General features: G+C 51.5%; 100 protein-coding genes, 3 tRNA genes and 1 riboswitch (1 of these 104 running past the window's edge). Of the genes, 58 read left to right on the top strand and 45 right to left on the bottom strand.

Annotated features, from left to right (window positions below):
- Positions 1–109: 109 nt before the first annotated feature.
- Positions 110–550 carry a hypothetical protein gene (locus GO013_RS05895; protein WP_163809165.1) on the bottom strand — a complete coding sequence of 147 codons (441 nt, stop codon included), beginning with the start codon at positions 548–550 and terminating at the stop codon, positions 110–112.
- Between the two features lie 131 nt (positions 551–681).
- Positions 682–787, top strand: a riboswitch (TPP riboswitch).
- 74 nt (positions 788–861) lie between these two features.
- Here GO013_RS05895 and thiS point away from each other — a divergent pair.
- From thiS to thiC, 6 genes are read left to right on the top strand one after another with little or no spacing between them, the layout of a single operon-like run.
- Positions 862–1,062, top strand: a complete 201-nt coding sequence (thiS, locus tag GO013_RS05900; RefSeq protein ID WP_163809166.1) for a sulfur carrier protein ThiS — start codon at positions 862–864, stop codon at positions 1,060–1,062.
- Positions 1,063–1,071: 9 nt separating this feature from the next.
- Entirely contained in the window at positions 1,072–1,848 is a 777-nt protein-coding gene (locus GO013_RS05905; protein WP_163809168.1) for a thiazole synthase, read from the top strand.
- 1 nt (position 1,849) lies between these two features.
- Entirely contained in the window at positions 1,850–2,977 is a 1,128-nt protein-coding gene (gene thiH, locus GO013_RS05910; RefSeq protein ID WP_163809169.1) for a 2-iminoacetate synthase ThiH, read from the top strand.
- Entirely contained in the window at positions 2,974–3,603 is a 630-nt protein-coding gene (thiF, locus tag GO013_RS05915; RefSeq protein WP_163809170.1) for a sulfur carrier protein ThiS adenylyltransferase ThiF, read from the top strand. The genes thiH and thiF overlap by 4 nt, the downstream gene beginning before the upstream one ends.
- On the top strand, positions 3,603–4,259 hold the full coding sequence (gene thiE, locus GO013_RS05920; RefSeq protein WP_203529417.1) for a thiamine phosphate synthase: 657 nt from the start codon (positions 3,603–3,605) through the stop codon (positions 4,257–4,259). Before thiF ends, thiE begins: the two co-directional genes overlap by 1 nt.
- 2 nt (positions 4,260–4,261) lie before the next feature.
- Complete coding sequence (gene thiC / locus GO013_RS05925) at positions 4,262–5,569, top strand: phosphomethylpyrimidine synthase ThiC (protein ID WP_163809171.1); 1,308 nt, start codon at positions 4,262–4,264, stop codon at positions 5,567–5,569.
- Positions 5,570–6,036: 467 nt separating this feature from the next.
- On the opposite strand, the gene GO013_RS05930 is transcribed toward thiC, so the two are convergent.
- Positions 6,037–7,074, bottom strand: a complete 1,038-nt coding sequence (locus GO013_RS05930; protein WP_163809172.1) for a hypothetical protein — start codon at positions 7,072–7,074, stop codon at positions 6,037–6,039.
- Positions 7,075–7,491: 417 nt separating this feature from the next.
- On the opposite strand from GO013_RS05930, the gene GO013_RS05935 reads away from it, so the two are divergent.
- Positions 7,492–8,115, top strand: a complete 624-nt coding sequence (locus tag GO013_RS05935; RefSeq protein ID WP_163809173.1) for a hypothetical protein — start codon at positions 7,492–7,494, stop codon at positions 8,113–8,115.
- 271 nt (positions 8,116–8,386) lie between these two features.
- Positions 8,387–9,409 carry an HD domain-containing phosphohydrolase gene (locus GO013_RS05940; RefSeq protein WP_163809174.1) on the top strand — a complete coding sequence of 341 codons (1,023 nt, stop codon included), beginning with the start codon at positions 8,387–8,389 and terminating at the stop codon, positions 9,407–9,409.
- Positions 9,410–9,508: 99 nt separating this feature from the next.
- On the opposite strand, the gene GO013_RS05945 is transcribed toward GO013_RS05940, so the two are convergent.
- The 3 genes from GO013_RS05945 to GO013_RS05955 all read right to left on the bottom strand — a co-directional run bounded on the left by GO013_RS05945 (position 9,509) and on the right by GO013_RS05955 (position 9,935).
- Positions 9,509–9,585, bottom strand: a tRNA-Met gene (locus tag GO013_RS05945).
- A gap of 97 nt (positions 9,586–9,682) precedes the next feature.
- Positions 9,683–9,759: transfer RNA gene (locus GO013_RS05950), tRNA-Met, on the bottom strand.
- Positions 9,760–9,858: 99 nt separating this feature from the next.
- A tRNA-Met gene (locus GO013_RS05955) sits at positions 9,859–9,935 on the bottom strand.
- Positions 9,936–10,095: 160 nt separating this feature from the next.
- Between GO013_RS05955 and GO013_RS05960 the strand changes: the two genes are divergently transcribed.
- Both GO013_RS05960 and GO013_RS05965 read left to right on the top strand, forming a co-directional pair.
- Complete coding sequence (locus GO013_RS05960) at positions 10,096–10,818, top strand: glycosyltransferase family 2 protein (protein ID WP_163809176.1); 723 nt, start codon at positions 10,096–10,098, stop codon at positions 10,816–10,818.
- A 250-nt stretch (positions 10,819–11,068) separates the two neighbouring features.
- Complete coding sequence (locus GO013_RS05965; protein ID WP_163809177.1) at positions 11,069–11,785, top strand: VTT domain-containing protein; 717 nt, start codon at positions 11,069–11,071, stop codon at positions 11,783–11,785.
- On the opposite strand, the gene GO013_RS05970 is transcribed toward GO013_RS05965, so the two are convergent.
- Positions 11,782–12,378 (bottom strand): phosphatase PAP2 family protein, encoded by a 597-nt coding sequence (locus GO013_RS05970; protein WP_163809178.1) that lies wholly within the window; start codon positions 12,376–12,378, stop codon positions 11,782–11,784. The two genes, GO013_RS05965 and GO013_RS05970, sit on opposite strands and share 4 nt — an antisense overlap.
- A 96-nt stretch (positions 12,379–12,474) precedes the next feature.
- On the opposite strand from GO013_RS05970, the gene GO013_RS05975 reads away from it, so the two are divergent.
- A complete protein-coding gene (locus tag GO013_RS05975) occupies positions 12,475–13,605 on the top strand; it encodes a glycosyltransferase family 4 protein (RefSeq protein WP_163809179.1) in 1,131 nt (376 codons plus the stop codon).
- A 596-nt stretch (positions 13,606–14,201) separates the two neighbouring features.
- On the opposite strand, the gene GO013_RS05980 is transcribed toward GO013_RS05975, so the two are convergent.
- Positions 14,202–15,155, bottom strand: a complete 954-nt coding sequence (locus tag GO013_RS05980) for a UDP-glucuronic acid decarboxylase family protein (protein WP_163809181.1) — start codon at positions 15,153–15,155, stop codon at positions 14,202–14,204.
- A gap of 173 nt (positions 15,156–15,328) precedes the next feature.
- Here GO013_RS05980 and GO013_RS05985 point away from each other — a divergent pair, with 173 nt between their 5' ends.
- The 20 genes from GO013_RS05985 (at position 15,329) to GO013_RS06080 (ending at position 33,188) form a co-directional block, all read left to right on the top strand.
- The gene (locus GO013_RS05985; protein ID WP_163809183.1) at positions 15,329–16,039 is read left to right on the top strand and encodes a 2-phosphosulfolactate phosphatase; all 711 of its coding nucleotides are present in this window, start codon (positions 15,329–15,331) and stop codon (positions 16,037–16,039) included.
- A gap of 8 nt (positions 16,040–16,047) precedes the next feature.
- Positions 16,048–17,382, top strand: a complete 1,335-nt coding sequence (locus tag GO013_RS05990) for a diguanylate cyclase (RefSeq protein WP_163809189.1) — start codon at positions 16,048–16,050, stop codon at positions 17,380–17,382.
- Between the two features lie 448 nt (positions 17,383–17,830).
- Positions 17,831–18,208, top strand: a complete 378-nt coding sequence (locus GO013_RS05995; protein ID WP_163809191.1) for an NADH-quinone oxidoreductase subunit A — start codon at positions 17,831–17,833, stop codon at positions 18,206–18,208.
- Positions 18,187–18,732 carry an NADH-quinone oxidoreductase subunit B gene (locus tag GO013_RS06000; RefSeq protein WP_163809193.1) on the top strand — a complete coding sequence of 182 codons (546 nt, stop codon included), beginning with the start codon at positions 18,187–18,189 and terminating at the stop codon, positions 18,730–18,732. The genes GO013_RS05995 and GO013_RS06000 overlap by 22 nt, the downstream gene beginning before the upstream one ends.
- A 2-nt stretch (positions 18,733–18,734) precedes the next feature.
- Positions 18,735–19,262, top strand: coding sequence for an NADH-quinone oxidoreductase subunit C (locus tag GO013_RS06005; RefSeq protein ID WP_163809195.1), 528 nt, complete (start codon positions 18,735–18,737; stop codon positions 19,260–19,262).
- A 42-nt stretch (positions 19,263–19,304) separates the two neighbouring features.
- Positions 19,305–20,477 (top strand): NADH-quinone oxidoreductase subunit D, encoded by a 1,173-nt coding sequence (locus GO013_RS06010; protein ID WP_163809196.1) that lies wholly within the window; start codon positions 19,305–19,307, stop codon positions 20,475–20,477.
- A gap of 10 nt (positions 20,478–20,487) precedes the next feature.
- Positions 20,488–21,462 carry an NADH-quinone oxidoreductase subunit NuoH gene (nuoH, locus tag GO013_RS06015; protein WP_163809197.1) on the top strand — a complete coding sequence of 325 codons (975 nt, stop codon included), beginning with the start codon at positions 20,488–20,490 and terminating at the stop codon, positions 21,460–21,462.
- Positions 21,463–21,471: 9 nt separating this feature from the next.
- Complete coding sequence (locus tag GO013_RS06020; protein WP_163809199.1) at positions 21,472–22,059, top strand: 4Fe-4S binding protein; 588 nt, start codon at positions 21,472–21,474, stop codon at positions 22,057–22,059.
- 1 nt (position 22,060) lies between these two features.
- A complete protein-coding gene (locus GO013_RS06025) occupies positions 22,061–22,570 on the top strand; it encodes an NADH-quinone oxidoreductase subunit J (protein WP_163809201.1) in 510 nt (169 codons plus the stop codon).
- Positions 22,571–22,879, top strand: coding sequence for an NADH-quinone oxidoreductase subunit NuoK (nuoK, locus tag GO013_RS06030; RefSeq protein ID WP_163809204.1), 309 nt, complete (start codon positions 22,571–22,573; stop codon positions 22,877–22,879). It begins immediately after the preceding gene.
- Between the two features lie 2 nt (positions 22,880–22,881).
- Positions 22,882–24,426, top strand: coding sequence for a monovalent cation/H+ antiporter subunit D family protein (locus GO013_RS06035; protein WP_163809206.1), 1,545 nt, complete (start codon positions 22,882–22,884; stop codon positions 24,424–24,426).
- Between the two features lie 10 nt (positions 24,427–24,436).
- Entirely contained in the window at positions 24,437–24,697 is a 261-nt protein-coding gene (locus GO013_RS06040) for a hypothetical protein (RefSeq protein ID WP_163809208.1), read from the top strand.
- A complete protein-coding gene (locus GO013_RS06045) occupies positions 24,687–26,483 on the top strand; it encodes a Na(+)/H(+) antiporter subunit D (protein WP_163809209.1) in 1,797 nt (598 codons plus the stop codon). The genes GO013_RS06040 and GO013_RS06045 overlap by 11 nt, the downstream gene beginning before the upstream one ends.
- Positions 26,484–26,509: 26 nt before the next feature.
- Entirely contained in the window at positions 26,510–28,042 is a 1,533-nt protein-coding gene (locus tag GO013_RS06050) for an NADH-quinone oxidoreductase subunit M (protein WP_163809211.1), read from the top strand.
- Positions 28,043–28,055: 13 nt separating this feature from the next.
- Entirely contained in the window at positions 28,056–29,504 is a 1,449-nt protein-coding gene (locus GO013_RS06055; protein ID WP_163809212.1) for an NADH-quinone oxidoreductase subunit N, read from the top strand.
- 465 nt (positions 29,505–29,969) lie between these two features.
- Complete coding sequence (locus GO013_RS06060; RefSeq protein WP_239057764.1) at positions 29,970–30,737, top strand: DUF1538 domain-containing protein; 768 nt, start codon at positions 29,970–29,972, stop codon at positions 30,735–30,737.
- A gap of 8 nt (positions 30,738–30,745) precedes the next feature.
- Entirely contained in the window at positions 30,746–31,516 is a 771-nt protein-coding gene (locus tag GO013_RS06065; RefSeq protein ID WP_163809213.1) for a DUF1538 domain-containing protein, read from the top strand.
- A 15-nt stretch (positions 31,517–31,531) separates the two neighbouring features.
- Complete coding sequence (locus GO013_RS06070; protein WP_163809214.1) at positions 31,532–31,879, top strand: P-II family nitrogen regulator; 348 nt, start codon at positions 31,532–31,534, stop codon at positions 31,877–31,879.
- Between the two features lie 36 nt (positions 31,880–31,915).
- Positions 31,916–32,311, top strand: coding sequence for a CBS domain-containing protein (locus GO013_RS06075; RefSeq protein ID WP_163809215.1), 396 nt, complete (start codon positions 31,916–31,918; stop codon positions 32,309–32,311).
- A gap of 304 nt (positions 32,312–32,615) precedes the next feature.
- Positions 32,616–33,188 (top strand): type I restriction enzyme HsdR N-terminal domain-containing protein, encoded by a 573-nt coding sequence (locus GO013_RS06080; protein WP_163809217.1) that lies wholly within the window; start codon positions 32,616–32,618, stop codon positions 33,186–33,188.
- A 106-nt stretch (positions 33,189–33,294) separates the two neighbouring features.
- On the opposite strand, the gene GO013_RS06085 is transcribed toward GO013_RS06080, so the two are convergent.
- Together GO013_RS06085 and GO013_RS06090 are read right to left on the bottom strand one after the other, a co-directional pair.
- Complete coding sequence (locus GO013_RS06085) at positions 33,295–33,513, bottom strand: ferredoxin (RefSeq protein ID WP_163809219.1); 219 nt, start codon at positions 33,511–33,513, stop codon at positions 33,295–33,297.
- Positions 33,514–33,584: 71 nt separating this feature from the next.
- Positions 33,585–34,598 carry a DUF933 domain-containing protein gene (locus tag GO013_RS06090; RefSeq protein ID WP_163809221.1) on the bottom strand — a complete coding sequence of 338 codons (1,014 nt, stop codon included), beginning with the start codon at positions 34,596–34,598 and terminating at the stop codon, positions 33,585–33,587.
- 122 nt (positions 34,599–34,720) lie between these two features.
- On the opposite strand from GO013_RS06090, the gene aroL reads away from it, so the two are divergent.
- The 4 genes from aroL to aroC are packed head-to-tail and all read left to right on the top strand — an operon-like array spanning position 34,721 to position 38,403.
- Positions 34,721–35,263: a shikimate kinase AroL gene (gene aroL / locus GO013_RS06095; RefSeq protein WP_163809222.1), complete on the top strand. Its 543-nt coding sequence runs from the start codon at positions 34,721–34,723 to the stop codon at positions 35,261–35,263.
- Between the two features lie 23 nt (positions 35,264–35,286).
- Positions 35,287–36,651: a potassium transporter TrkG gene (locus GO013_RS06100; RefSeq protein WP_163809223.1), complete on the top strand. Its 1,365-nt coding sequence runs from the start codon at positions 35,287–35,289 to the stop codon at positions 36,649–36,651.
- Between the two features lie 18 nt (positions 36,652–36,669).
- The gene (locus GO013_RS06105; protein WP_163809224.1) at positions 36,670–37,329 is read left to right on the top strand and encodes a TrkA family potassium uptake protein; all 660 of its coding nucleotides are present in this window, start codon (positions 36,670–36,672) and stop codon (positions 37,327–37,329) included.
- 9 nt (positions 37,330–37,338) lie between these two features.
- Complete coding sequence (aroC, locus tag GO013_RS06110) at positions 37,339–38,403, top strand: chorismate synthase (RefSeq protein ID WP_163809225.1); 1,065 nt, start codon at positions 37,339–37,341, stop codon at positions 38,401–38,403.
- Here aroC and GO013_RS06115 read toward each other — a convergent pair.
- The 3 genes from GO013_RS06115 to GO013_RS06125 form a co-directional block, all read right to left on the bottom strand.
- Positions 38,400–39,008, bottom strand: coding sequence for a DUF2238 domain-containing protein (locus GO013_RS06115; RefSeq protein WP_163809228.1), 609 nt, complete (start codon positions 39,006–39,008; stop codon positions 38,400–38,402). The two genes, aroC and GO013_RS06115, sit on opposite strands and share 4 nt — an antisense overlap.
- A gap of 2 nt (positions 39,009–39,010) precedes the next feature.
- Positions 39,011–39,349 carry a hypothetical protein gene (locus GO013_RS06120; protein WP_163809230.1) on the bottom strand — a complete coding sequence of 113 codons (339 nt, stop codon included), beginning with the start codon at positions 39,347–39,349 and terminating at the stop codon, positions 39,011–39,013.
- A gap of 208 nt (positions 39,350–39,557) precedes the next feature.
- Positions 39,558–42,245, bottom strand: coding sequence for a pitrilysin family protein (locus GO013_RS06125; RefSeq protein WP_163809231.1), 2,688 nt, complete (start codon positions 42,243–42,245; stop codon positions 39,558–39,560).
- Between the two features lie 427 nt (positions 42,246–42,672).
- On the opposite strand from GO013_RS06125, the gene GO013_RS06130 reads away from it, so the two are divergent.
- From GO013_RS06130 to GO013_RS16980, 4 genes are all read left to right on the top strand, one after another.
- Positions 42,673–43,323: a succinate dehydrogenase/fumarate reductase cytochrome b subunit gene (locus GO013_RS06130; protein WP_163809232.1), complete on the top strand. Its 651-nt coding sequence runs from the start codon at positions 42,673–42,675 to the stop codon at positions 43,321–43,323.
- An 11-nt stretch (positions 43,324–43,334) separates the two neighbouring features.
- Positions 43,335–45,170: a fumarate reductase flavoprotein subunit gene (locus tag GO013_RS06135; RefSeq protein ID WP_163809233.1), complete on the top strand. Its 1,836-nt coding sequence runs from the start codon at positions 43,335–43,337 to the stop codon at positions 45,168–45,170.
- A 3-nt stretch (positions 45,171–45,173) separates the two neighbouring features.
- Positions 45,174–45,911 carry a fumarate reductase iron-sulfur subunit gene (locus tag GO013_RS06140; protein WP_163809234.1) on the top strand — a complete coding sequence of 246 codons (738 nt, stop codon included), beginning with the start codon at positions 45,174–45,176 and terminating at the stop codon, positions 45,909–45,911.
- A gap of 525 nt (positions 45,912–46,436) precedes the next feature.
- Entirely contained in the window at positions 46,437–46,607 is a 171-nt protein-coding gene (locus GO013_RS16980) for a hypothetical protein (RefSeq protein ID WP_203529419.1), read from the top strand.
- A 92-nt stretch (positions 46,608–46,699) separates the two neighbouring features.
- Here the strand turns inward: GO013_RS16980 and GO013_RS06145 are convergent, their stop codons facing one another.
- The gene (locus GO013_RS06145) at positions 46,700–47,464 is read right to left on the bottom strand and encodes a transporter substrate-binding domain-containing protein (RefSeq protein ID WP_163809235.1); all 765 of its coding nucleotides are present in this window, start codon (positions 47,462–47,464) and stop codon (positions 46,700–46,702) included.
- Positions 47,465–47,841: 377 nt separating this feature from the next.
- Here GO013_RS06145 and GO013_RS06150 point away from each other — a divergent pair, with 377 nt between their 5' ends.
- Both GO013_RS06150 and GO013_RS06155 read left to right on the top strand, forming a co-directional pair.
- A complete protein-coding gene (locus GO013_RS06150; RefSeq protein ID WP_163809237.1) occupies positions 47,842–49,017 on the top strand; it encodes a PLP-dependent aminotransferase family protein in 1,176 nt (391 codons plus the stop codon).
- Between the two features lie 51 nt (positions 49,018–49,068).
- On the top strand, positions 49,069–50,778 hold the full coding sequence (locus GO013_RS06155) for an FAD-dependent oxidoreductase (protein ID WP_163809238.1): 1,710 nt from the start codon (positions 49,069–49,071) through the stop codon (positions 50,776–50,778).
- Between the two features lie 669 nt (positions 50,779–51,447).
- Here the strand turns inward: GO013_RS06155 and GO013_RS06160 are convergent.
- From GO013_RS06160 to GO013_RS06180, 5 genes are all read right to left on the bottom strand, one after another.
- Positions 51,448–52,455, bottom strand: a complete 1,008-nt coding sequence (locus tag GO013_RS06160) for an oligopeptide/dipeptide ABC transporter ATP-binding protein (RefSeq protein ID WP_163809240.1) — start codon at positions 52,453–52,455, stop codon at positions 51,448–51,450.
- 2 nt (positions 52,456–52,457) lie between these two features.
- Entirely contained in the window at positions 52,458–53,429 is a 972-nt protein-coding gene (locus GO013_RS06165) for an ABC transporter ATP-binding protein (protein ID WP_163809242.1), read from the bottom strand.
- 3 nt (positions 53,430–53,432) lie between these two features.
- Entirely contained in the window at positions 53,433–54,350 is a 918-nt protein-coding gene (locus tag GO013_RS06170) for an ABC transporter permease (RefSeq protein WP_163809244.1), read from the bottom strand.
- Position 54,351: 1 nt separating this feature from the next.
- Positions 54,352–55,329 (bottom strand): ABC transporter permease, encoded by a 978-nt coding sequence (locus GO013_RS06175; RefSeq protein WP_163809246.1) that lies wholly within the window; start codon positions 55,327–55,329, stop codon positions 54,352–54,354.
- Positions 55,330–55,500: 171 nt separating this feature from the next.
- Complete coding sequence (locus GO013_RS06180) at positions 55,501–57,126, bottom strand: ABC transporter substrate-binding protein (protein WP_163809247.1); 1,626 nt, start codon at positions 57,124–57,126, stop codon at positions 55,501–55,503.
- A gap of 229 nt (positions 57,127–57,355) precedes the next feature.
- Between GO013_RS06180 and GO013_RS06185 the strand changes: the two genes are divergently transcribed.
- Complete coding sequence (locus tag GO013_RS06185) at positions 57,356–57,772, top strand: hypothetical protein (RefSeq protein ID WP_163809249.1); 417 nt, start codon at positions 57,356–57,358, stop codon at positions 57,770–57,772.
- 19 nt (positions 57,773–57,791) lie between these two features.
- Here the strand turns inward: GO013_RS06185 and GO013_RS06190 are convergent, their stop codons facing one another.
- The 5 genes from GO013_RS06190 to GO013_RS06210 all read right to left on the bottom strand — a co-directional run bounded on the left by GO013_RS06190 (position 57,792) and on the right by GO013_RS06210 (position 64,057).
- Complete coding sequence (locus GO013_RS06190; protein WP_163809251.1) at positions 57,792–60,320, bottom strand: TIGR03960 family B12-binding radical SAM protein; 2,529 nt, start codon at positions 60,318–60,320, stop codon at positions 57,792–57,794.
- A gap of 86 nt (positions 60,321–60,406) precedes the next feature.
- Complete coding sequence (locus GO013_RS06195) at positions 60,407–60,739, bottom strand: hypothetical protein (protein ID WP_163809252.1); 333 nt, start codon at positions 60,737–60,739, stop codon at positions 60,407–60,409.
- An 80-nt stretch (positions 60,740–60,819) separates the two neighbouring features.
- Positions 60,820–62,088 carry an OFA family MFS transporter gene (locus GO013_RS06200; protein WP_163809254.1) on the bottom strand — a complete coding sequence of 423 codons (1,269 nt, stop codon included), beginning with the start codon at positions 62,086–62,088 and terminating at the stop codon, positions 60,820–60,822.
- Positions 62,089–62,211: 123 nt separating this feature from the next.
- Complete coding sequence (locus GO013_RS06205) at positions 62,212–63,786, bottom strand: cation acetate symporter (protein WP_163809255.1); 1,575 nt, start codon at positions 63,784–63,786, stop codon at positions 62,212–62,214.
- A gap of 1 nt (position 63,787) precedes the next feature.
- On the bottom strand, positions 63,788–64,057 hold the full coding sequence (locus tag GO013_RS06210) for a sodium/substrate symporter small subunit (protein ID WP_163809257.1): 270 nt from the start codon (positions 64,055–64,057) through the stop codon (positions 63,788–63,790).
- Between the two features lie 189 nt (positions 64,058–64,246).
- Between GO013_RS06210 and GO013_RS06215 the strand changes: the two genes are divergently transcribed.
- The 4 genes from GO013_RS06215 to GO013_RS06230 all read left to right on the top strand — a co-directional run bounded on the left by GO013_RS06215 (position 64,247) and on the right by GO013_RS06230 (position 67,991).
- Positions 64,247–65,323 (top strand): putative nucleotidyltransferase substrate binding domain-containing protein, encoded by a 1,077-nt coding sequence (locus GO013_RS06215; protein ID WP_343219537.1) that lies wholly within the window; start codon positions 64,247–64,249, stop codon positions 65,321–65,323.
- A gap of 75 nt (positions 65,324–65,398) precedes the next feature.
- Entirely contained in the window at positions 65,399–66,952 is a 1,554-nt protein-coding gene (locus GO013_RS06220) for a glycosyltransferase family 9 protein (protein WP_163809259.1), read from the top strand.
- Positions 66,953–67,029: 77 nt separating this feature from the next.
- On the top strand, positions 67,030–67,638 hold the full coding sequence (locus tag GO013_RS06225; RefSeq protein WP_163809260.1) for a hypothetical protein: 609 nt from the start codon (positions 67,030–67,032) through the stop codon (positions 67,636–67,638).
- Positions 67,635–67,991 (top strand): hypothetical protein, encoded by a 357-nt coding sequence (locus GO013_RS06230; RefSeq protein ID WP_163809261.1) that lies wholly within the window; start codon positions 67,635–67,637, stop codon positions 67,989–67,991. The genes GO013_RS06225 and GO013_RS06230 overlap by 4 nt, the downstream gene beginning before the upstream one ends.
- Positions 67,992–68,049: 58 nt before the next feature.
- Here GO013_RS06230 and GO013_RS06235 read toward each other — a convergent pair whose 3' ends face one another.
- Together GO013_RS06235 and GO013_RS06240 are read right to left on the bottom strand one after the other, a co-directional pair.
- Positions 68,050–68,985, bottom strand: a complete 936-nt coding sequence (locus GO013_RS06235; RefSeq protein WP_163809262.1) for a hypothetical protein — start codon at positions 68,983–68,985, stop codon at positions 68,050–68,052.
- A 12-nt stretch (positions 68,986–68,997) separates the two neighbouring features.
- Complete coding sequence (locus GO013_RS06240) at positions 68,998–70,212, bottom strand: murein transglycosylase domain-containing protein (protein ID WP_239057765.1); 1,215 nt, start codon at positions 70,210–70,212, stop codon at positions 68,998–69,000.
- 66 nt (positions 70,213–70,278) lie between these two features.
- On the opposite strand from GO013_RS06240, the gene GO013_RS06245 reads away from it, so the two are divergent.
- On the top strand, positions 70,279–70,587 hold the full coding sequence (locus GO013_RS06245; protein ID WP_163809263.1) for an Hpt domain-containing protein: 309 nt from the start codon (positions 70,279–70,281) through the stop codon (positions 70,585–70,587).
- 48 nt (positions 70,588–70,635) lie between these two features.
- Here GO013_RS06245 and GO013_RS06250 read toward each other — a convergent pair whose 3' ends face one another.
- From GO013_RS06250 to GO013_RS17375, 6 genes are all read right to left on the bottom strand, one after another.
- Positions 70,636–71,427 carry a 2-amino-3,7-dideoxy-D-threo-hept-6-ulosonate synthase gene (locus GO013_RS06250; protein ID WP_163809265.1) on the bottom strand — a complete coding sequence of 264 codons (792 nt, stop codon included), beginning with the start codon at positions 71,425–71,427 and terminating at the stop codon, positions 70,636–70,638.
- Positions 71,428–71,672: 245 nt separating this feature from the next.
- A complete protein-coding gene (locus tag GO013_RS06255) occupies positions 71,673–72,056 on the bottom strand; it encodes a Rid family detoxifying hydrolase (RefSeq protein ID WP_163809267.1) in 384 nt (127 codons plus the stop codon).
- A 21-nt stretch (positions 72,057–72,077) separates the two neighbouring features.
- Positions 72,078–73,046 (bottom strand): hypothetical protein, encoded by a 969-nt coding sequence (locus GO013_RS06260; RefSeq protein ID WP_163809269.1) that lies wholly within the window; start codon positions 73,044–73,046, stop codon positions 72,078–72,080.
- A gap of 152 nt (positions 73,047–73,198) precedes the next feature.
- Positions 73,199–75,334, bottom strand: coding sequence for a ferrous iron transport protein B (gene feoB, locus GO013_RS06265; protein ID WP_163809271.1), 2,136 nt, complete (start codon positions 75,332–75,334; stop codon positions 73,199–73,201).
- Positions 75,335–75,337: 3 nt separating this feature from the next.
- A complete protein-coding gene (locus tag GO013_RS06270) occupies positions 75,338–75,580 on the bottom strand; it encodes a FeoA family protein (protein ID WP_163809273.1) in 243 nt (80 codons plus the stop codon).
- A 58-nt stretch (positions 75,581–75,638) separates the two neighbouring features.
- Complete coding sequence (locus GO013_RS17375) at positions 75,639–75,821, bottom strand: FeoB-associated Cys-rich membrane protein (RefSeq protein WP_163809275.1); 183 nt, start codon at positions 75,819–75,821, stop codon at positions 75,639–75,641.
- A gap of 224 nt (positions 75,822–76,045) precedes the next feature.
- On the opposite strand from GO013_RS17375, the gene GO013_RS06280 reads away from it, so the two are divergent.
- A complete protein-coding gene (locus tag GO013_RS06280) occupies positions 76,046–76,249 on the top strand; it encodes a hypothetical protein (RefSeq protein WP_163809277.1) in 204 nt (67 codons plus the stop codon).
- A gap of 142 nt (positions 76,250–76,391) precedes the next feature.
- On the opposite strand, the gene GO013_RS06285 is transcribed toward GO013_RS06280, so the two are convergent.
- Positions 76,392–77,444 carry a glycosyltransferase family 9 protein gene (locus tag GO013_RS06285; RefSeq protein ID WP_163809279.1) on the bottom strand — a complete coding sequence of 351 codons (1,053 nt, stop codon included), beginning with the start codon at positions 77,442–77,444 and terminating at the stop codon, positions 76,392–76,394.
- Positions 77,445–77,727: 283 nt separating this feature from the next.
- On the opposite strand from GO013_RS06285, the gene GO013_RS06290 reads away from it, so the two are divergent.
- The 4 genes from GO013_RS06290 to GO013_RS06305 all read left to right on the top strand — a co-directional run bounded on the left by GO013_RS06290 (position 77,728) and on the right by GO013_RS06305 (position 82,106).
- Entirely contained in the window at positions 77,728–79,299 is a 1,572-nt protein-coding gene (locus tag GO013_RS06290; RefSeq protein WP_163809281.1) for a hybrid sensor histidine kinase/response regulator, read from the top strand.
- Between the two features lie 39 nt (positions 79,300–79,338).
- Positions 79,339–80,445, top strand: a complete 1,107-nt coding sequence (locus GO013_RS06295; protein WP_163809283.1) for an AI-2E family transporter — start codon at positions 79,339–79,341, stop codon at positions 80,443–80,445.
- Positions 80,446–80,516: 71 nt separating this feature from the next.
- Positions 80,517–81,665 (top strand): MltA domain-containing protein, encoded by a 1,149-nt coding sequence (locus GO013_RS06300; RefSeq protein WP_239057766.1) that lies wholly within the window; start codon positions 80,517–80,519, stop codon positions 81,663–81,665.
- A 39-nt stretch (positions 81,666–81,704) separates the two neighbouring features.
- Positions 81,705–82,106 carry a type II toxin-antitoxin system HicB family antitoxin gene (locus GO013_RS06305; RefSeq protein ID WP_163809286.1) on the top strand — a complete coding sequence of 134 codons (402 nt, stop codon included), beginning with the start codon at positions 81,705–81,707 and terminating at the stop codon, positions 82,104–82,106.
- A 103-nt stretch (positions 82,107–82,209) separates the two neighbouring features.
- Here the strand turns inward: GO013_RS06305 and GO013_RS06310 are convergent, their stop codons facing one another.
- The 3 genes from GO013_RS06310 to GO013_RS06320 form a co-directional block, all read right to left on the bottom strand.
- Positions 82,210–82,782 (bottom strand): DUF922 domain-containing Zn-dependent protease, encoded by a 573-nt coding sequence (locus GO013_RS06310; RefSeq protein ID WP_163809288.1) that lies wholly within the window; start codon positions 82,780–82,782, stop codon positions 82,210–82,212.
- A 9-nt stretch (positions 82,783–82,791) separates the two neighbouring features.
- Complete coding sequence (locus GO013_RS06315; RefSeq protein WP_239057767.1) at positions 82,792–84,570, bottom strand: ABC transporter ATP-binding protein; 1,779 nt, start codon at positions 84,568–84,570, stop codon at positions 82,792–82,794.
- A gap of 148 nt (positions 84,571–84,718) precedes the next feature.
- The gene (locus GO013_RS06320; RefSeq protein WP_163809292.1) at positions 84,719–85,351 is read right to left on the bottom strand and encodes an HD domain-containing protein; all 633 of its coding nucleotides are present in this window, start codon (positions 85,349–85,351) and stop codon (positions 84,719–84,721) included.
- A gap of 597 nt (positions 85,352–85,948) precedes the next feature.
- On the opposite strand from GO013_RS06320, the gene GO013_RS06325 reads away from it, so the two are divergent.
- Positions 85,949–95,746, top strand: a complete 9,798-nt coding sequence (locus GO013_RS06325; RefSeq protein ID WP_163809294.1) for an Ig-like domain-containing protein — start codon at positions 85,949–85,951, stop codon at positions 95,744–95,746.
- 167 nt (positions 95,747–95,913) lie between these two features.
- On the opposite strand, the gene GO013_RS06330 is transcribed toward GO013_RS06325, so the two are convergent.
- The 9 genes from GO013_RS06330 to GO013_RS06370 form a co-directional block, all read right to left on the bottom strand.
- Complete coding sequence (locus tag GO013_RS06330) at positions 95,914–97,062, bottom strand: pyridoxal phosphate-dependent aminotransferase (RefSeq protein WP_163809296.1); 1,149 nt, start codon at positions 97,060–97,062, stop codon at positions 95,914–95,916.
- Positions 97,063–97,086: 24 nt separating this feature from the next.
- On the bottom strand, positions 97,087–98,112 hold the full coding sequence (locus tag GO013_RS06335) for a sugar kinase (RefSeq protein ID WP_163809298.1): 1,026 nt from the start codon (positions 98,110–98,112) through the stop codon (positions 97,087–97,089).
- Between the two features lie 8 nt (positions 98,113–98,120).
- Entirely contained in the window at positions 98,121–99,041 is a 921-nt protein-coding gene (eda, locus tag GO013_RS06340; RefSeq protein ID WP_163809300.1) for a bifunctional 4-hydroxy-2-oxoglutarate aldolase/2-dehydro-3-deoxy-phosphogluconate aldolase, read from the bottom strand.
- A gap of 23 nt (positions 99,042–99,064) precedes the next feature.
- On the bottom strand, positions 99,065–99,799 hold the full coding sequence (locus tag GO013_RS06345) for an amino acid ABC transporter ATP-binding protein (RefSeq protein ID WP_203529421.1): 735 nt from the start codon (positions 99,797–99,799) through the stop codon (positions 99,065–99,067).
- A gap of 16 nt (positions 99,800–99,815) precedes the next feature.
- Positions 99,816–100,475: an amino acid ABC transporter permease gene (locus GO013_RS06350; RefSeq protein ID WP_163809302.1), complete on the bottom strand. Its 660-nt coding sequence runs from the start codon at positions 100,473–100,475 to the stop codon at positions 99,816–99,818.
- A gap of 4 nt (positions 100,476–100,479) precedes the next feature.
- Positions 100,480–101,139: an amino acid ABC transporter permease gene (locus GO013_RS06355; protein ID WP_163809304.1), complete on the bottom strand. Its 660-nt coding sequence runs from the start codon at positions 101,137–101,139 to the stop codon at positions 100,480–100,482.
- A gap of 73 nt (positions 101,140–101,212) precedes the next feature.
- Positions 101,213–102,019 (bottom strand): ABC transporter substrate-binding protein, encoded by an 807-nt coding sequence (locus GO013_RS06360; RefSeq protein ID WP_163809306.1) that lies wholly within the window; start codon positions 102,017–102,019, stop codon positions 101,213–101,215.
- An 81-nt stretch (positions 102,020–102,100) separates the two neighbouring features.
- Complete coding sequence (locus tag GO013_RS06365; RefSeq protein ID WP_163809308.1) at positions 102,101–102,940, bottom strand: MurR/RpiR family transcriptional regulator; 840 nt, start codon at positions 102,938–102,940, stop codon at positions 102,101–102,103.
- Positions 102,941–103,428: 488 nt separating this feature from the next.
- On the bottom strand, positions 103,429–104,424 hold the full coding sequence (locus GO013_RS06370; RefSeq protein ID WP_203529423.1) for a LysR family transcriptional regulator: 996 nt from the start codon (positions 104,422–104,424) through the stop codon (positions 103,429–103,431).
- A 240-nt stretch (positions 104,425–104,664) separates the two neighbouring features.
- On the opposite strand from GO013_RS06370, the gene GO013_RS06375 reads away from it, so the two are divergent.
- The 5 genes from GO013_RS06375 to GO013_RS06395 all read left to right on the top strand — a co-directional run bounded on the left by GO013_RS06375 (position 104,665) and on the right by GO013_RS06395 (position 115,165).
- On the top strand, positions 104,665–105,936 hold the full coding sequence (locus GO013_RS06375; RefSeq protein WP_163809312.1) for an Nramp family divalent metal transporter: 1,272 nt from the start codon (positions 104,665–104,667) through the stop codon (positions 105,934–105,936).
- 103 nt (positions 105,937–106,039) lie between these two features.
- Entirely contained in the window at positions 106,040–108,538 is a 2,499-nt protein-coding gene (locus GO013_RS06380; RefSeq protein ID WP_163809314.1) for a 2-oxoacid:acceptor oxidoreductase family protein, read from the top strand.
- 116 nt (positions 108,539–108,654) lie between these two features.
- Positions 108,655–111,042 (top strand): acetate--CoA ligase family protein, encoded by a 2,388-nt coding sequence (locus tag GO013_RS06385; RefSeq protein WP_163809316.1) that lies wholly within the window; start codon positions 108,655–108,657, stop codon positions 111,040–111,042.
- A 291-nt stretch (positions 111,043–111,333) separates the two neighbouring features.
- Positions 111,334–112,350, top strand: coding sequence for a hypothetical protein (locus GO013_RS06390; protein ID WP_163809318.1), 1,017 nt, complete (start codon positions 111,334–111,336; stop codon positions 112,348–112,350).
- Between the two features lie 16 nt (positions 112,351–112,366).
- Positions 112,367–115,165, top strand: coding sequence for an FAD-binding and (Fe-S)-binding domain-containing protein (locus tag GO013_RS06395; RefSeq protein ID WP_163809320.1), 2,799 nt, complete (start codon positions 112,367–112,369; stop codon positions 115,163–115,165).
- A 117-nt stretch (positions 115,166–115,282) separates the two neighbouring features.
- Here GO013_RS06395 and GO013_RS06400 read toward each other — a convergent pair whose 3' ends face one another.
- Positions 115,283–115,343, bottom strand: partial view of a transcriptional repressor gene (locus tag GO013_RS06400; protein WP_163809322.1) — the final stretch only. Its footprint extends 404 nt past the window's final position; 61 of the gene's 465 nt are visible here — the last part of the coding sequence; its start codon lies off the right edge, out of view — the gene reads right to left on this strand; the stop codon is at positions 115,283–115,285.

Consider the following 115,343-nt stretch of genomic DNA (forward strand, 5'->3'; position numbering starts at 1 on the left):
ACTGATGATATTTTAATCCTAGCCATGTCGGCCTCCTTTGAGCTTCACTTTTACTGGTACTGTTACCAGATTAAGCCTTGGAGTGCCGACATGGTATTTTTTGTGACAGCTAGACCCGCTTTTGCTCAAAGAAAAGGGGGAGCGTTTTTTTGAGTGTCGTTCGCAAGGGCGGCTTTGAGGACACGACCTGTTGCGATTCTCGTGAAATCATGAAGAGCCCGTGACAGCTTTGGCACTCCCAATGATTTTTATATTTGTGGAGGTGAATCAGCAGACCGTCTCGATCATAACAGACCTGACAAAATGGGCCTTTTGTTTCACCATCGTCCGTGAGCCAGTATTTTTGCCCATCGAAATGAACTTTTTCGGCAAGGTCCAGAATGTCTGCGACTTCGGAAAGCTGTTTTTTGAGAGCGGCATTTTCTTCACAGATAGTCAGAAATTCCGCTTGAAGTTTTTTCAGAAGCACCGCCGCTTCATCGATGTTCCCCTGAGTGCACAGGTCCAGTACGCGCTTGAATCCTGTGGCTTGTACCATGGTTGAAAACATGAAGTATTTCCCCCGTATTGAATGGACTCATAGAAGATTTATCGGTGAATATGCCAGATAACTTTAGGTGTGTATCGTGCGGTGTTTTTTTATGGCAAAGGGTTTACAGAAGGGGACAATTGACATACGGTCTTTGCAGCTAGGGGAGCCTCTGTACGGGGCTGAGATGGATATGTGATCCTACCCTTCGAACCTGATGCGGATAATTCCGCCGTAGGGAAGCTGGTTGCAACTGATATTCCGTCAGACCGCGCTTGCCCTTACAGGGGTAAGCGTTTTTTTTTGTGACCGGGAATCCAAAGGAGATGCTCATGATTGTCGTTCTGAATGGCAAAGAAGAGAATGTGACGGAGGGGATGACGATCCTCGCTCTGCTCGAAAGCAAAGATATTTCGCCGCAAGTTGTCGTGGTAGAGCGGAATGGTGACATCGTGCCCGGTGAAAACTTCGGGACCACTTCACTCAATGACGGAGACCATTTGGAGGTCCTCCGGTTTGTGGGTGGAGGCTAGGAGAAAATTATGTGTGAAGATATATTTGAAATTGGCGGCGTGACGTTGAACAGCCGGCTGTTCACTGGCACGGGAAAATATGGGAATGACGCGATTATTCCTGATGTGTGCAAGGCGTCCGGGGCAGAGGTTATCACCGTTGCCCTGCGGCGGGTTGACATGGAATCCTCGACAGGAAATGTTATGGATTGCATCCCGAAAACCATGCATCTTCTGCCCAATACTTCAGGTGCCCGTACCGCTGAAGAAGCGGTTCGTATTGCCCGGTTGGCTCGGGCCACGGGCTGTGGAGACTGGATCAAGATCGAGGTCATTTCCGACAACAAGTATCTGTTGCCCGACGGATATGAAACTGCCAAGGCCACGGAAATCCTGACCAAGGAAGGCTTTGTGGTTTTTCCATACATCAATGCTGATCTGTATGTGGCGCAGAGCGTGGTCAACGCCGGTGCTGCTGCAGTGATGCCATTGGGCGCACCCATCGGCACGAACCGAGGTCTCAAGACCCGGGAAATGCTCCGTATTCTGATCGAGGAAATTGATATTCCCATTGTTGTTGATGCTGGTATTGGTCGTCCTTCCGAAGCGTGTGAAGCCATGGAAATGGGCGCGGATGCGTGTCTTGTCAATACGGCGATAGCCACGGCCTCTGACCCTGTCATGATGGCTCGTGCCTTTGGTCAAGCGGTCAAGGCTGGTCGTGAAGCCTATTTGTCCGGTCCCGGTGCCACCAGGAAGCTTGCGGCTGCATCGTCTCCCCTGACGGGCTTTTTGGATGGTGAATAAAATGAGTTTCTATCCTGTGATGACAGAGTATGCCTCTGTTCCCCTGACTGAGAAATTCGCGGCTGTGACCGAGGATGATGTCCGTCGGTCGTTGAACAAGATGACGGCGGATGTGGACGATTTCATTAATTTTATGAGTCCCGCTGCCGTCCCTCTTCTCGAAGAGATGGCGCAAAAGGCGAATCGATTGACCGAACAGAATTTCGGCAAGGCGATTCAGTTGTTCACTCCGTTGTATCTGTCCAATTTCTGCACCAACCACTGTGTGTATTGTGGATTCAACTGCAAGAACAAGATTCCTCGTGAGCAGTTGACCATGGAAGAACTGGATGTCGAAGGCAAGGCCATTGCCGCAACGGGACTGAAACATCTGCTGATCTTAACGGGAGAGGCTCCTGCCAAGGCCGGGGTTGATTTCCTTGAAGATAGTTTGAATGTTTTGAGGAAATATTTTCCGTCCGTTTCCATCGAAGTTTTTGCCATGGATGAGGATGAATACGTCCGTATGGTGGCTGCCGGTGCCGATGGACTGACCATGTTTCAGGAGACGTATAATGAAGAATTGTACGCCACCCTGCATCCCAAGGGACCGAAAAAAGACTATCGCTATCGGTTGGATGCTCCTGAAAGAGGGTGCTTGGCCGGAATGCGTGTCGTGACTATCGGTGCGTTGCTTGGCCTGGGAGATTGGCATCGTGACGCCTTTTTCACCGGACTGCACGCAGCCTATCTCATGCACAAGTATCCCGAGGTAGACATCTCTGTTTCACCGCCGCGTATGCGTCCTCATGCCGGAGAGTACGAGCCTGTCAGCATCGCTGAAGACAAGGACCTCGTGCAGTACATGCTTGCATTGCGTTTGTTCCTTCCCCGGCTCGGAATCACTGTTTCAACGCGTGAATCTCCGGAATTTCGGGAGAAAATTCTGCCTTTGGGTGTCACCAAGATTTCTGCGGGCGTGAGCACGGCTGTCGGCGGTCACACTCAGGAAAATGAACATGTGGGACAGTTTGAAATTGCTGATTCCCGCAGTGTGCCCGAGGTGTGTGAAATGTTGAATCGGTGCGGATACCAACCAGTCTACAAGGATTGGGAACCGATTAAGCTCGATACCAAGGTTCATGCATGAATCTGACTGAGCAGGGCATAGCTTCCTACTTGGGCGAAGACCGTTTGCGATATCTGCAAACGGTCTCCGTAGGGATTGCCGGTGCTGGAGGACTTGGTTCGAATTGCGCCATGCATTTGGTGCGATCCGGGTTCAGGCGGTTCGTTTTGGTTGATTTTGATCGCATCGAACCATCCAACCTGAATCGGCAGGCGTTCACTCTTGAACAGGTTGGCGCGAATAAGGTGGATGCCTTGGCTGCCAACATGCACGCGGTGAATCCTGATCTCGAATTGGATTTGTACATTGGCAAAGTGAATGGCGCTGATATGGCTGAACTTTTTGCTCCATGTCATGTGATTGTCGAGGCTTTTGACGATCCAACCGCTAAAAAAGCCCTTGTGGAAACCATGTTGCCCAGTAAAAAACTTGTGGTGGCTGTTTCGGGCATGGGGGGATTCGGCAAAAGCGACGCCATCATAACGCGCAAGGTCAGCGACTCGTTGTATCTTATCGGGGACGGTGAAACCGAATGTTCGGATGAGACGCCACCGATGTCGCCGCGGGTTGGTATTGCCGCCGCCAAGCAGGCTGATGTCGTGCTCAGATATTTCCTGGATCGTTTTGCAACAGAAGGAGAAAAATGATGGGTTGGACCATTTCGCGAAAGACTATACTCGAAACGGATATTTACTGTTTGACTGGCGAGAAATTCTCGTTGGGACGGTCGAATATCGAGGTTGTGCGGGACATGTTGGACAGTGGTATCAAACTGGTCCAATACCGTGAAAAAGAAAAGAAGATGGGTGCCAAATACGAAGAATGTCAGGCCATTCGGGCAATGACTCGTGAGGCTGGTGCCGCATTTATCGTGAATGACGATATTGAGCTGGCCATATTGGTCGGTGCTGATGGTGTACACATTGGCCAAGAAGATCTTCCTTTGGAAGTGGTTCGACAACTTGTTGGTGACGACATGGCCATTGGCCTGTCCACCCACACCCCGGAGCAGGCTCGTGATGCTGTGCGTCGTGGCGCGGACTATCTCGGTGTCGGCCCGATCTTCAAGACCTATACCAAGGACGACGTGGTTGATCCCGTCGGGTTTGAGTATCTGGACTATGTCGTCAACCATGTGGACATCCCTTTCGTCGCCATCGGCGGCATCAAAGAACATAACATCGGTGAAGTGATACGGCGCGGCGCATCGTGCGTTGCTCTCGTGACCGAAATAGTCGGTCAAGAAAACATCAACGAAAAAGTCAACGCGCTTCGTCATGAAATCGAAGCCGCCAAGGAGTAAGTATGGCATCTTATACCACGCAGATGGACGCTGCCCGAAAAGGCATCGTCACTCCCCAGATGGAAACCGTCGCTCGCAAAGAGAATATCCGTATCGAAGATCTCATGGAGCGCATGGCCCGAGGAACTGTCATTATTCCTGCCAACAAGAATCACACCAGCCTCGATGCCGAAGCCGTTGGCGAAGGAATGCGTATCAAGGTCAACGTCAACCTCGGAATTTCAAAGGATTGCAAAGAAGTAGATCCTGAGCTGGAAAAAGTTCAGGCCGCTTTGGATCTGAAGGCCGAGGCCATCATGGATTTGTCCTGTTACGGCAAGACGCAGGAATTCCGTCAGAAATTGGTCAAGATGTCTCCTGCCATGGTCGGAACCGTCCCCATCTATGATGCGGTTGGTTTTTACGACAAAAATTTGCAGGACATCACGGTGGATGAATTTTTTGATGTGGTGAAACGCCATGTCGAAGATGGTGTTGATTTCTTGACCATCCATTGTGGACTCAACAAGCACACTGCTGAAAAGGTCAAGAATGCGAAGCGGTTGACAAATATCGTTTCACGTGGCGGCTCCCTGTTGTTCTCCTGGATGGAAATCAACAATGCCGAGAATCCTTTTTACGAGCATTTCGATCGGTTGCTCGACATCTGCGAAGAGTATGACGTGACGCTGAGTCTTGGTGACGGCTGCCGTCCCGGGTGTCTGCGTGACTCCACGGATGCCTGTCAGGTCGAGGAGCTTATCACGTTGGGTGAGCTGACCAAACGCGCCTGGGAGCGTAATGTTCAGGTCATGATCGAAGGTCCTGGGCACATGGCCATGGGCGAGATCGCCGGAAACATGATGATGGAAAAACGGTTGTGTCACGGCGCGCCTTTCTATGTGCTCGGTCCCATCGTGACCGATGTCGCGCCCGGTTACGACCACATCACCTCCGCCATTGGTGGTGCTATTGCCGGTATGTCTGGAGCCGATTTCCTGTGTTATGTCACCCCGGGTGAACATTTGCGGTTGCCGACCCTCGAAGACATGAAGGAAGGCATCATCGCAACCCGTCTTGCCGCCCATGCTGCCGACATCGCCAAAGGATATCCCAATGCCCGTGATTGGGATGACAAGATGTCCAAGGCCCGTGCCGATCTCGATTGGGAAGCCATGTTCAATTTGGCCATGGACCCGGTTCGTCCTCGCGAATTCCGCGAAGCCTCCAAGCCCGAACACGAAGATTCCTGTTCCATGTGTGGCAAAATGTGCGCTGTGAGAAATATGAATCGCGTCCTCGAAGGCAAAGATATCCAACTAGATGACTAAGCTCTTCATTCAATAACCATCAGTAACGCTCCACAGGCATCCCGCCCGTGGAGCGTTTTTTATATCAGTCCTACCAGCCCTGCCGGGGGCCGCCTTCAGCGAGACCAGGACGCTGTCCTGGACCTGCCAGAGGCCCCTTTGAAAAGGGGCCTCTGGACTCCCCGAAACTTTTTATCGCTCGCTTCGCTCGAAGCTGTCGGCAGCATTTGTTTTTGCGATTTTTGGAGGAACGTTGTAAAAAAATACATTTTTTACAGACTTTTTTGAAAAGTCTTAAAAGAAATATTTTTTGCAAGGATTTCTTGATTTTTTAATTACCCCTTCTTTCTTCACACTTCTTCTTCAATCCAACTTAATCAATGTCGTGGGACCTCGCCGAAGGCGCGCTAAAAAGTTCTGGAAGGGAGTCCAGAGGGGAACCTCTTCCAAGAGGTTCCCCTCTGGTCGCCGAAGGCATTCCCGAATATTTATAATGCCTTGTGTCCGTAGACGAGGTAGATTGGGTCGTTTTGACCTTTCTCGTTGTTTCGTATGGAAAGGGTTCCGGCATTGGCGTCGAGCTTGGTGTATCGTAGATATTCCAAAACCAATCCCATGCGTTCGAATTCGTGCAATTCGGTCCAGCCTTGAATCGTGTTGTTGGCGTCGAATCGGTTGGAAAAAGCGATGAGAACGGGTGCTCCGGGGGTGAGAAAATGGCTGATATAGCGAATGATATCGACTGGCCGGTCCATGTACTCGATGGAACAGACACAGCGTGCTGCATCGTATTTCCCGTGAGGCCGTTCAGTTCCCATGGAGAAGTCGAGGACACGCATTTCTGTTGAGATAAAGGGGACGTAGGCGGCTTCGAGGTTCTTTTGAGCGACACTGTCAAGCACGGGCGGAACGAATGGGGTGTGGTCAGTATTGAGCCGGTTAAAGAAAGCCGGATGGAAAAAATCGGTCGGTTCATCGGCGAGTGGTGTCTGCATTCCCGGTCCGCAATCGCAGAGGACTTTCACCCAATCGGTGGGGGATTCGTCTGTCTGAGATGTGCGTGTTTCCAAGTGGTGAACTGTGGCGGTGATGGTTACTGGGAAGTTCGCGAGCGGATGATTATGGTCAGCGGTAAACGTTGTTTCGTCGAGGGCTGTCATGCGAAATGGGGTGAGGGTGTCGGGAGATCTTTCGGGAAGCCCGTCGATGTATCCCTGCGGATAAAATCGTCCGACTCGGGGGATGATGACCTCGCCGAGGACGGTCCGGGAGCGCAGCCGATCCAGATCGTATGTTTGGACCAGGTCGTCCGAGTGTCGGGGGGAAAGCATTTGAGGCGGATAGGTCTGTGTTACCGAGTCCCCAACCTTTTTCCCTTCTAGTGCTTCACGAAAGCCACGCGGAAAAATGTCATGAACGGGATTGATTTCTTGACCGAGGAATCGTTCTTCGTGAAGCGTGTCGTTGTGCTCCCACCGGACAGAAAAATCAATCGAGCCTGTCATCGAGTCATTGAATGTCGTCATGCGTCTGTATGTCCCACAATGGTTGAAGAAAAAATCCATAGTATGTTTCAACAGGGGCAAAGGCAAATCCGAAAGACGTATTGAGCAATCTTTTTTGGTTTTATTTTTGCATTGAAATCAAGAGATTGTCAGTTTTATGACGAAAAAAGTTCCTTTGTGAAATGAAAAGTGAAAAAATGTTATAAACAAGTCAATGTGGATAAATTTGATAGTATGCTGTTTGTTGACGTTTAATAGCGACTTTTTGCCTTCAATGATGCTGGGAATATTCGTTTTAAAAGAACATTTTTTTCACAACGTAACCTTTGATATCAATGCGTTTTTTGCTATTGACGAAAAATATTGAAATCGGATATGTTCAAACAGACTTGTATATGTCTGTTTTATGTGTCCCGACATTCGTTTGAGGAGGATGGTATGGCGGATGTAAGTGGTTCTCAATCAGCTCTCGAAATTTCATTGCCTCGTGCAGGGGAAGTTGTCGAGTATCAAATGACTTCTGACATTCCCGTCAAATTGAATTTCTATGTCACCGAAGTGGTTTTTTCTTGCGATGGGACTGACCTGATTTTCACTGGAGATCAAGGAGGGACGGTCGTCATCAAGGACTATTTATCTCTGGCCCAGGCAGACGCGCTTCCCGCGTTTGAGCTGAAGGGCGGAGAGGAAGTCCCGGGCGATATCTATCTTTTTGCTTTTAATGGAGAAGAGCAAGCTGTGGAAACCGCTGCTGGGGGAAATTTGGATGATGCGAGCGGGGCCAGTGGTGCGGATATCCTGTCTCCGGACGAGTGGCTTGAGCCGCTTTTGGCCCCCGATGCGGGAGAGGACATTTCGTCGTCGTTGGAAATACTGACGCCTGAGCAACTTTTTTCAGGTGAGGAGATGGTAATAGGTTGCGATGATGTCGGTTCGGCCAGTTTGGTGGGCGCAGTGACTGTGCCGATTAATCATGAGATGCCGCTGGGTTCACTCGCGGACGGGTATGATGCCGTGAATGAGTGCGTGCAACATATTATTGATTCGCCTGAGTACTCCTAGTTTCATGATGGATTGTGTCGTATGAGGTTCAGCCTGCTGGTTGGACCTTTTTTTGCATCGCTGAATGGAATATATGTCATTTGGCATTTAGGGTGATTGATTTTCTTGGCAACATGATACGTTATGGTGTATTCTTTGTTCGGTTTTTTTTTTGCTGGGTATGTGTCTGGACAAAGTTGGTAGGGCCTTCGTTTTTGTACAGAGTGAACATTGGGGCTTGTCTGCCATGGAACATTGTTACGGGTGGTGATCCTGGAGTTGGTCAAGGGATATGGCACTGAAGGAAAATGTACTGGGCGTCATGGAAGTTGATTGCTCGGAAGGCATAAGCACCGAAGAATACAACCAGATTGACCCGGAGATTCTGGATTGTTTTCCGTATCAGGAATACCCTGTGAATCTTTTTCATTGGAAAGAAGATATCCGGGTGTTGTCTCCCGTCTATGTTGTCGGGCGCAGTGTTGATCGGCATTTACGGGCAAAAATACGAGATTTGAGTAAAAATGGATTACTTTTTTTTTCTCGTCATCAGATTTCCCAATATTCGGAATGTCTGGCCTGCAATCTTGAAACCGCACTCAATGATCCGAATTTGACCTGGGATGAAAAAGCCGGACTGTTCATTTGCGAGTTGGACCGCCGACAGGCCGCTTTGTACGCCCATCATTTGGGAACCTATCTTGAGGATCTTAAACAGGCCATTGAATCCTTGTGCGACTATTTGCTTCAAAGTCCACGCCGTATAGCCCGTTTGGTCAAGGATGTTCATGCGGACCTGTGCGCAGAGCGGCGCAGGATCAATGCCTCGATCATTGCTTTGGCAATTTATGTTGAATTGAATAAAGGGCGTTTGTCGCGAGGCACTTTGGAAAGAGTTGCGTTGGGTTTTTTGGTTTATGACATTGGAATGTCACATTTATCACCCCTGATGTTAGGGAAATCTCAGCAGTTTTCGACATCGGAAAAACGGACCATGCGGGAACATCCGAACGCAGGTGTCGAGCTTTTGAAAAAATTGCATGTGACACAGGGCGAAGTTTTTGAACCGGTGATTCAGCATCACGAACGACTCAATGGAACAGGGTATCCCGGGAAATTGAAGGGCGAACGGATCGGCCAGTTGGGACGGATTGCGGCCGTTGCGGATTCGTATTGCGCCATGATCACGGAGTGCGCCTATAGGCCAAGTATTCCACCGATCAATGCCGCCGCTGATCTTGTCACCAACGAACGTAAATACGATCAGGTGATTTGTCGGACGCTTGTTCGTTTTTTACAAACCGTTCAAAAGTGAGTGGGGGACCATTTCGATTGCCTGATGGCGCGTGGTCGTTTTTTGATGTGCCCAAAAGAAAAGCGGTTTCACCTTTTCGATGAAACCGCTGAGTATCCTTGGTAGCGGGGGCAGGATTTGAACCTACGACCTTCGGGTTATGAGCCCGACGAGCTACCGTACTGCTCCACCCCGCGACACGTGAGAAAGACGTTCTAGGTTGATCAAGATCTTTTGTCAACACATTAAAAAGAAAAACGGTCACATCTGTTCGATGTAACCGTTTGATTTCTTTGGTAGCGGGGAAAGGATTTGAACCAATGACCTTCGGGTTATGAGCCCGACGAGCTACCATACTGCTCCACCCCGCGACACGTGAGAAAGACGTTCTAGGTTGATCGAGATTGTTTGTCAACATATAAAAATAAAAAATGGTTACACCGTTTGCCGATGTAACCATTTGATATCTTTGGTAGCGGGGAAAGGATTTGAACCAATGACCTTCGGGTTATGAGCCCGACGAGCTACCATACTGCTCCACCCCGCGACATGTGAGAAAGACGTTCTAGGAGTGTGCAGTGGTTTTGTCAACATCTATTCCTGCAAAATATGAAAAAAAGGGGAGGACAAGGCGAATCGGCCTTTTAATCATGAAAAACACAGCAAAAAGTTTACAACCGGCGGCGAATTCCGTACATCATCACCCTATGAACAATACAGAAAAATTTTCGGTTGTCCTGCCGGTTTTCAATGAGCAGGATAACTTGCAATCCCTTTTTGCGGAAATCCGGTCGGCAGCTGATGCGACTGGACGGCCCTGGGAAGCGGTTTTTGTTGATGATTGCAGTACAGACAACAGCCTTTCCATCATTCGTGGGTTGGCTGATGAATATTCCGAAGTCCGGTATGTGGCCTTTGCTGAGAATCGAGGGCAGTCCGCTGCGTTTTGCGCGGGATTTGATGCCGCTGAGTCTGATATCGTTGTGACCATGGACGCAGATCTCCAGAATGATCCCGCTGATATTCCCGACATGCTGGCTGTTTTTGGGAGCGAGTGTGAAATGGTCATCGGCTGGCGGGCCAAGCGGAAAGATACGTTTATCAAACGTATTTCCTCCAAGATCGCCAATGCGATTCGGGATGGACTCATGGATGACGGTGTGCACGACACCGGCTGTTCTCTCAAGGTTATGCGTACCGATTTGCTTCGCTCCTTGCCTCGGTTCAAGAATATGCATCGGTATTTCCCTATCCTTATGAAAATGCAGGGTGCGCGGATCAAGGAAGTGAAGGTCAACCATCGGGAACGGGCGACCGGAGTTTCTAAATATGGTACTCTGGACCGCGCAATGGCCGGAATTTACGATCTCATCGGCGTCAAGTGGCTTATCAATCGACATATTGAGTACACCGTCAAAGAGAAGAAGTAATCGATGCAACTGCCCGCCTATTGGTGGCTTTTGGCCCTCGTTGTTTTGGTACAGGGGGCTTTTTTCGTTTTTCTTTTATGGCGACGGATTCAGCGACGCGTTGTTTCCCCGTTTGGTCGTCCGAGCCTGATGGTATTGCTGGTGTCAGGCGTGGCTGGCTTGGTGTATGGTGTTGTACAGCGTGATCCCGTGTTCTGTCTTGGACAAGGGTGTGTGTTGATCCTTTTTTATCTGCTTCAACGGCAAGGTTATGACCAAAGAAATTCATAAAACAACGATGAAAAGCATGAAATCCTTGGCAAAAGGCCTCGTCATGCTGGCTGGACTCGGCGTGGCCGTGTATCTTTCCCGGGCCATCGGGTTGGGAGATATGCTGTCCAATACCCAGTGGTTCAACGAACATATCCTCGGGACAGGACCGCTTTCTATTGTGATTTTTCTCGGAGTCGGAGCCGCTTTTACTGCGGTGGGTCTCCCCCGACAGCTTGTTGGCTTTCTTGGGGGATTTGCTTTTGGCGTGATGACCGGGACACTGCTCGCGACGATTGGATCTGGCTTGGGATGTGCGATTGCCGCAGTGTACGCCCGGATGGGCGGACGAGAACTCGTGCAACGAAAGTTGGGGCATCGGACTGAAAAGGTGAACCGTTTCCTGCAACACGAGCCGTTCAATACCGCTTTGGCGATTCGACTTTTCCCTTTGGGCAGCAATCTGGTGACCAATCTGGCCGCCGGTATCAGTTCCATTCCGCTTATTCCCTTTATTCTGGGGTCCACTTTGGGCTATATCCCCCAAAATTTCATCTTTGCGTTGTTCGGAGCGGGAATGAATCGGGAATCCACCATGGGCGTGGCTGTGTCTGTGGGAATGAGTATTGTACTTTTCGTGGTGTCCGGATGGTTGGGAATTCGTGTGTACAATCGGTACCGGAAAGAAGCCAAGTCGTTGGTTGAATCCGATTCCTAACCAATGTGAGACTGAAAATATCGTCGGTGGATCGATTCCCAGACGAGCCAGACCAGACCGGCAACGACCACTCCTGTGAGCCAGCCAGCCATGACGTCGGTGGGGTAATGTTTTCCTAGATAGACCCGGGAATAGCCGACCACGAGCGGAAGCAAGAGTGGCCATTTTTTCAATGCTGGCCAGAGCAGCATGGCCAACAGCGCCAGGCTCATGGTATTGGCGCAATGGGCGGACGGGTACGATGTCCCTCGTTCCTTGGTCTGAATGAAATTGGCCGGGCGGGTCTGCCATGCGCCGTCTTCGACAAAGTTGGTACCGGCAATGGCATTGAGTGGCCGGACTCGTGAAACATCAGCTTTAATGATTTTTGTTGAAAAATCAGCCATCCCCATGGCCACGAAAAGAATGATGAAATAGATGCCGTGTTTTTTGCCGCCCTTGAATAAGGCAAAGACAATGGCTATCCCCAGAAGGATCAAAAGAACGGCCATGGACGAGAAAATAGGCATGAGGACGTCAAGAATTTCGAGTCGCCATTGCTGATTAATGAGAAGAAAAAGATGCAGATCAAAAGGTAGAGTTGAAAAAAACATGATGCTCCCGTTGCGTTTTTGATTGTATAGCCTGCTTTATCCCACGGGGCAATCGTGCGGGAGAGCAAACCCCCTAAAAATCGGACACATATTTTTATGACACCATCTTTCACTCCAGCCCGATTGGCTGTGACAATGCCGAAATTGAGTCGCTATGGCGGCGCGGAAGCCTTTGCCTGGCGATTAAGTGAAGCCTTGGCGGCACGCGGGCATCACGTTGATTTCATTTGCGCACGCTGTGATGGCGAACCTCCCGAAGGCGTCAATCCCGTTGTTCTTGGCCGTTTTGGTGGGTTTCGGTTTATCAAGGTCCTGTGGTTTGCCTATGCCTCCGAAAAAGCGCGGCGCAAAGGCGCATATGATCTGGTCTTTGGTATGGGCAAAACCGTGCATCAGGATATTCTGCGGATTGGTGGTGGGCCGCAATCCAAGTTCTGGGAGCTTTCTCAACACGCTTGGCCCAAAGGATTTGCCCGGTCATTCAAGATGTTGCGTCGCCGATGTGCTCCGGCCAACTGGGCCATCCACTGTCTCGACAAGGCGCGTATGCGTAAAACACCGCGTATTGTGGCTGTGTCCCATCTGGTTCGGGAGTGGATCGTTGAAGCGCATCCTCATTTGAACTCAAACGATATCGATATTATTTACAATCGCCCCGACTTATCCCGTTTTTCTCCCATCGGCGAGCAGGGGCGGATTCGTTTGCGTGCTGCATCGGGAATCAAGGACGGGCAAATCGTCATTGCCACAGCAGCCACCAATTTTGCTTTGAAAGGAATTAGACATCTCATTGCCATGTTGGCTTTATTGCCTGAAAAATACGTTTTGCATGTCGCTGGTGGACGCAAGCCAGACAAGTACATTCGGCAAGCCAAGGCGCTTGGTGTGGACCATCGGGTTCGTTTTCTGGGACGGGTGGATGACATGCCTGCCTTTTACCGTGCCGCAGATATTTTCATTCTCGCCACGTTTTATGATGCCTGTTCAAATGCCGTGCTCGAAGCCATGGCCTGCGGATGTCGGGCGTTGTCCAGTCGTCTGAATGGCAGTGCCTATTTCCTTCCCGAAAAATGGATTTTTCCTGATCCGGCAGATGTGCCCGCCATGGCCAAGCTCGTTCAACGTGTCGCCAAAGAAGAACGGCCTGGCCCGCTCGAATGGCCACAGGATGTCGTGTCCGGTTTGGAACCCTACATCGAAATGATAGAGGACTCGATCTCTCGTTGAATGTGGTGTGAATGCCTTCGGCGACTGGGGGAAAGGGAGAGACAAACCCTTAGAAAAGGGCTTTTTCTCTCCCTTTCCCCCAGACCCCCTATCTCTCTCTTTTCCTAAACTTTTTATGTGCCTTCGGCAGATGTGTACGTCCGCGTGATGGCACGGCTGTCGTCTGGGGTATGGGATGTGGGATGCCTCCGGCGGCCAGAGGGGAACCTCTTGAAAGAGGTTCCCCTCTGGACTCCCTTCCAGAACTTTTTGTCGCGCCTTCGGCGAGGCTTCACGACATTCATTGAGTGGGATTGAAGAAGGAGGAGGGATATGAAAGAGGGGATGGGTAAAGAAATAAGAAAGAAGAGGGGGAGAGTTACAGACTCAAGAGCCCCTTGCAGAAGATGTATTTTTCAAAATTCTTCAAAAAAGTCTGTAAAAAATGCAATTTTTTACAACGTCCTCCCAAGAGCCGCACGAACTCACGCTGCCGACAGCTTCGAGCGAAGCGAGCGACAAAAAGTTTCGGGGAGTCCAAAGGCCCCTTTTCAAAGGGGCCTTTGGCAGGTCCAGGACAGCGTCCTGGTCTCACCGAAGGTGACCCCGGTAGGGGGTTATTTTAATGCTTTGAGGCGGGGCTTGAAATAATGAATGGTTTTTTCGAGTCCGTTTTCGAGGGTCGTCTGTGGTGCCCAGTCGATGGCTTTTTGTGCGAGTTGAATGTCTGGGCATCGCTGCATCGGGTCATCCATGGGCAGGGGATCGAATTCGATACGGGATGACGAGTGTGTCATTGTGATAATTGTTTCAGCGAGTTGAAGGATGGTGAACTCAACGGGGTTTCCCAGATTCATGGGACCGGTGAAGGTGTCGGGCGTTTCGTTCATGAATCGGATCATGCCTTCGATGAGATCGTCAACATAGCAGAAACTGCGGGTTTGTGCGCCGTCGCCGTAGACCGTGATGTTCTCGTTGCGCAGGGCCTGGATGATAAAATTGGAGACAACGCGCCCATCGTTCATGGCCATTCGAGGGCCGTATGTATTGAAGATGCGGCCGACCTTGATTCGAAGCCCATGTTGCCGGTTGTAGTCGAAGAAAAGGGTTTCGGCACAACGCTTGCCTTCGTCATAGCAGGACCGGACTCCGTTGGGGTTGACGTTACCCCAGTAGCTTTCGGGTTGCGGATGTATTTTGGGATCGCCGTAGACTTCGCTGGTCGAGGCTTGGAAAATTTTGGCTTTGATTCGTTTCGCCAGCCCGAGCATGTTGATGGCACCGTGAACGCTGGTCTTGGTGGTCTGTACCGGATCGAATTGATAGTGAATGGGGGAGGCCGGACACGCGAGATTGTAGATTTCGTCAACTTCGACATAGAGCGGAAAGGTGACGTCGTGCCGAATGATTTCGAAATACGGGTTGTCGATCAGATGAAGAATGTTGCCCTTGTTGCCGGTGAAAAAATTGTCCAAACAGAGCACTTCATGCCCCATTTCGAGCAGTCGTTCGCAGAGATGCGAGCCGAGAAATCCAGAGCCTCCGGTAACAAGCACACGTTTTTTCTTCATGGCCCGAGGAATACAATGGCGCGTACCATTCGTCAATGGGCACCCGTGTTTTTCCTGTGAAGGATGGTGTTTGTTGTTGAAAAAAAAGTTGAATGGTGCAAACAGTTGGGGGAAGTTCGGAGAACGTGCGTGAATACAGAATTTTGAATAAAGCCGTATGGCAGGTAGCGATAATGAAAGTACAGGTTGTTGAGTGTCTCAGTGGAATGAAACGGGCCAAGGGATTGATTGTTGTTATTGACGTCTTCCGATCGAGCACGGTCGGCTGTTTCATCGTGAATAATGGTGCCCGGGAATATCTGGCAACTGAGCGTCTTGAATTGGCGCGCGAAATTGCTGCTGCGCGGAATGGCAAGGTGGTCGGAGAACGGGTTGATGTGCCTGTCAGGGAATTTGATTATGGCAATTCGCCGACCCTGTTTGAGAATCTGAACCTTGAGGCGGAAACGCTTGTTCACTCGACCAACGCGGGAACGCGGGGGATTGTTTTGGCCTGTGCTCAGGGGGACGAGGTGCTGACTGGTTCTTTTGTCAATGCGGCGGCAGTCGTGAAGCATATTCGCCGCAGAGAACCGGAAATCGTGACCTTGGTGGCCATGGGAACAGGTGGAACCATGCGGGCGCAGGAAGACATGATGTGCGCCATGTATATCAAGAATGAACTGGAAGCGTATCCTAACAGTTTTAAAACTCTGAAAAAGTTTTTGGCGGATGTGGATAGTTCTCGTAAGTTTTTTGATGAAGAACGACTTGATGCGCCTGAATCGGACTTTGACCTGTGTATGGATTTGGACAGGTTTGATTTTGTTTTGAAAGCCGAAGTCGTTCAGGAAGGATGTGTCCGGTTGCAGAGAATAGACAGTGATTCAGGAGAAAAGGCATAGGTATTCCCATGAGTTCTATCGTGCAGAAAGTGCTGATTGTCGATGATTCTCAGACGAATTTGGCGTTGCTTGCGCATATGTTGCGGGATGTGGGGTGCGAAGTCCTCAAGGCAGAGAGTGGAATGGAAGCCGTTTCACTGGTCAAGGAGCACGAGGTCGCCCTGATTTTGTTGGATATCCAGATGCCGGGTATGAACGGGTATGAAACCGCAGCCAAGATAAAAGACGTCAAACATGGACGGCATGTGCCGATCATCTTCATCACGGCCATATTCCAGGATGAAGATAATGTGCGGCAAGGGTATGAAACAGGAGCCGTGGATTATTTGTTTCGTCCTGTTGATATGCAGATTCTGACAAGCAAGGTGCAGGCTTTTCTCAAAATGCACGAACAAAAAGTCTTGTTGGAAGAAGCCGTGGAACTGCACCGGAAAACAGTGACGGCCTTGCAACAGGCCGAAGAGAAATATCGCTCCATTTTTGAGCGGGTGGTCGAGGGGCTTTTCCAATGCACGATGGATGGGGAATATCTGGAAGTCAATCCGGCGTTTGCGCGCATATTGGGATATATCAACGCTGAAGAACTTGTCGGGAAAACCGGACTGCATGGGGCTTTGATGGTGAATCCCGATGAGCGAAGGCTGTATGAAGCGGCACTTGAAAAACATGGGGCCGTGTCTGGATTCGAATTCCAGGCCCGTCAGAAAGACGGGAATATTATTTGGTGTTCTGAAAGTTCCCGGGTGGTGTACCAGGAGAATATGGCTCCCTTTGTCGAAGGAATTATAGAGGATATCACGGATAAGAAAACCAACGAATTGGAACTAAAACGGTTGGCTACTGTGGACAGTTTGACCGGCATCGCCAATCGTCACAAGTTTTTTGACCGGCTGGAACATGCATTGGCTCTGGCTAAACGATACGATCAGAAAGTGGCCGTGCTGTTTGTGGATTTGAATGAATTCAAAAAAGTGAATGATACGTTTGGGCATCAGATGGGGGACGATCTGTTGCGCCTGGTCGCACAACGGTTGGAAAGCCGGATTCGTGAGTCTGATACCTTGGCTCGTTTGGGTGGTGATGAATTCGGCATCCTTATCACAGGTGCTGTTGATGAGGTAGGAGCCGTTGCCATGACCCGCAGCTTGCTCGATGAAATGAACCGGCCTTTTTCCCTGTCGGGGGAGGATATCCTGATCGGAGCTACCATTGGCATGAGTTTTTACCCGGATGATGGCAAGGATTGCGTGTCACTCATCAGTCGAGCGGATGCCGCAATGTATGGTGCCAAAAAAGAGAACGAAAAATACGGGACGTTTGTGGCGTCGTTTGAAATGCCATAGCACCATAGACTTGTTTTCTTTCTTTTTGCGACGAGTCCAGTGTCAAACGGTTTACTTTCGAGTATTCTTTCGGGAGGAAATCCTCATTTGAGGCACAATGAGACGAGTCTTCATTGTACCGAAATATACCCGTGAAATTTTCCCGTTGTGCACGGTGAAAAATGCGTTTTTTCTGATGGTCTTGTGTGAACAGGACCTTTTTTTTGTTTTTTTTTGCGTGTCTTTTTTTGGGTTTTATCGTCTTTTTTTGGCCCCTGCGAAAACCCGTATTCCCCCTTTTTTTATGCCAGAATTGCCCCGTTATTAATTTTCCACTATGTCGGTTGGTCTTTCGAGAAAAAAAGAGCAATGTGCTTGACTTAGCTCTTTTTTAGAGGCATGGAACCCGGTAACCATTGAAAATTGTTTGTTTCAAGGTTTTCGCAAATTTAAAGCCAAAGGATGGGGTATGGTTTTCGACTGGCTGCATTTTGCAATCGTTCTATTTTTGCTCGGTGGGCTTGTTTTTGCCCTCGGGCCTTTACTTCTTGCAGTACTGTTTGCTCCCAAGGCGCGGGGCGGGGACATCGGGATGCCATATGAATGTGGCATGGTCCCTTACGGTAGCTCGTGGGCGAGGTGGGGGGTCTCGTATTATGTGTATGCATTGATCTTCCTCGCTTTCGACGTAGATGTTCTTTACTTGTTTCCGGTTTCCACGGCGTATGCAGATGCCGAGGGCTGGGTTCCTTTTGTAAAGGTCTTCATCTTCCTGTTCTTCCTCATACTTTCCGTCATTTATTTTTGGGCGAAAGGGGTGTTTACATGGCCGCGCAGGATTCGGTAGTTCCCAAGGAATTCTTAACGACGGGCAACCATTATGTGGAGCCGCCGCTCGTCAACCTTCAACTGACCCAAGACCTCTTCGACGTCTGTCGATCGATGTCGTTGTGGCCCATGACATTTGGACTTGCGTGTTGCGCCATCGAAATGATGGCTGCTGGCATGGCCCGGTTCGATATGGCCCGCTTTGGGGCTGAGGTTTTCAGGCCTTCGCCTCGTCAATCGGATGTCATGATTGTCGCAGGAACCGTCACCAAAAAATTGGCACCGGCTGTCGTTCGGCTTTATGAACAGATGCCCGGACCCAAGTGGGTCATCGCCATGGGCAACTGTGCCATTTCTGGAGGACCGTTCAAAATGAAGGACAACTACAACGTCATTGAAGGCGTGGATACATTGATCCCCGTTGATGTGTACGTTCCAGGATGTCCTCCTCGGCCGGAAGGGTTGCTTGAAGGGTTCTTCGAGTTGCAACGACTCATCACTGGTAAACGTTGGTGGCCTGTCGCTGCCGAGGTGGAGGGGTAATTATGTTGCAAATCCTGGAAGGCTTGGCGACGCAGTGTGTCGCCAAGCAGGACAAGGGCACGACCGGACATGTCTGGTCGATTTTCCTCGATCCAAACCAAATCGTCACAGCGGCCAAGAAGTTGTATGACGCCGAGTATTCTCTCGAAGACATCTTTGCATTGGATGTTCAAGAGGGATTTTTGGTGTTGTACCATTTCAATCGATGGTCCGTGGATGAACGTGTTGTTCTCCGTGTGTTGGTCCCCAGGGACAACGCAGTCGTGCCATCTATCGCTTCGGTTTTTCAAGGGGCCGAATGGCATGAACGGGAGACCCGTGATTTTCACGGAATCACCTTTGACGGAAATCCCAACTTTGTTCCGCTTCTGATGACGGTTGAGGATGTGGATTTTCACCCACTGGTCAAGACCGACAAGAAGCGGAAGTCCATCAAGGATCTTTTGACGCTTGGGGACATCGTGTCATGTTCCAAGGTCGTGGAAGAGTTGTTTGCTGAAGCGGAGGTCGTGGAGGCCTCCGATGCGTAGGCCGGGGCAACCGGTCGGTATATAAAACCGGACTGAGAGTGTATGTCGGCTTACCAAAATTTAGAGCAAATGAAGGGTGATTTCTATACCCAGAAGTTTGAGGCCGGGAAGCAGGACGGAACTTTGATCATCAATTTAGGCCCGCAGCATCCATCAACGCATGGTGTGTTACGAGTCGTGGTCGAAGTGGACGGTGAATACATCGTTCGTGCCGAACCCGTATTGGGTTACCTGCACCGCATGCATGAGAAAATGGGCGAAACCCAAACCTGGGGTGGTTACATCCCCAACATGGGACGCGTTGACTACGGACACGCCATGGCCTGGAATTGGGCCTACGTGGGCGCAGTCGAAAAACTGATGGGCATTGAGGTGCCGGAAAGAGCGGAATATCTGCGGGTCATCATGACCGAGTTCAACCGCTTGACCTCCCACTTGTTGTGGTGGGGTGCCTACATCCTCGACCTTGGAGCGTTTACTCCCATTCTGTACGCATTCGAAGATCGCGAAATGATATTGGACATCCTGCAGAGGCCTACGGCTTCCAGGTTGACCTATTCCAATTTCCGCGTCGGCGGCGTGCAAATGGACATGGACGACAAGTGTATCGAGTTGATCAAGGCGTTTATTCCGCATTTCAGGGAAAGACTGCCCATGTACCGTGATCTCGTCACTGATAACCTTATTTTGCGCAGGCGCATTGAGGGAGTCGGTATCATGGACCAGGATATGTGCCGCCGGTATGGCTGTACAGGGCCTGTGGTTCGTGGTGCTGGTATTCCGTATGATCTGCGTAAGGACGAACCGTATTCCGTATACGATCGTTTTGATTTCGATATCCCCACGCAGGATTCAGCCTGTTCGGCCGGACGGTATCATGTCCGTTTGGATGAGATGGAGCAATCCATGCGTATTATCGAACAGGCCCTTGAGCAGTTGGATTCCGCCGAAGGCGGCCACATCATCAAGAAAGCACCGAAACCGGCCATGAAACCGCCTGTGGGTGAAGCGTATTTCGCCGTTGAAGGTGGTCGTGGTAAAATCGGTGTGTATGTTGTTTCCGATGGAACCAAGGTCCCGTATCGCGTCAAATTGCGCGCACCGGGCTTTTCCAATTTGAGTGCGTTTGCCGAGGCTGCAACAGGAACTATCCTGGCCGATGCAATTGCCATCTTGGGAAGTCTGGACCTGATTATTCCAGAAATAGACAGGTAGGGGGGATTCAATGAACGTATTCTTACAGAACCTGATACCGCTGATTATTGCCTTGATCGGAGCCATGATCTGGCTGGCGTTCAACGCACTGATATTGGTGTACTGCGAACGAAAATTCGCGGGCCATATTCAGCGCAGACCCGGACCGTTTGAAGTGGGTCCGCATGGTATTCTTCAGCCGCTTATAGATGGCGTAAAATTGATGGGCAAACAGCTCGTGAGGCCAGACAACGCGGATCCAGTCTTGTATTGGCTGGCTCCGATTCTGTCCATGCTTCCGGTCCTTTTGCTGTATATGCCCATTCCCTATGGTCCCGTGCTGACTGGAATGGAAGTCAACCTCGGTTTGTTGTTGATCCTGGCTTTTTCCAGTTTTAACGGCCTCGCCGTTATTCTGGCTGGTTGGGCATCCAACAACAAATGGGGCGTTCTCGGTGCAGCTCGTGCCGTGTCGCAGACCGTTGCGTATGAGATTCCGCTGTTGCTGACAGTGTTGACCATTTCTTTCATGACCGGAACGTTGAACCTGACAGAGATTACCGCTTTGCAGGCCGGACATATCGGACATTGGTTTATCTGGAAGCAACCGTTGGCGTTTCTCGTCTTCCTGATCGCGATGTTTGGTGAGACCAACCGTGCTCCGTTCGATTTGGCTGAAGCCGAGTCCGAACTCACTGCCGGGTTCCACACCGAATACTCCTCCATGGGATTTGGCCTCTTCTTCATGGCTGAATATGGGTACATGGTCGTCATGTGCTCCCTGTGTACCGTCCTGTTTCTGGGCGGATTCCACGGGCCTATCCCCGGAGTTGAAGGATGGTGGTGGATGCTCGCCAAGACATACGGCTTGCTGTTCGTCATGATCTGGGCTCGGTGGACCTTCCCCCGTGTTCGGTTCGATCAATTGCTGAACATCAACTGGAAATGGTTGCTGCCGTTGGCCACATTCAATCTGTTGGCCACTGCGCTGATCATCAAGCTGTAGGGTGTAACTATGGGTAAATTCAGAGAAAATGTTATACAGCCAATTCTCGATTGCTGGAGTTTGATTGTTGGACTCAAAATCACGGGCAAGTTTTTTTGCAAGCCCTTGGTGACAGTCCACTATCCTCGCCAGGTCATTGATAGCGAGAATTTGAGGACATATGGGGGGCATGTCGAGTTGATCGGCAAGCCCAAGGACCCGGCCACGCCCAAATGCATTTCATGCATGATGTGCGTGACCAACTGCCCGAGCAATTGTTTGAAAGTCGTCAAGCAAAAGGCTCCCAAGCCGACGCCCGAGCAGGAGGCGGCCATGGCGGCTGCCAAGGAAGCCGGTGAAAAGGTTGTCAAACCGAAGGCTCCCAAAAATCCGTTAAAGTTTACGTATGATTATTCGAAGTGTTCCTTGTGTGGCACATGTATTGATAATTGTCCGGCCAAGGCGTTGCAGTATTCCAACAACATGTATTGGGTCGTGACCTCTCGTAAAGAGTTGGAAATCGATCTTCTCGCCAGGCTCAAAGAGCAGGCCACGGAATTATCCGCTCCGGCTCCCAAAACCGAGGCGAAATCCGCCGCGGCAGAGAAGGAGGCGTAATATGGAAATTATGGCAAAAGTGGCGTTTTGCGTCTATACGCTCATCATCTTGGGCGGGGCCATTGTCGCCGTCACGAGCAGCAGTCTGGTTCGCGCCTTGGTGGGACTGATTACCACCCTGGTTGGCGTGGCTGGAATGTATCTGTTGCTGGCGTCGCCCTTCATGGCCTTCATGCAACTCCTTATCTATGTCGGTGCAGTCAGTGTCCTGATCTTCTTCGCGGTCATGTTGACCCGGGCGGAGTTAGGCGGTGATGAAGCCGGGAAAGTGCCAATGAAGACATATGTCTATGGCTTGGCGGCAACCATGACTCCAGCGGCCATTCTTGGCTGGCTGGTCATGACTCGGCCTGTACAGTCCATCGCCATTCCCACAGAAGTCGCCATCAAGGACCTCGGTCACGGATTGCTCGAATCCTACTTCCTGCCTTTTGAGTTGATTTCGGTCATTCTCATGGTGGCAATGTCTGGAGCAGTCCTTTTGACATGGGAAAAAAGGGGGAAAAAATAAATGAGTGCTTTGACCCTCTATCAACTTGTTGCATTGATACTCCTGTGTGCCGGGCTGTTTGGTCTGACGCAGCGCAGGAGTCTCGTTGGTATGCTGATTTCGGTGGAACTCATGCTCAATGGCGCAGGGCTGTCCATGGTGGCAGCGGCGCAACTGACTGAATTCAGCGCTGTTCTGGGGCAGCTCGGCACCCTGTTTATCATGGGGCTTGCCGCAGCCGAGGCCACGTTGGTCCTTGCGATCATTGTGGTTGTTGCACGGCGATTCAAATCCGCCAGAACCAGTGACATCACTACATTGAAGGAATAGCTATGGAAGGCGTAACTATATATAGTCAAATTCTTCTGCCAGTGGTGATCACTCTGCTTGTGCCGCTTTTCATCTATCTCGGTCGAGGTGATGAAAACAGGCGCGAGGCCATGAGTTTCATTGGCGCGTTTTTGACATTCGGATCGGTGCTGTGGATGGCACCGAAAGTTCTGGGCGGACAGGTGTTGTACTACAAAGTCACCACCATTATGCCCGGTATAACAATAGCGTTTGCGGCCGATGGGTTGAGCATGGTTTTTGCTCTGATCGCGCCGTTTCTCTGGTTTTTAGTCACCAGTTATAACATTGGATACATGCGGGGACTGAATGAACATGCGCAAACCAGATATTATATCTGTTTTGCTGTGGCCATTTTTGGTGCTGTTGGTGTGGCTTTGTCCGCCAACGTCTTTACTTTGTATCTTTTTTACGAAGTCATCACTGTGTTCACCTACCCGCTTGTGTATCATCACGAGGACCAAGCAGCCAAGATCGGTGCCCGAAAGTACATCGTGTACTTGATGGGAACGTCCAAGCTCTTCCTGCTTCCGGCCATGATTTTGACCTATGTGTTGGTTGGAAATCTCGACTTCAATCTTGGGGATATCCAACACGGCATGTTCTCGGCGGAAGTGATCGCCGAACATCCCAGGTTGGTCGCCCTGACCTACTGGCTGTTTATTTTCGGTATTGGCAAGGCGGCGCTCATGCCGTTCCACAACTGGCTTCCTTCAGCCATGGTCGCACCGACTCCGGTATCGGCCTTGTTGCACGCGGTGGCCGTTGTTAAGGCCGGTGTCTTTTGTGTGTGCCGTATCGTGCTTTCGGCTTTCGGTACCAAGACCGCTGCCATGCTGACCATGAGTCAGATTTATGTTGGTGCTCCCGGTACCTGGCTCGGTGATTTGAGCATCGGATTGGGAACAGCCTATATTGCAGGCTTCACCCTGACGGTGGCTTCATTTATCGCCCTGACAAAAGACGATATCAAGGCTCGGTTGGCCTATTCGACAGTCGCTCAATTGTCCTATGTCGTTATCGGTGTCACCATGTTGGTGGATTCGGCGGTTCAAGGTGGTGTCATGCACATCGCTCACCACGCCTTTTCCAAGATCACACTCTTTATGGCTGCCGGTGCCATTTTTGTTGCCGCTGGCCTGAAGAAGATCAGCCTCATGGATGGGTTGGGACGCAGAATGCCGCTGACATTTGGCGCATTCGGTATCGCTTCTATCTCAATGATAGGTATGCCGCCCGTGTGTGGATTTGTCTCCAAATGGTATTTGATCAACGGTACGCTTGATGCGCATCAATGGCCGTTACTCGTCGCACTGCTGCTCAGTACGGCGCTCAACGCCGGGTATTTTGTGCCTATCATCTATCGTGCCTTTTTCAAGGCTCCCAAACCGGAGGCTAATATCGGGCAGTACAGTGAGCCAGCAATGACGATGGTCGTCCCGTTGTGTGTCACGGCATTCATCTCGGTGTTCTTGGGTCTGTACCCGCAGACATTCCTGAACTTCGTCAACGTTCTCGGCAAGTTCTAGGGGGAATGATATGAGTCAAAAAGGTTTGGGCGGATTACTCGCCAAATGGAGAGACAACTGGAAAGCGTGGAGAATCATTTTCTTCGTGACGCTGGGAGTACTGCTCGTACTCAATATTCCATTTGTCACACATCACCCGCACTTTGGTCTTGATAAGTACCCCGGATTCTTTGCCGGATTCGGACTTATCGTCGGGCTGGCCATGGTCATCCTCATGAAGAAGGTGGTCCAGCCGTTTATTGCCAGGAAGGAGGATTACTATGGAGACTAGTTTCTTTATCCATCCCTCCATGGCCTTCCTCGCACTGGCTATCATCGTTCCCTTTGTGCCTTCGGCATTGTGGATGAACAAGGCGTTTCGCGGCACGCTGGCATTGCTGGCTCCGCTTATTGCCTTGTATTCCATATTCACGGTGGCACCCGGGACATATTGTGCTTTGGAATATCTGGATCAGGCTCTGGTGTTCGGGCGTGTGGACAAATTGTCCATCGTCTTTGGCCAGGTCTTTTCCGTCATTGCATTCATTGGTGCCATCTACGGAATGCACGTTGAAGACAGAGGCCACTATGTGTGTGCGTCATTGTACGTCGCCGGTGGTTTCGGTTGCGTGTTTGCCGGGGATTTGCTGACGGTCTTCCTGTTCTGGGAACTGATGTCCATCGGCTCCACATTCCTGATCTGGCAGGCTCGGACCAAAGAGTCCGTGGGTGCCGGATTCAGGTACTTCATGTACCACACCGTTGGCGGGTTGTTCCTGCTCGGCGGGTTGTTGCTGAAGTACAAGGTGACCGGAAACTTCGATTTCATCGCGGTGGATCCTGCTGGTGCCCAGTTGCACGATTGGTTGATCCTGACTGGTTTCTGCGTCAACGCGGCGGTCGTGCCGTTACACGCTTGGTTGCCTGACGCTTACCCTCGCGCATCGGTCGCGGGTGCGGTGTACATGTGCGCCTTTACGACCAAAACAGCGGTGTATGTGTTGGCCCGTGGCTTCGCCGGATGGGAAGTCCTCGCGATCGCCGGTACCTGCATGGCTGTGTATGGTGTTTTGTACGCGTGCATGGAAAACAACGCTCGACGGATTCTGTCCTACCACATTGTTTCCCAGGTGGGATACATGGTGGCGGGTATCGGCATCGGTACGGCCATGACGCTCAACGGCGCAGTGGCTCACGCATATGCCCACATCCTGTATAAGGGGTTGTTGTTCATGGGCACCGGCGCGATTCTGTATTCCGTCGGAACTGCCAAGTTGGATAAGCTGGGCGGGCTGGCATACAAGCTGCCTTGGGTCATGGTTCTGTACATGATCGCAGCCTTGTCCATCTCTGGTATGCCGCTGTTCAACGGATTCATTTCGAAAACCATGACCATTGCTGGTGCGGCTGAGGCCCATCGCACATTCTTGGCGCTCGGAATGGAAATCGCCGCCGTCGGTACGTTTATCTCAGTTGGCATCAAGCTCCCGTACTTCGCGTTCTGGGGCGGTAAAAAAGAATATGTGGGCGAAGTGAAACCTTTGCCTGTAAATATGTATGTTGGCATGGCCATTTGTGGGTTGTTGTGTATTGCTCAGGGCGTCTATCCCAATATGTTGTATCAATATCTGCCGTACACGGTGGAACACGCATTTGTGCCATGGACACTGGACAAGGTCATCAACTCCGGTCTGTTGCTCGGTTTCTCCGGCCTGGCCTTCTATCTGACTCGTGAGATCATCACTCCTCATGCAAAGCTCAATTTGGATTTCGATATTTTCTATCGCCTTATTGGGACATCATTGATGCGCGCTGTTTGTTGGCCTGTTTCAAAGGTCGATGACGTGTGGACCGAGGTATATAATACCGTTGGTCTTCGTTCGCTTATCGGTATGGGGAATGGCACTTCCTGGTTTGACAAGAAGGGTATTGATACGGTGGTGGACGGCAGTGCATATACTGTCAGGAATATCGGCAGGGCAGGGGCGAAAGTCCAGAATGCCCATTTGCAGGATTACCTGGCTTTGGCAGCCGTTCTCGGCTTGGGCATTTTCGCCCTGGTTTGGTACTTCGGCTAAGCCGGACAATCTAAGGAGAGCGAGTTTTGGACTTCGGATATCCGGTTCTTACAACATTGATAGCATTCCCGCTGGTCGCGGCATGTGGACTCTTCTTCCTGCGGTCGCCGCAGGTCGTGCGCTACTACACAATGGCAGCGTCGATCATAGAGTGTCTGCTGGCCATCCCTTTGACCGGCTTTACAATGAACGCTGAATTTCAGTTCGTCGAGAAAATCGACTGGGTCCACAAATGGGGACTCCAGTATTACCTCGGCATCGACGGAATCAGCATACTTATGGTCCTGCTGACCATCGTGGTTTTGCCACTGTGCGTCATGTGTTCATGGACCTACATCGGCAAACGAGAGAAGGAATTCCATTTCTGTTTGCTGATCATGACTTCGGCTGTCCTTGGCGTCTTTTGCGCTTTGGATTTGGTCCTGTTTTACGTTTTCTGGGAAGCCATGCTTATCCCCATGTACCTGCTGATTGCAGTTTGGGGTGGCGATGATCGTCGATACGCATCGCTCAAGTTCTTCCTGTATACGTTGGCAGGGTCCACGCTGTTGTTGGCGGCCATCGTGGCCTTCAGGATCACCGGTGGAACCTTCTCCATACCGGAACTCATGCAAATGAACTTCAGCTTCCGCTTCCAGTTCTGGACCTTCCTCGCAATGGCTTTGGCCTTTGCCATCAAGGTTCCCATGTTCCCGTTCCATACATGGTTGCCCGCAGCGCACGTTCAGGCGCCTGCGGCTGGTTCTGTTATTCTGGCTGCGGTTTTGTTGAAGATGGGAACCTATGGTTTCCTCCGCTTCTGCCTGCCGCTGGCTCCGGCTGCAAGTGAGTACTTCGCCCCGATGATGATCGCGATTTCCATCGTATCCATTCTCTATGGCGGTGCCATTGCACTGGGACAATCGGACATCAAGAAATTGGTTGCCTATTCGTCTGTGGCCCATATGGGCTTCGTGACGTTGGGCATTTTCCTGTTCAACATGCAGGGCGCTCAAGGTGCACTGCTTCAGATGTTGAATCACGGTATTGTCACCGGCGCACTCTTTATGTTGATCGGTGCTGTGTACGAACGCAGTCATAGCCGCGAGATTACAGACAACCTCGGGTTGGGCAAATATTTGCCTGCCTTCATGTTCTTCTGGGGCTTTATGGCCATGGCGTCATTCGGTTTCCCCGGAACCAACGGGTTTGTCGGTGAAATGTTGGTGCTGACAGGTGCCTTCAAATCATCCGTTATCATCGGTTTTTGCTGTATTCCTGGTGCATTGTTGGCAGCCGCGTACATGTTCCGCGTGAGTTTGAAGATGGCTTGGGGCCGACCGAGTTCAGCCAAGACATGGCGTGATCTCAATGCCCGTGAGTGGATCATGTTGACCATTCCCGCTGTTTTCGTTCTCTGGATCGGACTGGCTCCTGCGCCGTTTTACAAGATCATCGATCCTTCAATTGAAAAATTGTTGAACGATTTCGACAAGCGCAAGGTCGCCTCAATCGAAGTCGAGCAACCGTTGCAAACTGCCGCCGCTGACGTTTTGAACGTTATAGCGGGCAAGAAATAGGGGGATTGAGAACGTGAACTTCCATATCACAACGCTTGTCCCGGAACTGTTCTTCTTCTGCCTTGTGTTGGTTCTCATGATCCAGTCACTTGGCAGCAGAGAGTGGCAACCACCAGTTGAAAAATGGCTTCCTTTTGGGGCTGGACTGGCCTTCTTTGTCGCGATTACAGGGTTTGCCTTGCAAGGAACCATGTTTTGGGGTGTCTATAAAGTTGACATGATGTCCCAGTTCTTCAAGATCGCCATCGCCTTTGGTTTCTATGTGACGGTGCTCAATACGTCGCGTCAGCCAACGCTGGAAGACGGAAAACGGGCCGACTATTATATGTTGCTCGGATTCTCCACTTTCGGGTTGATGCTGCTGTCGTCAGCCGTTGAATTGATTACCATTTACCTGGCTTTGGAGCTGGCTTCCTATTCGATGTATGCGGTCATCCCGCTGCGGGCCAAGTCAAAAGGTGCGGCCGAAGCAGGCGTCAAGTACGTCCTGTTCGGTGCTGTGTCCACGGCCTTGGCTTTGTATGGTTTGTCCTACATCATGGCATCCCAGCACACGACGCATATTGCTGAACTCATGAACAAATCCTGGTCCTTTGCGGATCAGCCCATGGCCGTTGTCGGTCTGACGCTGTTTCTGACCGGAATGTTCTTTAAATTGGCTTTGTTCCCGTTCCACTTCTGGTGCCCGGATGTCTATCAGGGAGCCAGTAATGAAACCGCCGCTTTTGTGGCAACCATGCCCAAGATGGGCGCCATTGTCGTTTTGTGTCGACTTGCCGTGTTGTTGAAGCCCGGATTGGAAATCACCACGATCATCGCGATTCTTGGTGCATTGTCCATGACGTTCGGCAACCTTTCGGCCTTGGCTCAGACGGATTTGAAGCGACTGCTTGGATTCTCGTCAGTGGCACATGCCGGATATATCATGGTCGGTCTGGTCAGCGGAACTCCCGAAGGAGTGAGTGCTGCCGCCTTTTATGGCTTGGCCTACCTGCTCATGAACCTGCTGTTGTTCTGGATCGTGAGTCGTATAGCTGTTGATGGACGGAATTTGCATTTGAAGGACCTGAACGGTCTGTACAAAAAAGCCCCGGTCCTTGCATTTTCGCTTGCGATCGGAGCCTTTGCCCTTGTCGGTCTTCCACCGACGATGGGGTTCATGGGCAAGTTCTTCCTGATTACCTCTGCATGGGATCATGGATATAATTGGTTGGTCATCACCCTGGTGTTGAACTCCGCCATCGCCATCTATTACTATCTTGGACTGTTCCGTCACGCCTTTACTGAAGAAAAGGCTCCTGCGGATGTTCCGGCTCCGGATACAAGTTGGTTTGCATCTGCGGGTGCTGGCATGTTGGCAGCGGCCGTGTTGCTTATTGGCATCATTCCGGCTCCTTTGTTCAACTTTGCCATGACAGCTGGTGAAAGCCTGTACGGCATTGTCTCAGGTGGTGGACATTAGTCCTTCATTCTGAAAAATGATGAAACCTGCCCGGTTCAGCCTTGTGCTGAACCGGGCTTTTTTCGTTGGTGCCCCCTGAAAGTCGGTGAGGTTTCACATAAAAAAGGGGGTTTGGCTGCTCTACTTTTCGCCCCGGTGCTTTTTGTCTCACCGGGAGAAAACACCTCGTTTGTACTTGAATGGGAGCAGGTCGCCATGGGTGATTGATTGTGAAGGGTGGTTTGGGGTATACTTTCCCGGTGGTGTCTTTGATTGCGCGATGCCCGTGGGTGTCACAGAATGGAGAGCGTCGTTTTTCGAGAAGAAAAATGGTGATATTTTAAGGAGTTATTTGAAAAGACGGACAATGTGCTGAAATAATGGGTGTGGCTGTCCTTTTGGAATGGGTTTTGTATTAATTCCTGTTTGGCAAAAGAGAGACAGCCGACTGCAACCATTCTGAAAACAAGGGAAAGAGGCAATGTCATGAAAAAGGGTCATACTTCACCATTCAATCTGTCCATGTTTCGAGCTGCCGGGCAGAAAGTGTGGAGTTCCTTGACAGACCTGTTACCGATTCTTTTGGTGATTGCTTTTTTTCAGATCGTTGTGCTCAAACAACCGTTGCCTGATCTCGGTCGTGTTGCCTTCGGTGGAGTGCTTGTCGTTCTCGGCCTGACTTTTTTTGTCCAGGGATTGGAAATGGGGCTGTTCCCCATTGGCGAGGCCATGGCCCGTGCGTTGGCGCGTAAGGGAAGTCTGTTCTGGTTGTTGGTTTTTGCCTTCGCTTTGGGCTTTTCAACGACAGTGGCTGAACCGGCGTTGATCGCAGTCGCAGCCGAAGCCGCCAATATCGCTGCTCAGGCAGACCTCATTGTGTCCAATCAGGCCGCTATCAATCAATACGCGTTGGGTTTGCGGTATTCCGTGGCTGTTTCCGTGGGGATCGCCATCCTTATCGGGGTGTTACGAATACTTCGGGGGTGGCCGGTCCATTATTTGATTATCGGTGGATATGTGTTGGTCATGCTCATGACATTGATTGCTCCGAAGGAAATCGTGGGTATCGCCTATGACGCCGGAGGAGTCACGACATCGACCGTGACTGTGCCTCTGGTTGCGGCGCTTGGTGTCGGCCTCGCCTCCATTATTAAAGGCCGCAGTCCGTTGGTTGACGGGTTCGGACTGATCGCATTTGCGTCATTGCTTCCCATGATTTTTGTCATGGGATACGGATTGATCCTTTTTGGGTAGGTGGAGCTATGTGGTTTATCAGCACCTTTTGGGAGACATTGCTTGCCACATTTCGTGACATTCTTCCCATCCTTGGATTGATTGTCTGTTTCCAATTGGGAGTCCTGCGGCAGCCCATTCCCCACCTTCCGCGACTGGTGGTGGGTGGTGTTTATGTTGTGATCGGACTGACCTTGTTTCTCCTCGGACTGGAGATGGCTTTGTTCCCGGTGGGGAAAATGATGGCATTTCAGCTTTCGGATTTGTCCTTTATCGCTCCGGATGGAGACCTGAGCGCATTGACCCGGTGGACGTCCTATGGATGGGTGTATCTTTTTGCCGCCATGATCGGATTTTCGACCACCATCGCCGAGCCATCGCTTTTGGCCGTCGCAATAAAGGCCCACGAAGTTTCTGGTGGGGTTATCAGTCAGTGGGGACTGCGGATTGCCGTGGCCGTGGGGGTGGCTGTCGGTATCGCACTGGGCACGTTTCGAATCGTGACCGGAACCCCTTTATATATGTATATTTTGGCAGGATATGTCATTGTTATCATTCAAACCTTTGTCGCGCCGAAAAAGATTATCGCCTTGGCATATGATTCCGGTGGGGTGACAACATCCACAGTGACCGTGCCATTGGTCGCGGCTCTGGGGCTGGGGCTGGCCGAAGCGGTCCCGGGCAGGAATCCGGTGTTGGACGGATTCGGTCTGATCGCGTTTGCCAGTCTGTTTCCAATCATAAGCGTTATGGGATATGCCCAGTATACCGAGTGGGCAGCGCGTCGAAAGAAGCACTAAGATCAGGAGAAGGGCATGAAATTCAAACTCATTCTTGCATCAGTCAAGACGCATATAACAGATGCCGTGGTTGATGCTGCAAAAGAGGTCGGAGCCACCGGGGCGACCATTATTACCGCCCGCGGCACGGGAATGCGTGAAGCGCATACGTTTTTTGGGCTGACGCTGGAGGATCAGACGGACATCGTGATGTTTCTGTTGGAGGAACACACGGTCAAACCCGTCTTGAAGGCGATTGAATCCGCTGGTCGTTTTCACGAACCGGGGACGGGAATCGCTTTTGTGCTGCCGGTCGAGGATGTCATTGGCATGGAAAGTCAGATCGAGCGGTTCAAGGAAAAAGTGCGGGATACCTATTTTTAAGGCCGGACGGATGTCGGGTGAAGCGAGGAAGATGCAATGACGCAATCAATAGTACGAGTCAGGGATATCATGCAGTCGGACATCCTGAGCATTGACGGCATGGCCTCGGCCACGGATGCCGCTCGGATGATGCGAGAGCACAAGGCCACGGAGTTGCTTGTGAACAAACGTCATGAAGACGACGCATGGGCCATCGTGACCATCATGGATTTGGTCAAGGACGTGATTGTTCCCGGTCGGGACGGAGAGTCGGTCAGCGTGTACGAAATCATGACAAAGCCGGTAGTGACGGTGCCCGCGACCATGGATGTTCGGTATGCCGTTCGATTGATTCATCGTATGGGAGTACATCGTGCGCCGGTGGAACACATGGGAGAAATCATCGGGATGGTGACGCTTTCGTCGCTTATTCTTGATAGTCATGTGCTGTAACGGGGATTCTGCATTGAAGGTCTCTGGACAACCGTGTCTCAGGGACGCTCTTGAAACAAGAGAGGAACATCATGTGGGCTTTTTATTCCGCATTTCAGGCTGCTTTGGATTTATGGCGCAAATGCCCGGCCTGTGGAAAGGTCCAGAAAGTGCCATTGAGTGATAAGGGGAAAACCGTTCAGTGCTGCAAATGCAAGGCGTCCATTCCGCCACCGAAGGACCGGTTGTGAGCGGGATTTTCGTTGATGTGCTCTTGCCTTGATCCCTGGGGATGCGTATCTTCTGAAAAGAAGGATGTGAAACTATGCATGAAGCGAGTTTGGGCGGAACACTCCGCGATTATTTGAGCGGCGAAGACATTGACGAAACCACCTTTGAGGAGTTTCGGCAGTTGTTGGCACAGTTACTGGTTGAAGAAAAAGGCTATCCCAAGGAACGTCTCAAGGCCAAAGTCCCCTTGACGTATTCTGTGGATGGCGAAGATTTTGAGCGACCAATTGATTATGTCGTGTACGATGCGCAGGGCACACCTATTTTCATCATTCTGTTCTGTGCCGGAGATGTCGTGACATTCGAGCGTGAAACCGTCTGCGCGGCCCGGCTTATTGACGGTGGTCCGGTCCCGTTTGCCCTGGTGACTGATACCATGGAGGCATCCCTGCTGGACGTGAAAAGCGGGGATTGTCTGGCCCGTGGCATGAAGGCCGTGCCAGAATATGCCGAGTTGCAGCGAATGGTGGACTCGGTCGAAATGGCTCCCCTGACCGACGAGCAACGGGAAAAGCAGACCCGCGTTTTTCATACGTATTGCGGATTCATTTATGGCACCTGTTGCAGTGAGTCGTGCTCGCTTCCACCAAATCCGCTCAAGAAATAAGTTCGGTTTCACACCGTTTTTTGAATAAAAAATGTCACGCCATGTCCATGAGACAGGGCGTGACATTTGTTGTGTGGTTGCAAAGAATGAGTTTGGATCGCTTCGTTCAACAATCCACAAAGACAATGCAGTCTTCAGGGCATGAATTCATGATGTCCCGGACTTCTTCTTCAGTCACTTTGGAACGGCAGACATACGGCATGTTGAGGTCGTCATCCCATTCAAAGACATCAGGGTTCATCTCGATACATCCCTGACACAGGCGGCAATCGCCCAACTCAATGGCTATTTCACGATGCTTGGTACAGGTCTTTTCTTGTGTCATAAGTTGAGAATAATTCCTGTTTGATCATTTGGCAAGGGGAAAGATCGTGATTTTTGTGAGGATCTTCCGAGCTAGACGTTGAATCTGAATTCAATGATGTCGCCATCCTGAACGATATATTCCTTGCCTTCCAGACGGGCTTTCCCTGCATCCTTGACGGCCTTGAAGCTTCCCAATTGGATAAAATCGTCATACCCGATGACCTCTGCACGAATAAAGCCTTTTTCAAAATCGGTGTGGATGACCCCGGCTGCCTGGGGGGCGGTTGAGCCGATGCGCACTGGCCATGTGCGGCATTCGTCTTCCCCGGCCGTCAAAAAGGAGATGAGACCGAGCAGGTGATATGTCTTGTTGATAACCTTGTCCAATGCGGATTGTGAGAGACCCAGGTCATTCAGGAAGAGGGCCTTTTCTTCTGGATCATCGATTTCTGCCAGTTCTCGTTCGAGTTTGGCAGAGACCGCGATGTGACTCATGCCAGCGGTTTCTTGTGGAAGCTGTATGGATGTTTCATCCCCTTCGGGACAGTTCCAGACATACAGGATCGGGCGGGCGGAGAGGAATTTATACCCTTTGAGTTCGGGAAGAGCCGCCAGAGTCTCATCTGTCCTGAGCGGGTGCTCTGCTTCCAGCGTCGCAAGAGCGCGTTGCAACGCATTTTGTTCCTTGGGATCGACCAACGCCTTGTTCTTTTTCTCATCGGTGGCGAGTTTTTCGAGCCGTTTTTCAATGACCGCCATATCCGTGATCATCATGTCGGCTTCAATGGCCTGCCATTGTTCATGTGGGTCGTTCATGCCGGAAAACGCATCCAGAACACCGATGAAACAGTCATAGGGTCGGACTTCATTAAGAACTCGGTCGCCGAGACCGGCACTTTTACCGCCGCCACCCGGAATATCGAGGTATTCGATTTCGCTGTACGTGATTTTTTTGGGAGAGAAGAGTGCAATGAGCGGGTCAAGTCGGGGGTCCGGGACTTTTATCATGGCGCGGTTGCCAGCGGCTGTGGCATCCGGTCCGGCCAATGCCGCGAAAAGATCTGTTTTTCCTGCACCGGAAAATCCGAAAAGTGCTGTTTTCATGGTTTTCTCCCTTCATCGATATCGTGTTGTGCGTGGAGCCTATCAGTATTTGGACTGATTGCAAAATAGGTAATGAGTTTGAAAGATTGAAGCCAACGCGGTTTTCCTCTACATTCTCGGATATGGACAGACGGAAGAACATCTTTCTTATCGGGCCAAGGGCCTGTGGCAAGACCAGCGTGGGGCGGCGGCTCGCAGCACGGCTCAACAGTGAATTTGTGGACACCGACCACGCACTGGTGCAATCAGTTGGTTGCGAAATCGAACAATACGTCGCTCTTAACGGATGGGAGGCCTTTCGTGAACGGGAGGCGGCCATACTGGCGCGGGAATCCGAGCCGGGTGGCCGGGTGATCGGTTGCGGCGGCGGGATCGTGTTGAAACCGGAGAATCGGACGATTTTGCGAACAGGGATAGTGATCTATCTCAAGGTGGACCCTGTCGAGCTGGTTCGTCGATTGCGTCGTGATCCCAATACCGGACAGCGGCCATCCTTGACAGGGCAGGGGCTCACGGCCGAAGTGGAGACGGTGTTGGCTCAACGGGCACCATTATATGAGTCGTGTGCCGACTATGTTGTCAGTGCGGCGAGTGTGGCCAGTGTGGTCGAGAATATTCTGGCCAGACTTGAGCGAAGTCCCGGTCTTTTTGACAGGATATGCTGACAGGCATATACAGATAGGTATCCATGCGCGCTAAACTCTTTTCCCCATACTGGTTGCCGGTGTGGTTCTTTGGCGGAACCATTCTCATCGGTGCGTTTGTTTTGCATCTTGATGTGAGTCATCCGGGTGGGCCTTTGTCCTTTGTGGACGCATTGTTCACGGCCACGTCCGCCATGTGTGTCACCGGATTGGCCGTGGTCGATACCGGATCGTATTTTTCAACCCTTGGATTGGACGTGTTGTTGGTCCTGATTCAGCTTGGTGGTTTGGGGATCATGACCTTTACTACCCTGATTATTCACCTGCTCGGCAAGCGGGTGTCGCTCAATGACCGTCTTGCTGTCGGGCAAAGCCTGTTGCGTGATCCCTCTTTTAGCCTGCCCAGATTCCTGGCCCGGGTCGTCTGGTGGACGTTCTTTTTCGAGGGGTGCGGTGCCTTGGCCCTATGGCTTATGGACCCGGTCGGGTTTGCCCCGTATTCTGCGATATTTCATTCCATCTCAGCCTTTTGCAATGCCGGTTTTTCCCTGTATCCCGATAGCCTCACCCAGTGGGCCGGACATGGTGGGGTGAATCTGGTATTCATGATTCTCATCACGGCTGGTGGGCTTGGTTTTTATGTGCTCATCGAGTGTGCGTCCTATTGTCGGAAATTGGCGGTCAGGATGACACACAAGCATCGCGCCATGCCCCGGCTGAGTTGGCATTCGTCCATTGTTCTGAAAACCTCGGCATTTCTGGTCCTTTTGGGTGCCGTGGTCATCTTCTTTGCCGAGGGTGCTGCCGGGAATGCCCCGGGGGCGTTGTCCGAACGGGTGTGGACCGCATTGTTTCAGTCAGTGACCTGCCGGACCGCCGGATTCAATACGGTGGATATTGGGAACATGGCGAATGTCTCGTTGATTTTCATGATGTTTCTCATGCTTATCGGAGGATCGCCCGGATCGTGTGCCGGGGGGATAAAGACCACGACATTCCGCGCGTTGTGCGGATTTGTCTGGGCACAGTTTCGGGGGCGCGAACAGGTCCAGCTCGGACGGTTTGCCCTGACGCAGGGGGCATTGAACAAGGTGGTCTCCCTGACGACCATGACGTTTATTTTGGTCGGAGTGGGGACGCTGGTCCTGACTGCGTTGGAAAGCGGGGACAGTTCCTACCTCATGGCCCGGGAAGAGTTTATCGTGAATTTGTTTGAAACGATTTCCGCGTATGGAACCGTTGGCCTGTCCACCGGGGTGACGTCGTCACTGGACACTCTGGAAAAAATGACGGTCATCGTGCTCATGTTTGTCGGGCGATTGGGACCGGTGTGGCTGTTGTCCGCATTGCAGAGTTGGCAGGCTGAACGTCGGTACAAGGTCCCGACCGGGAATTTACCGTTTGGATAGAATGTGAAGGAGAAGATCATGTCGGAGACAAAGGAAGTCGGTGTTATCGGGCTTGGCAAATTCGGATTGGCTTTGGCCAAGGCTCTGACCGATTTGGGGCATGATGTCGTGGGAGTGGACAAGGACCCGGAGAACGTGCGTCGGGCGCAGGACACCTTGGCACAGGTCTATGAAGCGGATGCCACGGATGAAAAAACGTTGAGTCAGATTGGATTTCAGGATCTGGAAAAGGTCATTGTGTCCACGGGTGATTCCATGGAAGCCAGCATCTTGGTGGTGCTCAATCTGCAAACCATTGGCGTCAAGAATATTTGGGTCAAGGCGTTCAGTCAGGAGCACGAACGGGTTTTATACAAGTTGGGTGTGCCGTTCGTGGTGTTTCCCGAAGCGTTTGTGGCGTTTCAATTGGCGCATCGGCTGGCGGTTCCCGGACTGCATGAGTATTTCGGGCTTGGCAATGATGTGGCAACCCGGGAAATCGTGGTGGACGACTGGACAGGAAAGACATTGCGAGAACTGGATTTGACCAATACCTATCAGGTGCAGGTCATTGCCTTTCGGCATTCGGGCGAATCGGAATTCCATTTTGTGCCACAGGCGAAACGGGTGTTGGAACAGGGCGATGTCCTTGTCCTGCTTGGAAAGACCGAAGATATTATTCAGGTTGATAAATTTTAGGATGCGATCATGAGCGGCAATATTTTGGGCACAGTGTTTCGATTGACCACTTTTGGCGAGTCCCATGGCCCGGGGTTGGGCGGCGTGGTGGACGGCTGTCCGGCGGGTATTCCGTTGGACGAGTCCATGCTGCAAGCGGAGTTGGACAGGCGTAAACCCGGACAGGGTGGACTTGCTTCAACCGCACGGCAGGAGTCGGACCGTGTCACGATTCTCTCCGGTGTGTTTGAAGGGAAAACCACGGGGACATCCATCGGATTCACCATTCCCAATACCGACCACCGTTCCAATGATTATTCCGCGATCAAGGATGTGTTTCGGCCCGGGCACGCAGACTATTCATTCAATGCCAAGTTCGGCTTTCGGGATTATCGCGGTGGTGGGCGTTCATCCGGACGTGAAACCGTTTCCCGGGTCGCTGGTGGTGCCATTGCACAAGAAGTATTGCGGCGTGAAGGTATCGCTGTCTATGCCTCCACGGTCGAGCTGGGTGGGATTCCTGTGAATGCGAACGATTTTGAAGGTGCGCAGACCCGACCCTATTTCAGCGCGGACCCGGATATCGTGGATGATTGGAATGACCGAATCAAGGCGGTCAAATCTCAGGGTGACACCCTCGGCGGGGTCGTGGAAGTCCGTGCCACATCGGTTCCGGCGGGTTTGGGTGAGCCGGTATTTGACAAGCTGGACGCACGCCTTGCCTATGCGCTTATGTCCGTGGGCGCGGTCAAGGGCGTGGAAATCGGGTCCGGGATGAACGCTTCCTGTTCGCTTGGGAGTCTGAATAATGATCCCATCGGGCCAGACGGATTTTTATCCAACAATGCCGGGGGAATTCTCGGTGGCATTTCATCGGGACAGGATATCGTGGCTCGGGCATTTATCAAGCCGATTCCCTCCATTGCGCAGACGCAAGGTACGGTAAATTCCGATGGTTCGGCCACGTCCATCACCATTGGCGGCAGGCATGATATTGCGGCCATCCCACGGATTAATCCCGTGCTCAAGGCCATGATGGCTTTGACGCTCGTGGATATGCTGCTGCTGGACAGACGGTTAGGGATGCGGGACTAATTGTCGGCTTTGATACCTGAGAATCGGAAGAGCACAAGGGCGGTCACGGCACCGAGGGTGTCTGCAAGCATGTCGGTTTGCGCGTCCCAGATGTCCCCTTGGGAGCCGAGGAATTCGATTCCGGCTTCACCACCAGCTTCGACGGCATACCACCATTCAATGATTTCATATCCTGCGGCCAGTGCCATGATGGCGAACAGGCTGAAGAGATAGACCACAACGGGTCGTGCCAGACGTTGACGGGTTAGGAATTCAGCGATGGGAAAGGCATAGAATCCAATGGAAAAATGTCCCAGCCGATCGAAGTGGTTGCGTTCAAAACCGAAAAGGTCGGTGATCCATTCGAAAGGCACATTGGCGAAGGTGTAGTGCCCGCCTATGGTGTGCAAAATGAGCCAGCAAGCCATGAGACCATAGGCTAGATTGGAAAATCGGAAGATCTTGAAGGTGAAAACCAACGCCAGAAAAACCAGAATGACCGGAATGTTTTCCGCCCACCAGACATCCCGCATGACCGGATTGATGGCGAGAATCAGCCAGATGGCGGTAAAGATTCCGGCCAGTCCGTGCGGGAAGTATCGGGTGACGGCGTTTCCCGTGGGCATGGCTATTTGACCCGTTTCATCCGGACAGCGGTTCCGTAGCAGGAATAGTATTTGTCGCCTTCGGGATGAAAGGAGACGGTTTCGCGATAGCCGATGATGGCGTCGGCGTTGACGTCGATGGCTTGGGCCATCAGTCCGTAAAAGGCGTTGTCAAAGACATAGCTTCGGCAGACGATCAGCCCGAAAGCGGAGTGGATTTCTCGTCCGGGAATAGTTTCGGTGGTCATGATTTTCATTTTCCCCGCCATGTACATGTCTTTGGCGAGTTTCATGCGTTGATCGTTCTTGAGTTCTTCCTTGGCTGGATTATGCCGTTTGGGTGAGCCGAAAATAAGTGCCATCTATGTGATCCCCTTGGGTTTGGTGCGTTGTATTGCTTGAAGATATGTAACGCGGAATCGGGGATATGGGCAAGTCTTCCGCACAGGAAAGGTCGGACTGTTTTCCTGTCCGCGTCGGCTCGTGGTTGAAATCCTGATCGTGAAATGAAAACAGGGCCGGATGAACATGCTGTTCGCCCGGCCCTGTGATTTTGCAGTGAGTGATGCTCTATGGAGTGACCATCATGATATAGGCCTTGTCGTCCGTCATATATTTCTTGACGATGGCCTGGAGGTCTTCGGGAGTGATCGTCTTTGTCGATTCAATGAGCTTTTCTTCATAATTCCGATCAAAGCCACGGGCCATGAGGCTGGCTGCCTGACGGCTGCGGGCAATGAGGGATTGGTGATCTTGATAGTAATTGCCGACAATGATGTTTTTGGCGCGGTCCAGTTCCTCGTCCGGCAGTGGGTTCGCGGTCAGTTCGCTGAGCACGGTCTTGAATCCGGTCATGGATTGATCGACCTTGTCGGGATTGGTCCCGATGTACAGGGCGATAAACCCGGTATTCTTGCTTTGCCAGAGCATGGAAGTGACAGTGTAGCCCAATCCCTGTTTGTCGCGGAGGTCTCTGAATAACAGCCCAGACTGTCCAGACAAGACGGTTTTGAGCATTTCCAGTTCAGCCGAAGTCTTCATGTCGGTTTTCCCAGGCGTGGGGAAGAGCATCAATATGTGCGACTGATTCCGATCCGGCAACTGCATGGTGCGTTCCCGCTGCGTGCCCCACTGTGGCGTGGTGAACGCATACGGTTTGTCATTCATGGTCAAAGTCGTGGCAATGTTTTTGGCAAAGGCTTCAATGGCTGCCGGGTCGTATTGACCGCAGACCGCCAGGGTGAAGGGGCGCATGGACTGCCTGTTCCAGAAACGGATGATGTCCGCATTGGTGAAGGCCTCGACCTGGTCCACGGTTCCCTCATGTAACAAGGAGTAAGGGCCTGTTTTGTACAGGAACGGGAACAAATTCCGGAAAGCAAGGCCGAGGGGTTGGTCTTCCCGCCGTTTGATGCCTGCAATCTGGTCCTGTTTGGCTCGATTGATTTCTGTTGTGTCAAAGGCCGGGGACGTGAGCGTGTCGGTCATGAGTGGCAATACTGTGTCAGTGAACCGGGTGGGGAATTTGGCTTCGACCGCAAAGATGTTGCGCCCGGCAGTCGCGCCGAGGCTGGTGGCGTGGTCAGACAGGAAATCCTGCATTTCCGTGGCCGTCATTTTCATGGTGCCCCGGGTCAGTCCCGCAGCGGTCAGGGACGCGAGTCCCTGCTGTTCCGGTGTCAGTTCTCCGTCGCCACCACTCCAATACATACTCATGGCGGTGTACGGCAAGGTTTCGTCCGGCAGGAACACCAGTCGGCTGCCACCGGGCAGGGCGATCTCCGTGGGATTTGCCGTCAGCTTGGCCGCAGCCTTTTTCGAGAGCGTGTCAGGTGTCGGCCACTGTGCCTTGGTTATGGCTGTCAGCGACTCGGCAGACACATCCTGTCCTTCCGGCGCAAGCACGGCCACGGCCAATTGATCGGGCCGGACAAATTCATCATAAACGTCTTTCATCTCGTCGCGGGTCACCTGACTGAGAGAGAACAAATAGTTCTTTTCCGCTTGTTCACCATTTTCAAAGAATTGGAAATAGCCGATTTTGCTGGCAAGGCCGGACAATGTTTCCTTGGTCAGGAACATGGAGTCCTCAATGTTCAGCTTGGCGCGTTCGATTTCCCTGTCCGTGAAGTCGGTGGGGTCGAATGTGGCCAGTTCCGTCATCAGTTCAGACCAGAATTGATCGACCTTGTCCGCATCCAATGTTGCATGGACATAGAACATGCCGCCGCGTTCGAGCGTCAAAGGCGAGACGGAAATGCTGTCGACCAATTGTTCTTCATACTTGAATTTGCGGTACAGGCGAGCGGTATCGTCTCCACCCATCAGTTGAGCCAACAATTCCAGCCCCGCGATCTTGTCGGAAGATCCGTGCGGGATGGGGAAGGCGGCTCCGAGATAAACCTTGTTCCAGTTCCCGTTCATTGTGACCACGTGCGGGCCAGTGCCGGTTTCCGGGATGGCAATGGCTTTGGGCGGCGTGAAGGAATGGGTGTTTTCCAGTGAACCGAGCAGGGTATCGGCTTCCGCAAGAATCTGCTCCGGGTCCACCTTGCCGGTGACGACCAGCAACATGGACTGCGGCTGGTAATGGGTGGCGATATAATCCTTGATATCTTTTTGCGTGAAGGACTGGACCGTCTCACGATAGCCGATGATCGGCCATTCATAGGATGAATCTTTCCAGATCATGGATTGCAAGGTCTTGAACAGCTTGCTGCCGGGCGTGTCTTCACCCCGTTTCAGCTCTGCGAGCACGACCTGCTTTTCGCTTTTTAACTCATCCGGGTCAATGGTCGGATTGAATGCCATGTCCGTGACCACATCCATGCCCAAGGCCCATTTGTCATCAGGGACTTCGACATAATACACGGTGTAGTCAAAACTGGTGGCCGCATTGAGCATTCCTCCAGCGGATTCGATTTCGAGGGCGGTTTCACCTGGACCGCGTTTATCGGTTCCCTTGAAAACCATATGTTCAAGCTGGTGGCTGATACCTGCAATTTCCGGAGTTTCATAGGCGCTTCCGGCATGGACATATAGCCGGACATTTACCAATGGGAACCGGGTGTCTTCCTTGATAAGGACGGTCAGCCCGTTTTTGAGTTTGACGAGTGTCGTGTCTCCCTGAACAGATGGTGTCAGGGTGGTTTTTTGGTCGGGTGCGAAATCAGTGGGGTGTGTTGTATTCATGTGTGTCACTTGGCAGCCGGTCAAGACCATGGATAGGCCGATCAGCATTACTAAAGTTCGGAACATGGGCAATCTCCATACGGTTCATCATGTTCGAGAAAAATATATTTTTTTGTCCAATTCGATCTCAGTAACATAAGTCCGAAAAACTGTCTGGCAAGTGTGTTTACCGGAGTGCCTGATGAATCGGGCTGCACCGTAACCGAGCCTTCTTGAAATGAAAACCATTATCCAGACTGGTTTTTTTGAGATGGCTTTTCCTTTTGTGTCTTGATTTTGTGACTATTTCCAAAAAAAATGAAAAAAATATTCTGGGAAAAAACAGGTGTTTGATTGAACAATCAACAATATTTACGGCGTATTGCCACTGTGCTTTTTCGTTGACTTCATGATGAGAGATGTTTGGCTATATTGACAAAAAACTTGTGGCAGGCATAGGGTAAATGATTGATTGTCAAGGGAACTTTCGTGTTTAACCCAACGGAGGGATTGAATGTCCATCAATTATGCACCGACTGGGAAATTCGGTAAATGGGATGGCATATTGGACTGGCTTCAGATGTTGTCCGGTGTCAGCCTGATTTTGTTTATGTGGTGTCACATGCTGCTTGTTTCCAGTGTTGTTATCAGTCCGAAAGTCATGGATGCCATTGCCTATTTTTTCGAGTCAACCAGAATGGCGCAGATCGGCGGACCGCTTATATTCATGGTTTTTCTGATGCATTTTCTTTTGGCCGCCCGGAAGATCCCGTTTCGTGTCGAGGGCCAGAAGACCATATGGCACCATGCCCGGATGTTGCGCCATGGTGATACCTGGCTTTGGCTTATTCAGGTCATCTCGGCCATGATCATTCTGGTCATGGGGTCCACGCACATGTGGGTTGTTCTGACAGACCTGCCCATTTCCGCGGTCAAGTCGGCTGCTCGGATTCAAAGTGGATTCTGGGCCATCTTCTACCTCATCCTGTTGCCTTTGGTCGAGCTGCATGTCGGTATCGGGTTATACCGTATCGGTGTGAAATGGGGATTCGTGAGAGATACCGATCGTCCCAAATTCAAGCGCAGTGAGAACATCCTGACCCTGATGTTTGTTGTCATCGGTTTGGTGACATTGGCTCGATTCTGGTTTTTGAATGTCCAATAGGAGAGGGTGCCATGCAGACTGTCTACACCGATTTTCTTGTTGTCGGCGCGGGTCTGGCGGGCGAGCGCGCGGCTGTTGAGGCGGCCGATGCGGGATTCTCCACCATTTGTTTGAGCCTGGTCCCGGCTCGGCGGTCCCATTCTTCGGCCGCGCAGGGTGGGATGCAGGCCTCACTCGGGAATTCCGTCATGGGTGAGGGGGACAATCCTGATGTTCATTTCGCGGATACGGTCAAAGGGTCTGATTGGGGATGTGATCAGGAAGTGGCCCGTCTGTTTGCGGATGCCGCTCCCATCGAAATGCGTCGGCTCGCGCATTGGGGTGTGCCATGGAATCGTGTGGTCCCAGGCAAATCCATTTATTACAAGGGTGGAAAACAGTTTGAAAAGATCGAAGCTGAGGACAAGGAAGGGCTCATCATGGCCCGATCCTTTGGTGGAACAGCCAAATGGCGGACGTGCTACACCTCGGACGGGACTGGTCATGCTGTCATGTGTACGATGGATAATCGGTGTGCGCAGGTCGGTGTCGAGGTCCATGACAAGACCGAAGCCATTGCCCTGATTCAGGATGAAGAGACGTGTTATGGGGTGATTGCCCGGTGTTTGCGGACCGGAGAACTGTGGACCTACCTGTCCAAGGCGACCATGATCGCGGCGGGCGGATTCGGGCGCATTTATCCCAACACCACCAACGCAGTCATTTGTGATGGCGGAGCGCATACCATGTGTGTCGACACCGGCGTGGTGCCCATGGGCAACATGGAGGCCGTCCAGTTTCATCCAACAGGCATTGTACCCACGGATATTCTCGTGACCGAAGGCTGTCGTGGTGACGGCGGGACACTGCTCGATGCGAATGAAAAGCGATTCATGCATGAGTACGAGCCGGAAAAAGCCGAATTGGCGTCTCGTGATGTGGTGTCTCGGTGGATGACGCATCACATGCGTGAAGGGCACGGAGTCAAGTCGTCCTACGGAGAACATCTCTGGCTTGATATCCGCCACCTCGGGGCAGAGCATATCACCGGAAAGCTCCGTGAAGTCTACGAAATCTGTACATCGTTTTTGGGTGTTGATCCGATTCATCAGTTGATTCCGGTTCGGCCCACACAGCATTATTCCATGGGAGGCGTGCGGACCAACAAGGACGGTGCCGCCTATGGTCTCAAGGGGCTGTTCGCAGCCGGAGAAGCTGCGTGTTGGGATATGCACGGATTCAACCGTCTCGGTGGGAATTCCTTGGCCGAGACCGTGGTGGCCGGTGGCATCATCGGGCGCAAGATCGCTGAATATCTCCAAGGGTGCGAAACCGAATTCAAGACCGGATTGATTCGCGATACGGCTGCATGTCAGCAGGCTCGTATCGATGATCTCATCACGTGTGCCAACGGGTCGGAAAATGTCTACCGGGTTCGGGCTGCCATGCAGGATGCCTTGCACAAGGGTGCCAATATTTTCAGAACCCAGGACGGACTGGAGACCTGTGTCGCCTCTTTGCAAGAGGTCGTGGCCCGAGCCAGAAATGTGGGGTTGCGGTCCAATGGCCGAGGCGTCAATCCTGAGCTGGCCGCTGCGCTCAAGCTTGAAGGGCAGACCAAGATGGCTTTGATGATCGCGTATGGCGCGCTCATGCGGACGGAATCCCGAGGGTCACACAACCGTGAGGATTTCACGGCTCGCAATGACAGGGATTGGCTCAATCGGACATTAGCCTACTGGAAGCATCCTGATGACACGATGCCGACACTTGAATACGAAGCCGCGACCTCGGTTTTCGAGATTCCCCCGGGAGATCGGGGCTATGGTAAGTCAGAAATCATCAGCGCCGACGTTACAAAGGAATAAAGTATGTCCAGACTTTTGAAGCTCAGTATCTTTCGGTATAATCCCGAGGACGAACAGTCCGAGCCGCACATGCAGGAATTCGTGTTGGAAGAAACCGATTCCATGACGCTTTTTATCGCACTCAACAGGATTCGTGAAGAGCAGGACCCGTCGCTTCAATTCGATTTTTGCTGTCGGGCCGGTATTTGTGGTTCCTGTGGTATGGTTATCAATGGTCGCCCTGGTTTGGCCTGTCATACCAAGACTCGTGATTTGCCCGGTGATATCACGTTGCTTCCGCTTCCTGTCTTCAAGCTTGTCGGTGATTTATCGGTGGATACCGGGTCCTGGTTTCGTGAAATGTACACCAAGACGGAATCATGGATTCATACCAAAAAGCGGTTTGATCCGACCGCTCTCGAAGATCGAATGGACAACCAGCAAGCCGTTGATATTTACGAATTGGAACGGTGCATCGAGTGTGGATGTTGCATTGCCGCCTGTGGTACCGCCCGGTTACGTGCTGATTTCATGGGTGCCGCTGCGCTCAACCGTGTTGCCCGGTTTCTGATCGACCCTCGTGATGATCGCACGGAAGACGAGTATTATACCATTATCGGGAATGATATGGGCATTTTTGGTTGTATGGGGTTGTTGGCCTGCGAAGACGTCTGTCCCAAACATCTCCCCTTGCAAAATCAGCTCGGTTTTCTGCGACGAAAAATGGGGATTACTTCCTTGAAAAGACTTTTTACGTCGTAAGGAATGCCTCCGGCGGCCAGAGGGAAACCTCTTGGAAGAGGTTTCCCTCTGGACTCCCTTCCAGAACTTTTTGTCGCGCCTTTGGCGAGGTTTCACGACATTCGTTGAGTGGGATTAAAGACAGTAGAGTTATAAAAGAAGGGATAGTTAAAGAAGTAAGATGGTTTTGCAAAAAGACTATGTTTGAAATTCTTTTCAGAGAGTTTGTAAAAAAAACAATTTTTTATAACGTCCTTCAAAGAGCCGCACGAACTCACGCTGCCGACAGCCCTCGCGAAGCGACCCAAAAAGTTTTGGAGGGTCCAGGGAACCTTTTTCAAAAGGTTCCCTGGTCGTCGAAGACGCCACCCCGGCGAGGGGCCACCGGAGGTCTCTTCAAATCGAAGGAACGGTTGGGTCATGATGGTGCGGTCGAGCTTGACACAACTAAATATTTCATTCACAGAGGACCTGTACCTGCTGGCGGTATAGTTCCACAAAGAAAATTCTGTTTTGGTTAAATGCGAATGATATTAGGGGTTTGTCATGGAAAAATCATATTTTGAAAATATAGATTGTCATAAGGACGATAAGAAGGACGAGAAAACATACACACCATATCCCGGAGCGGATGAAAAGTATGATGATGGTTCTGATTGGCGTCTTTACAACCCGGACAAATACCGTGATCCGAACTGGTCTCCAGATAAGGAATAATTGCCCAGTTTAGTTTTTTTCAGTTTGAAAATATAACCCCGTCTCCAGTTGGAGGCGGGGATTTTTTTGTGGAAAGCAGCTCGGCAGCTCAGTTATTTCCACCATTGGGCCAGAAGCCTGTCGAATTGGCTTTGACCGCTTGAATCGGTGGCTTTGAAGTCTTTGAGTTCGCTGTTGAGCCGTTGGATCAAGGTATTGTCAGTGTCTTTGCTGAAAGCGAAATACAAGGGGTATTCGCCAAAGGTGAAATAGGTCGTGTATGCGCATTGCGACATGCCTAATCCCTTTAAGAGAGGAGGGATACCTTTTTCGGTAAAGGCAAAAAGATCGACTTCGCCATTGGCTAATTGGCGGAGAGCTTTTACATGCGTTGGGCTTCGGTGAAGGGCGGTGGCTTTGATTCCACCGGCCAGAAGTGCTTTTTCCGATCGGCTCCAACGGACTGTCGCAATACGATATTTTTTTAAATCAGATTGTAGTGTGATGAAAAGGCGGTCTTTTTTTCGTCCCATGAGCACAATTCGGCTAGTGGCAATGGGACCAACCCATTTATACAGATGTTCTGTCTGTGGCGTTCGAATCGCGTTGAGAAGTATCCGCTGTGACGCACAGGCCGTGCGTTCATAGGCATAGGCCCAGGGAGCGAGTTTGATAGCTCGATCGGTGATGGGAGAGCCGGATCGTTCCATGATGGTTTGGAGTGTGGTGACTGAGATGCCCTGTACCTGCAATCCCTTGCTGACACTGTATGGAGGAAAAGGGGCAGCCAACGCCACAAAAGGTTCGGCGTGAGCGGAAGGGGTGAAAAGACAGAGAAACCCCAAAAAAACGAACAGCAGAAGTCGAGTGTGAAGCATTGCTTTCAATACAGATAAAAGTGTATAAAATCAAATTGTTGAAAGTAGATATAGTCTCGGAAGTTTTGTCTGTGAGATTCACTTGGAGGGGCTTCACTCTCCTGACATAAAATATATATTGACAAATAAAGAATGGCTCTTATTATTAAATCGGGTAATTTGTTTTCGTTTGTCAGGTATTGGTCCTGATGTGAATGGAAACGACACGCATCTTTGTATGTACATTCTCCTCTTCTTGCCCCTGAGGGTCGGCCGGTTGCCGACCCTCTTTTTTGTTGAGGAAAAAGACTGCATGGTTCTTTTGCCCTTATTCCGCGTGTGGCCTTGCAAGCTCTGTGTTTTCCGCGTATCTGACTCTCCTGAAAGGAGATAAATATATGTCAGAGAAATTTGCGCGGAGAATGGGCACTGTCCATCGTTCATTCATCCGAGAAATCTTGAAGGTTACGGCTCATTCCGAGATCATTTCATTTGCCGGCGGGTTGCCGAATCCTGAATTGTTCCCCGTTGCCGCTATGGACACAGCCTCTCATGAGGTTTTTTCCAAAATTGGTTCGTCTGCATTGCAGTATTCCACGACAGAAGGTGATGCCGGACTCCGAGCCATTATCTCTCAACGCTATGCAAAGCGTGGTTTGACGGTCGATCCGGATTCCATCCTCGTGACCACTGGTTCCCAGCAGGTTCTTGATATCTGTGCCAAGGTCTTTCTGGATAAGGGCGACAAGGTTGTTATCGAAAGCCCCGGTTACTTGGGAGCCATTCAGGCGTTTTCCCTTTTCGAGCCTGAGTTCGTGACTGTTTCTCTCGAAGATGACGGTCCCAATCTCGAAGAGTTGGAAGCCGCTTTCAAAGCTGGAGCCAAATGTTTTTACGCTGTGCCAAATTTTCAGAATCCATCTGGTATCAGCTACAGCCTTGAAAAACGACAGGCCGTTGCTGCTTTAACAGACAAATATGGTGTCCTTTTTGTGGAAGACGATCCGTATGGTGAACTTCGCTTCATGGGTGAAGATTTGCCGACAGTTTATTCTTTCTGCAAAAAACCCGGTATATTGTGTGGTTCTTTTTCCAAGATTGCAGCCCCCGGATTCCGTATTGGTTGGGTGGTCACCGAAAAGACTATTTATGACAAGTTGGTCATCGCCAAACAGGCGTCAGACCTGCATACGTCTACTGTGGCTCAATCCATTCTGCGTCGGTATCTCGAAACCAATGATATCGAATCGCACGTGGAGCTTATTAAGGAACGGTACGGTCGCCAGCGTGAATATATGGTCGAGATGATTCAGAAGTATTTCCCCAGTGACGTGAAGATTACCAAGCCTGAAGGTGGAATGTTCTTGTGGGCGACCATGCCAGAAGGTTTTTCGAGCATGGATCTTTTTGATATGGCTATCGAGCATAAGGTCGCTTTCGTGCCAGGGCGTCCGTTCTATGTGGATGGATCGGGCGAAAATACCTTCCGTCTCAATTTCTCCAATTCAGATGAAACTCGAATTAAAGAGGGTATCAAACGGTTGGGGCAGTGCATCGATTCTTTCTTGAAATAACGTCTTTGGTCACGAGGAATGACCAGAGCGCAGCAGTAGAGGTAAATCAGCATGTCTCAACATATTGTTGTCATAGGCGGTGTGGCTCTCGGGCCAAAGGCCGCCTGCCGTCTTAAGCGGCTTGAACCCGAATCAACTGTGACCATGATCGATCAGAGTGCCCTCATCTCCTACGGGGGATGTGGCATTCCGTATTATGTTTCCGGCGATGTCTCTGATGCGATCGAACTTTCACAAACCAGTTTCCATATGGTTCGTGATGCAAAGTTCTTCAAGGAAGTCAAGGGGATCGACGTTCAGATTCTCACCAAGGCCACACGCATTGATCGCGAGAAGAAATGCGTTGAAGTCGAGAATGTGACCACTGGTGAAAAAGCATCTATCAACTACGACAAACTGGTTATCGCAACCGGCGCGTCGCCTCGCACGCTCAATCTGCCCGGCGATGATTTGCAGGGTGTGAATTATGTGTGCAACCCGGATGACGCTGTCCGTATTCGCGAAGCCATTTCCAAAGGCCAAGTGAGCAATGCCGTAATTGTCGGAGCCGGATTCATCGGGCTGGAAATGGCCGAAGCCCTGGCAGATATGTGGGGTGTTGGCACGACTGTTGTGGAAATTACCGAACAGATCATGCCTCGGCTGGTCAGTCCTGCTCTCGCGACCATGGGGCAAAAGCACATGGAAAAAGGGGGCGTGACGTTCCACTTCGGCGAAACCGTGACCGCCATTGAAGGCGAAAACGGCAAGGTTACGCGTGTTATCACCAACAAGCGCACCTTGGATGCCGAAGCCGTCATTATCGCGGCCGGAGTCGTTCCAAATTCCGATATCGCCAAGGAAGCGGGGCTGAATGTTCACGACCGTGGTGGTGTTTTTGTCGATGAATTCATGCGGACCAATGATCCTGACATCTATGCGGGCGGCGATTGTTGCCTCGTGAAAAATCTGATGACGGATCAACCGACATATCTTCCTCTCGGGTCTATGGCGAATCGTCAGGGGCGTATCATCGGCACTAATCTTGCCGGTGGCGAGAGTCGTTTTGATGGGGTGATCGGGTCGTTTGTCGTGAAGTTATTCGAGACGTCCATGGCCGGAACCGGGATGAGTCTTGAAATGGCTCAAGCTGCCGGATTCGACGCCATCAGTGTCCTTCTCACCCAAATTGACCGGGCGCATTTTTATCCGACCAAGGAGCTGATGACGCTTGAAATGGTCGTTGACAAGTCCACCCGTCAGGTACTTGGTGTGCAAGGTTTTGGCAGTGCTGGTGATGCCATGGTTGGACGAATCAACACGGTTGCCGCCATTCTCAAGACCAAGCCGACCATCGATGATATCTCCAACGTCGAGATTGCCTATTCCCCGCCATTTGCGGCAGCCATGGATATTCTCAATACTTTGGCCAATTTTGCGGACAATGCGGTATGCGGCATCAGTCATGGTGTCGGTCCGGATGGTTTCAAGGAATTATGGGATAATCGTGAATCAAACGAGTGTTATTTCCTCGATTGTCGCGAAAAGCCCGATGCCGAGCCTGTCATGGAGCGCAATCCGGAGCATTGGCACAATGTCCCGCAAGGTGAGGTTCGTCAGCGGATGGATGAAATTCCGAAAGACAAGCAGCTTGTGCTCATCTGCAACACCGGTGCACGTTCCTACGAAGCGCAAATTACTTTGGCTGCTAACGGCTATGAAAATGTCATCAACGTCCACGGTGGCATGGCATCCATCAAGAAGTACGGTGTTGAAGTCTAGTTTGTTTTCGTTAGTTGAAATACAGAGCTGATTGTGGCGCATCATGTCTCGGCATGGTGCGCCTTTTTCGTGTGAAGGTGTGCCCTACCGGGGGGCGCTTTCAGCGGGACCAGCCCTACCGGGGGTCGCTTTCAGCGGGACCAGGACGCTGTCCTGGACCTGCCAGAGACCCTTTTGAAAAAGGTTCTCTGGACTCTTCAAAACTTTTTGGGTCGCTTCGCGAGGGCTGTCGGCAGCGTGGGGGCGTGTGGCTCTTGGAAGGATATTGTAAAGAAATGTTTTTTTACAGACTTATTTGAGAAGTCTTACAAGAGACATTTTTAGTACAGGCCTTTTATTTCGTTATTTATCTGGGCTTTTATCTTTCTCTTCTTCAATCCCACTCAAACGATGTCGTGGGGCCTCGCCGGAGGCGCGATAAAAAGTTCTGGAGGGGAGTCCAGAGGGGAACCTCTTCCAAGAGGTTCCCCTCTGGCCGTCGGAGACATTCCACATCCCATACCCCGCACGACAGCCGTGTCCCCACGCGGACGCGCACACCTGCCGAAGGCACATAAAAAGTTTGGGAAAAGAGAGAGATAGGGGGTCTGGGGGAAAGGGAGAGAAAGAACCCTTTTTAAAGGGGGTTTCTCTCCCTTTCCCCCAGCTGCCGGAGGCAATGCTGCGTCTTTACAGACGGCCTTCCTCGACGGCATGGCAGGCGACGACGACGTCGTTTGCCAGAATTTGTTGTTGTGGAATTTCACGCAGACAGCGTTCGTTGGCGTGCGGACACCGTCCGTGGAAAACGCAGCCGGTGGGCAGGTTGATGGGGGTCGGCACGTCGCCTGAGAGCTTGACGTGACCACCTGGAGTGCCGCCGATTTTTGGAATGGCGGACAACAGGGCCTGCGTGTACGGATGGCGTGGGTTGGAGAAAAGCTCCTTGGCGGGAGCCAGCTCGCAGACGCACCCGAGATACATGACCACGACGCGGGTGGAGATGTGTTCGACCACACTCAGATCATGACTGATGAAGAGATACGTCAGTCCACGCTGATCCTGAGCATCCATGAGCAGGTTCAGAATCTGAGCCTGAATGGAGACGTCAAGCGCAGCGATTGGCTCGTCGGCGGCGATGAATTCCGGGTCAACGACCAGGGCGCGGGCAATGGAAATACGTTGCCGCTGGCCGCCGGAGAATTCGTGCGGGTAGTTGGTGACCCAGACTGGGTCAACACCGACTTGCAACATGACTTCCGCAACTTTGTCCTTGATTTCTGCGCGAGTCAGATCCGGATTGTGAAAACGGACAGGCTCTTCGAGAATTTGACGGACAGTCATGCGCGGGTTCAGTGATGCGTATGGGTCCTGAAAGACCATTTGCATCTTGGTCCGGTAGGGACGCATCTGGTGCGAATTGAGATTGTCAATGCGCGCACCCTTGTAGTGGATTTCGCCCTTATTGGGTCGATATAATCCCATGACGGTGCGGGCCAGCGTGGATTTACCACAACCGGATTCACCGACAACACTCAGTGTTTCACCGGGCTGAACGTCGAGCGAAACATTGTTGACGGCTTTGACCAGTGTTTGTTTGCGATGGAATTTCCCATTGGAAAACTTGACCTGGTCAATGATGGATCCGGAGATATCAAAGTGCTTGTCAATGTCGCGAACTTCAAGGATTGCAGTCATGATTACTTTCCTCCTTGGCGAGCGAAACAAGCGACTTGGGTCCCGCTTTCAAGCTCGGTGAGCACCGGGATGTGCGTCTTACATTTTGCCATACTTTCTTTGCACCGAGGTTCAAATGGACACCCTTGGGGCATGTCTCGCAGTGATGGCATCATGCCTGGGATTTGGTGAAGACGTTGTTCGCCTCCTGCCATTTGCGGTAATGCCTGGAGCAATCCTTGTGTATATGGATGCTGCGGATTGCTGATGATCTGATCGGTGTTGCCGAGTTCCGCGACCTTACCGGCATAGAGCACGGCGATTCGCTGGGTTACTTCGGAAACAACGGCCAAGTCGTGCGTAATGAGGATCAGACCCATGTTTTCTGTCTTGCAGAGTTGCAACAACAAATCCATGATTTCGGCCTGAATGGTCACATCCAGTGCGGTTGTCGGTTCATCGGCAATAATGAGTTGCGGACTGGTCAGCAATGAAATTGCGATGACGATACGTTGACGCATTCCGCCGGAAAATTCATGCGGATATTGATTGAGCCGTTTTTCCGGAGAGGGGATGTAGACCTTTTTCAATTTGTCGAGACAGATGGCTTCGGCTTCAGCATTGGAGACGTCCATGTGGGCCAGGATGGTTTCTTTCATCTGCGTGCCGATCGTCAGCACCGGATTGAGTGTCATCATGGGGTCCTGGAAAATCATGGAAATGTGATTTCCCCTGATTTTCCGCATTTGGTCATATTTGAATTTGGCGAGATCCTGTCCGTTGAAGATGATTTCTCCGCCGGAAATCCTGCCGGGTTTGGATATGAGATTGATGAGGGAAAAGCCGAGGACGGATTTACCGGCTCCGGATTCACCCACAATACCGAGTCGTTCGCCTTTGTTGATAACCAGGCTGACGTCGCGGACGGCTTGAACAGTGCCGGTGCGTAATTCGAAATCAACGCTGAGGTTTTTGATATTGATAAGCGGTTCCACGCCTTACCCCTTGTACAGTTTGGGATTGAGGAAATCCCGGATCCAGTCACCAAGCAGGTTGATGACGAGAATCAGGGTGACGAGCAGGATGCCGGGGAAAATGGTGATCCACCATGACCCGGAGAAGATGTATTCGAATCCTGCGGTAATCAGTGATCCCAAAGACGGCTTGTTCACGGGCATTCCCAGTCCGAGAAAGGAAAGGGCCGCTTCGGACATGATGGCGTTTGCGACCTGAACCGTGGAGATGACCAAAACCGGCGACAGGGTGTTCGGCAGAATGTGCCGCCACATGATACGTCGTTTGGATAAACCGATGACACGCGCTGCTTCCACATATTCCTTTTTTCGTTCAGCGAGCACCGAGGCGCGGACTGTTCGGGCATATTGGGGCCATTCTGCTAGGCCGATGATGACGATAATGAGTGGGACCGCCACTTTGTCATATCCGGCAACGCCAAAAGCCGTTTGGACGATGGCTCCGATAAAGATGGCAACCATGTAGGTTGAAAAGGAAAGTTGGACATCGGCTATACGCATGAGGATGTTATCGAGCCGCTGAATGTAGCCGGAAAGCAATCCGACCATAATACCGATGAAGGCCTGAAGACAGACCGCACCAACACCAATGATGATCGAGACACGCATTCCGTACAGCATGGTGGACAGGATGCCTCGACCCTGCGCATCGGTTCCCAACAGGAATTCGTTGCTGCCACCGTCTTCCCAAATCGGGGGAACTTGTGCGTCCATGATGTCGATGGTCGTTGAATCATAAGGATTGTGCGGAGCGATGATCGGTGCGCCGAAGGCAGAGATGACCAAGACAGCCAGAATGATGAAACTGCCCAGAGCCACCGGGTCCCGAAGGAAATTGTAGAGCATGTAAGATTCTTTGAACCGTTGCCATTTGGATCGCATACTACTTCCTCCCTGCCACGCGAACTGTGGGATTGACGAGGCCGTAGATGATATCGACCAAAGTGTTGACCAGAACAAAGATGATACCGACAAAAACGAGATACGCGACCATGAGCGAGGTATCAGAGCGTTCAACGGATTCGATGAACATGGACCCCATGCCCTGCCATTGGAAAACGGTTTCGGTCAGAATGGTGAAGGCGACCATGATACCGAGTTGGACACCACCAACCGTGATGACCGGGAGCAGGGTATTCTTGAAAGCATGAATCAGCCAGACGCGGCTGGGTTTGACCCCTTTGGCCCAAGCGTATTTGACGTATTCCGTTTCGAGAACTTCCATCATTTCAGAACGAATGAGTCGAATGAAAAGAGGGAGCATAATGGATGAAAGCGCAATTGACGGCATGATAAGGTGTTTCAATCCGTCAAGAGTGAGGAGGCCGGTATCCCACCATCCCAGTATTCGGACGGTTTCTCCCCGGCCAAACGAAGGAAGCCAGTGGAGTTCGACCGAGAAAATATAGATAAGAAGGATCGCTGTGAGAAAAACCGGCATGGAGACCCCGATAATAGAGGTCCCCATAATACATCGACTGAACCAGCTTTTGGGTTTGATGGCCGCATAAATACCCAGCGGCACAGAGAGAACGATGATCAGCAACGCGGCGCAGAAAACCAGTTCCAATGTGGCTGGTGCTTTCTTGACGATGACGTGCGCGGCGGGCTTTTTGAAAAAATAACTCTGGCCGAGATCGCCATGCATGGCGTTCCCCAGGAAGCGGACGTATTGGACCATGAAGGGGTCGTTGAGACCGAGCTTGTCACGCATTGCTGCGCGCTCGGCTGGGGTGACTCGTTCGCCGACGAGATCGCGGACAGGGTCGCCGAAATTGTGTTTGATGGCGAATCCGATGAAGCTGATGATGAGCATGACCATCACGGCTTGGAGGATTCTTTTCACAGTGAATGCAAACATGTTTACTCGATTGCCGTCTGTTTCCTGCACATGGGATTATGCGTCAGGTTGATATCATTGAATTTTTTAATGGCGTTCAATGGCCGCCAGCTATATGAAGGGGGAACCCAGACTCGAGGCCGGGGTTCCCCTTTAATTTTCTTTCCGATTTAATGCAAGTTTTGATTTACATTACTTAACGATCAGATCGCCGAAGTACGGGAAGTTCATGACATTAACAACTTCGGATGTATTCATGTTGTCCTTGGATGCCCAGGAGAGGTTCTGCCAATGCAGCGGGATGTATCCAGCTTCATCGTATTGAATCTTTTCAACTTCTTTGCACATTGCAGCACGTTTGTCCGTGTCGGTTTCAGTCTGCGCGGCAATGGTCAGCTCGTCCACTCTGGCGTTGCAGTAGTTACCGGAGTTGTATTGACCGTAACCGGTTTCGGCATTGCGACACATGGACAGGAATTCGTAGAAGTTGCCGGAGTCCTCGGTATCAGCGTGCCAACCGAGCATCTGGATGTCAGCGACTTGTGCGTCATACTGATCCCAGTACTGGGCTTTCGGCATGGTTTTCAGGGAGATCTTGATGCCGATCTTGGACATCATCGAAACGAATGCTTCGGAGATCTTTTCGTCGTTTACGTAGCGGTTGTTCGGAGCAATCATGGTTGCTTCGAATCCATTGGGGAAGCCGGATTCGGCCATCAGAGCCTTGGCCTTGTCCAGATCAAAGCGGGGAGCCAGTTCTTCGACGTGACCGACATAGCCTCTGGGAGACATCTGACCGGCTGCGGTGGCAAAGCCCTTCATGATCTTGTCAACAACGCCGTGGTTGTCATAAGCGTATGCCATGGCAAGGCGGACCTTGGGGTCGGCCAGAGCAGGGTTGCGTTCGCCGTTGAGCTGATAGGAGATGAGGCGAGAACCGGACATGGTCACGAGCTGCAAACCGTCAGTGGACTGGATGCGTTCGAGATCCTGAGGAGGCACGGGCATGATGAAATCGACATCGCCGGACAGCAGAGCTGCAACACGGGTCGCGTCGTTTTTAATCGGAGTGAAGACGATTTTGTCGATGTTACCAGTTTTATCCCAGTAATCAGCAAATCGGGTCAGCACGAGCTTCACACCCTGTTCGCGGGAAGTGACGGTGAATGGGCCGGTACCGGATTCGTTGACGTTGGCAAAGGAATAGTCCGTCTTGAGGATCATATCCTTGGGCTTTCCTTTTTCGTCCGTGCCGGTGTAGAATTTTTTGTCCAGCGGGAAGATGTAGGTTGCCATGTTCAGAACCAGACCATACGGGTCCTTGGTGATCAGGTCCACAGTGTGGGCGTCCACGATTTCTGCGCCGGTGAACGGCTCGAACAGGCCCTTGAAATCTTCTGATCTTTTCAGACGATTCAAAGAGAAAACAACGTCTTCAGCGGTGAAGTCATTGCCGGAGTGGAACTTGACGCCTTCACGCAGGTGAAAACGCATGGTCCGATCGTCAATGCGTTCCCATTTTGTGGCCAGGCGGGGAACGAAATTCATGTCTTGGTCATAGCGGACGAGTGAGTCGTAGACCATGTGGGACAGCTGGAGCATACCACCGGACAGCTGGACTTGTGGGTCCAGGGAAACCGGGTCGGCGTCCATGGCGAGTTTCAGTGTGATTTGGGTGGGAGTTGCGGTTTCGGCTTTTTCTCCTGCATCATCTTTTTTCTCTTCACCTGCGCAACCAACCAGCAACATGGCGGATACGACAATGGTGAGAAGCAGCAGCGAGAATTTGCCGGCGGACTTGAACGTCGACAGTTTCATGAGTTATTCCTCCATAGATTAAAGCTGTTACGCCATAAACGGCGTTACCATACCTCTCCTGTGCCCTACGGGCACCTGTGCCTTCCCTGACCGAATAGCCGGAAGGGCTTGCTTCCATTGCTGAACACGGCGTAAATAGGTTAGGCTGAAATCTGCTCAGTCATACACTTTAAACGTGGTTTTAACAATAGAGTTTTGTTCGTGAATATAATGTTATGAGAGATGCAAAATGACAAGTTTTTACAGGTGTTTCACTGTAGTTTTAGTGTGTCTTTTCGGATTGGCTGGATGCTTTGGTTCTGTTGCGGACCAAACCGGATTGAACCCTGCGGAACGTATAGAAATAGATGATGATTATGCCACAGAGGTCGTGGTCGATCGAGGGGATGTGTTGGCCGTTGATCTCGCCAGTCCTTTGGGTAAGGGATATCGTATTTCCGCAGCCTCATTCGATCCGTCCATGATTCGCATGGAGCGGTTTCTTGAATACACAGAGGGTGAGGAGCGTCGGGTTCGGTACTTGTTTACCGTCCTTATGGATGGGACGAGCGATATTCTCATCAAAATGCGGCCGATCGATGGTGGTGCGGAAGAAGTTTTCCGCCAAGTGACTGTCAAGACCAACGCACAAGACGGACTGTTTTAGCCCGCCTTGTGCGTGAGTTTTATTTTTCGAATCGTTGAGCTGTTTTGGTCAGGGTAAAATCGAGCTGACTCGCATCCTTCATGATGGACAAGCTGAGGGCGAGCGGACTCATGTATCGTTCCCGCCAGTCCATGACCAGTGTCAGGCCTGCGGGAATTTCATTTATTTCCTTGACGATAGGACGGATGTTGACCGGCTTCATGCCGCGTTTTTTTGTTCTTTTTTCAACGATGAATTCGTCGGTTTCCATGAATTTCTGCCACTGTTTCAGGCGGTGTTCTGCATCCGTGGCAAAGTGGAGTTCAAAGACTTCTTCGACCGATTGTGGTTGTTTTTTGCCCATGGACAAACGGTCTGCCTTGATAGGAGCCAGTCCCTTGGGCATGTTCGGTATCAGTCGTTTGACCACTTCGGCGGGTTCAAAGTCCTGCCGAAGAAAGACATTGATCCATTCGGCGTTACTGGAAACGCCCACAGGCAGGGCCTTGCCAAAAGAGAGTCTAGGCATGGGGTGGAACCCGGCTGAGAACGCCATGGGGAGTCCGGCCCGGCGGAACGCACGTTCGAAGATGGCCTGCAATTCCAGTTGGCTGAGATAGGCAGCCGGTCCATTCTTTTCATACCAGAGTCGGAAGTGCGCTTCCTTGATCGTCAGGTCCGGTGTCTCGACGGTATAAGGCGGTTGTTCGCCTTCCTGATCGCGCTGGGCAAAGACCAGTTTTGGACGGATGTCCTTTTCCTTTGCTTGCGTGGTCAGTGTCGTTTTGTGCCCATCGAATTCGCAGACACCGCAGTTACGGCAGGCACCGTATCGACAGTCGGCCGTGATCTTTTCGACCAAGGCCCGTTCGCGTTCCTTGAGGAAAAAACGTTTGGTCAGGCCACTTGAAATGTGGTCCCAGGGCAGGGGCTTTTCTGGATCGCGTGGCCCGGTGTAGGCGTCCCAATCCAGTCCGGCTTCCTCCATGGCTTCCTTGTATGGTTCCAGACGGAGATGATCTTTCCAACTGGAGAACAGGGCTCCCTTGGCGTAGGCCCGTTCCACCACCTCGGCCAATCGGCGGTCACCTCGGGAGAAAACGCCTTCCAGCGAGGTCATTGCCGGTTCGTGATATTTGATGCTGATTCGTTTGTGGCGTTTGAATTGGTCCCGCAGGTAGTGGATTCGCCGATAGATTTCATCATAGGAAATTTGTGGTTCCCATTGAAATGGCGTTTGCGGTTTCGGGACAAAGGGGGAAACCGCTGCCGAGACCTGCAATCGTTTGACGTGTCGTCCAGCTGCGTCTCGGACTTTGAGACAGAGGTCCACGATTGCATCGAGGTCTTCGTCTGTTTCTGTGGGCAAACCGATCATGAAATAGAGTTTGACACCCTGCCAGCCATTTTCGAAAAGCAGCCGGACATGGTCCATCAGTTCGTCTTCATTGATGCCTTTATTGATGACGTCGCGGAGTCGCTGACTGCCGGCTTCAGGAGCCAGGGTGGCACCGGTCCGTCGGATGGAGGAAATTCGTTCCATGATGGGAGCGGACAGGGAGCCGACTCGGAGAGACGGCAGGGAAATGGAAATCTGTTCGGCGGCACATTTGTCAAAACTGCGGGTGAAGAGCGAGTCCAGCCCTGAAAAGTCGCCAGTGGACAGTGAAAGAAGCGAGGTTTCTTCATATCCGGTTTCAGCCAACCCGTCCGTCAGAATGTGGTCCAAGGTATCCAGGGAGCGTTCGCGGACAGGGCGATAGATCATGCCAGCCTGACAGAACCGACAGCCTCGGGTACAGCCCCGGGCTATTTCCATGGTCAGGCGGTCGTGGATCGCGTCAAAGGGGATAGTCTGCCCGATGGGAAACGGGGCTGAGTCAAGATCATCCACCACGGCTTTTTCAACCCGTTCATATCCTTCGACCAACGGCTTGAGCGGTTTATCCGGTCCTTGATCCTCAAAGAAAGACGGGATGTATATACCGGGGATGGTTGCCAGTTCACGGAAAAAATCACGACGGGACAGATTGTTTTTGTGTGCTGCTTCGATGCAGGCCAGCACCGCTGGCATGGTTTCTTCACCGTCACCGATGACCATGGCGTCAAAGAATGGGGCCACAGGTTCCGCGTTGAATGTGGCACCGCCTCCGGCAATGATGAGCGGATGCGAACGGTCCCTGTCTGCCGAACGGAAAGGAATGCCCGCGAGGTCCAGCATATAGAGAACATTGGTGTAGCAGAGTTCGTGCGTCAGGCTGAACCCGATGACATCCATTTCCTTGAGCGGGGTGTCGGATTCAAGCGTGGCGAGCGGGGTGTCGTGTTCGCGAAGAATGGTGGCCGTTTCTTCGCAGGGGGTGTACACCCGTTCGGCCCAGAATTGTGGGTGGGCGTTGATGGCCTGCGAGAGAATTTTTTGTCCCAGATAGGACATGCCCACTTCGTACATATCGGGAAATGCGAGTGCACAACGGACGCTGACAGTGTCCGGGTCCTTGAACGTGGCTCCCCATTCGCTGCCGAGATACCGGGAGGGGCGGGGGAGAATTGGCAGGAGTTCTTTCATGGTCGATCGTTGGTTAAAGGACGAAAAAACGGGGTTGGCTCTGGAGAGCCATCCCCGCTTGAAATACCAGCTTTCATGGACAACGGCTAGCCGAGATCCAGTCCGCCGCCACCTGCGTTGCCACCCAAATCCAATCCACCGCTGGACATGGAAATGTTGGTCAGCGCTTCGATGTATTTGGTTCTCAACTCTTCCGGGCAGTTCTTGTATTCGAACAAGACGTTATCAAAGGAAATTTCACCGTGCATTTCCTGGTCAAACGGGTAGCCGTAAGGCAACAGCACCATTTGAGTGCCGCCCTGTGTAGGCATGGCCTGAATGGTTGCGGGGTCTTCGATTTTGCGGGCAACGCTGTCGTATTTACCGACGACCATTTCGCCACTGACCAGCTTTGCCAGTCTGATATCGTAATTACTCATGAAATGTCTCCTTGATGGTTTGGTTCCCCTAAGTAGGTATCCGCACTCGTGCTGTCAAGCTTTCGCGTGTGAATGGGGTCTCACGTGTTGTTTGGGGACTGTTTTTGGTGTGGCGGGTGGACCGTATAGGTCAACACTGCCCCGACCAGGCACAGGACGCCGCAGATGGTGAAGGCCATGGGAAAGTTGTCCATGTCGCCGAGGAGACCTCCGAGAATGGGGCCGAAGATGCCTCCAACGCCATAGGCAAGAAAAACGAATGGATAATTTTGGCCCACGGTGTGTGCACCAAAGGTATCGGCAGTCATGGTGGGGAACAGGGCGAAGTTGCCGCCGAAGTTGAATCCGATGAAGGTGGCCCCCACATAGAGAATAAGTTCGTTGGTGGCCATGGTCGGGAAGCCGATGACGCAAATTCCTTGCGTGGCGGTCATGATGATGATCGCGGCCTTTCGTCCCATGAGATCACTCATCATGCCCCAGGCGATACGACCTATTCCGTTGGCCAGACTGAAAAAGACTGCCATGGCCGTGCCCGCTATGGCACTGGCTTCCACCGCACTATATCCTGCTCCCTGCAACGCCTCCATTGGGTACAACTTCATCAGTCCGATGGACATCAGTCCCGCGCCCGCACTGAAGGTGAATGTCAGGAAAATGGCGTGAAATTGACGAGTTCTGAGCATTTCGCCAGAGGTGAATCCCTGTTTGCCTTTTGTGGATGTGGCAGCCGTTTCGGGTGGAGTGTAGCCCGGGGGCAGCCAGCCGTCAGGCGGGTAGACCATCCAGAGACCGCCGGAGATGACGAGCACGGTAAAGGCGATGCCATAAAGGACAAAGGTGGTGGACAGCCCGAAGGTGGCGAGCAGATGCGCCCAAGATCCGGCGAGTTTGACCCATCCCATGGCACCGAATCCGAATCCTGCGACGGCCAGGCCGGTTATCATGCCTTTTTTGTCCGGAAACCACCGCATTCCCACGGCAATGGGCACCACGTATCCAATGCCGATTCCCGAGCCGCCAATGACACCGATGCAGAGCAGGATCAGCCAGAAATTCGTTCCTCCGAACAATCCGGCCAATATATAGCCTGCCCCCAAGACCACGCCGCTGATGACGGTCAATGTGCGAGGACCCCAGATCGGAAGTTTTTTCCCGGCCCAGACCATGATGAGGGCGAAACAGGCCAATCCCACGGCAAAGACGACCTGTGTTTGTATTTTTGACCAGCCGACGGCCTTGAGTGCCGGGGTGAAGACCGACCACGCGTAGATTGCACCGAGGCTGAGCTGGATGAGGATTGCGCCGATGACGACCAGCCAGCGATTCATGGGTTTTGTTCGAGCCATTGTGTGTTCCCTTTTGAGCGGATGGTTTTCCATGAAGAGTAAGACAGGGGTTGGGTTGAAAGTCAACAAAAGAGCGGGACTGCTCAGTGTCAGTCCCGCTCGTGAGGATGATGGTTTGGATAATCAGGCGGTTTCCGGGCCGTGGAGAATGGCCATGACTTCCGCAGTGTCAGGGGGCAGTGCCGCCTCGCCTTTGGAAGCGTATTCCATTTTTGAAACCGCATAGATAGCGATGAATGTCAGGATCATGACAAAACCGCCGGGGTTTTTGAATTGCAGGAATCCCGGGAGCAATCCTTTGCCGAGGATCATGAAAAACGAGCCAGTGATGCCGGTAATCAGACCTGCGCAGGCACCGTTTTTCGTCATCTTGGGCCACCAGACACCCATGACGAGCACCGGGAAGAACGTGGACGCGGCAATGGCAAAGGCCAGTCCGACCAGGACCGCGATCTGCATGGATTCCGCCCAGAAACCGAGCGGGATACCGAGCAGTCCGACAATGATGGAGGCGATACGCGCCACGGTGACGCGGGATCGTTCCGGCATGTCCGGGTTGAAGACGTTGACCACCAGGTCGTGACCGATGGCTCCGGCGCAGGCGATAATCAGTCCGGCCACGGTGGACAGGATGGCCGCAAACGCTCCGGCGACCACGATACCGAGCAGAAGTTGTCCACCGAAGTAAGACCCTGCGACCGGGACAGCCAGATTTTTGCCGTTGTCCGCCAGCCAGTGCATCAGGTGGGGCGAGACACCCATGGCCTCGCCGCGCAGGAAGGCGTAGCGAATGACATGGCCGACATATGGGCTTAAAATGTAGAACATGCCGATGAGCAGCAGGACATAAATGACCGTTTTGCGGGCGGCCCGGCCATCCGGGGCAGTGTAGAAACGAACGAGAATATGAGGCAGCCCAGCGGTGCCGAACATCAGGGCCAACAACAGGGACAGAGTGTCTTTCAAATTGGTCAACCAGTAGGCGGGAGCAGTGTATGCCGCGCCGTCAAATGCTTGGCCTGTCACGGGTTCCGCGCCTTTGAATCCATGGATGAACTGGACCACTTCAGTATAGGTGTATCCTTTGACCATGAAGGGAATGAAGGCGAGCAGAAACATGGCGCCAAAGAGAATCCAGAATTGGACCAACTGGTTGACGGTTGTCGCCTTCATGCCGCCGATCGTGACATACAGCGTGATGATACAGGCGATGATGACGATGGAGGTTTCATATTCCAGATTTAACAACAGGCCCATGACCTTGCCCGCGCCGAGCATCTGTGGGGCCATGTAGAAGAGGGAAACGAACAGGACGCCGATCACGCCGAGAATCCGTGCCCGTTTTGAGTGAAATCGTTCGGAAACGAAATCAGGCACGGTGTATCGGCCGAATTTTCGCAGCGGTGAGGCCAGAAACAGCAACAGGGCAATGTACCCCACAAAGAAGCCGAGGGCATAGATGATGCCGTCGAATCCGAACAGGAATGCGACGCCGGCCACGCCGAGAAAGGACGCGGCAGACAGATAGTCTGACGAAATGGCTGATGCGTTGATAAAGGAATTGACCTTGCGGCCCGCCAGATAATAGTCCGCAGAGGTTTTTTGGCGGCGGAACATGAAGGTCGTGACCACGGTGAAGGCCAACATGCAGCCAATCAGGACCAGCGCGGTGAAGGGGATTTGATAGCCGGTTTCCATGCTATTTTTCTCCTTTGAGTTTTCTGGCGATGTCGTCTTCCATGGCGTTCGCTTTATGGACGTACCAGATGAAGAGCACCCAGGTTATCGGATAGATTGCGATGGCGACCAGCCAATAGTGGAGGGGAAAGCCCATGATGGAGATTCGAGCGACGGTCTCACCTGCCAGATAGACCAGCAGGAAAATGCCGATGACACCGGCGAAATACGGAATGCCGACGCTCAGGGCAAAGGCGAGTTGCTTTTTGCGGATGGTTTCAAATTGGTCCATGATCTGGCCCTCCTCTCTGGTTGTGATGTTTGCTGTTGTCCTCCTTTTATCGTAGTGGAGAGGCTGAAAGCAGTGCTTTCAGGTAAACGGTCAAACTCGCTTGGTCATTGGTCAGGCGTGTTTGAAACAGACGGCTAACGGGTGATTTTTTCCGGTTAACGGTTGATTCGTCAGTCCCGGAGATGCGTAGTGTCCACCAATTCAGGGGAAAAACCGACGGTCAGAGGTCGTGACAGAAGGCGTTTTGACACGTCCGGAGGGGATATCCCCGGGCTGTTTTCCATGGTTCGGAGCGGCGATCTGACCCGTATTCGACATATCCGTTGTATCCGGGTGGAGGAGTGGGTTTCGAGCGGTGTGTCTGCCGAGACCATGTGCATTCGTCTTTCCCGATTCAACCGGGATGTCATTGCGGCAGTGATGGAAGCCCATGCCGAAACGTATCCATGGCTTCGGTTGTGTACGGTCCTTGAATTCGGTTCCGGCGGGCGGGATGAACAGGTACTTGGGTCGGATCAGGACAATGGGCTGCTCATGGCGGTGTCGCCGGATGCGGATGTCTTGGATGAATGTACGCAATCCATTGTCATGGCACTGGACGGTGCAGGGCTGCCCTTGTGTGATGGCGGTGTCATGATGAGTCTCGCTCAATGGCGGGGCCGATATGACGAATGGGCGGACCGACTGATGCAGTGGTTGGCCAATCCTGCTGAAAAGGGAGCGTGGCAATCCGGGCTTATTCTGGATTTTGCGGCGATCCCCGAGACTGATGCCGCCGTGGAACTGCTGCGGGATCGATTGTGGAGTTTTGTTCAGACCAAACCGCTCGTGATTTCATTGCTTGTTCAGGAATTGATGGACTATCGGCTTCCGTTGACGTTTTATGGTGCGTTCGTGACGGAAAAAGAGGGGATCTGGCAGGGATATTTGAATATCAAGAAAAGCGTACTTGCGCATTTGACCAACAGTGTTCGAATACTTGCCCTCAAATATTCGGTGGTTTCGTCCAATACGTGCGAACGCATCCGGGCCTTGACCCGGGCCGGGCATGTGTCGGCCAACCATGGGGTCCAGTTGTTGGAAGCGTGGGAATATGTCCAGCACAAGCGGTTTGCGATCGGTCTGGAATGTGCCCGTGAGTTGTTGCCTCCGCATAATTACGTCAACCCGGCGTATCTTGATTCGGAGGAGAAAAAACAGTTGAAAGCGTCCATTCATGCCGTTGAAAAACTGGTTCGTTTGGTTCAGGCCGGAACCTGGATGTGATTTCGGCGTCAATTTTGCATTTCCCTGTCTGTCTGACGCAATTTCGACGGATGGTTGTTTATAAGGATACTGTTTGTGAATGTTCTGATTATCAATTTGACCCGTTTTGGGGATCTCATTCAAACCCAGCCCGTTATTTCCGGTTTCAAGCGACAGGGACAGACGGTGGGCGTGGTCTGTCTTGAAAATTTCGCGTCCGTCATGCACCTGCTTGACGGCGTGGACCGCACGTTCCCTTTTCCGGGAAATCAGGTTCTGTCCGGCGTGCGTGACGATTGGCGGCTGGCTGCACGGGATATCGCTGCATTCAAAAAAACTATTTTTGACATGTTTTTGCCTGACTTGACGGTGAATTTGACGCCGTCTGTTGCCTCCCGTTTGTTGGCGTATCACCTGACTTCTGAACACGGACAGACCGTTGGGTTCACCGTTGATTCGTTCGGGTTCAACGCGGACACCTCCTCCTGGGCGGCATTTCTTCAGATGGCCGGAGCCAACCGGGGGGCCAGTCCCTTCAATATTAGCGATGTCTTTTGCCGAACAGCGGGGGTGGATGGGCAGGATGGTTCCCTGGACCTGGCCGCGCCCGGGCATGATGACCTGGCCGTGGCCGATCAGTTGTTGCAATCGAGACCGCAGGGGACACAGGGGTTTGTCGGGTTGCAACTCGGGGCCAGTGAAGACCGCCGTCGGTGGCCCGTGTCATATTTTATTGAGACCGCCCAGATGCTTTGGGAGCGGGACGGCTTGCTTCCTGTATTACTCGGTTCTGAGAGTGAGCAGGAGCTTGGCGACCGATTTGTCGAAGGCGCGACGTGTCCGCGTCTCAACTGCATGGGCCGAACGTCTTTGGGACAACTGGCTGGCGTGCTGTCCCGGTGTGCGGTGCTGGTGACCAATGATACCGGCACCATGCACCTTGCCGCCGGACTCGGGGTGCCGGTGTGTGCCGTGTTTCTTGCAACAGCGCAGCCATGGGATACGGGACCGTATCGGGCGGGTGCTCTCTGCCTGGAACCGGATATGGCCTGTCATCCCTGCGAATTTGAGACGGAATGTCCGCATGATTTTGTATGTCGCAAGGCCGTGCCCCCGGAAACCATGTACGCGGCGGCACATCAATTGGTCTCGCCGGAAACAGCGGGTGTCATAGATGGCGCGCGGGTGTGGCGCACGACATTTGGTCAGGATGGCTTGATGGGGTTGGATTCCATATCCGGTCACGAAAGGACAGACGGGGCCGTTTGGATCTCGATTCAGCGGGCCGCCTTTTCGGCATTCCTTGACGGGCGACAACAGGCTGACACCCATGGGCAGGGGATGACGCTTCGGCCGGAATTTCGAGAGAAAATATCCAAAATTTTGACAAATGCCATGGGTGTGCTTTTTTTGTTGTCACAACAGGCCCACCTGTTGCAACTCCAACCCCGCCCTGGAATAAAAAGTAAATTCATGGCTTCATGGCAGCTGTTTCAAAATATGCTGTCTTCCAGTGAACACCTTAAAATCATAGCGTTATTATGGATGTTCGAGACGCAGCAACATGGGGATGACCTTTCGTCTTTGCGAGGTCTGATTGATCGATACACCCACCTTTTGACTGCCTTGCGTGACAGCCTGAGCGTCTAGGCACGAATCTTGAATAATTCCGGAAGAGCCGATAAAAGCGGCACATTGTATCATACCCTTTCGAAGAGGAGATCAGCATGATCATTATTGACGGTAAACAGTATGACATCGGTTCCCATAATTTTGAGAACCTTGAGCAAGTTTTTGAAAAAGTGCTAGAAGATGGGCATCTTGAAGACCGCGTTGTGACCAACGTGGCAGTAAATTCCGAGCCGTTTTCGGAGATATATCCCCATCAGGCCGAAGATATGGAAATGGCTGACATCCAGTCCGTGGAAATCACCACCATGGCGACCAATGAGATGGCCGTGGAAATCACCTTGGAATTGTACAAAGTGGTCAACATCATGGCTGAGGGTGGCAAGCGGGTTGCCGACTTGTTTCGTCAGGCTGATGACGCCGAGGCCCTTGAAACGTATCAGGACCTGATTGATGTCATTCGGAATTTTCTTACCATGGTTGGTGTACTGCGCGATGAATATTCGCTCAAGGATTATCCTGAATATGCCTCCAGCGCAGAAGCCATGAATGAGATGTTCACGGAAATGGGGAACGTGTTGGAGAATGAGGATTGGATTCTTCTGGCCGATTTGCTCGAATATGAATTTCTTCCGGCGGTGGAAAAATGGAAAAAGGTCATCAAGCAGTTGCGGGACGACATTCGACTCACGACGAGGGAGATATGACAGCTCGCAGTCTCATGTTGGACAAGGCGCTGTCTATTGGCCGCCGAGAACTCGGCTGCTTGTCGGAAGGAGATGTCTTTGCGGCGGAAAAGCTTGCGCATGATCGGGAACGGATTCTCGATGAAGCCATCGGAGATTTGTCCAGGGAGTCACTTCAGGTACTGGCAGACAAATTGGTCGAAATGAAATCCCTGCATGATGAAATCACGGATGAAGCCCGACGACTTCGTGAAACGCTCAGGCAGGACCTGACTAGTATGAAACGAAAGAATCGTCGTATCGCCGGCTACAGCTACGGAGCTGGCAATATGCCACGGTTGGCAAAAGAACGTTTTTTGAACAAGGAAAGTTAGTTCTTCAAAGGGTATGTCATGAAAAAGCCCCGGCCTGGCGGTCGGGGCTTTTGTGTGTTTATTCCTCTGAACGGTTGGCCCAGTTGAGGCGGCCGGTGGATGGGTCGGGGGTGGCTGTGGCCGTGAATTCGATGCCCATGCGGGTGAACCCGGGGCGGCTTTCTTCCAGTGAACGAATGGTCCCGGCATACCAATAGGGCTTGAAGGCTTTTTCTTTGAAATTGAACATGAATAGGTTGATGACAACCGGCGAATCCGGGCCGCAGTCATTCGGAATCAGGCTGTTGGTGATGCTTAATCCAACGCCGCCGTTTGAGATGTTGACCACACCATTGGCATTGTGTGCCGTGTTTTCTGAAGAAAAGGAGTTCACCCCGATCTGAGGGATGGCGTCCTGATACGATGTATCCGAGAAAATCGGGTCTTCCAACCAAAGTTTGACGCGGATGAATTGTTGATCCGCCACTTTTTTCCGGGCGTGCTTACGACGGGAATTCATGGTGTAGCGCGTTGGGACCGACAGAACCATGAGGTTGGCTGTTCTGGTGGAGTGGCCCAGTTTCAGCAGCGTCGTTGAGAATGAATTGACCGTGCCTTTCGGTGTTTTTATGGGAGCAAAAACACAGAAGAGCTTCCGGTTTTTGTCTGTGGTAAACGGTCCGATTCGTTCGATGATTTCACAGGTTATCTTGTTGGTTTTTACGGCCGTGATGACACAGCGCAGGGAAATTTCATTGGTATCCGGGCCGTTCATGATGTCAATCACGGTTCCCTTTTCCCGTAAGGCACGGGGGATGTTTATTCTGGATGCGCTGTTCTTCTTTTTTGGACGCCGCAGGAGCACGAGGCCAAGGAGCAGCAGGATGATGGCCAGAAGTGCGAGCACGAGAGCCTCGCCATATCGGATGGTTTCATCCGGTATCCCTGGAAAGAGGCGTTGGCCCAGGTCGGTCAGTAGTGTGGTCAGGGAAAAAACGGTTTCCTGTGTTTTCATTGCATCTGTGGACTAGAAGTTGACGAAGTGTTTCTTGGCTTCAAGCACTTTTCCAAGATAACGGCGCGTTTCAGCGTAGGGGGTCTTTGTGCGAAGCGTGGTATAGATTTCGCCCGGTGACAGCCTGTTTATGGTTTGTGCCGCTTTTTTCGTGTTTTTGTCAAAGGTTCTGAAAACGGTTCCGGCTCCGCCATTGTATCCCGCGATCACGCAATATTCGCGTGAGACCGGATTGACGACACCCTTGAGGAATCGGGTGTCCAAAAGATGCAGATAGGCCGCTCCATAGGTGATGTTGGTTTGGGCACCCAGCAAATCCTTGGTGGACGGTTGGCCTTTTCGACCGTGCAGGTACCGATAGACATCGCTTCCCGCAGTGGCCGGGACAACCTGCATCAGCCCGATCGCATTGGCCGAGCTGAGTGCGAACGGATTGAAATCGGATTCGACTTTCATGATGGCAAAGATCAGATTTTTACTGACATTGAATCGTTTGGCGGTGGACGTGACCAGAGAGGCGTATTTTCTGGCCCGGACGTCCAGATGATCCTTGACCATGTGAAATGTGACGAAATGGGCAGTTTTCCCTGAAATCGTTCGAGTCTTCAATGCGGTCTGAATGAGCCTGTCCGCAAACTGGCTGGCCCGCCATTCCCAGCGAATGTCTTGGGATTTATGGTCTTTGACTTCTCCGAGCAAAAATGGCGTGTCCCCGAGTGTGATGGTCTCGGCGGAATACAGGTTGACGGCCCGGGGATCATTGGGTGTCAGCAGGGTGGTGACAATCGCTGTGTGGAGACTTTTTAACGGAGCCGTGTTGTCCAGTGTCTCCACAGTGATATTGCCGGTATCGAAATCAACACTGGCGCGAGAGAGATAATTTTGTGTATATTTGACATACTCCTTGGGACGCGGAACACGAATGTCGTCTTTGCCCCAGATGGATCGGATTGCCTCGACAAAATCCTCGACACATTTTTGGACGTGTTGCACGTCGGTCTTGATGGATGTTGGGTTCGAGGCATATTGGACCGCTTTGTCCCGTGCCAATGTTTCGGCAACAGCGGCAGGATCGCCAGAAACCGTGGCCCGGGCGATTCGTATGGCGTCGGAGCGGGAACATCCGGTAAGGAATATCACTGTGAGAAGGAGAATGAGGATTCGTGTCATTTCGTTGTAAAGAGTAGAGGTTTTGACAGACCTGAGTCTGCCATTAATGGTCTTCATCGCTATAGTTTTCTTTGAGAATATGTTCAAGCCCGTGCACACGATTGCACCATAGAGTACCACAGTATGCCAGATTCTCCTGTTGTTGAACGCATTGCCCCCGAGTTTGAAGCCTTGCTTCCCCGTTTTTTCGAGATTTCGAAAGGGGATGCGGAAGAGATGCGAACGGCCTTGAACAATGGAGATTTTGAGACCCTGAATCGATTGGGACATACGACACGGGGGACCGGGTGTGGTTATGGGTTCAAGGGCATGGGCGAGATTGCCCGGAGTATTGAACTCGCGGCCAAGGCCCGTGATTTTGACAAGGGACAGGAACAGATTGGCCGTCTTTTTCGATATCTTGAAAGCGTCCAGATCGAATTCGGCGAGTAGTTTTTGTGGGCGGACATGAGTGTCCACCCACGATACGTTTTTTTGCGTCTACAGGAGCTGCATGGCAGCATCCACTTCCCAATTCTCATGAACGATCTTGTTGAGAGCCGCCACGATGTGGGCGGGTTTTTTGTGTTGGAAGATGTTCCTGCCGACCGACAGACCAGCCCCTCCGGCCTGAATTGAATCGTAGACCATCTGGACCAGGTCCCGATCACTTTCCAGCTTGGGACCACCTGCAATGACGACTGGCACACAACATCCTTTCACGACTTTTTTGAAGGATTGCGGGTCGCCCGTATAATTGACCTTGATGATGTCAGCTCCCAGTTCCACACCGACACGAGCGCAGTGTGCCACGATATTCGGCGCGTATTCATTGTCGATTTTCGGGCCGCGTGCGTACATCATGGCCAGAACAGGCATTCCCCATTCGTTGGCTTCAGCACACAGTGAACCCAGGTCTGCCAACATGTTTGGTTCTGTTTCATCGCCCAGGTTGACGTGAACGGATATGGCGTCTGCCCCGAGTTTGAGTGCATCGGCCACCGTGCCGACCAATGCCTTGGCATTGGGATGGGGTGACAGTGATGTTGAGGCGGAGAGATGAATGATCAGTCCGATATCCTTGCCGCCTGCCCGGTGGGAACAGCGGGGAATTCCCTTGTGCATGAGCATGGCGTTGGCACCGCCTTCGGCCACTTGATCCACGGTTTTGCGAAGGTCAACCAGTCCATAGATGGGACCGACTGTCACGCCATGATCCAATGGGACGATAATGGTTCGCCCGTTGTTGCGATTCATGATTCGTTCCATGCGAATGGCTTTTCCGAGATGCATAGGTGCTCCTTGTTTTGAAGGCCAGCAAAGCGGCGTCTCCCCAAAAAAAAGAGGCCGCAGATCGATCTGCGGCCTCTTGGGTGTGTATTCGGGCTAAAGACTAGCGCACACCATGACCGCAGGCGTTCCTAAATATAAAAGCACAAAAAAAGCGTGTCGTCATGGTGTTCATTGTCAATATGTATCCGTTTGTTTTGTCGCCTGTCAAGTTGTGTTCAGTGATGGTGCTGGTGATTCGGAGCGATTTATTTCGCTAACGCAATGCACTTTAGTTCGACCAGTCCACCCAATGGCAGACCGCCAACCTGGATGGCCGCCCGGGCAGGTTTATGATTGGCGAAATATTCAGCATAGATGGCATTCAGATCAGCGAATTTTCCCATATCCATGACAAAGACGTCCACGCTCAGGACTTTTTCGAGAGAAGAACCGGCTTCTTCAAGAATGGCCTTCATGTTTTCCAGTGCCTGTCTGGTCTGGGCTTCAAACCCGTCCGCGAGTGTGCCTTCACTGGGAATGATGCCGAGTTGGCCGGAGACATAGACCACGCCGTTGGCTGTGGTTGCCTGTGAGTACGGGCCGACAGCCGCAGGGGCCGTGTCTGTGTGAATCAAGGTGATGTCTGACATGAGTTGCTCCTTTATTTGGTACTATGTGTTTGCTTTTCCCCAAAGATATGCGTCACTCAGCGCGTCCGGGAGACGGCGGGTGATCGGGACAAGAATGGCCATGGCCACAAGACCGAAAGTCAATCGTCCCCAAAAGATGCCACTGAGTTGGGCACCGATGAGCATCATGAGGAGTGTGTCTTCGATCATGGAATGGCAAAATCCCATCAAGGTCAGCGAATAGAAAACATCCTTGCGGTCAATACGTCCGGACTGCGATTCATTGATGATGAGTCCGCCACCGTAGGCGAGTCCGAGCGTGAAGCCGATGATGGTGATGGTGGAGGCCTTGGGTCCGATCCCGATGAGTTTCAGGATGGGGCGGAGCAGGGTGTTCATGAGATCCACCGCTCGAATGGCTGTCAGAATCCGCATCATGACCATCAGCCCGAGAACGATACCGAAGATTGAAAGCAGATTCTTTGTTTCACCCCAAGCCCATTGAAGCAGAGTTGGATCGACAGGGCCCTCGCTGTGAAAAAGAATGACGGCTGGTTCCTGTAGGGTGCCGCTGGCTGAATAAATCCAATGTAAAATCAGGCCGAGCGTGAAAGCCCCGATGAGTCGGGAAAGAATTTGAAAGGCGAATTTGGCACCGGATCGCTGTGCAATGGCTCCTTCCACGAGGAATCCGTGGCCGACGAGGAGCAGAACGGCGAACACCGTAACCTGTTCCGTGTTCAATGACATGTCGCGGGCCAGCGAGAGAAAGACAATCAGTCCGGCATACATGGAATTGACCATGGCGGTTGCCCAAGCCAGTCCGAGTTCAGCGGGAAGCCCGAGAAGCCCCATGATCGGTTTGAGCGGCATGGCCACATATTGAATGAGATCGAATTCTTGAAGTAGTTTAACCCCGATAATGACGGGGATCATGATCTTGAAAAGCTCGAAACAGGCGAAAAAAGCGTCGCGAATGAGGTCGTGTGTAATGGAAAAAATTTTATGCATGATACTCCTTAAGTCGAAGCGACCATAGAGTATCTTTTATTAAAAGAAAAGAGTGTCTGAAAGAGGGTGTCGATGTGACCGACGTTTTGGGGGGGCGACACGCTGAGGGACTTTTCAGGGCCTCTCAGCGTGTCGGTATTTTTTTTGAGATGTTAGAGTATTGATTTGGCGATGTGGAAGACCACGATTGCCATGCCGAATGCCAATGTGGTTGATCCCACGACGCTGAAGGCGGCCCATTTCCAACTGGATTCCCGTGCCATGGTCACCACCGTCACGAAGCAGGGGGCGTAGAGCATGGTGAAGATGATGAGAGCCAAGGCCGACGCTTCCGAGAAGAGTGGGTCAGCGACCAGCTTTTCCGATAACGGTTGGGATTCTTCTGCGTCAATTTCACCCAGAGAATAGGCGGTGCCGAGGGTCGAGACAATGACTTCCTTGGCCGCGAATCCGCCGGTCAGAGCGATGTTGATGCGCCAGTTGAATCCGGCCAGTTGGGTCATTGGTTCAAGAGCGGTACCGATCCGGCCTGCGAAAGTGTGCCTGATGGCTTCTTCGGCTTCGGCGTTGTCGATTTGGGCAATATTATCTTCAACCTGTGCTTGTGCCCGCAGCGATTCATAATGGGCGAGGCGTTCTTCCGGCAATTGCGGGAAGGTCATCAAGGCCCAGAGCAATATGGAGATCCCGAGAATGACGGTTCCCGCCTTCTTGGCATATTCCCAAGTGCGTTCCCATGTGTGGATCAGGACCCCGCGCAAAGTCGGCATACGGTAAGGCGGCAGTTCCATGACAAACGGGGTGGACGCACCTTTGATGACGGTGGAGCGAAGGATTCGAGCCACGATGAGGGCCATCATCCAGGCGCACAATGTAATCAGGAGCATGACCGTTGCTGCGTGTTGGGGAAAGAAGGCTGCGGTGAGCATGAGGAACACCGGAACTTTGGCCCCGCAGGTCATGTATGGAGCAACAAAGAGTGTTGCCAATTTTTCTTTGGGACTCCGCAAGGTGCGGGCAGCCATGACACCGGGGACAGCGCAGCCCCCGGCGATGCCTCCTGAAACAATAAACGGAAGAACGGATGTTCCGTGCAAGCCGAAGACCTTGAAAATACGGTCGAGCATGTAGGCCATACGGGCGATGTACCCGGAGTCTTCCAGTGCGGAAATCATCAGGAACATGAACATGATGAGTGGCACGAAGCCGAGGACGCCGCCGACACCATCGATGATACCGGAGACCACCAGTGAACGCAGGTGTCCATCCGGCAAGGCATTATAGGCTGTATCTCCCATCCATCCGAAAAGTGCTTCCAACCATCCCATGGGTATTTCGCCGACGGTAAAAGTGACTTTGTAGATCAAGTAGACGATGGCCAGCATAATCGCTGGACCGAGAAAACGGTGGGTGAGCACTCTGTCCATTTTGTCTGACCGACTGATACGGTCTTCGTCCAGCACCGGATAGGAGACAACGTCTTTTATCATGCCTGCGATGAATCCATACCGATGGTCGGCGATGAGGGCATCTGGCCGAGCTTTCAACGTTTTTTCAGTGTGGTCCGCAACATCGATCGCCATTTTCTCGAGCGTATCTGACAAGGATGTATTGGTCATGCGTCCCTTGATAACCACATCTTCATCGCGTTCGAGATATTTGATGCCGGTCCAGCGGGCTGGGACTTTGTCTGTCAGAAAGCCTTCTGCTTCAATAAGTTTGACCATTTCATCCAGAACAGGGTCAAGGTCCGGGCCATAGGAGATATTAAGCGGTTTCCATGCACCGTCTTGTTCCTTGGCTAATTCAAGGGTCTTTTTCAGGAGCTTTTGGGTTCCTTGATCGTTTCGTGCCACGGTTTCAACCACCGAGCATCCGGAAAGTTTGGCGAGCCGTTCACTATCGATGTGCTTGCCGCTGCTGCGGACTTCATCCATCATGTTGAGACCGAGGACGAGAGGAACGCCGAGTTCCATGATTTGGACAGCCAGATAGAGGTTTCTTTCCAGCGCGTCGGCATTCATGATGTCAATGACGACTTCAGGGCGTTCATCGACTAAAAAGTTTCGGGCGACCAGTTCTTCCTGCGTATAGGCCGTCAGCGAGTATGTCCCTGGCAGATCCACGAGGACAACGGAATCGCCATTCATGGTGATGTGACCGGTCTTTTTTTCAACGGTCACTCCTGGCCAGTTGGCGACATGCTGTCGTGCGCCAGTGAGCGAGTTGAACATGGTGGTTTTACCGCAGTTCGGATTCCCTGCGATACCAATGGTAAATTCTGTCATGGGTTAGTCCTCCAACAGCGTGACAGTAATATGATCGGCTTCGCTATTGCGAAGGGTCAAGGTAAAATCCTTGAGTCGCAGGGCAACGGGGTCCTTGAGCGGTGCTTTGCCAATGACATGGACTTCGGTACCGGAGATTAATCCCATATCCCGAATGCGTCTTCCGAGTTCCCCCTCGGCCGCAACGGTTTTAATTTTGAGTTTCTGGTTGACCTTGGCTTTTCTTAAACAAAAATCTTGAGACATGATGTATTCCTTAGACTGTTCTGGTTGATAAAGGATATCAACAATGGTGCAAAAAAAATTAGTGAGAGCCTGGACAACCTTTCGAGTGTGGTTTGTTTTGAATGCTGGAGCATGAGCCAGCCTGTCCGCATCCCGCACAACCGCAGGAAGCACCCGTAGTCCTAAACTGTCGGACAAGCCGACGTCCAACGAAAAACGCAGCAATAATGACGATGCCAATGGCAAGAAGTGTGTCTATCATTTTTTCCCCTCAAAGTTATACCCTGAAATTCAGGCGAGACAAGTGGGTTGTAATGATGTTGAGAATCAGTGTCAAGTGATTCTCGGTAAAAAAACATACCATGATGGGAGGCGATTGTCTTTTGTGCAACTTGTGCTCGTTGTTATTTTATGCTGAGATGCCCATCAACACAGGCTGCGGAATCGTGAAGGTTAAAAAGTAAAAGAGTGTGAATGGAGTCAGGTATGGATGAAGATTCAAGAGATTTTATGCGATGGATCGATGCTCTTGCCAAGGGAATCATTGCCGGGGCAGCGATAGGGTATTTGTTCAGCCTGACCGACATGATGCCCCCCGGCAAAGCCGTCGTCCTCGGGGGCCTCGCCGGCTGCCTTGCCGCAATCACCTTCAAAAATCGTCAGGATGATAAGAAGGACGACGAAAAATAAAGCTATTTTTTAGGTTCGCTGAGAAACGTGTTCAGACACAGTTGGGTGGCCACGCTTGAAAACAAAAATATATCATTTTGAATCGTTTCATGGCGTGTCTTTGTCATGGTCAATTCTGAACTTTTTGTGATGGTATAGATTTTTATCCTTCATCCTCATTATGTGTATCGAGTCTATTCCCGATCAAACGGAGCGCCTCATCAATACATTCTTCCGGGTGAAATGTTTCTAGGCATTCACGGGTCTTGCATTGGTTTTTGTTGCAGAAATGGCACGGAAGACCTTTGTCTACGCTGACATGTTCATCAGAGGGGTATTTCCAGCCCAATCCGGTGGCACCGTGAATGACCAGTGAGGGTGTGTTGACCGCGACTGCAAGGTGGCGGGGGGCGGAACAGTTGCCGATGTGCAGGGTGGCCTGTGATTGCACTGCGGCCATCTCTCGGAGAGAAAGCATTTTTTGTGAAATGACCACACCTTCTCCAGCAAGTCTGCCGACTTCTTCAGCGACTGGCAGTTCTCCCGGACCGTATAAAATGAAGAATTTCAGCTTTGGATACTGAGCGTGGATGAGTTTGATGAGTCCTGCAAAATGGCGTTCTGGCCATTTGCGGGTGATACGTCGGTGGCTAGGGTCAATCGTCACGAACTGGTGTGCCTGCATCCCCTGAGACTGGACGAATTCTGAGGCCCACTGTTTTTCGGCATCGGTGAAAAAGACTTCAGGCGGTTCTCCATTCCATTCGATCCCCAGCGGACGCAGTACGCTTGCCTTGCATTTCGCCGCATACCCGTTGAGTGGAGTGCTCCAATGGCTATAGAGATGACGATTATACCATGGAGGCGTGAAGGTCAGGCGGACTGGAGCATCCGAGAAGCGGACAACCCATTTGCATCGTGGAAGTTGTTGGAAATCCACAATAAGATCATACCCACTCTTGCCGACTTTTCGGTAATAACGAAGTGCGGTGAGAGGATTTCTCAAGGCCTTTTTGTCAATGGTCCAGACATGGTTGATGTGTGGGTTGTTTTCAAGCACCGATGCGCATTTCTTTTCGGTCAATACGTCAAGTTTGGCTTCGGGGTATCGTTCCTTGAGAAGCCTGAAAGAAGGGGTGGCGAGAACAACATCGCCGATTTGCCGAAGTTGACAGGCGAGAATCCTTTGAGGGGCTATATTCGTAATATCGTTCATTCTCTGTATAATCTTTGTGAAATTGTCGTGTCTTTTTTACGTTTTCCCGCTGGGCGGTTAACCGCTTTTTCATGCATCATAAAATATACGGTGAAGATACGCGTTTGTATACGTGTTTTTATTCCTGCACAAGTCCAAGAGAAGGCCTGACCGAGTCTGGTGCTTTTCTGGAACGATAATACGGCGTTCTCCCTTGGAAAATAGTCGCTTTAACGGGGTGACGGCTGATCGGTGCTTATGGTAACCGATGGGGTGTCGAATCAATGTGTGAGGGAGATGTTTCATGCCGACAGAGAAGATTCTGCTTGTGGAAGACGACGCCATAGCCCGATTGGATATTCAGGTCGCCCTGGAGCGGGCTGGATATGGTGTCGCCGGGTATGCCGCAAGTGGAGAAAAAGCAATTGAGATGACGGACTCATTGAGCCCGGATCTTGTGCTTATGGATATTCAGCTTGAAGGCGCCATGGATGGTGTTGAGGCCGCTCGGGAAATACTTCGGAAGTTTGATGTCCCGGTCATTTATCTGACCGTTTTGGTTGATGAAGACACGCTGCACTGGGCAAAAACTACAGGGCCCTTGGGGTACTTGGTCAAACCTGTCGATCACAATGAGTTGAAGGCTGCGATCGAAATAGGACTGTACAGGCACCAGATGGAGCGCGAGCTTCGTAAGGCCAAACGTGAGGCCGAGGCCGCAAGCCGGGCCAAAACATCTTTTTTGGCAACAGTGAGTCATGAGCTTCGGACACCCATGAATGGGGTCTTGGGCATGACGGAGTTGTTGCTCATGTCGGATCTCGGAGATCCGTATCGGGAAAATGTCCGATTGATTCGAGAGTCGTCCATGTCGCTGTTGTCTGTGTTGAACCAGATCATCGATTATTCGAAAATGGAGGCCAGCTCTCTTTCTGTACGGAACATGGATTTTCGTTTGGAAGATCTTGTCACCGGGCTTGTGTCCCAATATTCGCGGACGGCCATGGCAAAGGAAATTGCTTTGACGTCGTCCATTGCTCCTGAAACGCCGAGTTGGATCAAGGGGGATTCTCCGAAAATTCGGCAGATTTTGGGGAATCTCATCAATAATGCCGTGAAGTTTACGGCGAACGGGCAGGTCTTGGTGGATGTTGCGCCGTTGGTTGAAGAGGTGCCCTCAGGGCGTGATGAACAGGAGAAGACCGTCGCAATTCAGATTTTGATTCAGGATACTGGTATCGGTATCCCCTCGGCTCAATTGACCGATATCTTCGAGAGTTTCAATTTGGCCGAGGACCATCTCTGTCACGCGACTGGTGGATTGGGGTTGGGATTGGCCATTGTCAGTCGGTTGGTCACTGTTCTTGGGGGGACGATCACGTGCTCCAGCGAAGAAGGAGTAGGAAGTACCTTTTCCGTGATTTTACCCTGTCTTCGAAGCCGGTATGAGGACCAGGCTCCGTCCACATTTGTTCTTGGGGATCAGTCGCCACTCAAGGGCGCACGCGTTCTCGTCGTTGAAGATGATCTGGTCAATCAACGGTATATCATCAGGCTGCTTGAAAAAATGGGGTGCAATGTCGTTCTGGCAGAAAATGGGGCTGATGCGATTGAGGCCCTCAAGGAACGACCCTTTGATATTATTTTTATGGATGTGGAAATGCCGACCATGAATGGCATTGAGGCAACTCGGCGTATTCGCAAGCCGGAGACCGGATGCTTGAACCCAGACGTGCCGATTGTGGCTTTGACGGCCCGGGCCATGTGGGGCGATGAACAGCGGTGTCTTCAAGTGGGAATGGATGATTACGTTGCCAAACCCGTGGATGTTGATACAATAGCCGCAATTATCCAATCGATTTTAAACCATGAATAGACGTGTCGCTTCTTCGACGCACTGTGAGCTTCCTAAAATATGAGCACTAACAAGAACCCGGTCCCTTTGCTGGACGGAGGAATCTACAAGGTCTTTTTTCTGCTGCTTTTTTCACTGTCCCTCTATTTGGGGTTTTCCTTGATCGCGCCCTTTTTGCATACGTTGCTATTTTCCACGGTCCTTGCTGTCCTTTTTGCGCCAGTGTTCGTGTGGGCTCTCAGAATTTGCAAGGGACAGCGGACCCTCGCATCCGTCATGACGGTCAGCATCATTGTTTTTGCCTTGATTCTACCCATGGCGTTTCTCTTTATGGCTCTTATCGGGCAGGGCGTGGAGTCGCTTGTTTCCTTGAATCAATGGGTGGCGCAAGGGCTGTACAAATCGCATCTCAGTCTTGATATGCTGGATAAATATGTTGATATGCTGAACCAGGAATTGCCATTTTTACGGATAGACGAAGTTGATATCCAGGCAAGCTTTATTGAATATTCCAGACAGTTTGCTCAGGGGATGCTTTCTTTCGGGACAGACTTGGTCAGAAATGGCACGAAATTTATCCTGCATTTTCTGCTGATGGTGTTCATTCTGTTCTATTTCCTGCGAGACGGTGTGAAGATGGTCAAGTATCTCAAGCATCTGTCTCCCTTGAGAAGTCGCCAGGAAGACTACATCATCGATTCGCTCAAACGAGTGTCCCGTGGAGTCCTTATGGGGTGTCTGCTCGTGGCCGTGTTACAGGGCATTGCCGGTGGAGTCGGTTTGGCCATTGTCGGGATTCCCGCCTTTTTCTGGGGGGCCATGATGGCGTTGTCCTCCTTGATTCCGGTGATAGGAACCGGATTGGTCTGGGTGCCGGCTGTCATTTACCTTTTCTTGGTTGGTGATTGGAAAATGGCGTTGTTTTTGGGGTTGTATTGCGGAATTTTCGTGGTTGGAATCGATACGATCCTTCGACCCATTTTTATGCGTGAAGCGGCTCGAGTTTCCACATTCTATATTCTTTTGGCCATTCTCGGCGGCGTCTATTCTTTTGGTATGCTCGGTATCTTTTATGGTCCGCTTATCTTGAGTTTCGTCATGGTCATGCTGCAAATCTATATTGAGGAATATGCCGAAGACCTCAAGAAGTCCGAGGAATGTGACTAATGCGTGTATCCCGGTTGTGTACTTTTTGTTTGATCGTGCTTGTGTTGATTTGTGCTGGTTGTGGACCGGAAATGTCCCCGCAACCGGTACTGGACGGGCAACCGACGTATGTTCCGCTTGAGGCGGATGAGGCCGAGGATCGTGCCAATACATTGTCCGGACATATGCAGGGACTGGAGTCCTGGACCGACCTTAAACCGGCATTGGAGCGGAGTCTGCGATATATTCGTTCTCGACCTGCTGACACCGTGTGTGTGGATCAACCGGGATTGCGATTGACATGGGCGCAACTTGGCGAGTCCGTGACCGAACTGCTTGGGATGTTAGAGGCATTGGATGAAGATATCGACCTCGTTGCCGAACGGTTTCAGTGGTTTAAGCTTGCGCCTCGAACACTCTTGACCGGGTATTATGAGCCGTGGTTGGATGCCTCTCTGACTCAGGATGAAAAATACGCGTATCCGATGTATGGGGTGCCTGATGACCTTCAGACGTCCCGTTTGGGGGCTTTCCATCCTCGATGGAAAGGAGAGTCTTTGGTCTATCGAATGGGTGAAAATGGGATTGAACCGTATTATGATCGTACCGCCATTGATCGGGACGGTGCTCTGGCTGGCCGTGGGCATGAAATTGCGTGGGGAGCGGATCGTGTCGATGTCTTTTTCCTTCAGATCGAAGGGTCAGGGCGGTTGGCTTTCCCCGATGGAAGCGCCAAGCATATTTTGTATGCGGGAAAGAATGGTCGTCAATACGTCTCAATTGGCCGTCTGCTCATAGATCAGGGATATATTCCGAAAGAAGCAATGAGTATGCAGCGTATCCGTTCGTTTTTGGAGGAGCATCCCGAGAAGATCGAAGAGATTTTGTACGCCAATCCGAGCTATGTCTTTTTCCGATTGGCCGATGAAGGGCCGTATGGTTCATTTGGGAATATTTTGACGCCACGGGTCAGTGTGGCTGTGGACCGGACCATGATTCCACTGGGGAGTGTGCTTGCGTTGAAAACGTCTTTGCTCGCCACTGATGGAACAACAGAGCCGTTCATGTCATTGGTGCTGGCCCATGATACGGGCGGTGCCATCAAGGGCACACGGATGGATTTGTTTTGTGGGTCCGGCGAAGATGCCGCGTATGTGGCGGGACATCTCCAGGCCGATTCCGAAGTCTTCATGCTGGTGAGTAAAAAGGTGCTCTCAGCGACATCCGAAGCCAAAAATTGAACGAAGGGCAGGGACATCCCTGCAAAAAAGGATAATTGAATGCAGTATGTCGGATTATTTGAGAAGGACAAGCAGGGCTATTCGGTGACTTTTCCGGATTTTCCCGCATGTACAACGTGCGGGGAGACGATGGATGAGGCCGTGGACCATGCGCATGAGGCGTTGGCCATGTTTGTTGAGTTTTTGGTTGAAGAAGGCACGACGTTGCCAGAGCCTTCTGACAAGAAAGCAATCATGGCGCAGGCGGCTCATTCATCCAAAAAAGCCATTAATATAACGGTCAAAGGGGATGGCAGTGATTTTGAAGAGTTCGAACTCGTCATGCATTCCCACCTGTTGGCACGGATCGAGAAATGTTGCCGGAAAAATAATATTTCCCCGGCTGATTTTTTGGCCATGGCCGCGAGAAAGGCGCTTGATTCGGCGGAGTTTGCCGGTTGAACCGCTGAGTTTTTACCATGTCGGTTTCGTAAATCGTCGGATGGACTATAAAAATGAAAAAAGGGCAGTGAATTGATTTTCACTGCCCTTGAATTTTGTTGGGTTATCGGGGGTATCGCCCCATGTTTCTTTCTTGTTTCAAGCCGTGCTGTGTCAGCTTGTCATAGTCCTGTTGATCGCGTTTCATTCGGTCCAGAATTCGTGTTGCACGTCGTTTGACGACTTCCTTGAAAGAAGCGCAATCAGTTGGCGGAAACGCTTCCAATACATCGTCGAGTTCGTGTGCTGCCTTGATCGAAATTTCCCCATGGATGAGTTCATGTTCTTCCAGTTTGATCATGAATTTCTTCCACCATTTTCGGGTTGCATAATCTACGCTATGAATGAGCTTCGGATACAGATAGGTCAGGTGAAGATAGACCGTTACCTGTTCGGGAGAACACTGTTTCCCCCGGTGTCTCCATTTGAAACTGTATCTGAGATCCGTGCGAGTGTGCGCCTGATAGGTTGAGCTGCCCTCATTGAGCGGGGAATGGTGTTTCAGGTTGTCGAAAATGTTTTTCGGATCATGGCCGTCCACGGGATAATACTCTGTGCTGACGGTCTTGACGACGTCGGCACAGGCGGTCGAGACTCCAAAGAGGAGTATGAACAATACCAGCATTAAACGGCGCATGATTTCCCTTTATTCGTCCTCCGAATCACAGAGATTTTCAAATTGCATCTGATAGAGTCGTTTGTACAGGGGACAGGTCTCAAGCAATTCTTCATGTTTGCCCTGGGCCACGATGTGCCCTTTTTCCATAACCACGATAACATCTGCGGACATGATCGTCGATAACCTGTGCGCAATGACAATGGACGTTCTGTCCTCAATCAGGTTGTCCAAGGCCTTTTGGACAATTCTTTCGGATTCGGTATCCAATGCACTGGTCGCTTCGTCCAGAATGAGCAAGCTCGGGTTTTTCATGATGGCCCGGGCAATGGTCAGACGCTGTTTCTGTCCGCCGGATATCTTGACACCACCTTCACCGACGAGGGTGTCGTAGCCTTCGGGCATTTGCATGATGAATTCGTGGGCAAATGCTCCCTGGGCCGCCTGTTGCACCGTTCCCATTTCGTATTCATCCTGCGCATACGCGATGTTTTCCGTCACAGAGGCGTTGAAAAGGAACGTCTCCTGTGAGACCAGACCAAGGTTGAGACGCAGGCTGTCTAGCGTATACGCTTGGAGCGGTGTTCCATTGATTCTGATGTCACCTTGTTGGGCCAGATAGAATCGGGGAATCAGGTTGACCAGTGTTGTTTTGCCCGAACCGCTGGGACCGACAATGGCTACCCTTTGTCCAGCCTTGATGGACAGAGACAGGTCTGTGATCGCGGGCTCTTCCGTATTCGGATAGGTGAAGCTGACATTGTTGAATTCCAGTGTTTCGAGCTTGCCGTTAAATGCAATGTCTCCATCTTTTTCTTCAAGAATTTCAGGTGAATCAAGGATGTCGAAAACGCGTTCGGCACCGGCGAGGCCTCCCTGGATTTGATGGTTGGAAGCGTTGAGTTTTTTGATCGGATCATACAACTGGACAAGACAGACGAGAAAAGCGGTGAGATCGCCCGGCGACATCAGTCCGTTGATGACACGCGTACCGCCAACCCAGAGAACGGTCCCGCCAGCAATCGCGGCGATGAAATCCATGATTCTGGAAGATCCTTCACTGTACAGGATACGGCGGATAATCATTCGTGTCAGGCTGTTGTTTTCCTTGTTGAATTTTCCCTGCTCCCGGCGTTCATTGGCAAAGGCCTTGATGACCTTGATGCCAGAGAAGCTTTCTTCGAGAACAACGTTGATACCTGAAAGTTCGGCCTGCATTTTTCGTCCATATTTACGGATCTTTTGTCCGAAGAAGACAAAGGGATATATGGCTATTGGCATAACGATCAAGCTCCAGAAAGCCAGATAGGAATCAAGGTAAATCGTTGTGCCGATGAGACCGACCAGCGTGAAGATCTGGCGGACAAACATGATCCCACTCGGCAAGCATACCCTGACTGCCACGACATCAGATACAATGCGACTCATCAGCATACCGATTTCACTTTCCGCGAAATAGGGCATTGGGAGACGAATGATTTTTCGAAACAGATCGTGTCGTAAGTCTCGCAAGACCAAAACGCCAGTGGCGTTCATGACATAGACCTGTCCTAATTGGAGGGTTCCTTTGAGGATGATGAGCGTTGCAAAGCCGAATATACACAGCTTGAGCATGTGGATATCTTTGGCAATCAGGACTTCGTCAGTTACAAATTTTGTTAACCAGGCCAGCGCCGGGGCAATCGGGGCATATAGAAGCATGGCAAGAACGGCTATAATGACGCGTCCTTTGTATGGAGCAAAATATCCGACACTGCGTTTGAGCAGGTATCGGTTGGTCATGGAATGAAGTTCTACGTTTCGGGCCAAAATATCTCCTCGGATATTTTTGTTAGGGGGCGTAACCCACAATGCCATTATCAAATAAGGTCTTGGGGCTTCTTAGTAAAGAGGAATTGAAGGCCGAAGGCATACTTGATGGCGGTTAGCCGTGTTCATGACAAAGTATGAAAATGCGTTACCCGGCTTGAGCGTAGGTGGAATCTTTTGGATGCGTCAGGGCCGCATTGGTAAATTCACGTTTGCGTCTTTCCAGTTCGAGAGTGGCGAGTTCACGCGATGTGTCGCACGAGAAAAAACCGTCCCGGTCTATTTGATTGTGTATTTTATCATGAAGAAAGTGGGGATCGAATTTGAATCGTTCCACGTCCGCGTCAAATCCGGTTTTTGAAAATCGCCAGAGTTTGTCTGCGTCGCGAACCAGTCCTTCATTTTTCGAAATGAATCCCTGTCTGGTGTCATGTTCAGCGATTATTTCTAGTATTTCAACTGTCTGGATGGAGGGATACTCCATTTCCTGCAAAACGCGTTGGGCAATTTTGACACTCTCTTCCTGATGCCGAAGCCGGACAACCATTTCCTGTTCAGGCGTGCTGTCCGTATCGAAAACCACGAGCCATTCTGCTCGGGAAAGTTGGCTCCAGCCAGTGTCATGTAAGATGATGGCGGGGAGGATGACATCGGCTTTTCCCTGTTCGAGATCGACGAGCTGTTTGGCAAATTCCAGGGTGATGAACGCGTGCCCTGCATCATCTCGTTTATCCTGATAGGGCAGGGCCTTTTCCCATATATGGGTGTATATTTTCTTCATTTCTTATAATATATCCATAAAAAATAGTAGGTTGTAAATTGTGGCTATTTTTAATTTGGGTTGCCGGATTTCCCTTTATTGAGGAAAGGAGATGCTGTCAATTCAATATTTATCCTCTTTTTGAAGGATAAAAGTGGACACTTCGGTTTGAGCTTTTTGGCGTTTTTGATGGAGTGTGTCATGAAAGGGTCTGTCATATTTGAATTTTGGGAGACGAAGTGCGCGAAATTTTACGACACAAAGAAATTGAGAAAAGTTTTGGTAGGAAATTATTTTTATAAAAAAAAGATGGTATTTTAGACGGTTGAAGCCCTTAGATAGGATTAGTTATTGAGTGGAGAATAAGAATTTTGAGAGCAAGTTTTAAACAAAAGGCTGTGGAGAATGAATTAAATTAGTAATAAAATGCTTCATATGAGGTATGGTTCAATTATCATAAACTCAGAGCCTTTTGACTATGCACATCTATTTCTCCACATCCTAACATATTAGTTTGTTGTGTCTTTTTATGTTTGACTAAAAAAAGGCCAATATGTATAAAATCTATCATCTAGCTCGAATGTTTTTGCGCGCTCAATATATCTAGTGGAGGACCTAATGACCGATTCCCAGACAAAGACTGTACAAGTAATACTCCCCGGTGCCGGACAAACGGCATCGTACCAATTAGCTGCCGATATTCCTGTCAAATTTACGTTTGATCTTTCGGAGGCAGTTTTTTCTGGTGACAATGGGAATTTGACAATCGCCATTGAAGGCGGAGGAACGGTTGTTCTTGAAGGGTACCAGGCTCTTGCTGATGCCGGCACTATGCCGGTGTTTGAGATGCTGGATGGGGAGCAGGTTGCTGGTGATGTGTATTTGTTTGCCTTTGCAGATGGCGTAGATGGGGCGGACGCAACTTTGGAAACGGCTGGCGAGGGTTCATCTGGAGGGTCCGGAGCTGGTGATTATTCGGATGATGCTGGTCAGATTGGTGACGGGGTTAATGCTCTCGATGGGCAAAGCGAAGCGTATGGCCAACGTTCCGTGACTCCGCTTAGCTCGGACGATGGTGCGGTTGGCAATCTCGCTCCTGAAGCGGCCGATGATTTCAATGAAATCAGCGAATCCGGTCATATCTACGTACAGGATGGCGAGGACTATGAAACGTTGGCCCCCAATACCGTACAGGGCAATGTCCTTGCCAATGATACGGATGTGGACAACGCGCAAAGTGATTTGTCGGTGGTTGACGGTTCTGGCAGCGGAGCGACTTCCAGCGAGAACGGAGTGCTGACCATTGAAGGTGAGTACGGTACACTGACGTTGAATCCTGACGGCTCCTATACGTATGCATTGAATAATGATCTGGCCGCGACACAGGCCATGAACGACGGACAGAGTTATACCGAGACATTCGAATACGTGGTGTCCGACAACGAGGCATTGAACAATTCTGATTCCGCTTCCTTGACCATTTCCATTACCGGGGCCAATGACCAGGCCTTCATCACCGAAGCGTTGAATAACGCGGGCACTGAAGATGTCGTGACCGTGATCGATGGGGAAGACATGGTGGTGGCGTCCGGGAAGCTGGATTCCGTGGACGTCGATCAGGAGCATTCCGGTCAATTCCTGGCCGCAGACAATCCAGATCAGGTGGATGCCAACGGTGGGACGTTTCATATCAACCCGGATGGCAGTTGGACGTACACCATTGCCAACGACGCCATTCAGTATCTGGACAGCGCGCCTGATGCCGATCCGAGCGGCGCGACTTTGTCCATCAATCCCGAATTTACCGTGGTGACCGATGACGGCACGAGCCATACCATTACCGTGACAGTCAACGGGGCCAATGACGCGCCTGACGTTTTCGATGATGCGCTCGACGGTGCGAGCGAAAGTAATGACAGTAACGATGCGGCCTTGTTGCTCGGCAATGTGCTGGCAGATAACGGCGCTGGCGCGGACACGGATGTGGATGCCGGTGATTCCATTGTTTCCGTTGAGGGTGTGGGCACGCTGCCTGCCGGTGTGACGATCAATCCTGACGGGACTGTGTATTTCGATGCCACGGACCCGGCCTATAACGGACTGGCAACCGATCAGACGCAAACAGTCACCTTCCAGTATCGGGCCTATGACGGCACCGAGTATTCCGATCCAGCAACCGTGACATTTACCGTGACAGGAACCAATGATGCGGCGGAAATTTCCGTTGTTGAGGGGACGCTCAACGCGGAGGGCGTTGTTGTTGCTTCGGTGAATGAGATCGATGATAATGCCAATACGCTTGAAGATGCTCCAGACGGTGCTCAGTATCAGTCTGGGAGTGACATGGTCGAGCCGGATGGCACCGCGTTGACCGTCGATGGCGTGCTTCAGGTGAGTGATCCTGATGTGCATCAGGTGAACCCTGACCCGACGGATTCCGGAAATACGAATCCCGATATTGAAGATACATTTCAGTCGTTTTCCGATGTGTCCGGGGATAACGGATATGGTTCGTTTTCCATGGATGCGAATGGACACTGGACGTACTCGGCCAGTAATGACCAGGCCGCTATTCAACAGCTTGCTGAGGGTGAATTCTTGACGGATTCTGTGACTGTCACTTCGTATGACGGAACAGATTCGCAGGTCATTACCGTGACAATCAATGGGACCAATGACGCTCCGGTGATCACGAGTGTTTTTGCCCCGGTGGAAGACTTTGAAGATGGGGCGAATGGTTGGCTGGTTAATGGCGGCGATGTCCCCGTGACGGAAACAGACGGTCCTTTGACGGATTATCTTGGACGCCTTGGCGGAAATGATACACTGACGAAGACGTTTGCGGTTGCTGATGGAACCGATTCGATGACCATTGAATTCGATCTGTATGAAATCGATTCGTGGGACAACGAGAATTTTGTCATGTCGATCAATGGTGAAACCGCTGAGTTTTCATTGGCGCACAATGATGCCTTTAACGGAGAGATTCTGCCATGGCGTGGTGAAGATGGAGCGATCACGGACGGAACGTTTACCGGGCCAAATGGCATCACTTTTACTGTGACGCCCATGACTGGCGATGCGGAAAATCTGGAGCCAGGTGATACTTGGCAGTGGGGCACCGACCAGATTCACCATGTGACGATCACCATTCCGAATCCGGACGGTCAGGTTCACCTTGAATTTTCCGCTGATTTGGATAGCCGGTTGGATGATGAATCCTTTGGGCTTGATAACTTGACGGCCAGTTCGGTTGATGCTGATGGGAATCCGGTCTTTACGGTCATTGAAAATGCGACAGGGCCCGTCGCGGTGGCGCAGCTTGCCTCCAGTGACATGGAAGGGCAGGACGTTCATTATGTCATTAACAGAATTGAAGTTTCAGATTCGGAATATGTCGAGCTTGGGGCTGACGGGCACTACTATGATCAGGACGGAGTCCTTGTCGATGGTGCCGATCTGTTGTTTGCCGTTGACGGCGACCGGATTGTGACGGCTGATGGTGCGAGTTTTGATTATGAGGCCACTAGCCAGTACACCGTGTCTGTGTCTCCGGTCGATACGCAGGGCGGAGTCGGTCAGCCTGTCGATATCACGGTTCAGGTTGGGAATGTGAATGAAGCCCCGAGTGGGGAAGATTTTACCATGACGGTCGGCCTTGATGGTGGGGCTGTCGAATTTTTCGGGGCGGATGGCTCTGAGGGCGGTGTTGGCGAAAATGCCGACCATGTTGCTGATCCAGAAGATTCCTCCGAAGCCCTTGATGTCATGATTACGGAGCTGCCGACTGGTGGCGGGACACTGATGTATAATGGTCGAGCAGTTACTGAAGCCGATCTGGCGACGGATGCTGACGGTGATGGCGTGATCGATGGAAACGGGACACAATTTGATTTGAATGGATTAACATATGTACCCGATTCCGATGGAATAGATGGCGTGCTCCTCGGTTCTCGTCTGGCTGGAGACGCCAGTTTGGATAACTGGGGTGAAGCAGATGGCTTGACTCGGGTTATGACTCTTGGTGACGGCGTTTCTGTCACCACCAGCGTGACGAGTGGCGGCGAGGCTGCGGGGCTTGAACAGTTCCATGGTCAGCAGAATCATATTGGGTACGGTATTGCTGATGCGACGGGAAATGGTGGAAATGACAAGGGATTGAATGCCGGTCCAGGACGGCCCGGGAGTGATGAATTAACGGTCTCTTTTGAAGGCGCGACGGTTTCATTTGCGGAAATTGGCTTTGACGGTCTTGGTGGGCATTTTGATCCGGAAAGCGGTAATTATGAAAATGCAACAGCCGAGTGGACTGCGTATTTGAACGGTGTGGCCGTTGATTCCGGTTCGGTCAGTAGTGATGGAGATCTTTTCAATTCCATCACCATCTCGGGTGTTGAATTCGATTCAATCGTTTTCAGCACGAATTCTGATGTCAACGGTTCGAACTGGGAATTGCGGTATATTGATGCCGAATTTACTGGCTCGGATTCCTTTGAGTATATCCCGATCGATTCCGGTCAGCCTGGAAGTGACGGACCACTGGTAGACCCTGATGGTGCATCCACGGTGACTGTGGAGATTCAGCCTGACAGACCAGTGAATCAGGACATTCAGGCGCAGGACGACTTCCTGTCAATCAACGAGAATGATGCTTCACCGACAGATTTGAATGTCGGGACAAATGATATCGATTTGGATAACACGTTGGGTGAATTGCGATTTTCGCTGGATAATCCGGATGATGCCCCAGAAGGCCTGACGTTCAATGAAGATGGTTCGTATACCTTTGATACTTCATTATACCAGTCGTTGGCAGACGGAGAAGTGTTCGGTGGTGGGCCGATCAAGGTCGATTACACGGCTTCTGATGGCGAGAATTCGTCTCAAGCATCATTATATATTACGATTACCGGCTCCAACGATACGCCGACACTAGATTTGACGGCGGATGCGGCGGGTGTCGATTTTGCTAATACCTATGTTGAAAACGCGGTCTCGATTTCCATCACGGGCAATGCGGCTATCGCTGATGTTGACGCGGGCGCGCAAATGTCCAAGGCGACTGTTTCCTACACACCGCTTGAAAACGCTGATGAAAGTGCATTGCACCTGAATCTGCCGAGCGGATGGAGTGCAGCTGAATCCGTTGATTCTGTCACCGGAGAAATTACTTGGACTATCACCGGACCGAATGGTGATGCTGCGAGCATGGGCGATTTCGAATCGGTTTTGGATGGAATTACTTTTGGGAATGCCGGGGATGATGCTCCTTTGGCCGGTGACCGGGAATTCGCGATCACCGTTTTTGATGATCATGGGGCACCGAGCAATACTGTGGTTTCCACTATTTCTGTCGAGTCCGTGAACGACGCACCCGATGCGGTCGCAGATGTGGTCGAGACCTTGGAAGATACGCCGGTGACGCTGGATGTGTTGGACAATGATACTGATGTTGATGGCGACAGCCTGACCATCGTCAGCGCAGAAGACTCGGCCAATAGCGTGACGGCTCCGGTCGCCGCCAACGGCACGGTGGAAATCGTGACCGTCAATGGCGAGCAGCAGCTCCAGTATACCCCGGATGCCAATTCCAACGGCGAGGACACGATCACATATTCCGTCTCTGACGGGAATGGCGGGTTCGATACCACCACCGTGACAGTCTCGGTCGGCGCGGTGAATGACGCACCCGATGCGGTCGCAGATGTGGTCGAGACCTTGGAAGATACGCCGGTGACGCTGGATGTGTTGGACAATGATACTGATGTTGATGGCGACAGCCTGACCATCGTCAGCGCAGAAGACTCGGCCAATAGTGTGACGGCTCCGGTCGCCGCCAACGGCACGGTTGAAATCGTGACCGTGAATGGCGAGCAGCAGCTCCAGTATACTCCGGATGCCAATTTCAACGGCGAGGACACGATCACGTATTCCGTCTCTGACGGGAATGGCGGGTTCGATACCACCACCGTGACTGTCACCGTTGGCGCGGTGAACGACGCTCCCGATGCGGTCGCAGATGTGGTCGAGACCTTGGAAGACACGCCGGTGACGTTGGATGTGCTTGATAACGACACGGATATCGACGGCGACAGCCTGACCATCGTCAGCGTAGAAGACACTGCCAATGGCGTGACGGTGCCGACCGCCGCCAACGGCACGGTTGAAATCGTGACCGTCAATGGCGAGCAGCAGCTCCAGTATACCCCGGATGCCAATTTCAACGGCGAGGATACGATCACGTATTCCGTCTCTGACGGGAATGGCGGGTTCGATACCACCACCGTGACTGTCACCGTTGGCGCGGTGAACGACGCTCCCGATGCGGTCGCAGATGTGGTCGAGACCTTGGAAGACACGCCGGTGACGTTGGATGTGCTTGATAACGACACGGATATCGACGGCGACAGCCTGACCATCGTCAGCGTAGAAGACACTGCCAATGGCGTGACGGTGCCGACCGCCGCCAACGGCACGGTTGAAATCGTGACCGTCAATGGCGAGCAGCAGCTCCAGTATACCCCGGATGCCAATTTCAACGGCGAGGATACGATCACGTATTCCGTCTCTGACGGGAATGGCGGGTTCGATACCACCACCGTGACTGTCACCGTTGGCGCGGTGAATGACGCACCCGATGCGGTTGGTGATCATTATGGTGAATTTGTCCCTGGTACGACGGCGACTTTCGCCGCTGCGAATGTGGATGTCAGCGGGCGTCAACTTGCTGTTGCCGAGAATGGAATAACCGTCTCTGCAAACATGATTCACGAACATGTAGATGGGACTTTGGAACCGCGTAATGAACCGTATTTCCAGCTTGATTTGAGTACCAAGCAGGGTGGGATAGGGATCAGCGGCCGTAATGATATTGATGCTGGAGAAGTGTCGTTGCGGGATGGAAACAATTGGCACAGTCAGGCAGATGAAGGACTGGTGATTGATCTTGGTGACACTGCGGCACCTTCGGTAACCGTCGAACTCGGGCTTTTGTATCAGAACGGCCCTGATGGTGCCTATACGGAATTGGCGCGTGTGGTTGCCCTTGATGAAAATGGGAATGTCCTGAGTGATGAGACTGTTTCCGGGACATCGGATGGCACTGTTTTTGTCGAACTGGATGGTGGAGCCTCTGATATCGCTCAAGTCATTGTCATGCCAGTTGATAATGGTGCAGGGCTTGTCGGTAATAATTCTGACTTTGTGTTGAATTCCGTGACCGCTGAACGTCCGGGATATTATGAATATCTTGAAGATGGTGGCACTATCGTTTTGGACGCGACCAACAGTGAAGGCTCCGGTATTTTGGACAATGATTTCGACGCTGATGGCGACGCTTTGAGCATCGTGTTGTTCGAAGATGGGACACATCCTGTCGTTGGCGGCAGTGTCACTGTGGACGCGGCAGGTCAGGTGATCTTTTCTCCTGCTGAAAATTTCAACAGTGAACAGAACGGCGACGCATCGTTCTGGTACCGGGCGTTTGATGGTGAAAGTTATTCCGATCCTGTTGAAGTGACCGTGAAAATCGGTGCAGTAAACGACGCACCCGATGCGGTCGCAGACGTCGTCGAGACATTGGAAGACACGCCGGTGACACTGGATGTGTTGGATAATGATACCGATGTTGATGGTGACAGCCTGACCATCGTCAGCGCAGAAGACTCGGCCAACAACGTGGCGGCTCCGATTGCCGCCAATGGCACGGTGGAAATTGTGACTGTCAATGGCGAAGAACAACTCCAGTATACCCCGGACGCCAATTTCAACGGCGAGGACACGATCACATATTCCGTCTCTGACGGGAATGGCGGGTTCGATACCACCACCGTGACTGTCACGGTCGGTTCGGTGGATGATCCGACGACAATTACCGGGCATACCGATGGTGCTGTGCATGAGGATGACCCTGCCGATTTGGATGGCAGCGGTTTTCTCGTCGAGACCGGCAGTGTCTCGTTGACCGATGTGGACAACGATGGAGCCATGGATACCACACGAATCGAAGCGGTTGATGCAGATGGTAATGTTTTGAATGCTGACAATCTCGGTTCCCTGACCATCACTGAAGGTGGAACCTGGGAATATTCGATCGATAATTCTCTGGATGCTGTGCAGGATCAGAATGATGGTGAGAGTTTTAACGAGTATTTCAGGGTCTATACTGAAGATGGTTCAAGTTTTACCGATATCAAGGTGACAGTGCATGGCGAAGACGATAATCATGCGCCGTTAGCTGTTGACGATGTGGCGGACGCTGTGACTGAAAGTGGTGCTACAACTGCGAGTAGCTCGTCGGATTATATGTTGATGGTGGATACGTCCGGGTCCATTTCGCATTCGGAAATGGAACAGACAAAGGCCGCTCTCAACGAGATGCTTGAAACTTTGCAAACGAGTTTGGCCGTTGGTGAAACGTCGACCGTCAGCATTATCAACTTCTGGGATCAAACCGTTTCCCGTACCTTTACCTTGACAGGTGGCGATGATCATGAATGCCATGCGGCACATCGTTTCATCGGGAGATTCGAAGAAGGTGGAGGCACGAACTATACGCTGGCATTCGAGGTTGCGACGAACTTGCTCGCAACGCATCATCCTGATGCCACACAGGTCATTTTCATGTCAGACGGAGAACCGACAGAGGGCGGAGACGGGTGGAAGCAGTTGATTACCCCGATTCAGGACGATCCTGATGTCACGCTTGTTGCGGTCGGTGTTGATATGCCTGCCGAATATGAAGGGACAATGGATCTTATTGATGAAGGGCATGATGCGTCCATGTTGCATTCGGCAAACGATTTGAATGGGTTGCTGCATGATATCCTTTTGCAGACGATTGTCCCGGCGACAACGGCTGAAGGCACTGTACTGGGAAATGATTCCGACCCGGATAGCGACCTTTTGACCGTTGTGTCCATCGCAAACGAGACCGAGAGTGTCGATCTCGTTGATACCACCAACGACGGCGTGGACAATCCGTCCGCGACAATGGTCGGGACCTATGGAACGTTGACTATTCACAGTGACGGTTCGTACGAATACACGCCGGATCAGTCTGCGGCCGAAGCTTTGGCGCAGGGCGACTCTGCAACCGAATCTTTCACGTACACCATTTCTGATGGCAATGGCGGCGAAGATTCGGCCTCGCTCAGTTTTGCCGTGAATGGTGCGAACGATCTCCCGGTGGCTATCGACGACAGTTATCATGGTCTTGTGGTCAATACGCATACCGATGTAGTGACTGATTGGAACGCTGCCGATGGGCAGACATCGTATACGGCAAATGGGATGACCTTCACGGCAAAGTCTCAGGGTGACCCGACTGTCTGGCTGGATTCTCGGGATGATGGTGATGATTTAGGCGTGAATAATGGAGGAACAGATAATAGCAAGAAGATTGATAGTTATGGGCAAAAGGACTCTGTTCTGGTTGATTTTGCCGAAAGCAAGGATTCCGTGACCATTGAATTTGGAAGTTGGAGCGATCATGATGATGCTCGGATTTTCATTAATGGGGTTGCATGGGGCGTGTATTCGAATAATTCCGATACGTTCACTCTGACAGCAGCAGATGATAATGGGGGTGTCCCGATTGATTCTATTGAAATCAAGGCTGTGACACGTGGCGATTTATCGAGTTCCTTTACGCTTGATCGCATTGAAGCCTCGTCGCATTCGGCGGACACTGCCTCTGGTGACCTTCTTTCCAATGATTTTGATGTCGATGCCGGGGATATCTTGAGCGTGACGGCAGTGGATGGGCACGATGTCAGTACAACCGGACAGACCACGATTCATGGCGAATTCGGTGATCTGTCGATTCATGCGGATGGTTCATATGAGTACGTTTTGCATGACGGGTGGCAGACGTTGTCTCATTCCGAGACCGAAACCTTTGAATATACGGTGACGGACGCCCATGGAGCCATGGATACCGCGAATCTTGAAATTCCGATTCATGTCAATGCCAATGTGGTCTCTGCGGTGGATGCGGGCACAACCGAGATGACCGGAACCGTTGGTGAGGATCTCTTCTATGTGTCGGATGATGCCACTATGGTTTCCCTGTCGGATGGCGGTGATGATACCATCTTTGTCGATCCTCAATACATTGGGAACGCGGGTGGTGAGATCACGGTGTCTGGTTTTGGAGAAGGGGATGAATTGGTCCTGAACGATATGGGCGACATGTTTATTTCCATTGATCAGTCGGGATCAGATACGGTGCTGACCATTAACGACGGTCCAGGTGATGTCCAGCCCGCTGATGATTTTACCATCACCTTGACGGATTATTCATTGCACGGCACGGATCAGATCGATTTGCCTGCTGGTCATATGGATATTGGCAGTGACCATGAATCATTGAATTCGCTCATTCAGACCATCATTGATTCACCGGATAAGAATTAGTTGATTAATGCAACACAATCCCGGAATCGGCAGATGCTGATTCCGGTTTTTTTTGCGATGAATTGAAGGCACGAGCTCGACAAAAAGGCCCGGAAGAATATCTTCCGGGCCTTTGAGCATTGATTGGTCGGGCTATCCGTGTCCTGTGGGAGACGGGAAAAGCGGTATTAGACTCTACTTTTGTAGAACGTGCAGAAGCGGTCGATACCTTCTTTGATCTGTGCGGTGTCTGCGCAGAAAGAGAACCGGATGAATTTGTCTGAATCCTGACCAAAAGTCAGGCCCGGAGCCGTGGCGACACCGGTTTCCTTGAGCAGTTCCTTGGCAAAGGTGTAGGAATCCATTCCGGCCTTGGAGACGTTTGCCATGAGGTAGAAAGCACCTTTCGGCGTGGAGAACTCAAATCCTTCGGCCCTGAGCTTGTCCAGAACCAGATCACGGCGTTCACGATATGCTTCGACCATGGTGCCGATGCAGTCCTGAGGTCCGTTCAGTGCGGCTTCGGCCGCTTTTTGCGAGACTGCGGATGCGCAGGACACATAGGGTTCGAGGATTTTGTTCATCTGTGCCGCAACCTGTGTCGGTGCGCTGTAGTAGCCCAAGCGCCAGCCAGTCATGGCATATGCCTTGGACACGCCGTAAATGGAGATGATGTTGCCATTGGGGTCGATGTTTAGCGGCGAATGGTGCTCACCATCAAAAACGATTTTGTCATAGACTTCATCAGAGATAATGTAGATGTCGTGTTTTTTGGCGAATTCGACAAGCTTTTCGACCGTTTCTTTGGAATACACGCCGCCGGTCGGATTGGACGGTGTGTTGACGATCATGACCCGTGTTCTGGGCGTGATGAGCGGTTCGAGGTCTTCGATGCGTGGTTCGAAATTATTTTCTTCACGCAAGGGGTAGAAGACAGGGGTGCGCTCTGTGGCGATAACTTGCATATAGTAGTTAGGCCAGCCCGGATCGGACAGCAAGACTTCGTCGCCGGGGTTGGTCACGGCCATCATGGCTTGTGCCAAGGCAAAGACTGATCCCGGAGCAATACCGATTTGGTCGATGTTGATGTCGGCGCCATCTCTGGTTATTTTGTTCAACGCAGCCTCACGGGTGGAGAGCATACCGTTGTTGGCGGTGTATTTTGTGAAACCATCATGGATTGCTTTGCAGGCGGCTTCCTTGATGTGGTCCGGGGTCTGGAAACCAGGTTCCCCAAGTTCCATATGGATGACATCGTCCATTCCCATGGCCAGGTCCATGATGACACGGATTCCGGAACGGGGCATCTTGTTCAGGGATTCGCAGAGAGTCTTCATAATTTCTTCCTGTAATACTGTTGGTTATCGTTGGTCACGACCCGCTGCACCATCGGCAAGGGCCTGTATTTCTGCTTCGGTCGCACGGAGGAAGTCGCCGGGAATAGAGTGTTTCATGGCCCCGGCGGCTCCTGCAAAATCAATGGTTTTCTGGCAGACACCATGTTTGTCCAAGGCGTACAGAAAACCTGTGGTGAAGGCATCGCCGCCGCCAATGCGGTCAACAATGTCCTTGATCTCAAAAATGGGAGAAATCCACATTTCGTCACGTGTTGCCAGAATTGCGGCAGTGGACTGATGGTCAGCCGACACGGTCCTGCGGACAGTGATCGCAATCTTTTGGATATTCGGCCACTTGGCAAAGACTTCATCGGCCATGGGACGATATGCGGACGGATTGTCGTGGATATCATTTTCAGCAACGCGTGCAGACAGGCCAAGACAGGATTCGAAGTGTCCTTCGTTGCCGACCAGCACGTCAACGTATTCCATCATTTGACGGTAGACATCGATGTGTTTGACTCCATACTGCCACAAGGCGGCCCGCAAGTTCAGGTCGCAGGAAACAGTCAATCCCATTTCCTTGGCAGTTTTCATGGCGTCGAGAGTGCAACGCATGGCGGTTTCCGAAATCGCCGGAGTGATACCGGTGATGTGGAACCAATCACGGTCTGCCAACAGCTCTTTCCAGTCAAACGCGCTTGGGTCTACCTTGGCAATGCAGGAATCAGCCCGGTCATAGACGACTTTGATGGGACGATGGTTTGCCCCTGTTTCGACGAAGTATAGGCCGAGTCGTCCTTCTTGGAACACGGTCTTGGAGATATCAACACCGTGTTTTCGCAGCTCATCACGGACGGTGTCGCCAAGTTCATTTTTTGGCAGTGCGGTGATGAAAGAGACATCTTCGTCAAAGCGTCCGAGACCGACAGCCACATTGGCTTCAGCACCGGCCATGGTCACTTCGAGTGTGGGGGTCTGGAACAGTCGCTCAAAGCCCGGGGCCTTGAGACGCATCATGATTTCACCCAACATGGCATATCGAGTCATGGTGTCTCCTACTGTTTTTCGATGAGTTGGATTGCAATGCCGCCGGCTGTTTCAGCCATCCAGACGGAATTGTTCTCTGTGTCGATCGTTTTGACCTGCTGGCCAAGGCTTTCCAGCCAGACCGCGGCCCGAAGGACGTTGTTGCACGCAATGCGCAGGGTACCAGGAGCGTCGCCCGTGGCGGCCAGTGGGGAGAGACCCGGAATGGAAGACGGAGCAAAGGCCATGGCAAGGGTGTTGAGCATGTTTGAACCGACTTCGTCAGCCCCGGTGCCGATCTCAGCACTGACCAATTCAAAGCCGTGCAGCAGGGCCATGGCTTCTTTGGCGTTTTTGGTGATTTGTTCGAACTGACCGGCTCGGATGTACTTTTGTTTGGCAATCCATGTTCCGCCAACAGCCAGAACAGCGTCGCTTTGCGCATAGTCGGTGATATTGTCAGGACTGATGCCGCCGAGAGGCAGGAATTTCATCCGTTTTTTGAAGGGACCTGCCATGGAGGTCAGCCCTTTCATGCCACCTCTGGATTCGGCTGGGAAGAATTTGACCGCTGGCAGACCGGCTTCAAGGGCCAACTCGATGCCAGTGGGGCTGTCAATGCCGGGAATGATGAGGAAGTCGTTGTCAACACAGTGGCGGACAACCCGTGGGTTGAAGCCGGGAGTGACGATGTAACAGGCTCCAGCGGCCTGAACTTCTTCAACCTGCTCGGGTGTCAGGACCGTTCCTGCTCCGACCAGCATGTCCGGAAAGGCTTCCAGAACCGCTTTGATTGCGTCGCAGGCAACGTCTGTTCTCAGAGTGATTTCCATGGCGGCAATACCACCATCTTTCAAGGCCTTGGCCACAGGTACGGCATCTTCGAGCCGTTCGATTTCAACGACAGGGAAAATGCCTGCTGTCTGGATTGCCTTCAATATTTTTTGCATTGTCTTTCCTTGTATATGGGAGATTAGTCGTGCGTAATCTGGTGCATGAATTGGCGTGTGCGTTCGTGCTGGGGATTGTCGATGAGTTGGCTAGGAGCACCTTCTTCGACGATGACGCCACCGTCCATGAAGATCATTCGGTCAGCGGCCTTGCGGGCAAATCCCATCTCATGAGTGACCACGAGCATGGTCATGCCGGAGTTGCTCAGTTCGTCCATGACATCGAGGATGCCGCCGGTTAATTCCGGGTCCAGTGCGGACGTGGGTTCGTCAAACAGCATGACGTGCGGGTTCATGGCCAAGCCACGGGCAATGGCTGCTCGCTGCTGTTGCCCGCCGGACAGATTGTCCGGATATACGTCAACCTTGTCGACAATACCGACTTTTTCCAACAGGTTTCGACCGATTTCATGGGCTTCATCCAGCTCCATGTTCAGGACTTTTGTCAGAGGCATGGTGATGTTTTCAATGATCGTCAAATGTGGAAACAGGTTGTATCCCTGAAAGACCATTCCGATTCTGCGGCGCAGGTCAAGAAGGTTGGTTTCCGGGGTGTGGACCGATGTCCCATCGACGATGACTTCGCCTGCCTGTATTTTTTCAAGTGCGTTGATGCAGCGCAGCAGAGTGGATTTTCCCGAGCCACTGGGACCCGCGAAAATAACGGTTTCTCCTGGTTCAACATCAAAGCTGACGCCTCGAAGCACTTCAAGTGCTCCGAAACTTTTATGGAGGTCGCGAACAGAGACTATAGGCATGATATATTCCTTGAAACTAGAGTGTCTTTTGTTTGAGTCGTTTTTCCAGATTCGCCGAAAAATGGAGAATCGGGTAGCAGAGTGCAAAGTAGAACACGGACAAGACCGCAAAAGTAATCAACGGTTCCATGTTGGACTGCATTTGCACTCGGGCAACGCGAGTCAACTCTGTCAGGGCGATGACGGAAACAACGGACGTGTCTTTGATGTGCAGGACGATTTGACCGGACAAAGGCGGCAAAGTGAGCTTGAAGGCTTGTGGAATGATGACATACCGCATTCTCTGGTATGTGCTCATGGCAAGTACTTTGGCGGCTTCGTGCTGAACGGTCGGGATCGACTGAAGTGCACTGCGTATGATTTCGGAAACATAGGCACCTGAGTGCATGGACAAGGCTAAAATACCTGTTGTCAATGCAGAGAGCCGAAGACCGAAGAAAGGCAAGACGTAGAACAGGAAGAACAGGATCATCAAGAATGGGAGACCCCGCATGAAATCAACATAGACACGAAGGACTTGGGAAAGGACCGGAACCTTGAGAAAACGGATCAGGCCGGTGAAAGTTCCGAACAGGATAGCCACGATAAATCCGGCCACGGCCAGAAGGAGAGTGGGCGGAAGTCCTCGTTCAGCGAAGAGGACAAAAAGATTACCTATCAATGTGAGGGTTTCCATGATCTTACCATCTCCTCATGCGTTTTTCGAGGAACGAGGTCCCGTAGATAAGAGTCAGGATGATGACGAGGTAAAAGACCATTGCCGGAAGAAAGGCTTCCATGGGCCGAAATGTCACAGCCTGGGTCACTGCTGCGGCCTTTGTCAAATCAACGACACCCATGACGGAGACGAGTGCTGAGTCTTTGACCAGGTAGGACGCCTGCCCGATGAGTGGCGGGAAAATGTTTCGGAATGCCTGGGGCAGGATGACGTACCGCATTTTTTGCGAGTAGGACATGGCCAAGCAATCGGCTGCTTCATACTGCGTGAGGTGAATGGATTCGATACCCGCACGGATGATTTCCGCAGCATAGGCTCCTGAGTTGAGCATCAGAGCGATAACTCCGACCAGGAAAGCCGGAAGAATGATGCCGAATTCGGGCAGTCCGAAAAAGAGGAAATACACTTGCACTAGAAGTGGCGTCGAGCGGATGAATTCCACATAAGCGGTTGCCGCTCGTTTCAGCCAGGGCTTATGTGAGAGTCGGGCCAAGGCGACCAGGACACCCCACAAGACAGAAAGCACGATGCTGATGAGGGAAATGAGGATGGTATTTTGCAAGCCTGTCAAAATGTCAGGCATGTAGTTGACCATCATTTGAAAATTGAAATCGTAATTCATTGTATGGACCGTTTTAACAGGTGAAAAAACGGGGCAGGAATGCTCCTGCCCCGGTGAAATGAACCATTATTGTCTACGGATGCATGTTCCAATCGGCCTGCCAGGGCTTGCCGAGCCACTTCTCATAGATTTCACCGTATTCGCCGGTGCGCATGATCGTCGCAAAGAACAGATCGAGCCAATTTTTCATCCGGTAGGATTCGAAATCGGGACGAACGGCGTAGGCATATGCGTCAGGCTGAATGTTGCCTTCAAGCATGGTCAGTCCCTGCACCTTTTTGGGGAATGTCATGACAATGAGTTCGTCGTTCAAGGCGGCGTCAATACGGCCATCCTTGAGTGCTTTCAACTGGTCGCCATCCAGTTCATAGGTGACGAGTTCTGCGTTCGGCAGCTTTTTCTTGGCAACGGTGGCGCCGATGGCTCCAGCGATGGCACAAACTTTTACGCCGGGTTTGTTCAGGTCTTCCCAGCTCTTGAAGCCTTTGCCATCACGAGCAACTGCAAAAGTACCGGTCATGAGCCAGGGATGCGCAAAGACGACTTTGGTGGCGCGTTCCATGGTGGCGGACATACGAGCACCAACCAGGTCGATACGTTGGGAAAGCAGGGCCGGAATCAGGCCGCCCCATGCCATGTCGGCAACTTCGACTTCAACGCCCATGTATTCGCCGAGTTTATTCATGATATCGATTTCAAAGCCTTCTGGTTCGCCTTTGTCATTGCGATAGGCAAAGGGCGGAGCCGCCAAAGTGGTGCCGATAACGATTTTGCCGTCGGCTTTGATTCTATCCAGAAGATCAGTCTGGGCAGACGCCACAGAACTGAGACTGAAGGTCAATATGAGAGCCAAGGCGACAAGTGACCAGATTTTACGCATAGGAATCCTCCTGCTTTTAATGATTGAACCGCAATTTTTAATCCACACCTAAGACCGTACACAACCGAAAGGGGTGTACGGTTAAATAATTTTTCCAAGAAGCGCGTGTTTTACCTTGTCCAGACGTTCGAACCCCTTATCGCCGACGATCCGCATGGCCACTGCAACAAAAAGCGTATCGAGGAGGGCCAACTGCATGAGCCGACCGGCTTTTGGGGCGAGCCGCAGTGCTATTTCTCGAGAAGAGACACACAGGGGGATATCGCAGTGTTTTGCGACTTCGGAATTCCTTTTTCCAAGAATGCCGATGATTGTGGCCCCGGTTTTTTTTGCTATTTCGGCTGATTCGATGATGTCTTTTGTGGCTCCGGAATGGGAAATGACAACGGCAACGGCTGTCTCGTCGAGCTGTGCAGCACTCATGACCTGCATGTGCGAGTCATTGTAGGCGACACACGGCACGCCAAGACGGAAAAATTTGTGATGGGCATCAAGTGCAATGATGCCGGAACCGCCCATGCCGTAAAATTCCCACCGCTTGGCCGCAACCAATGCGTCCACGGCATCTTCAAGGAGGCGTCTGTCCATGCCGCGTTCGGTGCTGCTGACCGCTTCAACCACAGAGCGCATGACATTGGTGAAAATGGAGTTGACTGAATCGGTCTCGGTGATGTCTTCGAGCACGGTTTTGTCGAGTGGATGCGCACTGGCCAGACGGAGCTTGAGTTCCATGAACCCCTTCAGCCCTAACTGTTTGCAGAACCGGACAACCGTGGGGTCACTTGTCCCAGCGAGGGAGGCTGCTTCGGATATGGAATTGTTCATGACAATGTCGGGAGACGTCAGCACGAGGTCGGCAACTTTTTGTTCCGATTTTCGCATCGTCGGCATTTCAGACCGAATTGTTTCAAAAATATCCATGTGCCCACTCCCCTGTTGTGTCGCTGATAAATTCGTCAGTCAGTCGTTCTTGTAAAATTACAACATTATTACATTGTCGTGTCAATATGACTTTCTCTTTTTGTCTAACGTATGTAAAGTGTTTATATAATGTAATAAGTTTTTAGTTGCTGAGAGATAAAAATATTACAAGTCCGCCCGAAGCGGGGGGAATTGTTGAAGGAAGAGCATCTGGTTTGCTTTTTTTGTAGTTTTATTCGGCTTTGGTTCTGGGGCATGGCGATATCAGCCGATAATGATACTTTTCGGCAAAAAAAGGTGGATCTCAGGGCTTGTTCTCGTCCTGAGTTGTGAGTGAGTGGAGCTTGGAGAACTGCCTGGAATGGGCCGCGTTTTTCTTATTGAGTCAGAAGCGTGTGCGTGTTGACACGCTGCTCATGCGAAATTTTAGCCATATAAGACAGAGGGGCTGGGGCGATAACCGAATTGAGTCGGTTGGGTGTGCATTTTCAAGTCGGGTCGTCTGTGGGGATCGGGTCCGGGTAAATGAATCGCAATCCAAGCCGTTGTCCTCGTGGAGTTTGTCGCGAGTCATCGCTAATTTTTTTGGCGGCCCTGATAATGTGGTTGAGAAAAAGTTTTTCTCTCATCGTTTCCGGTTTATTCGCCAGCTTGAGAATGGAAATATTGTTGGTTGGGTGTTTGGCTTTTTCCCGAATGATGATGACTTCATTGCGTTTGACCAGCCGTTGCACCAGATGGGGCGCAATGATTCCCAATCCGAGGTGACTGCGGACTGCGGTCATGATTGCCTTGTGGTTTGAGACGTTCAGGATGACGTGGACTTTTTCCACCTTGGCATCAAATTGGTGTTTGAACCATTTCTTGATTGAGAGTTTTCCATATTGTTGTGTCAGGTAAGACGCCTTGAGCAATGATTCCAGTGAATGATCGTTTTTGAGGACTGATTCATTGTATTCACGGGAACAGACCAGTGCCACACGTTCTTCGAGCAGCGGCGTCACCTTCAAGCCTGACCAGATGTCTTTTTTGTTTTTTGTCGGGAAATCGTCAATGAAGGCAAAATCGATGTCTCCCTGCTCGACGAGGCGGGCGAGTTTGTCGGGTCGTCCCAGCTTCATATCAAAAGTCACCTTGTCATATTTTTCCCTGAAATCTCCGATAAGCCGGGTTATATGACTGCCCCCAAAAATGATCGGTGCGCCGAACGTGATCTTGCCAGACGGTTCGTTTCGTTCCTGATCCATCTGTTCCATACTTTGCTGTAACCCTTCCATGAGCGGTGCGACTATTTCGAACAGCCGGTTTGCACTGCTCGTGGGAATCAGGCGTTTATGAAAGCGGGTAAAAAGCACGGTCCGAAGCTCTTCTTCAAGCTTTTTCAGTTGTTGACTGACAGCGGACGGCGTTACAAAAAGATCCTCGGCAGCAACGGAAATGCCTTGGCATTTGTACACATAATAAAAAACTCTCAAGCGGTTCATATCGATTTGCATTAGTCACGCTTAATACAGTTTAAAATTATTGTAAATTGCTCTAAGTCAAAAATGTGATTAAACCGTATTTCGCAGGTGTTGATTGTCTGCAACGGGAAATCGATTACACATGGAATCGACTCTGAGGGGAGGGGACCGTTGTTGTGGCGAAGAGAACTTCAGAAGTGGGCGGAGAGTCCTCAGTCACTTTTGATTGGTGCGCAGAGTACAAACCTGGAGGCTGAGTTCATGGCTGTTGGAACTGGTTCGACTGAACGCAAAATCTTCGAAATAATTGGCCCTGGAATTCTCTATGCCGCAGCCGCTGTTGGCGTATCTCACCTTGTGCAGGCAACCCGCGCCGGGGCCAATTTCGGATTGAGTCTGACGTTGGTTATCGTCATCGCCTGTGTTCTAAAATATCCCACGCTTCGTTTCGGAGGAATGTACTCCTCGGCAACCGGGGAAACCCTGATCGCCAGTTATCGGCAGGATGGGTGGATTCCTTTCATCATTTATGCGGTTGCACAGATTTTCAGCATGGTTTTTGTCGTTGCCGCCCTCGGTCTTTTCACAACCGGTCTCATTCAGGTCTCTCTCGGATTCAAGGTCAATAATATAATTGCGATCAGTGTCTTGCTCGCCTGCATCCTCCTGATGTTGCTAACAGGGAAGTATCGGGTTCTGGAAAAGGTGACCAAATACATCGTGGCCGCCTTTACCGTCATGATTGTCTTTGCGACCGCGTTGGTTCTTCCGAAAATTCATTGGTCCTTCGCCGCATTTGCTGTGCCTGAATTATCTTTTTCACTGGTTCCATTCCTTTTGGCTCTTATGGGATTCATGCCCACACCAGCGGAAGGGTCCGTGTTGCAATCGATTTGGACATGTGCACGAGCCAAGGACTGCGGGCAGATGGCGAATCAGAAGGATGCCGCGCTGGATTTCAATTTCGGCTTTTGTATCACCATCGTCCTTGCCATGTGTTTTTTATTTCTGGGAGCCGGGGTCATGCACTCGGCCGGTGTTGAGGTCGTGAAAAGCAATTTCGGATTTTCTCGGCAATTGATGGAACTTTTTACCAAGACTATTGGTAGTTGGAGTTTTCCCCTTATTGCATTATCCTCGGTTTCGGTCATGTTTTCAACCATGTATACGGTGGTTGATGGCTATACACGAATTGTTGTCGAGCTTGTGGATAATGGCTTTCCGAATTCCACCATCTCGCGCAAGGGGCAGGGACAAAAGGCCTATGCGATTATCAGCATTATTTTGTGTATTGCCGCGGTATTAGTCTTGGCGACCATGATGCAGTCTTTTGCGACGTTCATGGATTTGACGTCTGTCATCGTCTTTGTGACCAGTCCGCTCATCGCCATTTTGAATCATATGGCGGTGTTTGGTCGAAGAATGCCCGTGGCGCAACGCCCTGGGCCGGGAATGAAGCTGTGGAGTTATGTTGGAATTGCTTTTTTCAGCATTGTCACGCTGATATATGTCTATGTAAAATTTATTCTGTGAGGCCTTGGAAGGCCATCGATCGTCGTGTTGAGTTCAACAATGCAAACACAACCAGTATGAATACTGACTGTTGGTATTCAAAAAAAGGATAGGCGGACGAATTATGAGTCTTGTGAAGAAAATGTGTACAGACAAAGACAACGAATCTGTTGTCGCACAGGGAAACATCGCTTTTGCTGCGGGCTGTGTTCGGGCGGGTATTCATGCTGCTGACGGATACCCCGGAACACCGAGTACCGAAGTGATCGACAAGGGATTGTCCCAGGTTCAAGATATGATTACGGTTGGTTGGTCACTCAATGAGGCCACCGCTGTCGGTTCTGGTGTTGGTCATACCCTGGCAGGCAGTGACTGTGTCGTGACCATGAAGATCCCCGGATTGTTTCAGGCCGCTGACCCGGTCAGTTCGTCGGCCTGTTACACGTTGGAACGTGGTTCCCTCGTGTATTACATTGCCAGTGATTACACGCCCAGTTCCACCCAACATTTGATTGATCCCCGGCATTTTCTGAAAAGTTGTTTCATCCCCATTTTTGAGCCGCGTAACCATCAGGAACTTCACGAAGCTGCAAAGATCGCCGCTGATTTGGGTCGTCGATTCTCTTCCCCCGTGGCTATCATCGCTTCCGGCGTGTTGTGTCATTCCGAGGGATTGGTCCAACTCATGGAGAAGGAAACCCGCGAACGGGCCAATGTCCCTGACATCAGCAAGTTCATGACCTTGCCCGGTGCTGCTCGTGCCAATTATGACAAGGTCGTGACCGAACGGGTTCCTGCCATGATGGAGTATGTCGAGAAATCGTCATTAAACACCCGGAAGAAGGGCAGTGGCAAGATCGGTATCATTACCCACGGTGTCAACGAGTTGTTTATCGAGGAAGTACAGGCTGATTTTGATGTCGAGCTGGATGTGCTCTCTCTGGGTATCACGTATCCGTTGCCCATGGAACGTATTCGCGAATTCTATGAAAGCATTGATGGTGACGTTTATATCTTTGAAGACGGCCAACGGTACTTGCAAGATCAATTGGAAGCTGCGGGACTGAAAGTCATTGGCAAGACGGTGAATGATCCGTGTACCGAATGGACTCCGGTCCGCATTGCCGAAAGGTTGGGACACGCCATTGAAACGCCCTTTACGTCTTCGGTTGCCACGGTTGCCCGTCCGCCAATGATTTGTCCGGGGTGTCCATATCGTCTGTTTGGCGAAATGGTCGGCAAGATGCGTCAAAAGGGCACGTTGGAAGCCTGTTTCGGTGACATCGGGTGTAACACCCTGCTGCATTTCATGAAGGCTATGGATACCGCGCTGGCAATGGGTGGCAGTGAAGCCAAGCGGATGGGATATGTCTTGTCCAAACCGGAATCATCCACCAAATGCCTGTCCATTTTAGGTGATGGAACTGAATGTCACAGCGGACTCGACGCCACCCGGAATTCCATTTTCCGCAATGTGCCGGGCGTGAAGGTTATTTTGGATAACCGTTGGACCGCCATGACGGGTGGCCAGCCGTCCCCCAACTCGCCGGTCAACCTCGCCGGTGACGCCAATGTCTTCAGCCTGGAAGAGGTCTTGAAGGCCGAGGGTGCTCAGGTCACGACCGTGAGTGGCTATGATCGCAAGGGATTGCAAAAGACGCTGAAGGCTGCTTTGGCAAACAGTGAAGATGGGCGTCTGAATACCATTCTGGTTCAGGGTACCTGTATTCGCAAGGTCCCCAAGGATCAGTTCGGTGGCCAGATGGTTGTCAATGCAGACATCTGCAAGCGGTGTGGAATGTGCCAGATCTGTCCGGGTATCGAAGCGGATGAAGACGGACTGCCTTTCTTCAACAACCAGTGTTCGACCTGTGGTGGACAGTCTCCTGCCTGCGGCCAGATGTGCCCGGTAGACGCCATTTCAATGATTCGTCCCGACAAAAAGAAAACCGAGAAAAAAGCTGCGATTGCACCGGCTCCCGAGAGCATCAAACTGCCGTCTGTTGACGCTGGTAGCTTCCCGGAACGATTGGCTTTGGCTATTCGCGGCGTTGGCGGACAGGGCAACCTGTTCTTTGGCAGAGTCATGACGCAGTTGGCCAATCTGGCCGGATATGGTGATACCAATATTGTCAAGGGTGAGACCCATGGTATGGCCCAGCTTGGTGGTCCTGTTATCAGTACCTTTGCCTGCGGTAAGGTGAGCAGCCCCATTTACATGCCTGGCACCGCCGATTGCGTGGTCAGCATGGAACGGAGTGAAGTCTTGCGGCCCGGTTTCCCGGATATGCTGCGCAAAGGCGGCACGGTCATCCTTGCGAAAACCGAAGTCCATCCGGCTAAAATGGCCAAGGATAGCTATCCGAAAGCCGATGATATTCGGTCGGCTTTGGCTGATTACACCGTTGTCGAAGTGGATGTTCTCAAGGCTGCGTTGGATCTTGGTGACGCGTCTGGCCGCAGTGCCAATGTCGTCATGATTGGCGTCCTGAGTACCATTGCTCCTTTTGATACCTTCCCCGAAGAATTGTGGCTCCAGGCTTTGAAAAACGTCAGCCCGAAACCGGCAATCTGGGCTGCGAACTATGCCGCATTCAATGCCGGTCGTTCTTTAAGCAAGTAGCTTTAACCTTCATAAAGCACCATTTTCCCTGTGCCATCCGCACGGCCTGATTACGGTCAGGCTGTGCGGAAACAGGAGAGGTGTATCCAATTTCCGTGAAGAAAAAGAGAAGACACATGATGAACCGAGTTGATTTTGACGCCCTGGCCGCACGATTTACGCAGGCCCACGAAGAGGGCCGTGGATTTTTGTACGAGTATGAAGTGTATGATTTCCTATCGCACCTTGGCGCGGAAACTCCGCCAAAATGCTCGCTGATTCTGAAAGGGATGCAGCCTTCTGACGAAGAAATCATGGCCATTCCCGGTGATCGCGCTGTTTTGAAGATCGTTTCACCGACCATTTTGCACAAAACTGAAGTCGGCGGCGTGCGTGTTGTTGAGAAGGAACCCAACAAGGTCCGTTCCGCCATTCGTCGAATGTTGTACGAAGTTCCGGAAAATTTTGCGGTGTGGATTGAACACAACCAGCAGGCCGCACCGGATGTGTACAAGGGATTGGTCGGGGAAGCTCTGGTTGCCGCCATTCGGAATGACCTCAAAGGTGTCTTGCATGTACAATTCATGCCACCGGATTCCAGTGCGTTCGGCAATGAATTGATTGTCGGATTGCGTCGAACTCGCGAATTCGGAACGGTTATCAGTGCCGGTCTTGGTGGAACGGATACGGAATTGTACGCCGAACGATTCAGGAAAGGGCAGGCAATTGTCGCCGCTTCAGTGGAAATGACTGACGGTCAGGAGTTTTTCGAGCTGTTTAAGAAAACAATTTCTTATCGAAAACTGGCTGGTTTGACTCGTGGACAGCGTCGAATCGTGACCGACGAGCAGTTGATTGAGTGCTTCAACGCCTTTATTTTGGCCGCCCGGTACTTCTCTCCTGCCAACCCGGATGCGCCATTTGTGATCGACGAATTGGAAATCAATCCGTTCGCGTTTACTGATTATCTCATGGTGCCGTTGGATGGTCTGTGCAAATTTTCGTTGCCCGGCGCACAGCCTGTTGCCCGGCCCGTCGAAAAGATCAAGGCCATCACAAATCCGAAAACTATCGGTATCATCGGCGTTTCATCCACTCGCATGAACTTTGGTCGCATCATCATGAACAGCATTTTAGATGCCGGTTATGATGCCAAGAAAGTGTATGCCATCAAACCCGGCAGTGATGAAGTGGATGGCGTGCGGTGCGTTCCTGATCTGAAGTCGCTGCCTGAACCTTTGGATTTATTTATTGTGGCAGTCGGTGCCCCGCAGGTTCCAGACCTGGTTGATGAGATTCTGGAAGCCAACAATGTCAACGCTGTCATGCTGATTCCCGGCGGTATGGGCGAGACAGAAGAGAGCAAGGACCGTGCGGTCGAATTGGCGGAAAAGATCAATGGAGCACATGCTTCCGGCACAGGGCCGGTCTTTTTGGGTGGCAATTGCATGGGCGTTATCTCGCATCCCGGGCAGTATGATTCCTGGTTTGTTCCTGAAAGCAAGCTGCCAAAAAGTTCTGGGAAAACGTATAAGCGCGCTGCTTTCATTTCACAATCAGGTGCGTTTATGGTCACTCGCATGGCCCAATGTCCGGAAATTGAGCCAGCATATTTGATTTCCATGGGCAATCAAAACGATTTGACGCTTGGTGATATGGCGAACTATTTCAAGAAGAGTGATGATGTGGATGTCATTGCCATTTATGCGGAAGGGTTCAAGAATCTTGACGGACTGGCATTTTGTAAAGCCATTCGGGACGCTGTTTTGGCCGGAAAGGACGTTGTTTTCTACAAGGCCGGACGCACGCAGGAAGGCAAGAAAGCGACTGCCGGACATACCGCTTCTTTGGCTGGTGATTACATGGTCTGCGAATCATGCGTCCGTCAGGCCGGAGCTATCGTGGCCCGGAATTTCGCGGAATTCGAAAATCTCATCATGCTTGCACAGCGGCTGAACAGAAAAGTCGTCCGTGGGAACCGTCTTGGCGCGATTTCCTCTGCGGGTTTTGAAACGGTTGGCATGGCTGATTCCATCCATTCAGATGATTTTGATATGCAGTTGGCAACATTGAGTGAGAAGACAACGGAAATACTCAATGAAGTCATTGTCAGGAAACGCCTTGATAAATTGGTGAACGTCCATAATCCTCTTGATATTAACCCCAGTGCGGATGATGAAGTCCATGCTATCGCGGCGCGTGCATTGTGCGACGATCCCGGTGTGGACGCCGTTGCACTGAGCCTTTTGCCCATGGCTCCGGCCATGTTCCCGGCATTGGACAATCTTGACAAGCTCGATACCGAAGGGACCATCATTCCGTTGTTGAAGAAATTGTCGCAGGAAACCGAAACGCCGCTGGTGTGCTGCGTCAATGCCGGATCGTATTACGACAAACTCATTGAGACCATCGGTGAAGCTGACATCCCGGTTTTCAGATCGGCTGACAGTGCTGTGTCCGCATTGAGTCAATATATTGAAGGCCGTTTGAACGCCGCCCGGATTCGGGCCAGTTCGGAATTGTAAATGAAAAAGGTGGGCATCCGGCAGACGGATGCCCACTTATTTTGAAAAGGACCACCCCGTGCCTGGGGATGAGAAATTTATATCAAGATATCAGGGGGATGACGTACATAAAAAATGAAACAAACATGCTGTCTACAACCTTTTAATCTCGAGGAAAAGAGAGTGAAAAAAAACAATTCTGGATATTTTGCAATAGCATTTGTTTGGTTTAGTTCTCATTTTGGAGGAGGATTTGCTTCTGGACGACAGCTTGTTGATTTCTATTTGGCGCATCAATGGACGTCGGTTTTCATGCCGGCCATATCCATGTTCATTATGGGATTGACCTTGTATTATTCCATGGTCATCGCGGCGAAATTCAATGTTTTTGATTATAGCAAATGGTCGATCAAGGTCTATGGTCGTACCGGAGCTATCATGGCTCCGGCGTATGAGATCCTTTTTAATGGTGTGCTTGTACTTGCGACAGCGGTTGCTTTTGCCACCGGCGGGTCAACGCTTGAAAAGGCCATTGGAACTCCCTATCTACTCAATACCGTCGTCATTGCCGGGGTTATTTTCGTCTTGACCATTTATGGATCGGCTTTGGTCAGAAAGGCGGCGACCGTGATTTCCTTGATTCTCATCGCCTGTATTTTTATTATCTACCTGCCGAATATCATCTACTTTTTTCCGAAAATCCTGCACAACTTCGCTGCGTTGAAGAGTGGTGCATTTGATACAGGTGTTCACAGTTCTTTTGTTGACACCCTATGGTGGGGCGTCAAGTACGGCGCGCTGCAATGTTGTGCTGTCGGTGCATACATCGTTCACACGAAAGTCTGCCCTGACAAATCCTGTCTCAAGAAAGCGGCAATTCTTGGTTTCCTTATCAATACGGGGATTATGTACCTCACCTATTTTGGCATCATGGCTTTTCTCGATGAGGGGGTTTTGAAAGAGGCCGTTCCGTCCCTGTTTGTTGTCATGAATGGTGTTGGCGGTACCTGGATGACTGTGCTTATTACGGTGTGCATCGTGGTGGGAGCCGTTTCAACCGGCGTTGCTCTCGTCTATGGCACGACCAATCGGTTGACCAACTTTTTTGGCCGGAATCTGGATGAGGCGAAACGAGCTGAAAAGCGTGGATTCCATTCCATCATCGCGTCCATCATTCTTGTCGTCATTTGTTGGTTGGTCGCTCAACTTGGTCTCATTCCTCTCATCGGCAAAGGATACGGCAGTCTCGGCTGGGTCTCCATGCTCGTGGTGACAGTGCCGGTCGTCCTGAGAGGGCTTGGTCTCTGGAAGTTTTCTACGGAAAAATAAAGCAAGGAGGTTCCCATTGCTTACTCTTATACATGAAATGCAGAGTATTTTGTCCAAAGAATGTGTTCACGATAATCCCGCGTTGGTCGATACATACGCCGTTGACGCAAGTTTTTACAAACCCAAGGCCAAGTTGGTTGTTGACGCACATTCTGTGAATGAAGTGTCACAGATTCTGGATGTGTGTACCCGGCATGATATTGGGGTGACGTTCCGAGGTTCAGGGACTGCCGTGAGCGGACAGACCTGTGGAGAGGGCGTCATTGTCCGGCTGCATGGATCGGCATGGGATGCCATTCGGGTGTTGGATGAGGGCAAACAATTCTGGGCTGGATGTGGTGTCATCGGTAGTGATGTCAATGTGGCACTGGCTCCGTTCAAACAGAAAATGGGTGCGGACCCCGCGTCCATTGCTTCTGCGACCATGGGCGGTATCATTGCCGATAACTCTGCCGGTATGTGTTGCATGGTCGAACAGAACAGCTATCACGCCATCAAGGGAATTCGGATGGTGTTGGCCGACGGCACCTATCTGGATACCACGGACGAGATGAGTTGTGCCGCCTTTCGGAAGAGTCATGCAAAAACGCTCGAAAAGCTCGGAGCGATGCGCACGAAGATTCTGGCAGAACCCGAGGTGGTCGCCCGGATCAAACGGAAGTATTCCATCAAGAATACCATCGGATACATGGTGAATTCCTTTGTGGACCATGAAGATCCCATGGATATTCTGTTGCATCTCATGGTTGGCTCGGAAGGAACCCTCGGGTTCATTCATGAAGTGCTCATGGACACGATTCCAACTCCACCCGTGCGGGCGACCGGCCTGATGTTTTTTCCCAGTTTGAAAGATGCGACGGACGCGGTCATCGAGTTGAAGGGAAGCTGCAACGCCGAGGCCGCTGAAGTCATGGATTGCATTTCCCTGCGAGCCTTGCAGGACGTCAAGGATGCCCCGTCAATCTTGAAGGAACTTCCTGACGGTGCCTGTGCGGTTCTCATTGAAACAAAAGCATGGGATACTGATGGGTTGGAGAAAAATACCAGTGAGATTCTGAAGGCGTTGGGCCATTATCCGGCACTTATTCCCCATGCTTTTACCTCTGAAGACGCGGAATGCGAACGGTTGTGGAACGTCAGGCGTGGATTGTTTTCCGCCATTGCCAGTTATCGTGAGCCGGACGAGTATGTTTTGACAGAGGATATCAATATCCCAGTGCCAGAATTGGCCGATGGGTGTGATGCCTTCCAGGAGTTGTTTGATCGATATGGCTACAATGCTGGAATCATGGGGCACGCATTCCATGGGAATTTGCATTTTTCCATCCCGGTGAAAATCGCGGATGAGGAAGCGGTCAAGCGGCTCGATAATTTCATGATCGATCTGGTTGATCTTATTACCAAACGGTTCGACGGGTCGCTCAAGGCGGAACACGGAACCGGTCGGGCCATGGCTCCATTTGTCCGCAATGAGTGGGGCGATTTCCTGTTCGAGATCATGTGTGACATCAAGAAGCTGTTTGACCCCAAGGGAATTTTGAATCCCGGAGTGCTGATCAATGAGGATAAGCAAGCGTATCTTGAAGGACTGAAAAATCCCGTGGCCACCCATCCGAGTGTGGATATGTGTGTTGAATGCGGTTTTTGCGAATTGGCGTGTCCGTCTCGAAAGATCGCTCTCAGTCCGCGTCAACGGATCACGTTGGCCCGGTCCATCGCCAAATTGCGGATGGAAGGGGACACGCAGAAGGCCGATGAGTGGGAGACTATTTTCCATAAATACGGGGCTGATTTGTGCGCTACTGACGGACTGTGTCAATTGCGGTGCCCATTGGGCGCGGACGTGGCCACAATGGTTCGCGACTATCGGGGCAGAAATGCGTCTGGCAAGGTCATTCGGTTGGCGGACTACGTGTCCCACCATTTTGGCGGTGTGTTGAAAACAGCGACCATGGCCTTGAACGGCATGTCGTTGGCACAACGTATCATCGGCGACAAGGCTCTCGGGAAAATGGCGACTTCGGCCCGGTCTTTATCGGGGAACAAACTTCCGCAGTGGAATCCGGCCATGCCAAAAGGCGGCAGCAAGGCCCCGGTACAAACGCGGCCCGATGCGAACAAGGACTGCGTGGTCTATTTCCCGTCGTGCGCTGTCCGATCCATGGGACCGAGCAAGGGCGATGATTCGGAACCGTTGATGGATGTGACGGTCAAGCTCTTGAAACGGGCTGGATATCAGGTCATTTTTCCCCAGAATATGTCGAAGTTGTGTTGTGGCAAGGCCATGGAAACCAAAGGCTTGGCCGAACAGGCAGACGCCATGTCCGCTGAATTGAATGTGGCGTTGCTCGAAGCGAGTCAGAATGGAAAGTTCATGGTTCTGTGTGACACAAGCCCGTGTTTGGCCCGGATGAAGAAGACCTTGGATACGCGGATGACCCTGATGGATCCCATCGAATTCGCCATGAAAAATGTGGTCAATCGATTGCATGTCACGAAGTTGCCGCGCACGGTCGCATTGCATCCGACCTGCACCACGCGAAGCATGGGGTTGGCAGATATGTTTACGGAATTGGCCTCGAAATGCGCGGAAAAGGTGATTGTGCCCAAGGGAATCAATTGCTGTGGTTTCGCTGGAGACAAAGGGTTTCATAATCCAGAGTTGAATGCAGCGGCACTGAGCGGATTGCGTGAACAGATTGTCGAATGCGATGAAGGGTATAGCGTTTCTCGGACCTGTGAAATCGGTCTGACATTGCACGGCGGCAAGAATTATCGGAATATTCTGTATCTTGTCGAGGAAGCGACCCGATAATAGAGACCTTTCGGTCTCGGATGAAATGTTCCCCGTTGTTTGCGTGGGGATCGTCCTTATAGAATGTAATGGGAGCCTGCATGGATGTGCAAGCTCCTTTTTTTTGATACGGGGATGTTACTCGGTATCGTCTTCGGTTGGCGTCAAATCCAGACACATTTTCCCTTTGCACTCGTTG

Origin of the sequence: Pseudodesulfovibrio sp. JC047 (assembly GCF_010468615.1) — a bacterium.
Classification (GTDB): domain Bacteria; phylum Desulfobacterota; class Desulfovibrionia; order Desulfovibrionales; family Desulfovibrionaceae; genus Pseudodesulfovibrio.

Excerpts from the sequence above, each read along its gene's own strand:
- GO013_RS05895 (WP_163809165.1), bottom strand. The coding sequence starts at position 550 with ATGTTTTCAACCATGGTACAAGCCACAGGATTCAAGCGCGTACTGGAC.
- thiS (WP_163809166.1), top strand. The coding sequence starts at position 862 with ATGATTGTCGTTCTGAATGGCAAAGAAGAGAATGTGACGGAGGGGATG.
- GO013_RS05905 (WP_163809168.1), top strand. The coding sequence starts at position 1,072 with ATGTGTGAAGATATATTTGAAATTGGCGGCGTGACGTTGAACAGCCGG.
- thiH (WP_163809169.1), top strand. The coding sequence starts at position 1,850 with ATGAGTTTCTATCCTGTGATGACAGAGTATGCCTCTGTTCCCCTGACT.
- thiF (WP_163809170.1), top strand. The coding sequence starts at position 2,974 with ATGAATCTGACTGAGCAGGGCATAGCTTCCTACTTGGGCGAAGACCGT.
- thiE (WP_203529417.1), top strand. The coding sequence starts at position 3,603 with ATGGGTTGGACCATTTCGCGAAAGACTATACTCGAAACGGATATTTAC.
- thiC (WP_163809171.1), top strand. The coding sequence starts at position 4,262 with ATGGCATCTTATACCACGCAGATGGACGCTGCCCGAAAAGGCATCGTC.
- GO013_RS05930 (WP_163809172.1), bottom strand. The coding sequence starts at position 7,074 with ATGACGACATTCAATGACTCGATGACAGGCTCGATTGATTTTTCTGTC.
- GO013_RS05935 (WP_163809173.1), top strand. The coding sequence starts at position 7,492 with ATGGCGGATGTAAGTGGTTCTCAATCAGCTCTCGAAATTTCATTGCCT.
- GO013_RS05940 (WP_163809174.1), top strand. The coding sequence starts at position 8,387 with ATGGCACTGAAGGAAAATGTACTGGGCGTCATGGAAGTTGATTGCTCG.
- GO013_RS05960 (WP_163809176.1), top strand. The coding sequence starts at position 10,096 with ATGAACAATACAGAAAAATTTTCGGTTGTCCTGCCGGTTTTCAATGAG.
- GO013_RS05965 (WP_163809177.1), top strand. The coding sequence starts at position 11,069 with ATGACCAAAGAAATTCATAAAACAACGATGAAAAGCATGAAATCCTTG.
- GO013_RS05970 (WP_163809178.1), bottom strand. The coding sequence starts at position 12,378 with ATGTTTTTTTCAACTCTACCTTTTGATCTGCATCTTTTTCTTCTCATT.
- GO013_RS05975 (WP_163809179.1), top strand. The coding sequence starts at position 12,475 with ATGACACCATCTTTCACTCCAGCCCGATTGGCTGTGACAATGCCGAAA.
- GO013_RS05980 (WP_163809181.1), bottom strand. The coding sequence starts at position 15,155 with ATGAAGAAAAAACGTGTGCTTGTTACCGGAGGCTCTGGATTTCTCGGC.
- GO013_RS05985 (WP_163809183.1), top strand. The coding sequence starts at position 15,329 with ATGAAAGTACAGGTTGTTGAGTGTCTCAGTGGAATGAAACGGGCCAAG.
- GO013_RS05990 (WP_163809189.1), top strand. The coding sequence starts at position 16,048 with ATGAGTTCTATCGTGCAGAAAGTGCTGATTGTCGATGATTCTCAGACG.
- GO013_RS05995 (WP_163809191.1), top strand. The coding sequence starts at position 17,831 with ATGGTTTTCGACTGGCTGCATTTTGCAATCGTTCTATTTTTGCTCGGT.
- GO013_RS06000 (WP_163809193.1), top strand. The coding sequence starts at position 18,187 with ATGGCCGCGCAGGATTCGGTAGTTCCCAAGGAATTCTTAACGACGGGC.
- GO013_RS06005 (WP_163809195.1), top strand. The coding sequence starts at position 18,735 with ATGTTGCAAATCCTGGAAGGCTTGGCGACGCAGTGTGTCGCCAAGCAG.
- GO013_RS06010 (WP_163809196.1), top strand. The coding sequence starts at position 19,305 with ATGTCGGCTTACCAAAATTTAGAGCAAATGAAGGGTGATTTCTATACC.
- nuoH (WP_163809197.1), top strand. The coding sequence starts at position 20,488 with ATGAACGTATTCTTACAGAACCTGATACCGCTGATTATTGCCTTGATC.
- GO013_RS06020 (WP_163809199.1), top strand. The coding sequence starts at position 21,472 with ATGGGTAAATTCAGAGAAAATGTTATACAGCCAATTCTCGATTGCTGG.
- GO013_RS06025 (WP_163809201.1), top strand. The coding sequence starts at position 22,061 with ATGGAAATTATGGCAAAAGTGGCGTTTTGCGTCTATACGCTCATCATC.
- nuoK (WP_163809204.1), top strand. The coding sequence starts at position 22,571 with ATGAGTGCTTTGACCCTCTATCAACTTGTTGCATTGATACTCCTGTGT.
- GO013_RS06035 (WP_163809206.1), top strand. The coding sequence starts at position 22,882 with ATGGAAGGCGTAACTATATATAGTCAAATTCTTCTGCCAGTGGTGATC.
- GO013_RS06040 (WP_163809208.1), top strand. The coding sequence starts at position 24,437 with ATGAGTCAAAAAGGTTTGGGCGGATTACTCGCCAAATGGAGAGACAAC.
- GO013_RS06045 (WP_163809209.1), top strand. The coding sequence starts at position 24,687 with ATGGAGACTAGTTTCTTTATCCATCCCTCCATGGCCTTCCTCGCACTG.
- GO013_RS06060 (WP_239057764.1), top strand. The coding sequence starts at position 29,970 with ATGAAAAAGGGTCATACTTCACCATTCAATCTGTCCATGTTTCGAGCT.
- GO013_RS06065 (WP_163809213.1), top strand. The coding sequence starts at position 30,746 with ATGTGGTTTATCAGCACCTTTTGGGAGACATTGCTTGCCACATTTCGT.
- GO013_RS06070 (WP_163809214.1), top strand. The coding sequence starts at position 31,532 with ATGAAATTCAAACTCATTCTTGCATCAGTCAAGACGCATATAACAGAT.
- GO013_RS06075 (WP_163809215.1), top strand. The coding sequence starts at position 31,916 with ATGACGCAATCAATAGTACGAGTCAGGGATATCATGCAGTCGGACATC.
- GO013_RS06080 (WP_163809217.1), top strand. The coding sequence starts at position 32,616 with ATGCATGAAGCGAGTTTGGGCGGAACACTCCGCGATTATTTGAGCGGC.
- GO013_RS06085 (WP_163809219.1), bottom strand. The coding sequence starts at position 33,513 with ATGACACAAGAAAAGACCTGTACCAAGCATCGTGAAATAGCCATTGAG.
- GO013_RS06090 (WP_163809221.1), bottom strand. The coding sequence starts at position 34,598 with ATGAAAACAGCACTTTTCGGATTTTCCGGTGCAGGAAAAACAGATCTT.
- aroL (WP_163809222.1), top strand. The coding sequence starts at position 34,721 with ATGGACAGACGGAAGAACATCTTTCTTATCGGGCCAAGGGCCTGTGGC.
- GO013_RS06100 (WP_163809223.1), top strand. The coding sequence starts at position 35,287 with ATGCGCGCTAAACTCTTTTCCCCATACTGGTTGCCGGTGTGGTTCTTT.
- GO013_RS06105 (WP_163809224.1), top strand. The coding sequence starts at position 36,670 with ATGTCGGAGACAAAGGAAGTCGGTGTTATCGGGCTTGGCAAATTCGGA.
- aroC (WP_163809225.1), top strand. The coding sequence starts at position 37,339 with ATGAGCGGCAATATTTTGGGCACAGTGTTTCGATTGACCACTTTTGGC.
- GO013_RS06115 (WP_163809228.1), bottom strand. The coding sequence starts at position 39,008 with ATGCCCACGGGAAACGCCGTCACCCGATACTTCCCGCACGGACTGGCC.
- GO013_RS06120 (WP_163809230.1), bottom strand. The coding sequence starts at position 39,349 with ATGGCACTTATTTTCGGCTCACCCAAACGGCATAATCCAGCCAAGGAA.
- GO013_RS06125 (WP_163809231.1), bottom strand. The coding sequence starts at position 42,245 with ATGTTCCGAACTTTAGTAATGCTGATCGGCCTATCCATGGTCTTGACC.
- GO013_RS06130 (WP_163809232.1), top strand. The coding sequence starts at position 42,673 with ATGTCCATCAATTATGCACCGACTGGGAAATTCGGTAAATGGGATGGC.
- GO013_RS06135 (WP_163809233.1), top strand. The coding sequence starts at position 43,335 with ATGCAGACTGTCTACACCGATTTTCTTGTTGTCGGCGCGGGTCTGGCG.
- GO013_RS06140 (WP_163809234.1), top strand. The coding sequence starts at position 45,174 with ATGTCCAGACTTTTGAAGCTCAGTATCTTTCGGTATAATCCCGAGGAC.
- GO013_RS16980 (WP_203529419.1), top strand. The coding sequence starts at position 46,437 with ATGGAAAAATCATATTTTGAAAATATAGATTGTCATAAGGACGATAAG.
- GO013_RS06145 (WP_163809235.1), bottom strand. The coding sequence starts at position 47,464 with ATGCTTCACACTCGACTTCTGCTGTTCGTTTTTTTGGGGTTTCTCTGT.
- GO013_RS06150 (WP_163809237.1), top strand. The coding sequence starts at position 47,842 with ATGTCAGAGAAATTTGCGCGGAGAATGGGCACTGTCCATCGTTCATTC.
- GO013_RS06155 (WP_163809238.1), top strand. The coding sequence starts at position 49,069 with ATGTCTCAACATATTGTTGTCATAGGCGGTGTGGCTCTCGGGCCAAAG.
- GO013_RS06160 (WP_163809240.1), bottom strand. The coding sequence starts at position 52,455 with ATGACTGCAATCCTTGAAGTTCGCGACATTGACAAGCACTTTGATATC.
- GO013_RS06170 (WP_163809244.1), bottom strand. The coding sequence starts at position 54,350 with ATGCGATCCAAATGGCAACGGTTCAAAGAATCTTACATGCTCTACAAT.
- GO013_RS06175 (WP_163809246.1), bottom strand. The coding sequence starts at position 55,329 with ATGTTTGCATTCACTGTGAAAAGAATCCTCCAAGCCGTGATGGTCATG.
- GO013_RS06180 (WP_163809247.1), bottom strand. The coding sequence starts at position 57,126 with ATGAAACTGTCGACGTTCAAGTCCGCCGGCAAATTCTCGCTGCTGCTT.
- GO013_RS06185 (WP_163809249.1), top strand. The coding sequence starts at position 57,356 with ATGACAAGTTTTTACAGGTGTTTCACTGTAGTTTTAGTGTGTCTTTTC.
- GO013_RS06190 (WP_163809251.1), bottom strand. The coding sequence starts at position 60,320 with ATGAAAGAACTCCTGCCAATTCTCCCCCGCCCCTCCCGGTATCTCGGC.
- GO013_RS06195 (WP_163809252.1), bottom strand. The coding sequence starts at position 60,739 with ATGAGTAATTACGATATCAGACTGGCAAAGCTGGTCAGTGGCGAAATG.
- GO013_RS06200 (WP_163809254.1), bottom strand. The coding sequence starts at position 62,088 with ATGGCTCGAACAAAACCCATGAATCGCTGGCTGGTCGTCATCGGCGCA.
- GO013_RS06205 (WP_163809255.1), bottom strand. The coding sequence starts at position 63,786 with ATGGAAACCGGCTATCAAATCCCCTTCACCGCGCTGGTCCTGATTGGC.
- GO013_RS06210 (WP_163809257.1), bottom strand. The coding sequence starts at position 64,057 with ATGGACCAATTTGAAACCATCCGCAAAAAGCAACTCGCCTTTGCCCTG.
- GO013_RS06225 (WP_163809260.1), top strand. The coding sequence starts at position 67,030 with ATGATCATTATTGACGGTAAACAGTATGACATCGGTTCCCATAATTTT.
- GO013_RS06230 (WP_163809261.1), top strand. The coding sequence starts at position 67,635 with ATGACAGCTCGCAGTCTCATGTTGGACAAGGCGCTGTCTATTGGCCGC.
- GO013_RS06235 (WP_163809262.1), bottom strand. The coding sequence starts at position 68,985 with ATGAAAACACAGGAAACCGTTTTTTCCCTGACCACACTACTGACCGAC.
- GO013_RS06240 (WP_239057765.1), bottom strand. The coding sequence starts at position 70,212 with ATGAAGACCATTAATGGCAGACTCAGGTCTGTCAAAACCTCTACTCTT.
- GO013_RS06245 (WP_163809263.1), top strand. The coding sequence starts at position 70,279 with ATGCCAGATTCTCCTGTTGTTGAACGCATTGCCCCCGAGTTTGAAGCC.
- GO013_RS06250 (WP_163809265.1), bottom strand. The coding sequence starts at position 71,427 with ATGCATCTCGGAAAAGCCATTCGCATGGAACGAATCATGAATCGCAAC.
- GO013_RS06255 (WP_163809267.1), bottom strand. The coding sequence starts at position 72,056 with ATGTCAGACATCACCTTGATTCACACAGACACGGCCCCTGCGGCTGTC.
- GO013_RS06260 (WP_163809269.1), bottom strand. The coding sequence starts at position 73,046 with ATGCATAAAATTTTTTCCATTACACACGACCTCATTCGCGACGCTTTT.
- feoB (WP_163809271.1), bottom strand. The coding sequence starts at position 75,334 with ATGACAGAATTTACCATTGGTATCGCAGGGAATCCGAACTGCGGTAAA.
- GO013_RS06270 (WP_163809273.1), bottom strand. The coding sequence starts at position 75,580 with ATGTCTCAAGATTTTTGTTTAAGAAAAGCCAAGGTCAACCAGAAACTC.
- GO013_RS17375 (WP_163809275.1), bottom strand. The coding sequence starts at position 75,821 with ATGATAGACACACTTCTTGCCATTGGCATCGTCATTATTGCTGCGTTT.
- GO013_RS06280 (WP_163809277.1), top strand. The coding sequence starts at position 76,046 with ATGGATGAAGATTCAAGAGATTTTATGCGATGGATCGATGCTCTTGCC.
- GO013_RS06285 (WP_163809279.1), bottom strand. The coding sequence starts at position 77,444 with ATGAACGATATTACGAATATAGCCCCTCAAAGGATTCTCGCCTGTCAA.
- GO013_RS06290 (WP_163809281.1), top strand. The coding sequence starts at position 77,728 with ATGCCGACAGAGAAGATTCTGCTTGTGGAAGACGACGCCATAGCCCGA.
- GO013_RS06295 (WP_163809283.1), top strand. The coding sequence starts at position 79,339 with ATGAGCACTAACAAGAACCCGGTCCCTTTGCTGGACGGAGGAATCTAC.
- GO013_RS06300 (WP_239057766.1), top strand. The coding sequence starts at position 80,517 with ATGTCCCCGCAACCGGTACTGGACGGGCAACCGACGTATGTTCCGCTT.
- GO013_RS06305 (WP_163809286.1), top strand. The coding sequence starts at position 81,705 with ATGCAGTATGTCGGATTATTTGAGAAGGACAAGCAGGGCTATTCGGTG.
- GO013_RS06310 (WP_163809288.1), bottom strand. The coding sequence starts at position 82,782 with ATGCGCCGTTTAATGCTGGTATTGTTCATACTCCTCTTTGGAGTCTCG.
- GO013_RS06320 (WP_163809292.1), bottom strand. The coding sequence starts at position 85,351 with ATGAAGAAAATATACACCCATATATGGGAAAAGGCCCTGCCCTATCAG.
- GO013_RS06325 (WP_163809294.1), top strand. The coding sequence starts at position 85,949 with ATGACCGATTCCCAGACAAAGACTGTACAAGTAATACTCCCCGGTGCC.
- GO013_RS06330 (WP_163809296.1), bottom strand. The coding sequence starts at position 97,062 with ATGAAGACTCTCTGCGAATCCCTGAACAAGATGCCCCGTTCCGGAATC.
- GO013_RS06335 (WP_163809298.1), bottom strand. The coding sequence starts at position 98,112 with ATGACTCGATATGCCATGTTGGGTGAAATCATGATGCGTCTCAAGGCC.
- eda (WP_163809300.1), bottom strand. The coding sequence starts at position 99,041 with ATGCAAAAAATATTGAAGGCAATCCAGACAGCAGGCATTTTCCCTGTC.
- GO013_RS06345 (WP_203529421.1), bottom strand. The coding sequence starts at position 99,799 with ATGCCTATAGTCTCTGTTCGCGACCTCCATAAAAGTTTCGGAGCACTT.
- GO013_RS06350 (WP_163809302.1), bottom strand. The coding sequence starts at position 100,475 with ATGGAAACCCTCACATTGATAGGTAATCTTTTTGTCCTCTTCGCTGAA.
- GO013_RS06355 (WP_163809304.1), bottom strand. The coding sequence starts at position 101,139 with ATGAATTACGATTTCAATTTTCAAATGATGGTCAACTACATGCCTGAC.
- GO013_RS06360 (WP_163809306.1), bottom strand. The coding sequence starts at position 102,019 with ATGCGTAAAATCTGGTCACTTGTCGCCTTGGCTCTCATATTGACCTTC.
- GO013_RS06365 (WP_163809308.1), bottom strand. The coding sequence starts at position 102,940 with ATGGATATTTTTGAAACAATTCGGTCTGAAATGCCGACGATGCGAAAA.
- GO013_RS06370 (WP_203529423.1), bottom strand. The coding sequence starts at position 104,424 with ATGAACCGCTTGAGAGTTTTTTATTATGTGTACAAATGCCAAGGCATT.
- GO013_RS06375 (WP_163809312.1), top strand. The coding sequence starts at position 104,665 with ATGGCTGTTGGAACTGGTTCGACTGAACGCAAAATCTTCGAAATAATT.
- GO013_RS06380 (WP_163809314.1), top strand. The coding sequence starts at position 106,040 with ATGAGTCTTGTGAAGAAAATGTGTACAGACAAAGACAACGAATCTGTT.
- GO013_RS06385 (WP_163809316.1), top strand. The coding sequence starts at position 108,655 with ATGATGAACCGAGTTGATTTTGACGCCCTGGCCGCACGATTTACGCAG.
- GO013_RS06390 (WP_163809318.1), top strand. The coding sequence starts at position 111,334 with ATGCCGGCCATATCCATGTTCATTATGGGATTGACCTTGTATTATTCC.